Below are 113,569 nucleotides of genomic sequence, written 5' to 3'. Positions count from 1 at the left end.
AGGCGCGGCGCATCGGGCACCCCCTCGGCGTCGTCTGCGCGGTCGCCTCGGGCACGTACGCGGCGACCGTCCTGTACGCGGGCGGCGGGCCCGACCTCGGGCCGCTGTCCGCGCTCGGCGCGGCCCTGGTGGTCGGCTGCACCGTCGCCACGCTGGTCACGGCCGCGATCGAGGCCCGCCAGTCCCGCAGGCACACGACGGCGGCGCTGCTGCGCCTCGGCGCGCCCGCGACGATGCTGCGCGGTGCCGCGGCGCTGCGCGCGGGCGTCCTGCTCGCCGTCTTCGGACCGCTGACCTGGGCCGTCGCGGAACTTTCGGCGATTCCGCTGATGTCGCGATGAGTTTCGGTGGCGGCCGCCGTCTAACTCCACGTACGGCATGACACCCACAGGCCATTGACCGAGAAGGCGACGGACACCTCATGACCCAGTACCAGCAGATGATCTTCACCAACCTGGCCGTGAGCGACCTGGAGGCGTCCAAGAAGTTCTTCTCGGAGCTCGGGTACACGCTCAACGCCCAGTTCTCCGACGAGACCTGCGCCTCCTTCGTGGTCAGCGAACACATCGTGATCATGCTTCTCACGAAGGAGAAGTACGCGAGCTTCACCAAGAAGGCGATCATCGACTCGCACAGCAACAGCGAGGTGCTGCTGTGTCTGAGCGCCGAGAGCCGCGAGAAGGTCGACGAGCTCGTCGGCAAGGCGCTCGCGGCGGGCGGCACCGAGAGCGGCGAGAAGCAGGACTACGGCTTCATGTACGGCCGGGCCTTCGACGACCTCGACGGCCACACCTTCGAGATCATGTGGATGGACCCGTCGGCCATCGAGAGCTGACCAACTCCCCCGCCGGGGACCGTGCTTAGCATGGGCGGGTGCCGACACCAACTGACCCCGCCCTGCCCAGCACCACCTCCGACCACGAGATCGAGACGCTCGCCGAGTTCGACGAGGTGGTCGCGGACCGCGGCAGCCTCAGCAAGCACCGCGTACAGGCCGTCGACCTGACCGCCCGTACGCGGTCCCTGCTCGCCACCGACGTCGAGGGCGCCGTCTTCCTCGGCTGCCCCATGGAGCCGGAGGCGGCCGCCCAGGTCAGGGCGCGCGGCGCCCTGGTCTTCCCGCCGGTCCCGGGCCTGCCCTTCGACCCGTACCGCGGTCACCTCTACACACCCGACGAGCTCTTCGAGGGCCTCGCGTCGCCGGACGGTTACGAGGCGACCCCCGACTCCCGCGCCTACGCGTGGTTCCAGCGGACCAAGGCCGACGGCGACGTCTTCGCGTCGATGCTGCGCGCCGTCCACGACGACTCGATCTCCGACGCGCTCGACGAACTCCTCGTCGGGGCGCGGGTGGTGGGTGTGATGGGCGGTCACGCGATGGCCCGCGGCACGGACGCGTACGCGTCCGCCGCCCACCTCGGCCGCACACTGGCCCGCGCCGGTCTCACCGTGGCGACGGGCGGCGGCCCGGGCGCCATGGAGGCGGCGAACCTGGGCGCGTACGCGGCGCCGCTCGACGACGCGATGCTGGACGAGGCCCTCGAACTCCTCGCCAAATCACCCTCGTTCACCCCGTCGATCACGGACTGGGCGGCGGCGGCCTTCGAGGTCCGCACCCGCTGGCCGGACGGCGGCCCCTCGGTCGGCATCCCCACCTGGTTCTACGGCCACGAGCCGCCGAACGCCTTCGCCGCCCACCTCGCCAAGTACTTCGCGAACGCCACCCGCGAGGACGGCCTCCTGGCCCGCTCCAACGCGGGCGTGATCTTCCTGCCGGGCGCGGCCGGCACCGTGCAGGAGATCTTCGACAACGCGACGCCCAACTACTACGAGTCCCGCGGCGAACCGACCCCCATGGTCCTGGTCGACCGCGCCCACTGGACGGAGCGCCTCCCGACCTGGCCGCTGCTCCAGGCCCTGGCCCGGGAGCGTTCGATGGAGTCGCGGATCGCGCTCGTCGACACGGCGGAGGAGGCGGGCGAGGCACTGAAACGCCTTTCGGGGTCAAGCACGGGTCAAGTCTGACATTGTGATCCTGTTGTGTATTGACGCTGCGTCACCGCCCCCTATAAACGTGAGGGGACCGTGGGGGCGACGTGACGCAAGCGGCGATCCGCTTCCGTGCCGCTCCCTCTTCCTGCACTTGATCTCGTGAAGGACAACCGTGTCCCCAACCCCCCGTATATCCGCACGTGTCGGGCGTATCGCCGGTGTGTCGGCCGCAGCTGCCGCGCTCGCCCTCGGCGTCGCGGGCACCGCGTCCGCGTGCAACATCAGTGAGTTCACGGCCGCCGCCAACTGCACCGACGGCAAGGGCGTCATCACCGTCACCGACAAGGACAGCTCGGGCACCCCGGCCACTGTCACCCTCTACCTCCAGTCGAACGGCTCGGAGAAGGAGGTCGGTTCGCAGGTCGTGACGGGCTCCGCCGAGGGTGCCACCATCACGTTCGAAGAGAACTGGGCGCCCAAGGCGACGTACCGCATCCACGTCAAGACGGACAAGTACAACGTCGACGAGGACATCAAGGGCGGCGTCACCACGCCCGCGACGGCCTGCGCCACCGAGAAGCCGACCCCTCCGGCTTCCACCCCGCCGGCGTCCAGCCCGGCACCGTCGAAGCCGGCCACCAAGCCGACCCCGTCGGCCTCCGAGTCCACGTCGGCGGCGGCCCCGGCCCCGTCCAACTCGGCCTCCCCGGCCGGTGACTCGAACCTCGCCGAGACCGGCGCCAGCTCGAACACCGGCATGTTCGCCGGCATCGCGGCGGCGCTGGTCGTCGCGGGCGGCGGCGTGGTGTTCGCCCTGCGCAAGCGCGGCGCCAAGAGCTGACCCGACGAAAGCGGCCGTACGGGACGTCACCGTCCCGTACGGCCGCTTTCGCGTGCGCCGGTCACGCGCCCAGCATGACCATCTCCGCCGCGTCGAACGCGACCCCGACCTCGTCCCCCACCTCCGGCGCCGCCCGCAGCGCGCACGCCGCCTCCAGGCGGGGCGCGTCCTCGGGCTGCAGCTGGAGGGCGACGTGCGTACCGCGGAAGGTGCGGGCGGCGACCGTGCAGGTCAACTGGGCCTCGGCGGCGGGGACAAGGCGTACACCGGCAGGCCGTACGAGGATTCGGCCCGGGCCCTGGCCCGCACCGTCGGGCACCGGCAGCTTGCCCCACGGCGTATCGGCGGCCTCCCCCGAAACAGTCGCCTCCACGACGTTGTCGAAGCCCAGAAAGCGCGCCACGAACTCGTCCGCCGGGTGCCGCCACACCTCAAGTGGCGTACCGGACTGGGCGATCCGCCCGTCACGCATGACGACGACCCGGTCGGCGAGCGCGAAGGCCTCGCCCTGGTCGTGCGTGACGGCGAGCACCGTCGTCCCCAACTCGCCGAAGAGCTCGCGGAGTTCCACCACCAGGCGTTCCCGCAGCGACCGGTCGAGCTGACCGAGGGGCTCGTCCAGCATCAGCAGCCGGGGCCGCGGCGCCAGCGCTCTGGCCAGGGCGACGCGCTGCTGCTCGCCGCCGGAGAGCGCCGCGACGGCCCGCCGCTCGGCGCCGGGCAGCCCCACGAGCCCGAGCAACTCCCGTACCCTTTCGGCCTGTTCACTCTTCCCGGTCCCGTGCATCCGCAGCCCGAAGGCGACGTTGCCGCCCACGTCCCGCTGCGGGAACAGCTGGTGGTCCTGGAACATCAGGCCCACCCCCCGCTTGTGCGCGGGCACCCTGGACTGGTCGCGCCCGCCGAGCGACACCCGCCCGGAGTCGAGGGGCTGCAGCCCGGCGACCGCCCGCAGCAGCGTCGACTTCCCGCTGCCGCTCGGCCCGAGCACGCACACGATCTCGTGCTCGGCGACGTCCAGGTCCACGGCGTCGAGCACCGCGCGTCCGCCGAACCGTACGGTGGCGGCGTCCAGTTCCAGCATCAGCGACATCAGAGATCAGAACTCCCCGGAGGTGGCCCTGGCGGGCCGGATACGTTCGAGCAGCAGGAGGGAGACGGCGCAGACGAGCATCAGGATCGTCGACAGGGCCATCGCCTGCCCGTAGTTGAGGTCACCGGCCCGCCCGAGCAGCCGCGCCACGGCGACGGGCAGCGTCGGGTTGTCGGGCCGTGCGATGAACACGGTCGCCCCGAACTCGCCGAGCGAGACCGCGAAGGCGAACCCGGCCGCGACGAGCAGCGCCCGCCGCACCATCGGCAGGTCGACCTCCCGCCAGGCCCGCAGCGGTGACGCGCCAAGGACGGCGGCGGCCTCCCGCAGCCGCCCGTCGACGGCCCGCAGCACCGGGAGCATCGTGCGGACGACGAACGGCACGCCCACCAGCGCCTGCGCCAGCGGCACCAGGATCCATGACGCCCGCAGGTCCAGCGGCGGTTCGTCGAGCGTGATGAGGAACCCGAACCCGACGGTCACGGCGGACACGCCGAGGGGCAGCATCAGCAGCGCGTCGAAGCCACGCACCAGGCGGCCCGCACGCCGGGTGAGCGCCGCGGCCGCCAGCCCGCCGATCACCAGGGCGATGGCCGTAGCCGCGACCGCGTACTCCAGCGAGTTCCCGATGGCGTCGATCGGCGGCACGAGGAAGGTCCCGCCGTCGGCGGACGTCAGGGCCCGGTAGTACGCGAGGCCGAAGCCGCCGGGCGTATCGAGCGAGCGCTGCACCAGCACACCCAACGGCAGCAGGATCAGCAGCACGACGGTCGCCAACACTCCGCCCAGCAGGGCCCATTGCCCCGCTCCGCGCGGCCGCCGCGCCGTCTGCGCGGCGTCGACGAGCCGCAGCGCGCTCTCCCGCCGCCGCACGGTCCACGCGTGCACCCCGAGGATCAGCCCGACGGCGACGAACTGAACGATGGTGAGCACAGCGGCCGTCGACAGGTCGAAGATCTGCGCGGTCTGCCGGTAGATCTCGACCTCGAGCGTCGAGAAGCCGGGCCCGCCCAGGATCTGCACGACACCGAACGAGGTGAACGTGAACAGGAACACCATCAGCGCCGCGGCCGCCACGGCGGGTCCGAGTGCCGGCAGCGTCACCGTCCGCCAGGCGGCGAACCGCGAGGCGCCGAGCATCCGCGCGGCCTCCTCCTGCCGCGGGTCGAGCTGCGCCCACAGCCCGCCGACCGTCCGTACGACGACGGCGTAGTTGAAGAAGACGTGCGCGAGCAGGATCGCCCACACGGTGGTGTCGAGCCGGACGCCCCACAGCTCGTCGAGCAGCCCGCCCCGGCCGACCACCGCGAGAAAGGCGGTGCCCACCACGACGGTCGGCAGCACGAACGGCACCGTCACGACCGCCCGCAGCACCTGCTTGCCGGGGAAGTCGAGCCGGGCGAAGACATAGGCCCCCGGCAGCGCGACGAGCAGCGTGAGGGCGGTCGACGCGAGCGCCTGCCACACGGTGAACCACAGCACGTGCCGGACGTCGGACTGCCCGAGCACGTCCGCGATCCGCCCGAACTGCCACCCGCCGTCGACATGCAGGCCGCGCTCGACGATCGCGACGACCGGATAGGCGAAGAAGACGCCGAAGAACGCGACGGGCACGGCCATCAGGCCGAGCCGCGCCGCGTTCGCCGAACGCGCCTTCTTCGCCGCCTTTCCGGCTACTTGAGTACGAGCGACGTCCACGACTTGACCCACTCGTCACGGTTGTCCGCGATCTTCCGCGGCTCCATCGTCTTCGGGTCGTCGACCGGCACCGCGTACCTGGTGTACGCGGCGGGCGCGGTGGCGTTCTTCGTCACCGGGTCGACGAACATGTTGAGCGGCATGTCCTCCTGGAACTCCTTGGAGATCAGGAAGTCGACGAGCGCCTGCCCGCCCTTCTCGTTCCTGGCCCCGTCGAGCAGCCCCGCGAACTCGACCTGCCGGAAGCAGGTGCCCTTCGCGACCCCGACCGGCGAGGTCTTCGGCTGCGGGTCGGAGTAGATCGCCTCGGCCGGCGGGGAGGAGGCGTACGACACGACGAGCGGCCGCTCGCCCCCGGCCTTCTTGCCGCCGGCGCTGCCGCTGAACTCCTCGTTGTACGCCTGGTCCCAGCCGTCGACGACCTTGACGCCGTTGGCCTTGAGCTTCTTCCAGTACGCCTGCCAGCCGTCGTCGCCGTACTGCGCGGCCGAGCCCAGCAGGAATCCGAGCCCGGGCGACGACGTCGACGCGTTCTCGGTGACGAGCAGGTCCTTGTACTCAGCCTTCGTCAGATCGGCGAAGGACGAGGGCGGCGTCAGGTCGTGCTGCTCGAAGTACTTCTTGTCGTAGTTGACGCAGATGTCACCGGTGTCGACCGGCGTGACACGGTGCTTCCCGGCGTCGAGCTGATACTGGCTCTTCACCTCGCTCAGCCCCTGGGCCTCGTACGAGGAGAAGATCCCGTTGTCGAGGGCCCGCGACAGCAGGGTGTTGTCGACGCCGAAGAAGACGTCGCCCTGCGGATTGCCCTTGGACAGGATGGCCTTGTTGACGGCCTCGCCCGCGTCGCCGTCCTTCAGGACCTTCACCGTGTACCCGGACTTCTTCTCGAAGTCCTTCAGTACGTCGTCGGAGACGGCCCATGAACTGTGGCTGACGAGGGTGACGGTCTTGGAGTCGGATCCGCCGGACCCGGACTCGTCGGACGACGACCCGCACGCGGACAGCGTGACAAGACCGAGGCCGACCACGGCGGCCACGTACGTCTTCTTGCTCACTTGGTTTTCCTCCTGGGGGTGGCCAGGAAGAGACGCGGCCCTGCCCGGAGACCTTCGCGGTCCCCGGGCAGGGCGCAACAGCTTGAGTGATGACCGAACTTCCTACCCAGAATGACCTGGGCAAGGTTCAGAGGGTCTGCGGTCGCTACCGCACTCTCAGCGCTGTGGCGCTCCCCTGTCGGAATATGCAGATGTAGGTACGGGCCCCAGGCTACCGCTCGGTGGCGGCGAGCTGACCACACGCCCCGTCGATCTCCTGACCGCGGGTGTCCCGGACGGTCACCGGCACCCCGTGCGCGGCGATGGCCTCGACGAACGCCTTCTCGTCCTCGGGCCGCGACGCGGTCCACTTCGACCCGGGCGTCGGGTTCAGCGGAATGAGATTGACGTGCACGGGCTTGCCCCTGAGCAGCCGCCCGAGCCGGTCACCGCGCCACGCCTGGTCGTTGATGTCGCGGATCAGCGCGTACTCGATGGACAGCCGGCGCCCGGACCGGGCCGCGTACTCCCATCCCGCGTCCAACACCTCCCGCACCTTCCACCGCGTATTGACGGGTACGAGAGTGTCGCGCAGCTCGTCGTCGGGCGCGTGCAGCGAGATGGCGAGCCGGCACTTGAAGCCCTCGTCGGCGAACCGGTGGATGGCGGGCACGAGCCCGACCGTCGACACGGTGATGCCGCGCTGGCTGAGTCCGAGGCCGTCCGGCTCGGGATCGGTGAGCGCGCGAATCGACTGCACGACGCGCTTGTAGTTGGCGAGCGGCTCGCCCATCCCCATGAACACGATGTTGCTCAGCCGGGCCGGCCCACCGGGGATCTCCCCGTCCCGCAAGGCCCGCATTCCATCGACGATCTGGTGCACGATCTCGCCGGTCGACAGGTTCCGGTCGAGACCGGCCTGCCCGGTGGCACAGAACGGGCAGTTCATACCGCACCCGGCCTGCGACGAGATGCACATCGTCACCCGGTCCGGATACCGCATGAGCACGGACTCGACGAGCGTCCCGTCGAACAGCCGCCACAAGGTCTTGCGGGTGGTGTCCTGGTCGGTCGACAGATGCCGCACGACGGTCATCAGCTCGGGAAGCAGTGCCTCCCGCAGCTTCTCGCGCGAACCGGCGGGGATATCGGTCCACTCGGCCGGGTCGTGCGCGTACCGCGCGAAGTAGTGCTGCGAAAGCTGCTTGGCGCGAAACGGCTTCTCACCGATCGCGGCAACGGCTTCCTTGCGCTCGGCGGGCGTGAGGTCGGCGAGGTGCCGCGGCGGCTTCTTGGCTCCGCGGGGGGCGACGAAAGTGAGTTCTCCGGGCTTAGGCATGGCTGTACCAGTGTCGCAGACAAATGGGCGTGACCTGGGGTCGGCAGGTTGGGCCCTTGTCACTGGCGGTCGACGCTGGTCACTGTTGAGCGGCCTCGGACGGCCCGGGGGCGGCCCAGGACTCTCGGCTCGCTCATGCTCTGACCAGCTAGCATCGCGGCCAGTCCAGGGAACGGGGGCCCTCCATGGCTATCGGCCGCAAGGGTTCGCGACGCATCGTCGTCAACGGCACGACTTATCGCTGGCGCCTGCGCCAGCGGCCGACCTATAGCCAGGGCCATTGCTGGTCGCCGTGCACGTACGCGGTGGAGCATGCGGACCATCCCGGCACGACCCTCGTCGTCACGACGAACCAGCCGCATGCCGGCAACTGGTTCGGAGTGCCGAGCACCGCGGTGCTGCCCAGCGATGTCAGCACCGCCATCACGTCGGCCCTCGCCCAGGGCTGGCACCCGACGCGTCCGGGTTCGCCGTTCCACCTGGACCAGTCCGACGGATTCGTTCGCTTGCGGCCCTGACACCCCATTTCGCCGCGACCGCTTCGCCCCGAGGCAACTCGAGGTGAGCGCTGCCCTTGGGCTGCCGCGCCTGTCACCTGCGCTGTTGGCCCGGGACGTCAACGGCTGTTCGCGGCTGTGCGTCGCGGCTGTCACGCAGTGGGACACTCCTTGCCCTGCCCTGGAGAGGCCTGGTCGGTCGGCTGATCCCCGGTCTCGGACTCGTGCAGTGCGACGAGTTCTCCCAGGTCGTTACAGACCATGACGTGAGCGAGTCGCCCGGCGACGGCCACGACCTCCGGCCAACAAGACGACCGCAGATACTCCTCGTCCGCGTCATTGGGTGCCTGGGCCTCCGCCGCGGCCAGGGCGAAGCTGACGCCTGGGCGAGCGTCTGCCCACCCGTCCGCCTTCCTGACAGGAACCAGGACGGTCGTCCCCGACACCGGGTGCTGCACGTTGGACGTGCTGCCTGCGGGGACCTCGTATCGGCAGTGCACTTCCGTGACGGTCAGGACCCGCAACCGAGTCGACGCCTTCACTTCCTCCTGGCCGTGATGCTCCTCGCGAAAGTTGATCTCCGCCGCCCGCTCGCCCCGACGACATCGGCGTGATCCTCTGGATCGATCTCCGGCAACTGCCACGAGACGACATCGCCGGGTGCGAAGGGCGCTCCACAGCACTGGATCTGCCAGTCACCGACCCAAACCGTCAACGTCATGCCGTCATTGTCTGCTGAGTGTTCTGCGCTCACCCGGGCTCATCACCCTCGACGGGTCCGCGACGGAGCCCGCCAGGTCCGCGACGCTTCGCCCATTTCGGCGGCGCGTGCGACATCGTCGGGCACGAAGTCGTAGCTCTCCTGTGATGCCTGTACCAGGTCCAGGTACATGAGCGCGGCTTCCGCACTGCCGAGGTTGGTCCCATGTCCCTCGATCCCCCAGCGGGTGAGGTGTCGTGCCCCTTCGTCCAAACCGTCCTCGGGAGCGGTGGGGAAGAGGTCGCGCAGGGCGGCGCGGGCGATCTCGACGGCACTTCGTGTCTGCATGGGAACGGTCCCTTCGGCAGGGTCAGGGCTGGTTGGCGCGAGCGGTGCACACGAGGCACTTGTCCTGGTAGGCCGTCATCCACATCACCGCGCGGGCGAAGCTCTCGGCGGAGGTGAGCGCCTCCGTGCGGTCCAGGTCTGCCAGTTCGACCGTGCACAGCACGTCCCTGACGAGGACCTCCCAGTGGTCCTGGGCCTTCTTCCAGTCTCCCGCGTGCGCCCTCCTCACATAGCGGTCCAGGAATTCCTGGTCCACCGCGCTCTTCATGTGCAGTGACTCGAGGAAAGCGATCCGGCCCGGGAGCTTGAGGCGCCGGCTCAGGGGCCGCTGCTGGAAGAGGTGGTTGGTGGCGATGTCCTTGACCCGCTGCATCCGGGTGGCGATCACATGACCGGCGACCCCACCGATCAGGGCGGGCACCAGTAGCCAGCCGATCACCGACGCGCCCCAGGACAGCATGTGCGCGGGCCTGTCGATGAGCGTGAACACCCGGTAGATGCCGCTCCAGCCCTTCTCGGAGCGGCCGGCGCCGAACACCCAGACGCACCCGACGAGCAGGGCGATCGGCACGCCCCAGTCGATGAACCACTGCGTGACGCCCGACAGGGCTTTGCGCGAGCGGAACGTCCGCCGGACCCGGACGGCCAGGGACTGCCCCCGCAACGGGTGGAGCGCCGGCGGCAAGGGTGGCTGGGGCAATGGTGGCAACGGAGGCTCTCCACGGAGGCGTAGGACTCGGTTCTGTCGCAAGTGACGCGTCCGCTCAGCCCGCGGTTGCGGTCCCCGGCGCACGAAGACGCCGCGAGCCCCCGCCCGAAGAGGGCAGGGGCTCGTAAAGGATCGGCGTGGAGGTCAGCCCGACCCGACGAACAACACCAACAGCAACCACACCACAGGCGCCGTGGGCAGCAAGGAGTCCAGGCGGTCCATGATTCCGCCGTGGCCCGGCAGCAGCGTCCCCATGTCCTTGATGCCGAGGTCCCGCTTGATCATGGACTCGCCGAGGTCGCCGAGAGTCGCGCTCGCCGCGACGCAGGCGCCGATGATCAGGCCCTGCCACCAGGTCCCGTCGTCGATCAGGAACTGCATGCACAGCACGCCCGCCACCATCGCGAACGACACCGCGCCGACCAGTCCCTCCCGGGTCTTTCCGGGGCTGATGCGGGGCGCGAGCTTGTGCTTGCCGAAGCGCCAGCCGATCGCGTAGGCACCGGTGTCGCTGACCACGGTCAGGATCAGGAAGGTCAGGACCCGCCAGGCCCCGTCGTCCGCGGTGAGCATCATGGCGACGAACGTGGCGAGGAAGGGCACGTAGAAGGCCGCGAAGACCCCCGCCGTGACGTCCTTCAGGTAGCCCTCGGGCGGCTCGGTCATCCGCCACACCAGGACCGCGAGCGCGGTCAGCGCCATCGCCACCCAGGCACCCTCGGGCCCCCGGACGTACCCGGCGACGACCATCGCCGCGCCGCCGACGGCCAGCGGCACGAGCGGCGCCTTGATGCCCTTGCGCTCCTCGAGCCGGGAGGTGAGCTCCCACAGGCCGACCACGACGGCGACCGCTATCACCCCGACGAAGACCGCCTTGACGATGAACAGCGACGCGATGATCACCGCGCCGAGCCCGACACCGACCCCTATGGCCGCCCCGAGATCACGCCCCGCGCTCTTCTTCTGGGGCTGGGGCTGGACGGGGGGCTGAGGCTGCGGCGCTGCGCCGGTCATGGGCTCCTGCGGGCCGGTCTGCGGAGAGGGCGGCGCCTGCGGGGCGGCCGACTCGTCGCGGAACAGGGGGCCACTCAGCCGAGCAGCCCCCCGGTCGTCCTGGTTGTCACCGCCACCGGCGGGCACGTCGGGCATATCGGGCACGATGGGCATGGGCCGAGTCTCCTCAACCGCGTGCCGTTCGTACGCGGGACCCGCCGGAGCGCGTCCCTGGTCGTACGAGGGGCCCTGACCGTACGCGGGACCTGCCGGGGCCCGGTCCTGATCAGCGGGCCCCCAGTACCCGGGCCCGGTCTGCGGCGCCCCCCAGGAAGAGTCGTTCACGGATTCCTCGAACCTCGATGTTCCGCGCTCGCTCAGACTTCGAGCAGCTCGGCTTCCTTGTGCTTGAGCAGCTCGTCGACCTGGGCCACGTACTTGGAGGTGGTGTCGTCCAGCTCCTTCTCGCCGCGACGGCCCTCGTCCTCGCCGATGTCGCCGTCCTTGATCGCCTTGTCGATGGCTTCCTTGGCCTTGCGACGGACGGAGCGGATGGACACCTTGCTGTCCTCCGCCTTGCCCTTGGCGACCTTGATGTAGTCGCGACGGCGCTCCTCGGTGAGCTCGGGGAACGTCACACGAATGATGTTGCCGTCGTTGCTCGGGTTGACGCCCAGGTCGGAGTCCCGGATCGCCTGCTCGATGTTGCGCAGCGCGCTCTTGTCGAACGGGGTCACCACGGCCATCCGCGGCTCGGGAACCGAGAACGAGGCCAGCTGGTTGATCGGCGTCAGCGCGCCGTAGTAGTCGGCCACGATCTTGTTGAACATCGCCGGGTGCGCACGACCGGTGCGGATCGCCGCGAAGTCCTCCTTGGCGACCACGACGGCCTTCTCCATCTTCTCCTCGGCCTCGAGGAGGGTCTCTTCGATCACCACTTGCTCCTGCGTGTCTTGAGTGAGGCCCGGCTTGCACGGGGGCGGCCGGCTGCGTCGTGTGTCTTTGTCCTGCGCGGTTTCCTGCGGTGTCCTTGCACGGTGTCCGACCGGCAGGACATTGTCCATCCCTCTCGGGACGTTACGGACGTGAGGATCAGGCGCGGGTGCCCTGCTCGCCCACGAGCGTCCCGATCTTCTCACCCTTGACGGCGCGCGCGATATTGCCCGACGCGAGGAGCTCGAAGACGAGGATCGGAAGCTTGTTGTCGCGGCACAGGGTGATCGCGGTCATGTCGGCGACCTTCAGGTCGCGCGTGATGACCTCGCCGTAGCTGAGCGCGTCGAACTTCACGGCCTCGGGGTTGGTCTTGGGGTCCGAGTCGTAGACGCCGTCGACACCGTTCTTGCCCATGAGCAGCGCCTCGGCGTCGATCTCCAGGGCGCGCTGCGCGGCGGTGGTGTCGGTGGAGAAGTACGGCATGCCCATACCGGCGCCGAAGATGACGACGCGGCCCTTCTCCAGGTGGCGCACGGCACGCAGCGGGATGTACGGCTCGGCGACCTGGCCCATCGTGATGGCGGTCTGGACGCGGCTGTCGATGCCCTCCTTCTCCAGGAAGTCCTGGAGGGCCAGGCAGTTCATGACCGTACCGAGCATGCCCATGTAGTCCGAGCGGGCCCGGTCCATGCCGCGCTGCTGGAGCTCGGCACCGCGGAAGAAGTTGCCGCCGCCGATGACGACGGCGACCTGCGCGCCGTCGCGGACGACGGCCGCGATCTCACGCGCGATGGCGTGCACCACGTCGGGGTCGACACCCAGACCCCCGCCACCGGCGAACGCCTCGCCGGAAAGCTTCAGCAGAAAGCGCCCCGCGCCTTTGCCGTCGTCGCTCTTGTCGCTCTTGTCGGCTGCCTGGGTGCTGGTCATGGATTCTCGCCTCTTCTTGCTTGGCACACATACGAAGAAGGCCACTGCCGATGGGGTGGTTCGCATCCCATGCGCGGCAATGGCCTCCTCGTCACAACTGCGGTCGTCCGGTGCGTGCTCCCGCGAGTACGCGGACGACTGCTGTCGACCCTAGCCGGGTCTCGCGTCGGTCGCGGTACGGACTCAGATGCCGACCTTGATGCGCGAGAAGCGCTTCAGGGTGACACCGGCCTCCTGGAGGACCTTCTCGACCGACTTCTTGTTGTCGAGCGCGTACGGCTGACCGAGGAGAGTGGCCTCCTTGAAGAAGCCGTTGACGCGACCCTCGACGATCTTCGGGAGCGCGGCCTCGGGCTTGCCCTCGGCGCGGGTGGTCTCCTCGGCGACGCGACGCTCGGTCTCGACGACCTCGGCCGGGACGTCGTCCTTGGTGAGGTACTTCGGCGCGAAGGCGGCGATGTGCTGAGCCACACCCTTGGCGAGGTCGGCGTCGGCCTTGTCCAGCTCGACCAGAACACCGATCTGCGGGGGCAGGTCGGGCATGGTGCGGTGCATGTACGCGGTGACGTAGGCGCCGGAGAACTGCGCGAAGCGGTCCAGGACGATCTTCTCGCCGAGGTTGGCGTTGGCCTCGTCGACGTACGCCTGGACGGTCTTGCCGGCCTCGATCTCGGAGGCGAGCAGGGCCTCGAGGTCGGCGGGCGACGTCTTGGCGACGTGCGCGGCGAGCTCGTTGGCGACCGACTGGAACTTCTCACCCTTGGCGACGAAGTCCGTCTCGCACTTCAGCTCGACGATGACACCGGAGGTGTTGTCGTCGGCGATGAGGGAGACGACGGCACCGTTCTCGGCAGAGCGGCCCTCGCGCTTGGCGACGCCCTTCTGGCCCTTGATACGGAGCGCCTCGACGGCCTTGTCGACGACGCCCTCGGCCTCGTCGAGCGCCTTCTTGCAGTCCATCATGCCGGCGCCCGTGAGCTCACGGAGCTTCTTGACGTCAGCGGCGGTGTAGTTCGCCATGATCCTGGTTTTCTCTCTACGAAGTCTGAAGTGTCTGACGACGAAAGGTCACGCACGGACGGCCACGGGTGAACGGCGGGGGCCGAAGAGGGCCCCCGCCGTGTCACTCACGAAACCGAATCCCGTACGGGTCAGGCCTGCTCGGCAGCCGGGGCCTCAGCGGCCGGAGCCTCGGCGGCGGGCGCCTCGGCAGCGGGCGCCTCGGCAGCGGCGTCGGCGACGGGGGCCTCAGCGGCAGCAGCCTCGGCGGCCGGGGCCTCCTCGGCCTTCTCGTCGGCCTTCTTCTCGCCCTCGAGCAGGTCGCGCTCCCACTCGGCCAGCGGCTCGCCCTGGGCCTTCTCGCCCGGCTTCGAGTCACCGGTGGCGACACCGGAACGGGCGATGAGGCCCTCGGCGACGGCGTCGGCGATCACGCGGGTGAGCAGGGTGACGGAGCGGATCGCGTCGTCGTTGCCCGGGATCTTGTAGTCGACCTCGTCGGGGTCACAGTTCGTGTCGAGGATCGCGACGACCGGAATGTTGAGCTTCCGGGCCTCGCCGACAGCGATGTGCTCCTTCTTGGTGTCCACGATCCAGACGGCGCTGGGAACCTTGGACATCTCGCGGATACCGCCGAGGGTCTTCTCCAGCTTGGCCTTCTCGCGCGAGAGCACGAGAAGCTCCTTCTTGGTGAGACCGGACGCGGCGACGTCCTCGAAGTCGATCTGCTCGAGCTCCTTGAGGCGCTGCAGACGCTTGTAGACGGTCGAGAAGTTGGTGAGCATGCCGCCCAGCCAGCGCTGGTTCACGAAGGGCATGCCGACGCGGGTCGCCTGCTCGGCGATCGCTTCCTGCGCCTGCTTCTTCGTACCGACGAACATGACCGTGCCGCCGTGGGCGACGGTCTCCTTGACGAACTCGTAGGCGCGGTCGATGTACGACAGCGACTGGAGAAGGTCGATGATGTAGATGCCGTTGCGCTCCGTGAAGATGAAGCGCTTCATCTTCGGGTTCCAACGACGGGTCTGGTGACCGAAGTGGACGCCGCTTTCCAGCAGCTCCCGCATCGTGACGACGGCCATGGCCGTACTCCTCTGGGTGTTCTCGGTTGTTTCCTGACGCCCCGATGCGCGCCTGCCACGTGCGTGAGCACGGGACCGAAAGGCACTGACACAAACCCGAATGGGCCCGGTGTCGGGGCGTGCGAAGTCGATCCGGTGGCCCGGATCGCCACAAGAAGTGTACGGGACCCGCGAGGTACCGGGTGACGCCGCTGTCCACAACCGCCCGGTAGTCCACGTTTCCCGGCCAAGATCCCCCGGACTCGGCCCGCTCGCGGATCATTTCCGCCATGCGACGACTACTCTGCGTGACGATTTCGGTGATACTGCTGCTGGCCGCCTGGTCGGCACCGGCGCAGGCGGCCGATCTCTGGCCGGTGGGCGACCACCCCGCGGTGGTACGCGCCTGGTCCCCACCGGCGACCGCCTACGGCCCGGGCCACCGGGGCGTGGACCTGGCGGCCCCGATCGGCGCTCCGGTGCGGACGGTGGCGGCCGGCCGGGTCTCGTTCGCGGGCCGGGTGGCGGGACGAGGAGTGGTCTCGGTCGAACTGACCGGCACGGGCGACCCGCCCCTGCGCACGACGTACGAACCGGTGACGGCGACGGTGGCGGAGGGCGACGAGGTCACGGCGGGCCAGGCGATCGGCGCCCTGGAACTCCCGACGGGCCACTGCCCTCCCACGGCTCCGTCGTGCCTCCACTGGGGCTTGCTGAGAGGCGATACGTACCTGGACCCGCTGTCCCTGCTGGATCCGTCCCTGCTGCACCGGACACCGGCACGCCTGCTCCCCGTCTGGGGAATCGACCCCGGCCCGGCCACACCCGCCTTGGGCAGTCTGCCGCCATGGGCGGCAGGGTGGGCAAGGCGGCACCCCAGCGCGGGGTGAGCGCTGCGCCTGGGCCCGCTGCGGCGCCGAGCCGGCGGGCCTCAGCCCCGAACGCCCCGCAGCACCATGCCCACAGCGGCATCCACGATCGCCCCCGGCTCCTCCGCGGCCCCGAGCTCGATGCGCCGTACCGCCGCGTCCACGACCCCCTGGACCAGCATCGCCGCGAGCCGGGGCTGCTCGTGCCCCATCTCCCCGAGCGCCTCGACGATCATCGCGACGAGCCCGCCGTGCGCGGCCCGGATCTTCTCCCTGGCCCCGGCGTCGAGCTCGCTCGCGGAGATGGCGACGACGGCCCGGTGCCGTCGGTCCCCCACCAGCGCCAGCTGCTCGCGCACATACGCCTCGACCTTGCCCTCGGGTGTCGCGGCCCGCGCCATCCCGGCCTCGACCTCGGCGGCCCACACCGGGAAGTCGACCGCGCACAGCTCCTCGACCACGGCCGCGCGGGACTTGAAGTACTCGTAGACGGACGACCGCGCGAGTCCCGTCCGCTCCGCGAGCGCGGGGAACGTCAGCGCCTCCGTCCCGCCCTCGGACAGCAGGGAACGCGCCGCGTCCAGAAGGGCGCCGCGCTGCATCGACCGGTGCTCGGCCACAGAGGCCGCTCGAATCCTTGGCACACATCCACTGTACGGACGCCCCGCCCGGGACGGGAGCTCACCGGACACCACCCGCACACCGACCTCGGCAGGGACGATTCACCACCACAGGTCGGCTGCGCAGCGTCAACGCCCGAAACTCGCCAGCTTCGCCCGGAGCTGCAGCACCGACTTCGTGTGGATCTGACTGACCCGGCTCTCCGTCACACCCAGCACATTGCCGATCTCGGCGAGGGTCAGACCCTCGTAGTAGTAGAGCGTGACGACGGTCTTCTCGCGCTCCGGCAGCGTGTTGATCGCCCGCGCCAGGAACCGCCGCAGCTCCCGGTCCTCGGCGACCTCCACCGGGTTGTCCGCCGCGTGGTCCTCGAGAGTGTCCATGAGGCTGAGCCGATCGCCGCCCTCGCCCCCGACGTGCAGCAGCTCCTCCAACGCCACCACGTTCGCCAGCGACAACTGGCTGAAAACGGCGTGCAGTTCCTCCAGCGCCACGCCCATCTCCTCGGCCACCTCGCTCTCCGAGGGACTGCGCCGCAGCTTGGCCTCGAGCGTGGCGTACGCCCGTTCCACGTTGCGCGCCTTCTGCCGCACCGACCGCGGAATCCAGTCCAGGGCCCGCAGTTCGTCGATCATCGCGCCGCGGATCCGGGTGATCGCGTACGTCTCGAACTTGATCTCCCGCTCGATGTCGAACTTCTCGATCGCGTCGATCAGCCCGAAGACCCCGGACGAGACGAAGTCGGCCTGCTCCACATTGGGCGGCAGCCCGACGCTCACCCGGCCGGCGACGTACTTGACCAGCGGTGAGTAGTGCAGGATCAGCTGCTCCCGCAGCCGCTCGTCGCCCGTCGCCTTGTACGACCTCCACAGTTCCTCCAGGGAGGAGGGAGCCGGAGGCCGCACGCTGGAGCCGCGGGCGGCGGGTGGTACCGCCGCCCGGTCGGATCCGGAGGTGTGCTGTGGCATACGCCGCCTTGTGCCGTTCTGCTGCGTACCGAGCGAGTCGGAGAGGGGGCCGCGGGACTGGACCCGGGCCTGATTTCTGATCGTCGTCTTGGTCGTGGGAGCCGCTGGAATCTCTTTGCTGGTGAAGATGCCGTGTTGCCCGTCTAGTGATGACTGGTGCCGAGCTGCCTGCCTGATTCCGGATTTGAGGTGACGAACCCGAATCCTGGTGAGCGTAGCGTGACTGGAGTGTCGCAGTGTGCGAAGGGTAGGGCATCGTACGCGCGCAGATACGTTCCGTTGGGCGACTTGCGCGGATGCTTCCGACCCCTTATGTGATCGGGACGGAACGTCAACTGCCGGAATTGCCAAGGTCATCGGGGGGGTCATCCGGACGGCGCAACGTCTCCCGTCAGGGAACTCCGCCCTCCGGAAAGACCGACCGGATCGCCTGGCGTGTCAACTGCCAGCCGTCGCCGTGTCGTTCGACGAACCCCAAAGAGCGCAGTTCGTACAACCGCGCGGTCGTGTCGTCGTCGGTCGCACCGGCCTCCCTGCCGATCTGCGCGGTCGTTCGTGTGCCGTGTGCGGGCAGCGCCGCGAGCACCCGCGCCGTGGCCGCCGGCAGCAGGTCGCGGGGCAGTACGGGCCCCCGCCGCTCCGGCGCGAGCTCTCCCATCTCGCCGACCAGCTCGACGACTTCCTCGGCGTCCGTGACCAGCACGCCCTCCTTGCGCAGCAGTTCGTGGACTCCGGCGGAGACGCTGCTGGTGACCGGTCCCGGCACCCCCATCGCGTGCCGCCCCAGCCGCTGCGCCCAACGGACCGTGCCGAGCGCCCCGCTGCGGTAGGCCGCCTCCACGACGACGGTTCCCCTGGTGAGCGCGGCGATCACCCGGTTCCGCTGAATGAATCTGCTGGGCGTGGGGTGATCACCGGGCGGCAACTCCCCCACCACGAGCCCCTGTTCCACGATCCGGTCGATCAACTGCTCGTGCCCGCGCGGGTAGGCGCGATCGACACCGCAGGCGAGCACCGCCACCGTGGCGCCGGTGGCCCCGAGCGCCCCGCGATGGACCGCGGCGTCGATCCCGTACGCACCGCCCGAGACGACGACCCATCCGCGCTCGGCGAGGCCGGCGCCCAGGCTCGCGCCCATCCGCGCGCCGTAGTCCGTGCAGGCCCGCGCCCCCACCACCGCCACCGAGCGCAGCGCCCACATCCTCAGCGAAGGCCCGCCCCGCACCCACAGCCCGATCGGCCGCGCGTCCCCCAGGTCGTCCAGCTGGCCAGGCCACTCGACGTCTCCCGGGCACACGAACCGGGCCCCGATCCGCTCCGCCCGCGCCAAGTCCCGCTCCGGGTGCGGCGCTTCACGGGCCCGCGCGACCAGCCCGGCCCACCGCTCACTGCGCACCCCGGGCAGCGCGAGCTCCTCCTGGCCGCCCGATGCGGCTTCCTCGATGCGCCGCACCGTCTCCACCGCCCCGAACTCCCGCAGCCACTGCCCGGCCGGCTCCCATCCCGGTTCCACGATCCGGGTCAGCCGTGCGCGGGCGAGCCGTACCTCGTCCGCGATGCGCACCCGCCTCATGAGCGGGCCCCGATCGTCATCGGCGCCCCGCGCGAGATCCCGGTCCGCAGTTGCAGCGCGAGCGCCACGTCCTGGGCGCAGGGACGGTCGCGTCCGGCGAGGTCGGCCACGGTCCACGCGACGCGCAGCACACGGTCGAGCCCACGTGCGGTCAGGAAACCGCGCTCCAGGTCAAGTTCCGCCTCGTCCAGGGCGCCGGGGGCGGCGGGCCACCGGGTGCGCAGAGCGTGTCCCGGCACCTCGCTGTTGGTCCGCCACGGTGTGTCCGCGAACCGCGCCGCCGCCCGCTCCCTGGCCTGCCGCACCCGGTCGGCGACGACCTGGGTGGTCTCGCCCCGCGGCCCGTACCCGGCAAGTTCGTTGCGCGTGACGGGGTCCACCTCGACCCGCAGATCGACCCGGTCGAGCAGTGGCCCGGAGAGCCGGGCCTGATACCGCCGGACCGAGGCGGGCGGACAGTCGCACTCACCGCCGTGCACCCGGAACTGCCCGCAGGGGCACGGGTTCGCGGCCAGCGCCATCAGGAAGCGGGCGGGCAGCCGCACCACGCCCGCGCTCCGGGCGATGACCACATGCCCCGACTCCAGCGGCTGTCGCAGAGCGTCGAGGGCCTGCCCACTGAACTCCGGCGCCTCGTCCAGAAAGAGCACGCCACGGTGGGACAACGAGACCGCCCCCGGCCGCGCCACTCCCGGCCCGCCCCCGACGAGTGACTGCATGGTCGCCGAGTGATGGGGCGCGCAGTACGGCGCGACGTCGATCATCGACTTTCCTGGCGGCAGCATCCCCGCCACCGAGTGGATCGCCGTGACCTCCAGGGACTCCTCCCTGGTCAGCGGCGGCAGAACCGCGGGCAGCCGCTCGGCGAGCATGGTCTTGCCGGCGCCCGGCGGTCCGGACAGCATCACGTGGTGACCGCCCGCCGCGGCGACCTCGATCGCGGTACGGGCCGACACCTGCCCGACGACATCGGAGAGATCGGGCCCCGGCCCGTCGTACAGCGGGCCGCCGAGTCCGGTGCCCGCCCCGCTCCCCGGCATGCTCAGCCCGGCCAGCATCGGATCGGGACGGCCGTGCGTCTCGGGCTCCTCGTCCGGCACGGGTTCGTCCGCGAGCACCGCGATCAACTGGCGCAGGCTGCGCACGCCGAGGACGGAGATCCCCGGCACGAGCGCCGCCTCGCCAGCCGTGGACTCGGGTACCACCACCTGCTCGTAGCCCGCGTCGGCGGCGGCGAGCACGGCGGGGAGCACCCCGCGCACCGGCCGCACCCGTCCGTCGAGCCCCAGTTCACCGATCATCACGATGTCGGCGAGCACCCGCGGGTCGATCCGCTCAGCGGCGCCGAGGACCGCGCACGCAACAGCGAGATCGAAGCCCGAACCGCCCTTGGGCACGGATGCCGGGCTGAGCCCCACGGTGAGCTTCTTCTGTGGCCAGTCCGCCCCCGAGTTGACCACGGCGGCCCTGACCCGGTCCCGGCTCTCCACCAGGCTCTTGTCGGGCAGCCCCACCAGCGTGAAGGCCGCGACTCCGGGCTCCAGGTCGGCCTGCACCTCGACGACGACACCCTCGACGCCCACCAGGGCCACCGAACACGTACGCGCGAATCCCATCAGGACACCCCCCGCACATGCTCGACGCGGGGTGCTCCGCGCTCCGGCAGCAGGACGCCGACGAGATCGATGCGCACGCCTCCGGGCGGCGCCCCGCCGTGCTGCTGCACCCATCGCTCGGCGAGATCGCGCAGCCGCCGCGCCTTGACCGGGGTGATCGCGGCCATCGGATCCTCGAAGGCCGCGCCACGGCCCGAGCCGCGTGCTCCGCTGCGGGTCTTCACCTCGCACACGACGATCGCGTCGCCGTCCCGCGCCACGATGTCGATCTCGCCCGACCGGCCCGCGCGCCAATTCCGCGCGAGCACCGTCATCCCGGCCTCGGCCAGCCGCCTCGCGGCCAGGTCCTCGCCGTACTTCCCCAGTGCGCCTTGTGCGTTCACGTCGGCATCACCTCCGACGCCCACGCTGACGCAGCGCCGAAGGAGAAGTGGATCTTGGTGTACTACCGACGGGTTGTGGAGAACTCCGTCACTCGCAAGGTGAGCGACGTCGGCGGATCAGCTCCCCGGAAGCTCCAGGTCGCTCTTGTTCAGCTCCTCGATGTTCACGTCCTTGAACGTGAGTACCCGCACCTGCTTCACGAATCTGGCAGGCCGGTACATGTCCCACACCCAGGCATCCGCCATCGACACCTCGAAGAACACCTCGCCCTGGACCGAGTGCACCTGCATCTCGTAGTCGTTGGTGAGGTAGAAGCGCCGTTCGGTCTCGATCACGTATTTGAACAGACCGACGACGTCGCGGTACTCCCGGTAGAGCTTCAGCTCCATCTCGGTCTCGTACTTCTCGAGGTCCTCGGCGCTCATGGCATGTTCCCCTTCAGCCGTGCGTCCCCCTATTGTGCGCCAGCCTCTGGTGCCTCTAGACGATTTCCGTGTCGAGGACCACCGGCCGGCTCGGGGGACCTTCGTCGAGCAACCGGTTCAGCAGCTCGGCGAGTCTGGTCGGATACACCGTCTCATGCCCTTCGGCCAGTTCCCGGCACGTCCACCAGCGCGCTCCGGCGACACTGCGTCGTTCCAGGTCGGTGAGGCCGTTCTCATTGATGCCGGCAGCCCCCGACGACGACGTACGGGCCAGGAAGTACCACTCGTCCTGGTCCCAGCGCCGCCCGTCGAACGGGAAGGAACACTCGCGCCGCCACAGCACAGGGCCCAGCTCCACATCCGTGATGCCGGTCTCCTCGGCCAGTTCCCGCAGAGCCGCCTGCTCGCGCGTCTCGTCGCCCTCCAGGCCGCCGCCCGGGGTGAACCACCAGTTGTTCGCCGCGTCGTCCGGCTCATGGCCGTGCAGCAGCAGGATGCGGCTCTCCGCGTCGAGCAGGACGACCCGGGCCACCTTGCGCAGCTCCCTGCCGAGCTCAGGCACGGACCGGCTCCGCCGCCCGGGTCCGTGAGCGCCGCGTGGCCTTCGCGATCGGGCCGTAGGCCGCTCCGCCGAGCACCAGCACCGCGCCGGCCACCACGGCGTACACCATCCACTTGAGGGGGCCCGGCTGCGAGGTCCCGCCCGGCAGCTCCTCGAACCCGGTGGGCTTGGCCAGCATGCCGTTCAGGGGCCAGGCCACGGCGTCGACGCGGGCCTGTACGGCGCCGCGCTCCACCGAGCCGTTCTCCGAGTCGCCGAGGTGAACGCTGGAGTCCAGGGAGCCGCTGCGCTCGTCACCGAGCAGGAAGAGCCGTCCCTTGGGAACCGTCGTGGCCTTGATGCCGGTCAGCGAGACGCTCTTACCGGCCGGCAGATACGGTTCGTCGATCTTCTTGCCGTTGACGGTCAGCTTGCCGTCCGTGCAGCAGGCGATCTTGTCGCCGCCGATACCGACGACCCGCTTGACCATCGGCAGGTCGCCCCAGGTCTTCTCCTGGAAGACGACGACGTCACCGCGCTTGACCACGCTGCCGTCGATGCGCTGCGCGAGGACCCGGTCGCCCGCGCCGATCGTCGGCGTCATCGAGCCGGTGGGCACCGTGTACGGCTGGTACACGAAGGCGCCCCACACGAATCCGCCGAGGAACAGCACACAGCCGAGGGCCACGGCTATGCCCGACAGCACGCTGCCGACCTTGCCGTGGCCCTCGTCCGTACGACGTGTCCTGCTCATCCCAGTTGCTCCCCAGCGTCGGAGAAATCGATCTCGTGGCCCGGCCCAGGAATGGCTCGGACCACGGAAGATCGGCGATCTGGGACGGCACCCTACCCGGCGGTACCGGTCGCAGAAACCCCGGTGTTTCCCTCGGTAAGGGCCTTGTGAATCTTGCGCCTGCGCCAGATCACCAGCGGCACCGCGCCCGCGAGGCCGAGCGCGCCTGGAGCCGCGCTCGCCGCGGCGTTGATGCCCGACTGGTCGAAGGTGTCCGGCACCGGCAGCGTGGACCAGTGCGTGGGCGGCCAGGCGACGACGATGGCGCGGCCCACGACGTTGTCGACCGGGACGAAGCCGTTGTTCTTGTCGTTCTGGTGGTAGCGGGAGTCCATCGAGTCCTGGCGGTGGTCACCCATGACCCAAACTTTGCCCTCGGGAACCTTCACCTTGAAGGTCCCGCCCGCATTGTCCGCGCTGCACGGGGTGTTGCCCGGGTACACGTACGGCTCGTTCAGCGCCTTGCCGTTGACCATCAGCGGGCCCGTGCTCTTGCACTCGACGGTGTCGCCGCCGACGCCGATGACGCGCTTGATGAGGTCCTTCTCGTCGGCGGAGGGCATCAGACCGACCCAGCTCAGCACCTGCTGCACCGCGTTCGGCTCCGCGGTGGGCTCACCCGCGAGCCATTCCGCGGGGTCGTGGAAGACGATCACCTCGCCGCGCTCCGGCTTGGACCCGAACCACGGCGTGAGCTTGTCGACGAGCACGCGGTCGCCGATCTTCAGCGTGTTCTCCATGGACGCCGACGGGATGGAGAACGCCTGGACCAGGAACGTCTTGATCAGCAGAGCAAGGACGAGCGCGATACCGATGAGGAGCGGCAGCTCCTTCCAGAAGGAGCGGGGCTTCTTCTGCTGCTTCGCGCCGGAGTCGTCACCGCCGCCTCCCGCCTCGTCTGCGGGTCCGTGGTCCGTCACGGCCGGACTCGCCGCGTCGTCGGATCGCCCGGGCTGCTCTTCGGGCCCTTGCCCTGACCGTGCGCCGACCGCCAAGTCCCCCACATCCACTCCTCACTCCGTGCCGCTGCCTGATCCCTACGCGATGCAGGCCCACCACTCCCATAACGAGCGGGAGTTCCGCAGGGGTCGGGAGGGGGATCATTCCGTCCGAATCCGATGCGGTCGAACTCGTGACAGCGCTGTTCGTGGTGGCCACCCTATGCGACGCGCCCGACGCCGCGGTCGATCCGTCACCTTGCGCGTCGGCCACGGCCGAGAACGTCTCCGGCTCCCCCAGGGTGGTCCAGTTGCCGATCGGCCAGACGATGGCGCGGGCCCGTCCGACGACCGACTCCTCGGAGACGGTGCCGTGGTAGGCCTCGGTGAGGTGATAGCGGGAGTCCGCCGAGTTGGCGCGGTGGTCACCCATCACGAACAACCGGCCCTCGGGAACCTTCACCGAAAAGTCGAACTTGGAGGGGGTGTTGCCCGGGTGGATGTACGAAGTCTCGTTCAGCGGCGTCCCGTTCACGGTGACGCGGCCCTGCTTGTCGCAGCACTTCACGGTGTCTCCGCCGACACCGACGACCCGCTTGATGAGATCGCGGTCGTTGTCGGAGGGCAGCAGACCGATCCAGGTCAGGCCCTCCTTGATCTGCTTGACGCCGACCGGTGGGTCCTGCTTCTCGCCCGTCTCCGCGGTGAGCCACTTACCGGGGTCCTTGAAGACGACGACGTCGCCGCGGTGCACCTTCGCGCCGAACCAGGGCGTGAGCTTGTCCACCACGACCCGGTCGCCGATCTTGATCGTCTGCTCCATGGAGCCGGACGGGATCACGAAGGCCTGGACGAGGAAGGTCTTCAGGACGAGGGCTATGAGCAGGGCGACGCCTATGAGGAGCGGTATCTCCTTGATCGCGGAACGCCTTCTGCGCCGCTTCACCTTGCGGGCGAGCTTGCGCCGCTCGGCGCGACCGGGATGCGCCGGCCCGCTGGTGGGCCGGCTCCCGGTGGGCAGCAGTTCGTCGGCGGCGCCGTGGCCGCTCCGCGCCTTGCCCCGCCTACCCATGCGCGCCACCGGGTGCGGGCACGCGCGCGTAGACGTCTTCACGCGGCAGAGAGCGCCAGTGCCCGGTCGGCCAGGCGATCCACTCGGCCTTGCCGATCACGTGGTCGAGCGGGAGGAAGCCGCCGCCGGGCGCGCCCATGAGGTCGCGGGAGTCACGGGAGTCGCTGCGGTGGTCACCGAGCAGGAAGAGGGTGCCTTCGGGAACCTCGATGTCGAACGGCACCTCCGAAGGCGCGTCCCCCGCGTACAGGAGGGACCGCTCGTCCACGGACTGCCCGTTCACCTCGATCCTCCCCTTGCTGTCGCAGCAGACCACGTGGTCTCCCCCTACGCCCACGACGCGCTTGATGTAGTCGGCCTCACCGAAGTACCCGCTGCCGTCGAAGACGACCACGTCCCCGCGCTTCGGTTCGGCACCGAAACGGTACGCCAACTTATTTACGAGAACGCGGTCCCCGACCCTCAACGTGGCCTCCATCGACCTGCTGGGGATCTGGAACGGCTGCATCACAAAGACACTGAAAGCCAGCAGGAACACCATGCTCAGCAGCAACGAGAGCGTGACACGGCCACCAGGCACCCAGCCGGCGACTTCCTCGAAGCCCCGGGACAGCACATCCCTGGAACGCAAAGAGGAGCGCGACCGTTCCTCCTCGCCCTGTGAGGTGTGCTCTGCGGGCCGGGAGGAGCGGTCGCGCTCCACATGCTGTGCTTCGGTGTCCATCGAGGCCAGATGCTATCCGGCGCTCCTGAGGACTCCGTACGCGAGATGCGCTGACGCCCGGAGCGGGCGCCGGGCGGCTCAGTTCTCGCGCTTCTCCTTGATCTTCGCAGCCTTGCCGCGCAGCTCGCGGAGGTAGTACAGCTTGGCGCGACGGACGTCACCCTTGGTGACGAGCTCGATCTTCTCGACGATCGGGGTGTGGACCGGGAAGGTGCGCTCCACGCCGACGGAGAAGGAGACCTTGCGGACCGTGAAGGTCTCGCGGACGCCGGCGCCCTGGCGGCGGATGACTACGCCCTTGAACTGCTGCACACGGGAGCGGTTGCCCTCGATGACGCGGACGTGGACGTTGACGGTGTCGCCCGGGCGGAAGGCGGGGACGTCGCTGCGCAGCGACGCGGCGTCGACGGAGTCGAGCAGGTGAGACATGATCGTCTGCTTTCTTCGCCGATGCCACAGGTCATCGGCGGGAGGTATGCGATGAGTTTCGGTAGCTGATCGCGTCGGGCCTAGCGTCTTTCCCCCTGTGGCAGGGGCGCAGGCTGGACGTACAGCAGCGGCTTATTCTTCCACGACCTCGGGCGTCGGCCCAAATCGTCCGTCGGGGCCCGGCCCCCAGCCCAGGATCGAGAGCATTTCGCGGTCCTTCTTGTCGAAGGCCTTGGGGTCGGTGCGCTCGATCAGGTCGGGCCGGTTGCGCGTGGTGCGGCGCAGCGCCTCGTCGCGCCGCCAGCGGGCGATCTTGCCGTGGTGTCCGCTGAGCAGCACCTCCGGGATGTCCCGTCCGCGCCACTGCGGCGGCTTGGTGTAGACGGGCCCTTCGAGGAGGTTGGCCATGGCTCCGGGCGCGAAGGAGTCGTCCTGGTGCGAGGCCGCGTTGCCGAGGACGCCCGGCAGCAGGCGTGCCACGGCCTCCGTGATGACGAGCACGGCGGCTTCCCCGCCCGCGAGGACGTAGTCGCCGATCGAGACCTCGTAGACCGGCATACGGGTCGCGTACTCGTCGATGACGCGGCGGTCGATGCCCTCGTAGCGCGCGGGCGTGAAGACCAGCCAGGGGCGCTCGGAGAGCTCGACCGCGAGTTCCTGGGTGAAGGGGCGCCCGGAGGGCGTGGGGACGACCAGGGCGGGGCCGTGCGCCCCGTTCTCGTACCCGTCGGCGAGGACGTCGTCGAGGCAGTCGCCCCACGGCTCGGTCTTCATGACCATGCCGGGGCCGCCGCCGTAGGGGGTGTCGTCGACCGTGTTGTGCCGGTCGTACGTCCACTGCCTCAAGTCGTGCGCGTGGACGTCGAGTTGGCCACGCGCGCGTGCCTTGCCCACGAGCGAGACGTTCAGCGGTTCCAGGTACTCGGGGAAGATCGTGACGACGTCGAGCCTCATGCGGACTCTTCCTCCGCCGCGTCGCGCGACGACACGATCTCGGCGCGGTCGTCGATCAGACCGGGCGGCGGCGTGATGATCGCCTTCTGTTCCTCGAGGTCGATCTCGCTGACGATCTCCTCGACGAACGGGATCATGACCTCGCTGCCGTCGGGCCGCTCCACGATGAACAGGTCCTGCGAGGGCAGGTGCGAGATCTCCGTGATCCGGCCTACCTCGACACCGTCGGCCGTGACGACGTCGAGGTCCATGAGCTGGTGGTCGTAGAACTCGTCCTCGTCCTCCGGCAGCTCCTCCGGGTCGACCTCGGAGATCAGGAGCGTGTTGCGCAGCGCCTCGGCCGCGGTCCGGTCGCGTACGCCCTCGAAGCGCAGCAGCAGCCGGCCGGAGTGCACCCGGCCGGACTCGATGGTCAGCGGCCCCGTGGCGGCCGGGTCGGTGGCGAGCACCGCACCGGGGCCGAGCCGCAGCTCGGGCTCGTCGGTGCGCACCTCGATGGTGACTTCGCCCTTGATGCCATGGGCGCGGCCGATGCGCCCCACTACCAACTGCACGGTCCGAAACTCTCCTGTCATACGACTAGGGCGTGTCGGGAAGTCCCGTGCGGCGTCCGCGGCGTCCGGTGCGTGACCTCGGCGTGCCGGACGAAGGCCCTGGTAGCGGAGCTACTCGGGTCTTTGACCGGTGCGGCGAGGGTGCGTGCCGGGCATCGTGGGCGCTGTGCGGGACTTCCCGACACGCCCTCGGGCCGGGGACGGCTCGTAAGCCCTCCCCGGCCCGAGCCGGTGTTCAACTTTGTCAGCGAACCTGGTCGACGTCGACGAGGTCGACGCGGACACCGCGGCCGCCGATGGCGCCCACGACAGTGCGCAGAGCGCGCGCGGTGCGGCCGTTGCGGCCGATCACCTTGCCGAGGTCGTCCGGGTGGACCCGGACTTCCAGGACGCGCCCACGGCGCAGGTTGCGCGAGGCGACCTGCACATCGTCGGGGTTGTCGACAATGCCCTTCACGAGGTGCTCAAGAGCCTCCTCGAGCATGCTCAGGCCTCGGTCGACTCGGACGCGGCCTCAGCGGCCTCGTCCTTCTTCTCAGCCTTCTTCTTCTGGGTGATGGCCTCACCCTTGGGCTCGTCGGCCGTGGCAAGCGCCTCGAAGGAGGGGCGGGCCTTCTTCGGCTCGGCGACCTTCAGCGGCTCCGGGGCGGGCAGACCCTTGTGCTTCTGCCAGTCACCGGTGAGCTTCAGGATGGCCATGACCGGCTCGGTCGGCTGCGCGCCGACGCTCAGCCAGTACTGCGCGCGCTCCGAGTCGACCTCGATGCGCGACGGGTTCTGCACCGGGTGGTACAGACCGATCTCCTCGATGGCCCGGCCGTCACGGCGGGTACGGGAGTCGGCGACGACGATGCGGTAGTGAGGCGAACGGATCTTGCCCAGACGCTTCAGCTTGATCTTGACTGCCACGGAAGTGGTGTCTCCTGGTCTTGACGTGGGTGGGCACGGCGAGATTGCCGCGTGGGGTTGCGGTACCCGAGTGCCCGATGGACGCGTCAGCCGGAGGAGAGAGGGGTCCTGTGCGACTGTCGAGTACAGCTAGCCATTGTGCCACACGCCGAGGGGGCGGCCGAAACCAGTACGGCCACCCCACCAGGAGCGAGGACCCGACGATCAGCTCGCGGCGGCGGCGACCGCCTCCGGGATGCGGAACGGCTTGCCGCAGCCGCCGCAGACGATCGGCGCCTGGGCGAGCACCGACGGTACGACGCGGACATTGCGACCGCAGTCACAGACGGCCTTGACGCGGACGCCGCCCCCGGAGGAGCCGTGCCGTGCGGCCGGCCCCCGGAAGCTGCGCTTGGTGTCCGCGGCCGTGGCCACGGTGTGTGCCTTCAGGGCGCGCTGGAGCCGCTCGATCGTCTGGCGGTAGCGCTGCTTGGCCTCCGGATTGAGCGTGACCAGCGAGAAGCCACTGCTGGGGTGCGGTTCCTCGGGGTGGTCGAGGCCCAGCTCCTCGGCGATGGCCAGGAATCTGCGGTTGTGGTACCGGCCGGCGCGCGAGGTGTCGCGGATTCCGCGCGCGGCAGCGATGCCGTGGACTGCTTCGTGAAGCAGTCGCTCGAAGGAGAGCTCGTGTCCGCAGGCGGACGACGACTCCCCGATCAGGGACTCGGGCGCGGCAAGATCCGGCAGTTCGGGGTGGTGCCGCTGAATGTCGGCCCACGCCCCTGCCAGCTCTGCGGCGAGAACAGGTGGTGTCGTGCTCACGTCGTGACAACGAGCCGAGGTGCCTCCGTGTTCCTATTCCGGGGCATCCCAAATAATTTGCACGTACCAGTCAGTTGCCGCTGATGCGTCCTGACGAGGGCGGGTGCGCTGATCTGCGGAGAAGGCTCACAGCTCACACCAAGGTGGTGCGTAGTAACGCGTACGCCCCGGCGCGTAGTCGGGACCGCGCGCGGGGGCGTCAGATGCGCAAGATGCGTTTCGGCCTCAGTGGGCGGCTCAGCAGGCGGCTCAGTAGGCGCGCGCCACGACGGCGACGTTACCGGGTGCGTCGTCCGCGTCCGGCACCGACCCGTCGGCGGCGAGCAGACACCGTACGGACACCGCGTGCTCGGCGAGCTTCGCCTCGCCCGCCTCGCCGAGGGTGGCCCACGGGATGCGCGCCCAGCCGCCCGCGGCGGCCGCCTCGACGGCCTCCTCGATGGTGGTGACGTCGGTCGTGCGGGACTCGCGGCGCTCCCGCGACTGCTTCAGGAGCAGCGCCTGGTCCTCCTCCAGGACGGCGGACAGCAGCCCGGCGAGCGCGTCGAGCGCCACGGGTTCCTTGCCGCCGGGGATGCGGCGGGCCAGCATCGCGGTGCCGTTCTCCAGGTCGCGCGGCCCGATCTCGACCCGGACCGGGACGCCCTTCAGCTCCCAGTCGACGGCTCGGCGCCCGAAGGGGACGTCCGTGCGGTCGTCCACGTGCACGCGGATTCCCGCCGCCTTCAGTACGTCGCCGATCTCGCGCACCTTGCGGAGCACTGTTTCGTCGCCCTTGATGGCGAGGACGACCACCTGGGTGGGTGCGAGGCGCGGCGGGACCCGCAGGCCGTTGTCGTCGCCGTGCATCATCACCAGGGCGCCGATCATGCGGGTCGTGGAGCCCCAGGAGGTCTGCCAGACCAGTTCCTGCTTGCCTTCCTTGGACAGGTACTGGGTGTGGAACGCCTTGGCGAAGTTCTGGCCGAGTTCGTGGCTGGTGCCCATCTGGAGGGCCTTGCCGTCGCCCATCATCCCTTCGAGGGTGAGGGTGTTGATGGCGCCCGCGAAGCGCTCCTTGGGGGTCTTGCGTCCCAGGACGACGTCCATGGCGAGGACGTTCTCCATGAAGTCCGCGTAGACGTGGCGGTGGATGCGCGCAGCGAAGTCACGCGCTTCCTCGTAGGTCGCGTGCGCCGTGTGGCCCTCCTGCCAGAGGAACTCCGTCGTACGCAGGAAGAGACGCGGCCGCAGTTCCCAACGGACCACGTTCGCCCACTGGTTGATGAGGAGCGGGAGGTCGCGGTAGCTCTGGACCCACTTCGAGAAGTAGTCGTTGATGATCATCTCTGAGGTGGGGCGGACGACGGCGGGCTCTTCGAGTTCCTTGCCGCCGCCGTGCGTGACCACGGCCAGTTCGGGCGCGAAGCCCTCGACGTGGTCGGCCTCCTTGGTGAGGTACGACTGCGGGATCAGGAGCGGGAAGTACGCGTTCTGCGTGCCCGTCTCCTTGATGCGCCGGTCCATGTCCTGCTGCATCCGCTCCCACAGGCCGTAGCCGTACGGTCGGATGACCATCGTGCCGCGCACCGGTCCGTTGTCGGCCAGTTCGGCCTTGGAGATCAGGTCCTGGTACCAGCGCGGGAAGTCTTCCGCCTGGGGCGTGAGAACGGGTGCTTTGGCCATGGCGCGCATGCTACGGCGCGGGCTGCGGAGCACCCGAATCCTTTTCGCCCGTATGCCCAGCGTGCACCCGTCATATGACCTCCGGGGGGCGCACGACGGTGCATGCGCGCATTGCGCGTACGCCTGCCCGACACCCCCTAGACGTGGCGGACGATGCGGAGTTTTCTGGCATACGGGGGGAGTGCGAGGAGCGCGCGAACACGGTCCACACGCATCGGCGACAACTCTCGGCATCTCTCGGCGAATTGGGGAACTTTCCATGACACCTACGCTCGTGCAGCGGCACCTTCCCCTCGCGGCACCCGTGCCGCGCGCGGACCTGTGCGCACGCGCGCGTGACTGGGCGGAGATCCAAGAACGAATGCTGGTCCCGCTCTACGAAGCCGTGTACGAGCGGCTCGAGGTCGGTACCGGCACGCGGGTCCTGGGCCTGGGCTGCGGCTCGGGGCTCGCCCTCCTCATGGCGGCGTCCCGCGGCGCGGTCGTGACCGGCGTGGAGTCCGGCGAGCCGGAGCGGCTCGCCCTCGCCCGGGAGCGGCTGCTGCCCGAGGCGCGGGAGGAACGGGAGCCGGCGAAGGCCCGGCTCACGGACGGCAGCGACGACTCCGTCGTGGCGGCGCTCGACGCCCTCCCGTACGACCTCGTCACCGCCTTCCAGCCGATCGGCTGCACGGCCGGGGACTCGCAGGGGCTCTCCGCGCTCCTGCAGAGCGCGTCCCCGCTCGCGCAGCGGGGTGCCGCCGTGGTGCTCGTCGGCTGGGGTCCTCCGGAGCGCTGTGCCACGTCGTCCGTCCTCCGCGTGGCCACGAAGCTGGCCGACCCTCTGCGCAGCGCGGGGAGTTGGCGTCCTGCCCTCCGTGACGACCTGGAGGAGGTCGCACAGCGGGCAGGGCTGCGGCCCGACGGCTCGGGGCGGGTGGCGTGCCCCTTCGGCTACTCGGACACGGAGAGTGCCCTCAAGGGGCTGCTCTCCACCGGACTGTTCGACGCGGCCGTAGGGGCGACGGACCCGACGCAGGTCGACAAGGAGGTGACGGAGGCCCTGCAGCCGTACGTGCGCAAGGACGGCACGGTGTGGATGCCCAATGTCTTCCGGTACTTGATAGCCCGTACCGCCTGAGCACCCATCTGCCCGAACACCTGTCTCCAGGTCACCTGTAGGCGTAGGTAACACATAGGCGTAGGTCACCTATAGGCGTGAGCCGCCTATAGGTCACTCCTTGGTGAGCCGGGTGATTCCGGCGACCCTGTAGGCGTCCGCTTCCTCCAGGGTCTCGTTCTCCATGAGCGCGTTGGCCAGCGCGTCCAGCTTGTCGCGGTTCTCACGCAGCTTGCGGCACGCCTCCTCGTAGCACTCGTCCACGATGCGGCGCATCTCGCCGTCGATCGTGTCCAGGGTGTCGGGGGCGGCGGAGAGCCCGTACGCCTGCTGGGCGTCGTTCGGCAGTGCCGAGAGGCGGCCGACCTTCTCGCTCATGCCCCAGCGGGCGACCATGCCGCGGGCGATGTTGGTGACCTGTTCGAGGTCGTTCTCGGCACCGGTGGTGATGACCCCGTAGACGACCTGCTCGGCCGCCATACCGCCGAGTGCGCCGATGATGCGGCCGCGCAGGTACTCCTCCGTGTACGCGTACTTGTCGGAGTCCGGGGTGGACAGCGTGACGCCGAGGGCGCGGCCGCGCGGCACGATCGTGATCTTGCGGACCGGGTCGGCGCCGGGCTGCAGCATGCCGAGCAGGGCGTGCCCGCTCTCGTGGAAGGCGGTGCGGCGGCGCTCCTCGTCGGGCATCACCAGGGGCCGCTCCGCGCCCAGCTGGACCTTCTCCAGGGCCTCGGAGAGGTCGGTCTGTGTGACCTGCTTCTGCTTGCGCTTGACCGCGAGGAGGGCGGCCTCGTTGGCGAGGTTGGAGAGTTCGGCGCCGGTCATGCCCGGGGTCGTCCTGGCCACCTGCGCGAGGTCCACGTCCGGGGCGAGCGGGATCGCCCGGGTGTGGATCTTGAGGATGGACTCGCGGCCGCCGCGGTCGGGCGGGGAGACGTTGACGATGCGGTCGAAGCGGCCCGGCCGGGTCAGGGCCGGGTCGAGGACGTCGCTGCGGTTGGTGGCGGCGATGACGATGACGCCCTCGGAGCCGGAGAAGCCGTCCATCTCGGTCAGGATCTGGTTCAGGGTCTGTTCGCGCTCGTCGTGGCCGCCCATGCCGGAGCCGCCGCCGCGGGCGCGGCCGATGGTGTCGATCTCGTCGATGAAGATGATCGAGGGAGCGACCTTGCGGGCCTCGGCGAAGAGTTCCCGTACGCGCGAGGCGCCGACGCCGACGATCATCTCGATGAACTCGGAGGCCGAGGCCGAGAAGAACGGGACGCCCGCCTCCCCCGCCACCGCCCGCGCGAGCAGCGTCTTACCGGTTCCCGGCGGGCCCGCGAGGAGCACGCCGCGCGGCATCTTGGCACCCATCTCGCGGTACTCGTCGGGGTTCTTGAGGAAGTCGACGACGTCGTTGAGTTCGCCCTCGACCTCGTCGATGCCGGCCACGTCCGCGAACGTGGTGCGCTTCTTGCCGGGCTCCAACTCGACGGGTTTCGGCGGCTGTTTACGGCCGAGCATGCCGCCCGCGCCACCGCCCATGCCCTGACTCATACGGCGCGCGATGAAGATCCACAGCACGACGAGGAGCAGCATCGGGGCGAGCGAGATGAGCAGGTTCGACAGGAAACTGCGTTCCTGGACGACCGGTTCGGCGGTCACCGTGACGTCGTGCTTCTCCAGGTTCGACCAGAGGTCGTCGTCCGCGAAGGAGGGGCGCTGCGTCGTGAACTTCGTGTAGTTCTTGCTCCGGGTGTCGCTGTCGTCCGGGGTGGGCTGCTCCTTCTTGAGCTGGCCCTGGATCGCGTCGCCCTTGGCGTAGATCTTGGTGACGTTGTCGTTGGCGACCTGCTTGCTGAACTCGGTGTACGAGATCGTCGGCTCATCGCCCTGGTTGAAGAAGGACAGGACCAGATTGGCGATGAGGTAGACGACCAGCGCCGTCAGGATGAGGCCGCCCCAGCCACCGGGCATCTTCCGCTTGGGTGCCTGCGGAGGCGGTGGGGGCGGAGCACCCTCCGAGCGCCAGGGCTGATCGGTCCGATCGCGCGGGGGTACGGGGTTCGCCACGCCTCTGTCCTCCTGCCGACTACCCATGGTCCTTGGGCCCATCAGCGCACAGATCGGTCGGGCCTGCCACCTGGGAGGAGCAGCACGCGGAGCAGCGCGAAGGGCCCGGAACCTCTCCGGTTCCGGGCCCTTCATCCGCGTAGAACGGCAGGTCAGCCCATGAACTTCTTGAACTCGTCGGGGAGCTCGAAGTCCTTGGCCGCCTGGCCCGCGCCGGGCAGGCCGAGCGCGCCGCCCGACTCGGCGGCGGCCGCGCGCCGTGCGGCCTCCTCCTGCTCCTGCTGCTTGCGCTTCATCGGGTTGCCGGAGCGCTGCTTGCCCTTGGCCTTCTTCGGCTGCTTCTTCGTCCGGCCGGCGCCGCCGCCCATGCCCGGCATCCCGGGCATCCCCGGCATTCCGCCGCCCTGGGCCATGCGGGACATCATCTTGCGGGCCTCGAAGAACCGCTCGACCAGGTTCTTGACCGCGCTGACCTCGACACCGGAACCCTTGGCGATACGGGCACGGCGCGAGCCGTTGATGATCGTGGCGTCGGCGCGCTCGGCCGGGGTCATCGACTTGATGATGGCGGCCGTGCGGTCGACGTCACGCTCGTCGAGGTTGTTGATCTGGTCCTTGATCTGGTTCATGCCGGGGAGCATCCCGAGCAGCTTCGAGATCGACCCCATCTTCCTGACCTGCTCCATCTGAGCCAGGAAGTCGTCGAGCGTGAAGTCCTGGCCCTTCTTGGAGGCCAGCTTGGAGGCCATCTTCTCGGCCTCTTGCTGCGAGAAGGTCTGCTCGGCCTTCTCGATCAGCGTGAGCATGTCGCCCATGCCGAGGATGCGGGACGCCATGCGGTCCGGGTGGAACGCGTCGAATTCGTCCAGCTTCTCGCCGTTCGAGGCGAACATGATCTGGCGGCCGGTGACGTGCGCGATGGAGAGCGCCGCACCACCACGGGCGTCGCCGTCGAGCTTCGAGAGCACGACACCGTCGAAGCCGACGCCGTCGCGGAACGCCTCGGCCGTGTTGACCGCGTCCTGACCGATCATGGCGTCGACGACGAAGAGGACCTCGTCGGGCGAGACCGCGTCGCGGATGTCCGCGGCCTGCTGCATCAGTTCCTGGTCGATACCGAGACGGCCGGCGGTGTCGACGATGACCACGTCGTACACCTTGGTCTTGGCGTACTCGATGGAGTCCTTGGCGACCTGGACCGGGTCGCCCACGCCGTTGCCCGGCTCGGGGGCGTAGATGCCGACGCCGGCGCGCTCGGCGACGACGCTCAGCTGGTTCACGGCGTTCGGGCGCTGGAGGTCACAGGCGACGAGCAGCGGCGAGTGGCCCTGGCCCTTGAGCCACTGGCCCAGCTTTCCGGCCAGGGTCGTCTTACCGGCACCCTGCAGACCCGCGAGCATGATCACGGTCGGGCCGGTCTTGGCGAAGCGCAGGCGGCGGGTCTCGCCACCGAGGATGCCGATGAGCTCCTCGTTGACGATCTTGATGACCTGCTGGGCCGGGTTGAGGGCCTGGGAGACCTCGACGCCGGCCGCGCGCTCCTTGATCTGCTTGATGAAGGCGCGGACGACCGGAAGGGCGACGTCGGCCTCGAGCAGCGCGATGCGGATCTCGCGGGCCGTGGCGTCGATGTCCGCTTCGCTCAGCCGGCCTTTGCCGCGGAGGTTCTTGAATGTCGCTGCGAGGCGATCGGAAAGAGTGTCGAACACGGCGGTCGCGAATCCTCGGGTCGGTGGGCGGTACGGACAGGTCGCCCTCCAGGGTATCGGGCCGAGGGGGCGTGGTCAGCGGCCCGGTCCGAAGCGCCGCCAGGGGCGCGGGGAACTGCGCGCGCAACCCACCACGAGCCGCACACGCCGAACTCCGCCAACCCCGTGTCGAGAAGGCGCCCTATGCCCGGAGCGCCCCCTCCAGCCCCTTGGCCACCGACACCGCCTCCTCGGAGGGCAGCGGCGCCCCGTCAAGACCCGTGACATAGAACGCGTCGACGGCGTTGGCACCCAGCGTGGAGACATGCGCGGAGCGCATCCGCACGCCGGAGGCCTCCAGCGCGTGCCCGATCCGGTACAGCAGCCCCGGGGCGTCCTGGGCGCGTACCTCGATCACGGTCGCGAGCCGGGACCCGGCCGACGCGAGGGACACCCGGGCCGGCGGCGCCACGACGCCGCGCCGCCGCGGGTAGGCCGCGTCCCGCTCGGCGAGCCGGGCGGCGATGTCGAGCGACCCGTCGAGTGCGCGTACGAGATCGGCGCGCAGCCGGGCGGCCTGCGGCAGGGAGCCGTACTCTGCGGCGACCCGCCAGTTCAGCAGCAGGACAGACCCCTCGACGCCTTCCGGCAACGACAGCGAACGCAGCTCGGCCGTGCGCACCGTGAGCCGGTGCATGGCGAGCACCCCGGCGACGGCGGGCAGTACGCCCGGCTGGTCGGGTACGGCGATGAGGAGTTCCACGCCGAGCGGCTCGGGTCCGTCGGCCGTGCCCACCGCCTCGGTCTGCGCGCGCAGGGACAGCACGGGCCCGCCGGTGCGGAACGCCTCCACCGACAGCCGCTCCTGCTCGGCGGTGGGCTCGGCGGCGGCAGCGGTCTCTTCGTCGACGGGCTCGTCCCCGGCGAGCACCGCGGAGACCCGCTTGACCAGGTCGGCGACGAGGGACCCGCGCCAGGAAGACCAGGCCGCGGGCCCCGTCGCCAGCGCGTCCGCCTCCGTGAGCGCGTGCAGCAGCTCGAGGGTGCCCACCGAACCGACCGCGTCGGCGACGGCCCGGACGGTCGCCGGGTCCTCCAGGTCGCGTCGCGTCGCCGTCTCGATGAGCAGCAGGTGGTGGCGTACGAGCGAGGCGAGCACCGCGACGTCGGTGCGGTCGAAGCCGATCCGCGCGGCCACGTCCCGGGTGATGATCTCCCCCGCGACCGAGTGGTCGCCCGGCCAGCCCTTGCCGATGTCGTGCAGCAGGGCGGCCACGAGCAGCAGGTCGGGGCGGCCCACCCGGCGCGTCAGCTCACTCGCCTGTACGGCCGTCTCGACGAGGTGGCGGTCCACGGTCCAGGTGTGCACGGCGTTGCGCTGCGGCCGGCAGCGCACCCGCTCCCAGTCCGGAAGGAGTCGCGTGATCAGCCCTTCGGCCTCCAGCGCCTCCCAGACGTCGACGGTCGTGCGCCCGGCGCCGAGCAGCGTCACCAGCTGTTCGCGCGCCTCGGCGGGCCAGGGCGTGGGCAGCGGCCGGGCCGCGGCGGCCATCCGGCGCACCGCGTGCAGCGACAGCGGCAGCCCGGCCTGGGCGGCAGCGGCGGCGGCGCGCAGCGGCAGGACCGGGTCCCGCTCGGGCTTGGCGGCGCGGGCCAGCACGGCCTCGCCGTCCATCTCGACGACGCCCTCGGCGAGCGGGGAGCGCTCCACGGGGGCCTGCTTGCCGCCGCCGAGCATGGCCCGCAGCTTGGGCCGCACCGAACGGGACTTGAGGACCCGGCCGACCTCGCGCCAGGTGACGTCACTGGCGTACGAGATGGTGCGCGCGGCCTCGTAGACCTGGCGCAGCAACGTATCGGCGTCCAGCAGGCCGAGTTCCGCGGCCACCTGGTCCTGCTCCTGCAGGGCGAGGCGGTCCGTGGCGCGACCGGTCGTCAGATGCAGGGCGTCGCGCACGTCGAGGAGCCGGCGGCGGGCGTCGTCGAGGCCCTCGCGCGGCGCGTCCGCCAGCCACGACGCGGCGACGGCCCGCAGCGCGGTCGCGTCGCGCAGACCGCCCCGCGCTTCTTTCAGGTCGGGTTCGAGCAGGTACTGCAGCTCGCCCTGCCGCTCGGCCCGCTCCTCGCACATCTCGCGCAGTTCCGGGAGCCGCTTGGGCGCCTGGTTGCGCCAGTCCGCGAGGATCGCGGTGCGCAGCCCGGCCGTCAGGCCGAGGTCACCGGCGATGTGCCGGGCGTCGAGCAGGCCGAGGTGCACCTTGAGGTCGTCGCCCGCGGTCTTGCGGGCCTCCGCGGGTGTGCGCACCGAGTGGTCGAGGGCGAGCCCCAGGTCCCAGACCGGGTACCAGATGCGGTCGGCGAGGGCCGCGATCTCGCCCGGGTCGGCGCTGCCGTCGTGCAGCAGGAGCAGGTCGAGGTCGCTGCGCGGGGAGAGTTCACCGCGTCCGTAGCCGCCGACGGCCACCAGCGAGACGCCCTGCGCGCCCCGGCCGAACAGCTCCGTGAGCCAGTCGTCGGTGAGGTCCGCCAGGGCGGAACGGCGCGGCGGCCCGGACCGCGCCTCCTCTTGGAGGAGGCGCAGCCGGGCCGCCGCGTAGCCGCTGGGTCCGGGATCCTCTGTCTCGGTCCGTACGTCGTTCACACTCGTCACCCAGCGACTCCCGTCCTTTGCAGGCCAGTTCGGTTACAGCGCGTCCGGTCCGCGCTCGCCGGTCCTGACCCGTACGGCCGTCTCGACGGGAACCGCCCAGACCTTGCCGTCACCGATCTTGCCGGTGCGCGCCGCCTTCACGACGACGTCGATCAGCTGCTCGGCGTCGTCGTCCTCGACCAGGACCTCGACCCGGATCTTGGGTACCAGGTCGACGGTGTACTCCGCTCCACGGTAGACCTCGGTGTGTCCGCGCTGGCGGCCGTAGCCGCTGGCCTCGGTCACGGTCAGGCCCTGGACGCCGAAGGCCTGGAGGGCTTCCTTGATCTCGTCGAGCCGGTGCGGCTTGACGACCGCGGTGATGAGCTTCATGCGTCCACCTTCTTCGTGTCCTGGGGCGACTGGGCCACCGGGCCCGGCACGGCCGTGCGGGCCGCGGCGCCGCCGCCCGCACCGCTGAAGTCGTACGCGGTCTCGGCGTGCTCGACCTGGTCGATGCCCGTGACCTCGTCGTCCTCGCTGACCCGCATGCCCATCGTCTTGTCGATGAGGAAGGCGAGGATCGCGGAGGCGATCAGCGAGTAGGCGAGGACACCGCCGACACCGGCGCACTGCTTCCAGAACTGGGTGAGGCCGCCGCCGTAGAAGAGGCCGGCCGCGTCGGACTGGCCGCCGCCGGTGGCGAAGAAGCCGATCAGGAGCGAGCCGACGACGCCGCCGACGAGGTGGACGCCGACGACGTCGAGCGAGTCGTCGTAGCCGAACTTGTACTTGAGGCCGACGGCCATGGCGCAGAGCACACCTGCGATGGCGCCGATGGCGATCGCGCCGAGCGGCGAGCAGGAGCCGCCGGACGGGGTGATGGCGACCAGGCCGGCCACCGCGCCGGACGCGGCGCCGAGCGAGGTGAACGCGCCGTGGCGCAGCTTCTCGTAGGCGAGCCAGGCCAGCATGGCGGCGGCGGTGGCGACCTGCGTGTTGACGAACATCAGCGCGCCGACGCCGTCGTCGTTGCCGAGCCACGAACCGGCGTTGAACCCGAACCAGCCGAACCACAGCAGACCGGCGCCGAGCATCGTCCACGGCAGCGAGTGCGGCCGCATCGGGTCCTTCTTGAAGCCGACGCGCTTGCCGATGACGAGGATCACGCCGAGCGCCGCGGCACCGGCGTTGATGTGCACGGCCGTACCGCCGGCGAAGTCGATCACGCCGAGGTCGAAGGCCCAGCCACCGGTGCCCCACACCCAGTGCGCGACCGGGAAGTAGACGACCGTGGCCCACAGGGTGATGAACAGGGCCCATGCCGTGAACTTCACCCGGTCCGCGAGGGCACCGCTTATCAGGGCGGGCGTGATGATCGCGAACATCAGCTGGAAGACGGCGAAGACATAGATCGGGATGGTGTAGCCGTCCCAGAGCTGGGTCAGCCCGATCCCGCTGAGGCCGACGTAGTCACCGTCCCAGCCGAAGAGCGACCCCTTGTCCGTGCCGAACGCGACGGAGAAGCCGTACAGAACCCACAGGATCGTGATGATCCCGAGGCTGATGAAACTCATCATCAGCATGTTCAGAGTGCTCTTGACGCGAACCATGCCTCCGTAGAAGAAGGCCAGGCCCGGTGTCATGAGCATCACCAGGGCGGAACAGATCAGCATGAAGCCTGTGTTCGCTGCAGACAGCTTGGGTGCTTCTGCGGCGAGCGTGATGGCGGCTGGTGCCATCGGCGTCTCCTCGTCGTCGGTACGGCCCCGTGCGGGCGAAGCCTGAAGTCGGGCATGAGGGGTGGGCCGGTTATGCGCCATGAGATTGGCGCAGCGCGGTTTCCGTGGGTGCCCCTCGATGTTTCGCCGCAGTGACGAAGAGCCGGTGGGTGTTACGCGTCCATGAACTGCCGGATGACGGGTCCGCCGATCGTTATCGTGACGCAACCGAAGCACGGTGATCACCGGACAAGCAGCCGGCCGCGGTCGTCCGTCCCTGATGACCTGGCGTGGGGGAGCCGAGTCGGGCTGTTTCGGGACGGTCGGCCGCGGCCGGGGTTCTGTGGGTGTTGCTCCGGGTGCTCAGACCGCGGTTTCGGCGGTCTCGGGCAGATGGACGGCGAGTTGGTCGGTCAGATCGATCACCTCGGCGAGGTCGCCGAAGTCGCGGACCGCGGTGTCCACGGTCTTGCGGATACGGGTGTTGACCCGCTCCGAGCGCACCTTCCGGGCGATGCCGAGTGCCTCCGTGGCCATCACGGTGGCCTGCTCGGGCTCCTTCTGGAGGAGGTGCACGGTGGCCATGCCGATCAGGTTCAGTGCGTACGAACGCTGGTGCTCGGCGTCCTTCCCGAACAGGTCGACGGCGCGGCGCATCAGCGGCTCGGCCATCGACGCGTAGGCCGGGCTGCGGCCGGCGACATAGGCGAGATCGCGGAACGAGTGGCTGTTCTCGCCGTGCAGTTCGGCCTCGGAGAAGAAGCGGATCCAGTCGGGGTCCGGCTCGTCCCAGTCATCGGCGTCGGTGAAGGTGTCCTCCGCCATCCGCACGGCGCGCTTGCACTTGCCCGGCTGCCCCATGTTCGCGTACGCGCGGGCCTCCATCGCATACAGCATGGACTGGGTGCGCGGGCTGGCGCAGTCGCGGCTGCCGTACTGGGCGAGGTGGATGAGCTCCAACGCGTCCTCGGGGCGGCCGAGATGGATCATCTGGCGGGTCATGCTGCTGAGAACGTACGAGCCCAGCGGCTTGTCGCCCGCTTCCTTGGCGGCGTGGAGCGCGAGCACGAAGTACTTCTGGGCGGTGGGCTGCAGGCCGACGTCGTAGCTCATCCACCCGGCCAGCTCGGCGAGTTCGGCGGCGACCTTGAACAGGCGCTTCGTGGTGGAGTCGGGCTGCGGCTCCTGGAGGAGGTCGGTCACCTCGTGCAGTTGGCCGACGACCGCCTTGCGGCGCAGGCCGCCACCGCACTGGGCGTCCCACTGGCGGAACATGACGGTGGTGGACTCCAGGAGGTCCAGCTCCGGCTTCGAGAGCCTGTTCCCCCGGCGCTGGGCCGCGCTCTCCGGCTCGGCGGCGGACTGCGCGCCGGATCCCGGCGTCGGCACCAGCCAGCGCTGCATGGGCTCGATGAGGGCGGGGCCCGCGGCGAGCGCCAGCGAACTGCCGAGGAAGCCGCGGCGGGCCAGCATGAGGTCGCTGCGCGAGAACTCGCCGATGAGGGCGACGGTCTGCGGCCCGGTCCACGGCAGGTCCACGCCGGACACGGAGGGGGCCTGGTGCGCGGCGCGCAGGCCGAGGTCCTCGACGGCGACGACACAGCCGAACCGCTCGGAGAAGAGCTCGCTGAGGATTCTGGGGATCGGCTCGCGCGGGTTCTCCCCGTCGAGCCAGCGCCGCACCCGTGAGGTGTCGGTCGAGATGTGGTTCGCACCCAACTGCCGTGCCCGCCGGTTCACTTGGCGCGCGAGCTCGCCCTTCGACCAGCCACTGCGCATGAACCACGAGTTCAGCAGTTCGTTCGGGCGCTTCTCAGCGTTCGTCACGCTGCCGCCGCCGCTGCCGCCCACTGGAACGCCCCCATTCCCTGAAGCCATCTATGCGATCCACGCCGCCGTGCAGGACTCTCAACGACGCCCGACGCCACGGAGCGTCGAAGTCCTGCCGGCCACGCTCTGTCCGCACTCTCCACCGGCAAGCCCTACCAGGATGCCGTCAACTACAGGCCCCCGTCCGCCAGTTGTCACTCCTCGAACGGAAATCCGGCTTGCCTCCGGCATACCCACGGGTGCACTCACCCTCAGGGTTCGTGTACCGAAAGTAATCCTACGATCACCCCTCTCGCGAGGGCGAACCCGGAAACGCCACCATTCGCCACCCCTTCGAATGAACTCAGGGACGGCCGCACACGATTCACTTGACATAGGACAGCCGGAAGTAGGCGGAGCGTAGTGCGCCGGGGCGCGTGACACCGGAGCGCACCACCCCAGGAGCGGCCCGGCGCCGCCACGACCAGGCGGCGTACACATCGGGTCACGATCCGATTCCGCCGCGTAACCACCGGCGCGCGGGACCTGTTGGAGGGGGCATGGGCTTCACGATCGGCGGCATTCGCGAGATGCGTTCCGGCACACGACGTCGCGGCCGCACGTCCGGCCGTGCTTCGGACTGCACCACGGTGGCGGAGTTCACCGGCCTCTGGGGCTGGGACGTGATCCCGGGCGCCCGGGCCGTCAACGGAATCTGCTCCTGCGGCAAGGCGGGCTGCCCGGCTCCCGGGGCCCATCCGCTCGACCCGACCGCTCTGGTGCCGGCCGGCGCCACGCTCGGTGAAGTGACCGAGTCCTGGGGCCGGTTCCCCGGCGCCGCGGTACTGCTCCCCGTCGGGCGCGCCTTCGACATCCTCGACGTCCCGGAGGCCGCCGGCCGCCGCGCCCTGATCCGCCTGGAACGCCTGGGCCTCCCACTCGGCCCGGTCGTCGCCACCCCGGAGGGCCGCGCCCACTTCTTCGTGGCCCCGGGCGCCGCGGCCGAACTGCCCACCCTGCTCTACCGCATGGGCTGGGACGACGCCTCCCTCGACCTGCACGCGCTCGGCGCCGGGGACTACATCACGGCCCCGCCGTCGGACCGCGCGGGCCTCGGCCCGGCGACGTGGCTGCGCGCCCCGTCCCTGGACACGGCGACCCAGCCGCCGCAGGCGCGGTTGTTGCTCGGGGCACTGGCGTACGTGGCGCATCGCTCGCCCTGCGCGTAGCGGGCGCCCCGCGCACAGAGAAGGTGGGCAGGGACCGGATCCGGTCCCTGCCCACCTCTGTACGTCCACAGGTGTCCCTGAACGGCTACTCCCCGATCAGCGCGTCCACGAACGCCTCCGGCTCGAACGGCGCCAGATCGTCCGGCCCCTCGCCGAGGCCCACGAGCTTCACCGGCACGCCCAGCTCACGCTGGACCGCGATGACGATGCCGCCCTTGGCCGTGCCGTCCAGCTTGGTCAGCACGATGCCGCTGATGTCGACGACCTCGGCGAACACCCGCGCCTGGACCAGGCCGTTCTGACCGGTGGTCGCGTCCAGGACGAGCAGCACCTCGTCGAGCGGCGCGTGCTTCTCCACGACGCGCTTGACCTTGCCGAGCTCGTCCATCAGGCCGGTCTTGGTGTGCAGTCGGCCCGCGGTGTCGATGAGGACGACGTCCGCGCCCTCCTCGATGCCTTCCTTGACGGCGTCGAAGGCGATGGACGCCGGGTCGCCGCCCTCGGGGCCGCGCACGGTGCGGGCGCCGACGCGCTCGCCCCACGTCTGCAGCTGGTCGGCGGCGGCCGCGCGGAACGTATCTGCAGCGCCGAGCACGACGTTCTTGCCGTCGGCGACGAGCACGCGCGCGAGCTTGCCGGTGGTGGTGGTCTTGCCGGTGCCGTTGACGCCGACGACCATCACGATGCCCGGGGTGGTTCCCTCGGCGTTCCCCTCCGTCTTCACGGAGCGGTCGAACTCGGGGACGAGCAGCTTGAGCAGCTCCTCGCGGAGCAGGCCGCGCAGTTCCTCGGGGGTACGGGTGCCGAGCACCTTCACGCGCTCGCGCAGGTTCTCGACCAGCTCCTGGGTGGGCTGCACGCCGACGTCGGCGGTGAGCAGCGTGTCCTCGATCTCCTCCCAGGTGTCCTCGTCGAGGTGCTCGCGCGACAGGAGCGTGAGCAGCCCCTTGCCGAGCGCGTTCTGCGAGCGGGAGAGGCGGGCGCGCAGCCGCACCAGGCGGCCCGCGGTCGGCTCCGGGACCTCGATCTCGGGAGCGGCGGGCTCCTCGGCGACCTCGGGCTCGGCAGCGGGTTCGGCTTCCGGTTCCGCGACCGGAAGATCCACCTCCTCGATCGTGCGCCGCGCTTCGTCGCGCGGCGTCTCGGCCTCGTCGCCGACATGCGGCTCGGCGGGCGGGGCGGCGGTGATGTCGGGGGCGGCGGGCGGGGCGGGCGGCAGCTGCTTCTTCTTGCGACCGCTGACCACCAGCCCGCTGACCGCGCCGATCACGACCACGGCGATGACTACAGCAAGGATGACGATTTCCATAACTCGTCCAGTATCAGTCATGGGGCCTGGCCGGGGCCGCTCTCGTGCCTTCCTCCAAAGGACAAAGGGCTCTGGAAGGTATGACTCGGACTAAAGTACGATGGAAGACCTCGCATCGACGCGCGTAGAGTCCCACTCGATCGACACAACCGCATCACCCCGGACCTCGCAGCAGGTTCGGCAGGCCCCCCACCCCCACCGGCTCTCCCGTCCCCCACGTCTGAGCCGAGCGAGAGGCACGGAACCCCACCGCATGAGCAAGACCGCCGAATCCGAGGGCGCACTCGAGACGCGTGGCCTCGAACCCGTTCCCGACGCCGAGCGCACGGCGAAGACCCGCGAACTGTTCCCCACGTGGGTCGCGGCCAACATCAGCGTGCTGCTGCTCACCATGGGCGCCACGCTGTCCGTCTCGTTCGGGCTCAGCTTCTGGCAGACCCTGATCGTGGCCATCGCCGCGCCGGTCGTGTCGTACGGCCTCGTCGGCCTGATCGGGATCGCCGGAAAGCGCGGCGGCGCGCCCGGCATGGCGCTGTCCCGCGCGGTCTTCGGGCAGCGCGGCAACCTGCTGCCCGGCTCGCTGATCTGGGTGGCGCGCTGGGGCTGGGAGACCATCAACGCGGTCACCGGCGCGTACGCCATGCTCACGGTCCTGGACATCGTCTTCGGCATCCGGAAGAACGACGTCCTCGTCGTGATCACGCTCCTGCTGTTCGTCGTGACCACGTTCGCGATCTCCGGCCTGGGCATCAACGTCGTACAGAAGTGCAACAAGTACGCGACGTACCTCTTCGGCCTCTTCTCGGTGCTCGTCCTGGTCTATCTGATCGTCGACACCGACTGGTCCGAGGTCTTCGGCAGGCCCGCGGGGCAGACGTCGATGGTGATCGCGGGCATCGGCATGATCGCCGCGGGCGGCGTCAGCTGGATCCCCTCCTCCCCCGACTTCACGCGCTACCTGCCGCGCACCGCCTCCTCCAGGGCGATCGTCGGCAACTCGATCGGCGGCGCCGGCCTCGTCGTCCTGCCGATGGTCCTGATGGGCGCCGTGATGGCGACCTCCGTGCCCGACCTGGCCAACGCGGCCGACCCGGTCTCCTTCCTCGGCGAGATCCTGCCGATGTGGATCGCGGTGCCGTACCTGCTGATCGCCCTGGTCGGCATGCTGCTGATCAACGCCATGTCGATGTACTCGGCCGGCTTCACCGCGCAGACCCTCGGCTTCAAGGTCCCGCGGCACTGGGCGGTCTCCATCAACGCCGTCATCTCGCTGGTCTTCGGCGCCGTCCTGATGCTCGTCGCGACCAGCTTCATGAACTCGTTCATCGCGTTCCTTTCTCTGCTCGCGGTCGCCTTCTCCGCGTGGGTCGGCGTCTTCGGCGCGGACATGTTCACGCGCAAGCACTACGACGGCGCGGCCCTCCTCGACACCACGCGGACCAGCGCCTACTGGTACCGCGGCGGATTCAGCCCCTCCGCCGTCATCGCCTGGCTCGTCGGACTGGGCGCCGGCCTGCTGTTCACGACGGCCGGCACGGCGGACGCCGCCTGGTTCAGCGGCCCGTTCTCGGACACCTGGATCGGTCGCAACGGCCTCGGCTGGGTCGTCACGATCGTCGTCTCCGGCCTGCTGTACCTGGTCCTTCCGAAGCCGGCCGACACCACCACGGCCCCGGACGACTCCGAGGCGCCGGCCACGGACTCCCCGCGCGAACTGGACCGCTCGGCCGACATCGGCTGACGCGCCACCGCCCAGGATCAGGGTCTGCCCCCGCCGTAGCGCGGGGGCAGACCCTGATCTCGTCGTCGTTCCGACCGACCCGCGCGCGCGACGCGTCGCACCTCTGGCAACCTGACGGCCCGTCAGCTATCGTCCACGCGCGTCAGCCGACCCCCACCTCTCGCGAAGGGCGGTCTCCGCATGCCCATGTCCGTCGTACGGTTCAACCTGGTCGACCCGGCCGGCACCCCCGAGTCGCTCGGCGCCCGCTACCAGGCGGCCGTGGAGATGGCGAAGTACGCCGACGAGCACGGCGTCGACACCGTGCAGACCGAGGAGCACCACGGCGTCGCCAACAACTGGCTGCCTTCGCCCTTCACCTTCGCCGGCGCGGTGCTCGGCGCGACGCGTCGCATCGTCGTCACCGTCTCCGCGATCATCGGTCCCCTGCACGACCCGCTCCGGCTCGCCGAGGACATCGCCGTGCTCGACCTGGTCAGCGGCGGCCGGCTGCTGACCGTCGCCGGGATCGGCTACCGGCCCGAGGAGTACGCGCAGTTCGACGTGGAGTGGAAACGGCGCGGCAAGCTCCAGGACGAGCTCCTGGAGACGCTGCTGCGGGCCTGGACCGGCGAGGAGTTCACCTTCCGCGGGCGCCGGGTCCGCGTCACGCCCCGCCCCTTCACCCAGCCGCACCCGATGCTGCTGGTCGGCGGCTCCTCGCAGGCGGCCGCGCGCCGGGCGGCCCGGCTCGGACTGCCCTTCTTCCCGAGCGCGCATCTGCCGGAGCTGGAGGCGTACTACAAGGAGAAGCTCGTCGAGTACGGGACCGAGGGCTGGACCATGATGCCCGCGAGGACGACCCCGCTCCTGCACCTCTCCACGGACCCGGACCGCACCTGGGCCGAGCACGGCGAGCACTTCCTGCACGAGGCGCGGACGTACGCGTCCTGGCAGTCGGGAGACATCAAGTCGGCGGTGAAATCGGCGGCGTCGTCGGTCGAGGAGCTGCGCGCCGAGGGCGTCTACCGGGTCCTGACGCCCGAGGAGTGCGTGGCGCAGGGCCTCGACAACTACGTACTGCACCCGCTGTCGGGCGGTATGCCGCTGGAGGAGGGATGGCGCAGCCTGCGGCTGTTCGCGGAGCAGGTGCTGCCGGCGATATCCACTCACTGACCCGCGAGGGCGGGTGCTCCACCGGGGGCATGAGCCTGATGGTCGATCTCTTCGTGCGGGACCCCGACGGTGGGCTGCGCATCCTCGACACCCCCGACGACGTGATCTTCTCGGGCGGCTTCGAGTCGTGGCGCAAGAACGTGTGGGGCTCCGGCGTGGTGCGCGCACTGGGCGCCCGGCTCCTGCCGCTGCCGGCCTACGAGGATCTGTACGTCGAGCCTGATCGGGTCGGCGAACTGCTCGCGGAGATCGGCCTGTTGCGCCCGTACCTGTACGAGATCGCCCACGCCACCCGGCATCCACGCTCGGTCGAGGAGCACCAGGACGGAATCTCGCACCGCCTGCGCATCATCGAGGAGCGCTGCCACGCGGCGCGCGAGATCGCGGGCGGCGTCCTGATCTGGTGACCCCGGGCATGACGGCGCCGCCTCCGGAATCCGGGGGCGGCGAGGTCATCGGGGAGACGGCGGCGGGGGATTGATGAGCCGTCTCCCCGGGTCTTGCGGGGAGTGGGCCGGTCAGCCCATCTCCTCCAGGGCCTTGCCCTTGGTCTCCTTCACGAACTTCATCACGAACGGGATGGAGATCGCGGCGAAGGCGCCGTAGATGATGTACGAGCCGGTCAGGCTCCACTCGGACATGCTCGGGAAGGTCTTGGTGATGGCGAAGTTGGCCAGCCACTGGGCCGAGGCCGCCACACCGAGCGCCGCGGCGCGGATCCGGTTCGGGAAGATCTCGCCGAGCAGCACCCAGACCACCACGCCCCAGGACAGGGCGAAGAAGAGCACGAAGGCGTTGGCCGCGATGATCGCGGTCAGACCCTGGGCGTTCGGCAGCGAGACGTTGTCGCCGGAGCCGGTCCGGTACGAGAAGGCCCAGGCACAGGTGAACAGGGCGATCGCCATACCGGCGGAGCCGATGATCGCGAGCGGCTTGCGGCCGATGCGGTCGACGAAGATCATCGCGATGACGGTACCGATGATGTTCACGATCGACGTCTCGAACGAGTACAGGAACGAGCTCGACGGGTCCTTGCCGATCGACTGCCACAGCTGGTTCGAGTAGTAGAAGATCACGTTGATGCCGACGAGCTGCTGGAAGATCGACAGGAAGATGCCGATCCACACGATCGGCAGGAAGCCGAACTTGCCGCCGAGCAGGTCCTTGAACGTCGACTTGTGCTCGCTGCGCATACCGGCCTCGATCTCCGCGGCGCGCGCGTCGACGTCGATACCGGTGCCCTCGACCTCGGCCAGCACCTTCTTGGCCTCGGCCTCACGGCCGGCGGAGATCAGGAAGCGCGGCGACTCGGGGATCGCGAAGGAGAGCAGACCGTAGAGGACGGCCGGGATGACCATGACGCCGAGCATCCACTGCCAGGCCTCGAGGCCACCGAGCTTGCCGCGCTGGTCGCCGTCGGCCATGTTCAGGATGCCCCAGTTGACGAGCTGGGAGATCGCGATGCCGATGACGATGGCGGCCTGCTGGAACGAGGCGAGCCGGCCGCGGTACGCGGGCGGGGCCACCTCGGCGATGTAGGCCGGGCCGATCACGGACGCCATGCCGATGCCGATGCCGCCGATGACGCGCCACATCGTCAGGTCCCAGGCGGCGAACGGCAGAGCCGAACCGACCGCGCTGATCGCGAAGAGGGCGGCGGCGATCTGCATGCAGCGGATGCGTCCGATGCGGTCCGCGAGCCGGCCCGCGACCGCCGCGCCGACCGCGCAGCCGAGCAGCGCGGAGGCGATGATCCAACCCAGCACGTCGGCGTTCACGTCGAACTTGTGCTGGATGGCGACCGTCGCGCCATTGATCACGGAGCTGTCGTAGCCGAACAGGAAGCCACCCATCGCGGCTGCCGCCGTGATGAAGATGACGTGCCCGAGATGATCGGGCTGGGCTTCCCTGGCTCCCGATGAAGGTGCCGAAGTGCTGGTCACGTGGACTCCTGGTGCCGCCCGGCAACGCTGCCGGGGTGGGGGCGAGGCCCTTCCAGTGGCGCACAACTTCACGCCGCCCACCACCTGAAGGTAAAAGCAACGTTGCAGAGACTATGCGTTCAAGTTTCTAAGTCAATACTTCGGGTCCTGTGAATTTTGGACACAGAAGGGGCGCCTTGAGTTCAAGTCTTGAAGACTTGGAGGAGAGGTGCGCGCCCTACCGCAGCCGCTGACTGATCACCTTCGACACCCCGTCGCCCTGCATGGAGACGCCGTACAGCGCGTCGGCGACCTCCATCGTGCGCTTCTGGTGCGTGATCACGATGAGCTGCGAGGCCTCCTGCAGCTCCTGCATGATCCGGATCAGCCGCTGCAGGTTGGTGTCGTCGAGCGCCGCCTCGACCTCGTCCATCACGTAGAAGGGACTGGGCCGCGCCTTGAAGATGGAGACCAGCATCGCCACGGCGGTCAGCGACCGCTCGCCGCCGGACAGGAGGCTGAGCCGCTTGACCTTCTTGCCCGGCGGGCGGGCCTCGACGTCCACACCCGTGGTGAGCATGTTGTCCGGGTCGGTCAGGATCAGCCGTCCCTCGCCGCCCGGGAACAGCCGGCTGAAGACGCCCTCGAACTCACGGGCCGTGTCCCGGTACGCCTCGGTGAACACCTGCTCGACCCGCTCGTCGACCTCCTTCACCACTTGAAGAAGGTCGGTACGGGTCTTCTTCAGGTCCTCCAGCTGCTCACTGAGGAACTTGTGGCGTTCTTCGAGGGCCGCGAACTCCTCCAGCGCAAGGGGATTGACCTTGCCCAGCTGCTGATAGGCACGCTCGGCGGACTTGAGCCGCTTCTCCTGCTCCGCACGGACGAACGGTCGCGGCCTGTTGCGCGGATGCTCCGGGTCCTCGGGCAGCTCCTCCCCCTCGGCGGGGAGCGAGGGCGGCACGAGCTGATCGGGACCGTAGTCCGCGACAAGCCCGGCCGGTTCGACACCGAGTTCCTCCAGCGCCTTGGTCTCCAGCTGCTCGATCCGCAGCCGCTTCTCCGCTCCTAGTACCTCGCCCCGGTGGACTGAATCCGTCAACTTGTCGAGTTCTGCTTTGAGATCCCGGCCGCGGCCCCGCTCGACGACGAGTTCCTGCTCCCGTACGGCCTTGGCCTGCTCGGCGAGCGTGCGCTCCTGATCGGCCCGCGCGATGGACACCTCCACGTGCGCGAGCAGCTGCCGGGCGCCGGACGCGACGGCCTCGGCGACAGAGGCCTCGTACTTCAGACGGGCGCGCTGCCGCTCGGCACGCGCGCGTGCCTCCCGCTCCGCCCGCGCGGCCCGGTCGAGCGAGTCGGCGCGTCCCGCGAGGCCCTTCACCCGCTCTTCATGGGTACGTGCCTGAAGGCGGGCCTCCATCTCGGTCTGCCGGGCGTTGGCCCCGTCCGCGGAGAGACGATCCCGCACCGAGGTGTCGGGTTCTTCGTCCCCTCCTTCCCCGACGGGGGCTTGCTCCTCGGCCACGGCGAGCCGCTCGGCCAGCTCCTCCGCGTCCATGGCGGCCTTCTCCAGCGCGTCCTGCGCCTTGGCCGCGGCCGCGGCGCTGCGCTCGGCCTCCCCCGCGGCGCCGCGCGCCTGCCCGGCCAGCCTTCCCAGCTGCTGGGCCCGCCCGGACCGCTCCCGCTCTATGGCCCGCTGCCGCTGACCCAACTCCTCCACGAGCAGGGCACACTCGCCCCGCCGCTCACCGGCGGCATGCTGCGCCTCGGCCAACTCCTCGCACTGAGTGGCCAGTTGCTCCAGTTCGGCGGCGGCCTCGTCGACGGAGGCCTGCACTTCGAGGAGGCTCGGCGCCCCGGCGGAACCGCCCTGCGCGAAGTGCGCCCCGAGCAGGTCCCCTTCGGTGGTGACCGCGGTCAGCTCGGGCCGCGCGTAGACCAGGTCCTCGGCGTCCTCCAGGGTGCCCACGACAACGATGCCGCGCAGCAGATGGCGCACCGCGGGCAGCAACTCGGCCGGTCCCCGCACGAGTTCGGCGGCGTACGGGGCGTTGCCCGGGTTCGGTGCGTCACCAGGGGCGGCACCGGGGGCGCCGGTACCAAGTCCGTCGGCATCGAGGGGGCCCGCCGCGCTCTCCCCCGCCAGCAGCAGCGCCGCCCGCCCCGCGTCCTGCTTGCGCAGCAGGCGAATCGCTTCGGCAGCGGAGGCGGGAGACGCCACGGCGATGGCGTCGGCGGCCGCCCCGAACGCCGCCGCGACCGGAACCTCGAACCCGGGCTCCACGGAGAGCAGCTCGGCGGCGGGCCCGAGCAGCCCGTTCAGCCGCTCCGTCGCCCCGAGCAGCGCCCCCGTGCCGTCCTTCCTCCGCAGACCGAGGGCGAGCGCCTCGCGCCGGGCGGCGACGGCGGCCCGCTTGCGCTCGGCGGAGGTGGCCGCCTCCCGCGCGGCGCTCATCGCCGACTCGGCCTCGGCGAGCTGCGCCTTGGCGGTCTCCAGCTGCTGCACCAGCTCCTCGTCGCCCGCGTCGAGCCCGTCGACCTCGGCCTTGAGCTGCTCGTACTCCTCCTGCGCGGCGGCGGCCCGCTGCTCGGCCTCGTCCCGCGCGGAGGCGAGCCGGTCGATCTCGGCCTGCGCGGACGCGGCTCGGGAGCGCGCGGCGTTGGCCTGTCCCTGCAGCCGGGCGAGCCCTTCCCGGCGATCGGCGATGGCCCGGGCGACGTCCTTGAGCCGCCGCTCCTCGACGGCCAGTTCCCGCTCCAGATCGGCGCGGTGGGACACGGTCTCGTCGAGCGCGGTCTGCGCGGCTTCGAGGGCGGCCTCCAGCTCGGCCTCCTGCTCCCGCACCCGGGCGGCCTCGCGCTCCAGGTCCTCGGGGTCGCGGCCGCGCCGCTCCTCGGCGGGCGCGGACGTCGCGCTCTTCACCCGCGCGTCGGCGAGCGAGATCGTCCCGCGCACCCGCTCGGCCAGCTGCGACAACTCGACCCAGGTCTGCTGCGCCCGCTGCAGCCGCGGCGTGAGCTGCCGCACCTCGTCCTCAAGGTGCCCCTCGCGCAGGAGGGCCTTCTTCAGCTCGTCCTCCGCGGCTTCCTTGCGCCGCTTCAGCTCGGCCTCGTCGGCGACCTCGGCGCTGAGCGCCTCCCGCTGCCGTACGAGATCGTCGGCGAGCAGCCGCAGCCGGGCGTCGCGCAGATCGGCCTGGATGACGGCGGCCCGCCGGGCGACGGCCGCCTGCCTGCCCAGCGGCTTCAGCTGCCGCCGCAGTTCGTCGGTCAGGTCCTGTACGCGGGACAGGTTGGCCTGCATCGCGTCCAGCTTCCGCAGCGCCTTCTCCTTGCGCTTGCGGTGCTTGAGGACACCGGCGGCCTCCTCGATGAAGGCGCGGCGCCCCATGGGGTCGGCGTGCAGCACGCCGTCGAGCTGTCCCTGCCCGACGATGACGTGCATCTCGCGCCCGATGCCGGAGTCGGACAGCAGCTCCTGGATGTCGAGCAGCCGGCAGGTGTCCCCGTTGATCTGGTACTCGCTGCCGCCGTTGCGGAACATGATCCGCGTGATGGTGACCTCGGCGTACTCGATGGGCAGCGCGCCGTCGGAGTTGTCGATGGTGAGGGAGACCTCGGCGCGGCCGAGCGGCGGCCGGCCGGTCGTCCCGGCGAAGATGACGTCCTCCATCTTGCCGCCGCGCAGGGACTTGGCTCCCTGCTCGCCCATGACCCAGCTGAGGGCGTCCACGACATTGGATTTGCCCGAGCCGTTGGGGCCCACGACACAGGTGATGCCCGGCTCGAACCGCAGCGTGGTGGCCGAGGCGAACGATTTGAACCCGCGCAGGGTCAGAGCCTTGAGGTGCACGCCGTCGGACTCTACCGGCCACCCCTGTCTCACTCCATGAACCCACGGTTTCGCTCATGAAGGTGCAGGGCACATCAGACGTTAAGAACACGCTTCGGTGCGCGGGGGGCCGTGGAGACCGGAGCAGGTGAGGAGAAGAAAGAAGGGACGCCGAAGCGTCCCTTGCATATCTGGTGCGTTGCTCTGTCAAGCGGTGGTTACGAGCAGCCCGGCCGCGGACGACGGTGCGCCCTTGGATGCGGTCAGGTGAGTGCAGGCTCCGCCTGGGGTACGTCGATGCTCTCGAGCAGAGAGTCGTGAGAAGCGGCAGCCGCGAGCGCGTCGTTCTCGGCCTGGATCCTGCCGAGCTCGGATTCCAGATCCTGTACACGCTGCTGGAGCCGTCGCATCTCGGCGAGGAGTCGCGGGTCGCTGCCGCCGACGTAACCGAGAAGCGCCTTTGCCATGATGGATGGTCCTCCACACTGAGTGACCGACCGAAGCGATGGTGGGTCGTGAGGGTCGAGAGGGAAAACGCACCCGCGGTGCTTGGCACTTCTTGTCTTGCTGGCCGTTCCCACATGCCAAACAGCTAAGGTGCGCGGGGATTCCAGAGTCTCACCAAAAAGTTTGACGGTCAACACGATCACGCCCCGTATTGGCGGGCAACCCGGGGGCTCTGCACCGCGGATCTTGCGGTGTGGCCGGACCTTCGGGGCCCTGGGGGCGTAGAGATCATCCGTACTCCGGGAGCCTGCCACGACTCCCCCGCCTTGGCAACCACCAGGGCATTTCTGCCCGGAGCAGTTGCCTGCGGCATCTCGAATCGGGGTGCACCCGCCCCCGTCTGCGGTGACTGCTCAGCGAATGGCAAATCCGTCGTAGCCGCCGCGAGGTGTGTCCCAGATCTCGGTGACACCGTCGACGCGGCCGGGTGTGTCGTCGCCGTGGAGCCAGTCGAGCAGTTGCTGACACGCGGCGCGCGATCCCTCGGCGACCACTTGCACGCGACCGTCGTCCAAATTGAGAGCAAAACCACTCAGGCCGCCGATCTCCAGGGCCCTCGCCCGCGTGAACCAGCGGAAACCCACACGTTGGACGCGTCCTCGCACCCACGCGACCAGCCGCACATCTTCATTCATGGCTGCACGCTAACCGGCCAATTGCTCTCGGAGCACTTCGTCCCCTTGCGTTCTGGGGTACCGTCGCGGACCGATGAGCCTCACCCGTACGGGTGAGTCACATTGACCACCGCGAGGATGAGGAAGGCCAAGATCATGGGACGCCACCGACGCTCCGCCGCCGGCCGCGCCGCCACGGGCCGCGCCGCGGGGACCCCGGAGCACAGCTCCGCGGGTGGGTACACCGAACAATACGGCGACGCGTACGGCGCTGATCACGCGGGGGCGTACCGGGAGCAGACCTCCTCGTACCCCTCACATTCCGCGCACGGCGCATACGCGTCGGCAGGCGCCGCGTCCCCCGCGTCCTCGGTGCCCTCGTACTCCCCGCAGGACGAGACCCTGACGGCCGTGTACGGCTCCATATCCTCGGCCGGCGGGAGCGGTGTCTCCGGCGATCCGCAGCGCGGCCGCGCCCACCGCCGAAAGAAGCGTGACGGCGTCCCGCTGCGCACCGGGCTGCTCGGCGCCTCCGCCGCCGTGGCCATGGGTGCGGTCGCGGTGGCCTCGGGGCTGATCCCGGGCGGCGACAACTTCAAGCTCGGCGGCGACCACAACGGCAACAAGGTGCAGGCCGCCGACTCCCCCACCGTCGAGGCACAGGGCGGCACGGACGGCACGGTCGAGGACCGCGCGTCGGAGTCCGCCGCCAGCCGTGGCCAGGACCGTTCGGCCTCCCCTTCCGCCTCGCCCTCGAAGTCCGCGTCGGCCGAGCCGTCCGCGAAGCCCTCGAAGACGCCGGAGCGGACCGAGCAGTCCCAGAAGGACTCCGGCAGCGAGACGAAGACGAAGACCGCGAGCCCCTCCAAGTCCGCCGCGGCCAAGACCGAGGCACCCGCCGCCGGCTCGGGCTCCGCCACGACGACGTCCGACGAGGCCGCGGCCGCCGCGCAGGTGCTCACCCTCGTCAACCAGGAGCGCGCCAAGGTCGGCTGCTCCCCCGTGACCGCGGACAGCGGCCTGGCCTCGCTCGCGAGCGACTTCAGCGAGGACATGGCCGCGCGGAACTTCTTCGACCACACGGACCCGGACGGCGCGACGCCGTGGGACCGCGCCAAGAAGGCCGGGATCACGAACCTGGGCGGCGAGAACATCGCCCGCGGTCAGGCCAACGCCCAGTCCGTCATGGACGCCTGGATGAACAGCGAAGGCCACAAGGCGAACATCCTCAACTGCGACTTCAAGACGCTCGGCGTCGGGGTGCACTTCGGCTCCGGCGGCCCGTGGTGGACCCAGGACTTCGGTTACTAGGACCGACCGGCCCGGACCCGCCGCCCGCACGCTTACTGCCGGTTAGCGCAATCCTTCGGGATGCGCTGTGCGGGAGTACGCTGAACCCATGCCCCTCACCGACGACGTCACGGACAGCGCGGACGACAGCGCCTACGACGTGTTCGCCAAGGCCTGCCCGTCGCGCGGCACCCTGGAGCACGTGACGGGCCGCTGGGGCGCACTCACGCTCGGGGCGCTGCACGAGGGCTCGTTCCGGTTCAACGAGTTGCGGCGCCGGGTCGACGGCGTCAGCGAGAAGATGCTCTCCCAGACACTGCAAGCGCTGGAGCGCGACGGCCTGGTGCACCGCGAGGCCCAGCCCACGAACCCGCCGCGCGTCGACTACGAGCTCACCCCGCTGGGCCGGGACGTGGCCGACCGCCTGCTGACCCTCATCCACTTCGTGGAGGGCCGCATGGACGACGTACTGGTGGCGCGCGAGCGTTACGACGACGCGCGCGGCGGCCGCTGACAGCGCGGACAGAAGTAGCTGGACCGGTTCATCCACGGGCGGCGCCGCATCGGGGTGGCGCACCGTCGGCAGGGTTCGTCCTCGCGTCCGTACGCGTCGAGGGACCGGTCGAAATACCCCGACTCACCGTTCACATTGACGTAGAGCGAATCGAAGCTGGTCCCGCCGACCGCGAGCGCCGCGTTCATCACATCCCTCACGTGGCCGAGGAGTTCGGCCGTGCGCGGGCGCGTGAACGTGGCGGTGGGACGCTCGTAGTGCAGCCTCGCGCGCCAAAGTGCCTCGTCGGCATAGATGTTGCCGACACCGCTGATGAGCGACTGGTCGAGCAGGGCGCGCTTGATGGTGGTGCGCTTGCGGCGCAGCGCGTCGTGGAAGGCGGCGTCGTCGAAGAGCGGGTCGAGCGGATCGCGGGCGATGTGCGCGATGACGTCCGGCAGACCGTCCGGTGTGGTGTCGTGCAACGACAGCCCACCGAAGGTGCGTTGGTCCACGAAGCGCAGTTCGGTACCGAGGTCGTCGTCGAACCGCACGCGGATGCGCAGATGCTTCTCGTCGGGAGCGTCGTGCGGCTGCACGAGCAGCTGACCGCTCATGCCGAGATGCGCGAGGACCGCCGTGTGCGTGGTGTCGAGAGGGATCCAGAGGTACTTGCCGCGCCGGCTCGGTTCACCGACCCGCTGCCCCTTGAGCCGGTGGGCGAAGTCGTCCCCACCCGCGATGTGCCGCCGCACGGCACGCGGATGCAGCACCTCGGCCTCGGCCACGGTCCGCCGCGCCACCCACCGCGCGAGCCCCCGCCGCACCACTTCGACTTCGGGCAGCTCGGGCACGGGTTCCTCCAGATCTTTTTGGCTGGGGGCGAGAGTATCGCGCCCCGAAGGGGCGCGGGGCTGTACCGATTTGCGGCTCCACCGCGTGGGCGCGAGAAGCCCCACCGGCCCGCGGACGACAACGACAAAAACGCCCGCCCCCACCGGCGGAAACCGGTGAAGACGGGCGCTCCAGGAAACGGAAGAACTACGCCCCGGGGGCGCTGTCGGCGCCCGCCCCCTCGGCCGCGGCGGCCTTGGCCCGCTCATCCGCGGCAGCGCGAATCGCCCGCCAGGCGGACTCCGCGGCCTGCTGCTCCGCTTCCTTCTTGCTGCGGCCGGTGCCGGTGCCGTACGAGACGCCTCCGACGCGGGCGGCAGCAGTGAAGGTCTTCTCGTGATCGGGACCGGTCTCGGAGACCAGGTACTCGGGAACGCCGAGCCCCTCGGTCGCCGTGAGCTCCTGGAGACTGGTCTTCCAGTCCAGGCCGGCACCCAGATTCGAGGACTTCTCGATCAGCGGGTCGAAGAGCCGGTGCACCAGCTCGCCCGCCGCATCCAGACCTTGGTCCAGATAGACAGCGCCGATCACCGCTTCAAGGGTGTCGGCGAGGATGGACGCCTTGTCCCGGCCGCCTGTGCCCTCTTCGCCCCGGCCGAGCCGGATGAAGGAACCCAGGTCGAGCCCGCGACTGACCTCCGCAAGCGCACGCGAATTGACCACCGCGGCCCGCAACTTGGCCAGCTGGCCCTCGGGCAGGTCGGGGTGGGTTCGGTAGAGGGTGTCGGTGACGACCAGACCGAGCACCGAGTCCCCGAGGAACTCGAGCCGTTCATTGGTCGGCAGGCCACCGTTCTCGTACGCGTACGAGCGATGCGTCAGCGCACGCACCAGAAGGGCGGACTCGAGTTTGTACCCGAGCCGCCCTTCCAGAAGCGTGTGGGACGAGGCTGTGGTGTCCGCCTTTTTCTTGGCGTCATCCGCCGATTTTTGGCTAGCCACTGTGCCTCTCACCAGCCGCTCAGACCTCGAGGACCTGGCGCTTGTTGTAGGTGCCACAAGCGGGGCACGCGATGTGCTGCAGCTTGGGCTCCTGGCAACGCTCACACGAAACCAGGGTGGGGACCGCAGCCTTCCACTGCGACCGGCGGTGGCGCGTGTTGCTGCGCGACATCTTCCGCTTCGGAACAGCCACGGCTACTTCTCCTGCTTCTCGTCGACGCCCGCTTCGGCGCCGCTCATCTCGTCCTTCTCGCCGTCCTGGATGGTGCCAGCGAGTCCCTGCAATGCCGCCCAACGGATGTCGACGGCGTCATGGTGGTGGCCAGGCTCGTCCGAAAGCCGCACTCCGCACTCGGAGCACAGACCCTCGCAGTCTTCCTGGCACACCGGCTGCATCGGCAGTGCGAGCACCACCGCATCACGCAGCACAGGCTCGAGGTCGAACAGACCGTCCTCGAGATAGAGCCTGTCCTCGTCTTCCTCGGCGTCGTCGGCCGGCTCCGCTTTCACGCGGCCCCGGTCGTCGGCGTCAGGGTACGAGAACATCTCCTGGAAGTCCGCGTCGACCTCGTGGTCGAGCGGCTCCAGACACCTTACGCACTCCCCCTTGGCCGATGCACGGGCGGTGCCTGTGACAAGCACCCCTTCCATGACCGACTCCAGACGGAGCTCGAGCTCCACCGGGGCGCCTTCCGGCACCGCGATGACTCCCTGGATGCCCAAGTCCTTGGGAGCGTCGATCGTGCGGGACAGCCGCTGCATGGCACCAGGACGCCGACCCAGCTCGTGTGTGTCGAACACGAGGGGGTTGCGGTGGTCGAGGTGGGTGTTCAGGGCTGGTCCTGCTTTCGTTCTACGAAGCTCATGAGGAAGCTCGGGGCTGCTGCTCCGATATTCCGGGCAGCTCGGAAGGCACGTGTACGCGCGACCGAAGAGCCAGGATACTGGACCTTTCGCTCACGGCCCAATCCGGTCCCGGCCACCCTCGAACAGCCGGGACCAGCAGGGCTCAGCGGCCCTGGTCGTACTGCCGCTCGTACTCCCGCACCTGATCCATGCTGATCATGCTGGTGTCGAAGAGGCTGGTCTCGTCCAGCGCACCGGCGTCCTGAGGCTGCTGCTGGTCCTGCTGGTCCTGCTGGTAGCCGTACTGGTACTGGGCCTGCTGCTGGGCCGCGTAGGGGTCCTGCTGCTGGTACCCGTACGGATCCTGCTGCTGGTACGCCGCGTACGGGTCCTGCTGACCGTACGGCTGTTGCTGGTATGCCGCGTAGGGATCCTGCTGCGGCATCTCCTGCGCGTACGCGGGCTGCTGGGCCGGGATCTGCGGGGCCTGCTGGGCCTGCGGCTCCTGGGTGACGGCGGCCTGGCCTGCCCCACCGTCGAGGTTGCCGATCTCGGCGAGGCCCGCGAGGTAGTCGGCGTCACTGGTGTGCGCCTGGGCGCCGCCCTCGCCGTCCGTGTGCAGCGCGCCCAGGTCGTCGGAGGCGATGCGGCCGTGCAGCTTCTGGCGCCCCTTGCCGACGGCCTCCAGGGTCTTGGCGAGCACCGCCTCGAAGGCGCCGAGCTTGACGTCCACGTAGGCGTCGGCGTCGCGGCGCAACGTCTCGGGATCGTGGCTGCGCTCGGGAGCGTCCTCGTCCTCGTAACCCTGCTCGTCGATGCCGGGACCGGTGCCGAGCAGCTTCTCGCGGCCGCGGCCGACCGAGCCGAGGGTCTTGGTGAGGACGACCTCGAAGTTGGCGAGTTTCGAGTCGACGTAGTCGTCGGCCTCGGCGCGCACCTCCTCGGCCTCCTGGCGGGCCTCCGCGAGGATCCGGTCCGCCTCGTTCTGCGAACGACGGGCGATCTCGGTGTCGGAGATCAGGGAGCCGCGCTCGGCGTGCGCGGTCTCGATGATCCGATCGGCCTCGGCGCGGGCCTGCTCCACCATCTGCTCGCGGCCGCCGATGAGCTCCTGGGCCTGGGCCAGGGAGCCGGGGAGCGCCTGGCGCACCTCTTCGAGCATCGAGAGAAGGTCGGCGCGGTTGACCACGCACGAGGCCGACATGGGCATGGATCGGGCGTTGCCGACCGCGGCGACGATCTCGTCGAGCTTCTTCTGCACGTCCACCGTGTGCTCGCCACTCTCTCGTCTTGTCACCGGGATGACAGGGGGTTTGGAGACGGACGGGACGACTGTATGCCCAACTGGTGGGTGGGTGTCACTTCTTGGGCAGGCGCTCGGTCAACGCCTCGTGCACCAGCGGCGGGACCAGGTGCGACACGTCACCGCCCCAGGCCGCGACCTCCTTGACGAGCGAGGAGGACAGGAAGCTGTAGGTGGGGTTGGTGGGGACGAAGAGGGTCTCCACACCCGAGAGGCCGTTGTTCATCTGGGCCATCTGCAGCTCGTAGTCGAAGTCGCTGACGGCGCGCAGGCCCTTCACGATCGCGGGGATGTCGCGCTGCTTGCAGAAGTCGACGAGGAGGCCGTGGAACGACTCCACCTCCACGTTGCCGAATTCGGCGGTGACTTCGCGGATCAGCTCGATCCGCTCGTCGACGGTGAACAGTCCTTGCTTGGACTGGTTGATCATCACCGCGACGTGCACGACGTCGTACAGCTTGGAGGCTCGGGCGATGATGTCGAGGTGTCCGTTGGTGATGGGGTCGAACGACCCCGGACAGACTGCGCGGCGCACGGGAAGTCCCTCGCTCTCCGGTCCGGTCATCGTGCGTCGTCGCACGTGAGGGTGGTGTTCAAGGCGGCGCGACCGTACCAAAACGTGCCCTCGCCGTAGCGCCGGGACCTCAGTCCCTCGAACCCGTCCGGCCAGTGGAACTCGCCGCCTCTGGTGCTGCGTTCAACGGTGACGAGCGCGTCGTCCGCGAGCCAGCCCTCGGTACGGAGTGTGAGCAGAATCTCCTGAAGATCGTCGTCCGAGACCGCGTACGGGGGGTCGAGAAAGACCAGGTCATAGGGGGTGGCCGGAGGCGGGCCCGCGATGATTTGTTCCGCTTTTCCGGTACGTGCCTCTGCTCCCGGCAGGCCGACGGCCTTGATGTTCTCGCGGATCGTGCGGGCGGCCCGGGCGTCGGCCTCGACGAGCAGAGCGTGCGCCGAGCCGCGGGAGAGCGCCTCGAGGCCGACGGCTCCCGAGCCCGCGTAGAGGTCGGCGACTCGGGTGCCGTCCAGGGTGCCGAGCAGGGCCTGCCAGGTGGAGAAGAGGCCCTCGCGCGCCCGGTCGGAGGTGGGGCGGGTGCCATTGCCCGGCGGCACGGCCAGGCGGCGTCCGCCGGCGCGCCCGGCGATCACGCGGGTCATCTCGGTTCCCGGTCCTTGTCCGTCGTCGTGGTGCTGATCGGTCGGGGCCAGTCTCTCAGGGCGGCGGCGCGGGGCGCTTGTCGGGCGGCTCCGCCCCAGCCTTCAGGGCCTCGGGCAATCCGCCGCCGGGGCGGCAGGGTGGCAAGGCGGCACCCCGGCGCGGGGCGAGCGGTCGACGAGGGGTCACCCCTTGTCGAGGTACTGCTCCCGCTCCGCGTCCAGCAGCGCGTCCAGGGCCGTGCGCAACCCCGGCAACCGCTCGAGCTCCGGATCGGCGGCGACCACCCTGGTCGCCTCCTCCCGCGCCTCGGCGATGATCTCCTCGTCCTCGATGACGGTGAGCATCCGCAGCGACGACCGCACTCCGGACTGCGCCTGCCCCAGGACATCGCCCTCCCTACGCTGCTCCAGGTCGATCCGGGACAGCTCGAACCCGTCGAGCGTGGAGGCGACGGCGCCGAGCCGGGCACGCGCGGGGCTCGCCTCGGGCATCTCGCTCACCAGGAGGCACAGCCCCGCCGCCGAGCCACGACCGACGCGGCCGCGCAGCTGGTGGAGCTGGGAGACGCCGAACCGGTCGGCGTCCATGATCACCATCGCTGTGGCGTTCGGCACGTTCACCCCGACCTCGATGACGGTCGTCGCGACCAGGACATCGGTCTCGCCCGCGGCGAAGCGCCGCATCACCGCGTCCTTGTCGTCCGGATGCATCCGCCCGTGCAGGATTTCGACCTTGAGACCCTGGAGCGGCCCGCGCGCCAGCTCCTCCGCGATGTCCAGGACGGCGAGCGGCGGACGCTTCTCGGCCTCGTCCTCCGCGGACTTCTTCTTCTTGGGTTTCTCGTCCTCGTCGTCACCGATGCGCGGGCAGACGACGTACGCCTGATGGCCATTGCCCACCTCTTCTCTTACGCGCTCCCAGGCGCGGGCCAGGAAGTGGGGTTTGTCGGCGGCGGGCACGACATGGCTGGCGATCGGCGAGCGACCGGCCGGAAGCTGGTCGAGCACCGATGTCTCCAGGTCGCCGAAGACCGTCATGGCGACCGTGCGCGGGATCGGCGTCGCGGTCATGACCAGCAGGTGCGGAGGCTGCTTGCCCTTGGAGCGCAGGGCGTCGCGCTGCTCGACACCGAACCGGTGCTGCTCATCGACGACGACCAGGCCCAGGTCGTGGAACTGCACCTTGTCCTCGATCAGCGCGTGCGTGCCGATGACGAGGCCGGCCTCCCCGGTGACGAGGTCGAGCAGTGCCTTCTTGCGCGCGGCGGTGCCCATGGAGCCGGTGAGCAGCACCACCTTGGTGGAGTGCTCGGAGCCGCCGAGCATGCCGCCCTCGGCCAGCTCGCCCATCATCTCGGTGATCGAGCGGTGGTGCTGCTGGGCGAGGACCTCGGTGGGCGCGAGCATGGCGGCCTGACCGCCCGCGTCGACGACGGCGAGCATGGCGCGCAGAGCGACCATCGTCTTGCCGGAACCGACCTCGCCCTGGAGCAGCCGGTGCATCGGATGCTCGGTGGCCAGGTCGTCGAAGATCTCCTTGGAGACCTTCTGCTGGCCGTCGGTGAGGGTGAACGGCAGCTTCGCGTCGAAGGCCGTGAGAATGCCGTCGGGCTTCGGCACGCGCGCGACGGCGGTCAGCTGGGTGTCCGCGAACCGGCGCCTGGCGAGGGCGACTTGGAGGACGAACGCCTCGTCCCACTTCAGGCGGGCCCGGGCGTCCTCGATGTCCGCCTTCGTGTGCGGCCGGTGGATCTTGAGCAGCGCCTCGGGGAGCGGGACCAGGCCGCGCCCCTCGCGCAGCGACTCGGGCAGCGGGTCGACGGCCTCCTGGGCACTGGGCAGCACCACGTCGACGGAGGTGGAGATCTTCCAGGACTCCAGCTTGGCGGTGGCCGGGTAGATCGGCAGGAGCGCTCCGGCCCAGGCGCCGACGGCCGCGGCGGCGTCCTCGGTGGAGTCGGCGTGCAGCAACTGATAGGCGGGGTGAGCCAGTTGCATCTTCCGGTTGAACACCGAGACCTTGCCGGCGAACATCGCACGCGTGCCCGGCAGCAGGTCCTTGTGCGGCTTGTGGATGCCCTTGCCGAAGAAGACGAGCTGGATCTGGCCGCTGCCGTCGGTGATGGTGACTTCGAGGCGCTGCCCCCTGCCGTTGTTGAACTTCAGCACGCGGGCGGTCGCCACCTGGGCGACGACCGTGACGTGCTCGTCCAGCGGCAGCTCCGCGAGGCGCGTGAGCTCGCCCCGCTCCGCGTATCTGCGCGGATAGTGGTGGAGCAGGTCACCGACGGTGTGCAGGTCCAGGTGCTCGGCCATCACCTTCGCGGTGGGGGGACCGAGCACTTTCTTCAGCGGTTCTTCGAGCGCGGGCACGAGATCCATTGCACACCACCCCACTGACAATCCTGAGCAGGTCCCCGGAAACCGCAGGTCGGATGCCCTGAAAACCGCTGGTCAGTCGCGGCGTCACAGCCCTGGCCCGCCCTGCTGAGCCCAGGCCCCTCCGCTCTGCCGCCTACTCGACCCCGATCAGCAACAACGCCGACTGCCGCCCACCCCGGTACACCACGGTGTCCACGGCCAGATGAGCCTCGCGGACGTGCCGCTCGAGCCCGTCCGCGAGCTCGTCGGGCACGTCGTCGCCGAGGACGAGCGTGACGAGTTCCCCGCCCGCCGCGAGCATCCGGTCGAGCACCGTACGGGCGGTCGTCGGAACCGCGCTGCCGATGACGGCCACGTCGCCGTCGATGAGTCCGAGGACGTCACCGGCCTGGCAGATGCCGGCCATGGTCCACGACTGCCGCTCGGCGACGGCCAGTTCGGCGTAGCGGGTGGCGCCAGCGGCCGAGGTCATCGCGACGACGTCCTCGTCGAAGCGCCGGTCGGGCTCGTGCACGGCGAGCGCGGCGAGGCCCTGGACCGCTGACCGGGTGGGGATCAGCGCGACCCGTACGCCCTCGGAACGGGCCTGCTCGGCCGCGGCGGCCGCGGTGTGCCGCAGTTCGGCGTCGTTCGGCAACAGCACCACCTCGCGTGCGTGCGCGCGCCTGATCGCGTCGACGAGCTCGCCGCTGGCGGGCGGCTCACCGGGCCGGTCGGGCACGGTCGTCGCCCCCGCCTCCGCGTACAGGCCCGCGAGCCCGTCACCCGGCACGACCGCCACCACGGCTCGCTGCGCGCGCTCACGGGGCGGCGCGAAGGCGCGGCCGGCATGTACGTCACCGAGCCCGAAGTGCGTGATGCGGATGCGGTACGGCCGCCCGGCCTCGACGCCCGCCTCCACGGCCGCGCCCGCGTCGTCGACGTGCACGTGGACGTTCCACAGCCCGTCGCCGCCGACGACGACCAGGGAGTCGCCCAGGGCATCGAGCCGGGTCCGCAGCCGGGCCACGGCCGCGTCGTCGGCTTCCAGGAGATAGATGACTTCGAAGGCGGGCCCCGCGGCCCCGTGCTCATCGGGGCATCCCAGAGCCGCGTCGGCGGAAACGGCGTCCACGCGTGCGTGCCCGCCTGCCGACTCCCGGCGTACGGGCACGGCGTCCCCGGAGACGGCTTGGCTCAGCGCGCCCAGAACGGCGACGAGACCTCGCCCGCCGGCGTCCACGACCCCGGCGCTGCCGAGGACCGCGAGCTGCCCCGGTGTCGCGTCGAGCGCCGCGCACGCTCCTTCATAGGCGGCCCGCGCCACGGACCCGCAGTCGCCGTCGACTCCGGATGCGGCGTCCGCGGCCGCCGTCGCGACCGTGAGGACAGTGCCCTCGACGGGGTGGGCGACCGCCTCACGTGCGGACTCGGCGGCCCTGCTCAGGGCGAGCCGCAGCGACTGCGCGTCGACGAAACCGTCGTGATCCGCGTCACTGGCGTGCCCGTCGGCGAGCACCTGGGCCATGCCTCGGAGGAGCTGGGCGAGGATCGTCCCCGAGTTCCCGCGGGCGCCGATGAGGGCTCCGTGCGCCATGGCGCGCATCACATCGGGCAGCGCGGGCACGGCGGGCTCGAGCCCGGCGAAGACGGCCTCGACGGCCTGATGGGCGGACTCCACCGTCAGGTACAGGTTGGTGCCGGTGTCCCCGTCCGCCACGGGATACACGTTGATCGCGTCGATCTCCGCGCGCTCCCGGCCGAGCGCCTCCAGGGCGAGTGAGCACCAGGCGCGCACCGCGGCCACGTCTACGTGTCGCACCTGCGGCACCTGCGCCTCCTTTGAGCAGCGGACTGGCACGCAGAGTAGACCCCGCCTCAGCGCCGTCCGGGAAGAGGGCCTGGTCGGAGGCCCGGGACCAAGGGCCCGGGACAGCGGTCCGGCCAACCATGGTAGTTTCGTTGTACCGAAGCAGCCGTTGTATGCTGCTCCGGTTGCCCGATATCCATCGGGCCATCCCCCTGGCACCGCCACTCAGATCCCTTTCGATCTCGATCCCGGCATGCCGGGATTAACCGTAAGTGCATCTGAAGTCTTTGGAGTGACCCGTGGCTGCCAACTGCGACGTCTGCGGCAAGGGGCCGGGCTTCGGCAACAACATTTCGCACTCGCACCGCCGTACGTCTCGTCGCTGGAACCCCAACATCCAGCGTGTGCGTGCCGTGGTCGGTCGGACGCCGAAGCGGCTCAACGTCTGCACCTCGTGCATCAAGGCCGGCAAGGTCTCGCGCTGACGTAACGCGTAGCGCGGCCACCTCGCTGGTTGCTTGAAGAAGCCGGTCCCCTCGGGGACCGGCTTCTTCGTTTTCCCGGTCGGGATGCCTCCTCGCTCGGGATGCGCGGTCCCGTGCAAGATCCACGGACCGACTCACGACTGTCAGTGGCTGCTGCCAGACTCTGCGCATGCGGTTCGGCATCCTCGGCCCTCTCGACGTGCGGGCCCCTGACGACAGCCCCCTGGACCCCGGGGGGCCACGGCCGCGCGCCCTGCTGACCCTGCTGCTCCTGGACGCGGGCCGGACCGTCTCGGCGGAGCGCCTGATCGACGGCCTGTACGGCGAGGATCCACCGGCCGGGGCGACGAACGCGCTGCAGTCTCAGATGTCACGGCTGCGCAAGCGCCTGGCCCTGGAGATCGAGGCGGGTCCCGCCGGATACCGCCTGGTCGTGGACCCGGACTCGGTGGACCTGCACCGCTTCGAGCGCCTCGCGCGTGAGGGCAGGCAGGCGCTGACCACGGGGGACCCCGCACGTGCGGCGGCTCTGCTGCGCGAGGGCCTGGACCTGTGGCGCGGCCCGGCCCCCGCCGACCTGCCGCGCCTGGACGAGGTGCGGCTCGGCGCCGTGCAGGACCGGATCGAGGCGGACCTCACACTGGGCGAAGGCGCCGACCTGGTCGCCGAGGTGCGGGAGCTGCTGGCGCGGCATCCGCTCAGCGAGCGTCTGTACGGCCTGTTGATGCGCACGCTGCACAGGGCGGGCCGCTCCGCGGAGGCACTGCAGGTCTACGAGGAGGCACGGCGCACGCTGGCCGACGAGCTGGGCGCCGACCCGTCCGCGGAACTGTCGGCACTGCACCTGGAGCTGCTGCAGGGGCAGCGGCCCGAGCGGCAGCGCGGGGTGCCCGCGCAGCTGACCCGGTTCGTGGGGCGGGCCGACGAGCTGGGCAGGATCGACGAGCTCCTCGCCGGGGCACGGCTGGTGACGCTGACCGGGCCGGGCGGTGCCGGCAAGACCCGGCTCGCCGTCGAAGCGGCCCGTTCGCGCGAGGACGTCTGTTACGTGGAGTTGGCACCCCTCGCCGAGGGGGCGCGGATCCCCTACACGGTCCTCACCGCGCTCGGTGTGCGTGAAGGGCTGCGCGGCCCACAGGGTGAGGACGCCACGGACCGTCTCGTGGCCGCGCTGGAGGGCCGCGAACTGCTGCTCGTGCTCGACAACTGTGAGCACGTGGTCGAGGACGCGGCCAAGGTGGCGGGCCTTCTGCTCGGTACCTGCCCGGAGCTGCGGATTCTCGCGACGAGCCGGGAGGGGCTCGGCATCACCGGCGAGGTGCTGTGCCCGGTGCCACCGCTCGCGGCGGGACCCGCGGCCCAGTTGTTCCGGGACCGGGCGGCAGCGGTGCGCCCGGAGTTCGCGGCGCAGGAGCACGCGCGCGTGGCCGCGATCGACGACATCTGCGCCGCCTTGGACGGGTTGCCCCTCGCGATCGAGCTGGCCGCGGCCCGACTGCGCACGCTCACGGTGGAGGAACTGGCGGAGCGGCTCGGTGACCGGTTCCGGGTCCTGTCCCGCGGGGACCGCACGAAGGCGCCGCGGCACCGCACTCTGCGGGCCGTCGTGGAATGGAGCTGGGGACTGCTCGACGAGGAGGAGCGGGACCTGGCGTGCCGGCTGACGGTGTTCACGAGCAGCGGCCTGGCCGGGGGCGCGACGCTGGACGCCGTGGAGCGGGTCTGCGGCATCCCCTACCCGGAGGACCTCCTCGCCTCACTCGCCGAGAAGTCGTTCCTGGAGGCGTCCGAGGGCCGCTATCGGATGCTGGAGACGATCCGCGCCTTCTGCGCCGAGCAGCTCACGGACGATGTCCTCGCGCGACTGCGGGACGCGCACGCCGCGTACTTCCTAGGGCTCGCCGAAGAAGCCGAGCCCCTGCTGCGCGGACAGGACCAACTCCCCTGGTTGGCACGCCTGTCCAGCGAGCAGGGCAATCTGGACGCGGCCCTGCGCCACTTCGTCCACGCGGCTCCTCATGACGGGCTGCGTCTCATGGCGGCCCTGTCGTGGTTCTGGCGGTTGCACGGCCTGGCCGGCGAGCGGGTGGCGCTGGCCCGCGAGCTGGTCGACGCGGTGGGTCCCGAGCCGCCGCGCGGCCTGGAGGAGGAGTACGCGCTGTGCGGGCTCAACTCCGTGATGTCCTTGGCGGGGCACGACGACGAGGCACGGCTCGCGCGCGCGGACCGCGTACTGGCCACGATCGACCGACAGTTGAGACTGCCGTTCACGGTCATCCTGTGGACCCTCGCGGTCGGTCCTGAGCGGTCGCAGGACGAGCGGGTGCGCGCCCAGGTCGGGGACGATCCGTGGGGCCGGGCGCTGCTCGGCATCGGACTCGGCTTCCAGGAGCAGTTCGCGGGGCGCCCCGCCGCGTCCGAAGCACTGTTCGCGCAGGCCCTGCGGGGTTTCCGGGAGACCGGTGACCGTTGGGGCATGGCCAACTCCCTGGACCAGCTCGGGATGTTCGCGGACTGGCGCGGTGAGCGCGTGCGCGCGCTGGAGCTGATCGACGAAGCGCTCGTCCACGCTGGGGAGCTGGGGGCGCCGGAGGAGACGGCCGACCTGCTGTGCCGACGCGGCACCGTCCTGCTGCGCGGCGCTCGGTACGAGGAGGCTGCCGCCGACTTCGCGCGGGCCGGCGAGCTCGCGCGGGCCGCGGGCGCGCCCGAGAAGGTGGCGGGTGCCCACTGGGGCATGGGCGACGCGGCCCGTCTGGCAGGTGACCGGGTCCGGGCACGGGAGCACTACGAGACGGCGCTGGAGACGAACGCGCGGTCCTGGTACAGCGTGGGCCAGACGGTGCACGTCTTCCTCGGTCTGGGCCGCATCGCCCTCGCCGAGGGCCGCGTGGAGGAGGCCGACGACTGGTTCCGGCAGGCCCGCACCCTGTCGATCGACGGCACGGCACAGGGAATCGAACTCGCGGTGATCGCCGAGGCGTTGGCGTCCCGGGCGGAAGGTCCCGAGCAGGCCGCCACGCTCCTCGGTGCCGCGGCGGCCCTGCGCGGCCGGCTGATCGTCGACGACCCGGACGTGACACCGCTCGAGGTGCGGATCCGCCGGATGCTGGCACCCGAGGTGTTCAAGAAGGCCTTCGAACTGGGCGGGCGCCTGCGCGAAACCGCTGTCAGGGAGCCGTGATGCCACGGCGGCACACGGCCCGCACCGGCACGGTAGGCCGTCGGCGCATCGCGGTCAGCGCCCGGTAAGCCGTGGTCAGCAGGTGGTCAGCGATCGGTAAGCGCCCGGCCGCAAGCTCACTGCCATGACGAAGCAGACGCACACGACCGACGCCCACGCAGCCGAGACGAACACCACCGGCGGCCGCACAGCCGGGCCGAGCACCACGGCCACCGGCCCGCTGCCGACAGACACCACCGCCCCGCTGTCGGCCGAGGCCACCGACCACCAGCCCACGACCGGCCTCGGCACCTCACCCACAACCGCCACCGCCACCGCCACCAGCCCCGAGCCCACCCCGGCCGACACCCTCGCCCACCTCGATGTCCTGGTCGCCGGAGCCAGCATCGCCGGACCCGCGATCGCCTTCTGGCTCTCCCGCCAGGGCGCCCGCGTCACGGTCGTCGAGAAGGCCCCGGCCCTGCGCGAGGGCGGGTTCGCGGTGGACTTCCGCGGCCATGTCCACCGCACCGTCCTGACCCGCATGGGCATCTGGGACGACCTGCACAGGATCCAGACGGACATGGGCCGCCAGACCATCGTGAACGCGGACGACACCGACCGCGTGGACCTGCCCGCGTATCTGATGAGCGGCGACGTCGAGGTCTTCCGCGGCGACCTCTCCCAGCTTCTGTACGAGCGCACCAAGGACACGGTGCAGTACGTCTTCGGCAACTCGATCACCTCGCTCACCGAGACCGCCACGGGTGTCGACGTCACCTTCGACCACGGCGCACCCCGCACGTTCGACCTCGTCGTCGGCGCGGACGGCCTGCACTCGCACACCCGCGGCCTCGTCTTCGGCGACGAGTCGCAGTACCTGCGCTTCTTCGGCTACTACGTCGCCGGGTTCGACATGCCCAACCATCTGGGCCTGGACCGGACAGCACGCCTGTACACCGAGCCCGGCCGCACCGCGATGATCAGCAACTACGACGGCGACCCCGACCGGGCCGGCGCGGGCATCGTCTTCGAGTCGGAGCAGCTCACGTACGACCGCAAGGACACCGCACAGCAGAAGAAGATCGTCGCCGACAAGCTGCGCGGCATGGACTGGCCGCACGTGGAGCAGATGCTCGCCGCGCTCGACGACGCCGACGACCTGTACTTCGACGCGATCGCCCAGATCCACGTGGACCGGCTCTCCAAGGGCCGCGTGGTCCTGCTCGGCGACGCGGGGTACGGCGCGACCATGGGCGGCATAGGCACGGGCACCGCGCTGGTGTCGGCGTACGTCCTGGCGGGCGAGCTGGCGGCGGCCCGGGGTGACCACCGCACCGCGTTCGCCGCCTTCGAGGCGGAGATCACGAAGTACGCGAAGGGCTGCCAGAAGATATCCGGGAACGCGGGGTCGTTCTTCGCCCCGCCGACCGAGAAGAAGATCCGCAGCCGCGACCGGGCCTACCGGATGCTCAGCTCGCGCTTCCTGGCGGGGTTCTTCAAGCGCCTCACCGAGAAGGCGGCGAGCAATCTGGAGCTGAAGGCCTACGGCCTGGCCGGGGAATCGGCGCCCTCCGCCGGCCTGAACCGCCAGCCGTGATCCACCGGGCCGATGCCGCCGCCCAGGGCGAACCCGGCGGCGATCGCCCCGGTCACGTACTCCTTGGCCGAGCGCACGGCCTCGGGCACCGACTGCCCCTTCGCCAGCTGGGCGGCGATCGCGGAGGCGAGGGTGCAGCCCGTGCCGTGCGTGTGGCGGTTGTCGAAGCGCGGAGCACGCAGCCAGTGCTCCTCGGACCCGTCCGTGAGCAGATCCACGGCCTCCGCAGAACCGGCCCCTGAACCACCGGAGGATCCATGACCACTGTCGACGGCCCCATGGCCGCCACCGGAGAGCGCATCCCCACTGCCGGAGCACCCCGCACCGCTCCCGGACCCCAGGTGTCCGCCCTTGATGACGACCCAGCGCGGCCCGAACGCGAGCATGGCCGCAGCGGCCCGGCGCATCCCCGCCTCCGACTCGACCTGGACGCCGGTGAGTTGAGCGACCTCGTCGAGGTTCGGGGTGGCCACGGTGGCGGTCGGCAGCAGTTTCGTGCGGACGGCGTCCAGGGCCGAGGTGGCGAGCAGCGCGTCGCCGTGCTTGGACACTCCGACCGGGTCGACCACGACCGGGGCGTCGGTCCCGGCGAGCAACTCGGCGACGCATTCGACGAGTTCGGGCGAAGCGAGCATCCCCGTCTTGACCGCCTGTACGCCGATGTCGTCGACGACGCTGCGGTACTGCGCGCGCACCGACTCCACCGGGAGTTCCCAAGCTCCTTGCACCCCAAGGGAGTTCTGGGCGGTTACGGCCGTGATGACGCTCATGCCGTGGGTGCCGAGGGCCAGCATGGTCTTCAGGTCGGCCTGGATCCCCGCACCGCCCCCGGAGTCGGACCCGGCGACGGTCAGCACCCGGACGGGGCGGGAAACAGCGGCGCTCACGACTCGATCTCCCCACCGAAGCCGTCGGAGGATCCGTCCCCGAAGTGGTCCCAGCCGCCCTTGCTCGTCCACGACGCTCCGTCGACGGTGACCTGGGGCAGTGCCGACGGGTTGAGCACCTCGCCGATCACCTTCCAGCGGGCCGGCAGCTTCACGTCCGCCGGGAAGGTGGCCACGATCGCGTGGTCCTCTCCCCCGCTCAGCACCCACTGCAGCGGGTCGACGCCGACGGCCTGGCCGATGTCGTTCATCTGCGAAGGCACGTCCACCTTCCCGGACTTGATGTCGATGCGGACCTTGCTGGCCTCGGCGATGTGGCCGAGGTCGGCGATGAGTCCGTCGCTCACGTCACACATGGCGGTGGCGCCGAGTCCTGCCGCCGCGGGGCCCGCGTCGTACGGGGGCTCGGGCCTGCGGTGGGCCTCCACGAAAGCGCGCGGCGAGCGGAACCCCCGGGAGAGCACGGCGTACCCGGCCGCGGACCAGCCGAGCCAGCCCGTGACGGCGACGACGTCTCCGGGTTGCGCGCCGGCGCGGGTCACCGGGTCGTGGTTGCGCAGATCGCCGAGGGCGGTGATGGCGATGGTGATCGTGTCACCGCGCACCACATCGCCCCCGACCACGGCGGCGCCGGCGACCTGGCACTCGTCGCGCAGCCCGTCCATCAGCTCGGAGGGCCAGGATGCGGGCAGTTCGGCGGGGACCACGAGGCCGAGCAGCAGCGCGGTGGGGACGGCGCCCATGGCGGCGATATCGGCCAGGTTCTGCGCGGCGGCCTTGCGGCCGACGTCGTACGCCGTGGACCAGTCGCGCCTGAAGTGCCGGTTCTCCAGCAGGACGTCCGTGCTGGCGACGACCCTGCGGTCCGGCGCCGCGACCACGGCGGCGTCGTCGCCGGGGCCGATCCGTACGGCCGGGGTGGTGGTGAGCCGGGAGGTCAGCTCTCTGATGAGGCCGAACTCCCCCAGTTCGCCGACGGTGCCCTTCATGCGCGTACTGCCCTTTCTGTACCGACCGGTTCCCGATCGCGGACCATCCCTACGTCCCCCGTGCCCTCAACGCCCTCAAGGATCGCCCCTGCCGCCGTCCGCGCGCCCGGCTCCTGGACGCGGCCCCTCACTGTCCGCGTCCACGCGCGGTCGCGGACCGTCCTCCTCCTGGGTACCGTTTCTGTCACGGGCTTGCCCGCGGGCGTACCCACGGCACCACCGACGACGGCGCCCGCAGTCGCATCCACGGTCACGCCCTCAGACCCTCGCACGAGCACGCCCTCCGCTTCCCTTCGCTTCCCTCGTGGAACCGCCCCGACGATCCGCTGTGACGCCTCGCGCCCCGGGCCCGTGCCCGGCGAGTGCGCCACAGCCACCCCGGGTCTCCCCGCGACGAGCGGCGACGCGATACCGTGGCGTCCCTTCTCCCCCACATGATCCTCGTGGCCGCCCTGGAGGTTCCGTGGTACAGGCGTACATCCTGATCCAGACCGAAGTAGGCAAGGCGTCGACAGTCGCCGAGCTGATCGGGAAGATTCCAGGTGTCATACAGGCCGAGGATGTCACCGGTCCCTATGACGTGATCGTGCGTGCACAGGCAGACACCGTCGACGAACTGGGTCGCATGGTGGTCGCCAAGGTCCAGCAAGTGGATGGCATCACGCGCACCCTGACCTGCCCGGTCGTCCACCTGTAGCCCCCGTCTACCCTGTGCCGGTGAACTCTTTCCGTCACCGGCACCGTCTCGGCCGACTCGTCATCGGGTTGCCCGCACTGTCTTTGCTGATCGCCGCCGCGGGTTGCTCTTCCACGGACGACGCGCCCGAGGCGACGGTTCCCACACCGGAGGCGTCGGTCACGAAGTTGTGCCGGGACCTGGACAAGGTGCTGCCGCGGAAGGTCGACGGACTGGAGCGCAACGATCCCGAGCCGAGTTCCGAGCTCACCGCGGCGTGGGGAAGCCCCGCGATCATACTGCGCTGCGGTGTGCCGTGGCCCGACGCGGCGGCGAAGGCGAGCAGCAATCCCGCGACCGTCGACAACGTGGAGTGGATCGTCGACGAACTCGGCGACGGCACACAGCAGATGACGACGGGAAGCCGCCGCGCCTACGTGGAGGTGACGATCCCCAAGGACCTGGTCTCCCAGGTCGGCGCGGGCCCCCTGGTCGACCTGGCCGGGCCCATCAAGAAGGCGATCCCCAAGGGGATCGCCGACTAGAACCTCTCCGAGGCGGCCCGCACCGGACCCTGGCCCTCGGGCCGGAGGTGCTACCGCAGGCCCGTGGACCGTCGCAGCGCCGCCTGCAGCAGCCGGTCCACCAGCTCCGGGTAGCTGACGCCGCTCTCCTGCCACATCCGCGGGTACATCGAGATCGGCGTGAAGCCGGGCAGCGTGTTGATCTCGTTGATCACGAACTCCCCGTCCTCCGTGAGGAAGAAGTCCGCGCGCACGATCCCCTCGCAGGACACCGCCTCGAACGCCTCGACGGCCAGCCGCCGCACCTCGGCGGTCTCCTCGTCGGTCAGCGGCGCGGGCACGATCCCGGCCGCGGAGTCGATGTACTTGGCCTCGAAGTCGTAGAAGTCGTGCGCCTGCACCGGCGGGATCTCGGCCGGGACCGACGCGCGCGGCCCGTCCTCGAACTCGAGCACGCCGCACTCGATCTCGCGCCCGACGATGCCCGCCTCGATGATGACCTTCGGGTCGTGGGCGCGCGCCGTCTCCATCGCCTCGTCGAGCCCGTCGAAGGACTCGACCTTGGTGATGCCGAACGACGAACCGGCACGCGCGGGCTTCACGAACAGCGGCCAGCCGTGCTCGCCCACGAAGTCGGCGATCCGCCGCCGCGCGCCGTCCTGGTCCCGCTCCCACTCCCGGGGGCGGACCACCACGTAAGGCCCGACCTTCAGTCCGAAGGACGTGAAGATCCGCTTCATGTACTCCTTGTCCTGGCCGACGGCCGAGGAGAGCACACCGCAGCCGACGTACGGGGTCCCGGACAGGTCCAGGAGACCCTGGATCGTGCCGTCCTCGCCGTACGGGCCGTGCAGCACCGGGAAGACGACGTCCACGTCGCCGAGCGCCTTGGGCACGGAGCCCGGCTCGGTGTAGACGACCTCGCGCGACGACGGGTCGACCGGGAGCACCACGCCGCCCTCGGACGACTCGGCGAGATCGTCGACGTCGGGCACCTGCCGGTCCGTGATCGCCATCCGCTCGGGGTCGTCCGACGTCAGCGCCCAACGCCCCTCGCGCGTGATGCCGATGGGCAGCACGTCGTACTTGGAGCGGTCGATGGCGCGCAGCACGGCGCCGGCCGTGACGACGGAGACACCGTGCTCGGAGCTGCGGCCGCCGAAGACGACGGCCACACGCGGCTTCTGCCCGTTCGACGAAGCATCCGACGAGGCCGATGACGCGTCCGACGACGCGGCGGACGCAGGGCTCTGGGGAAGGTTCTCGCTGCTCATATCGCGTTGAGCGTACCTGCTGGTAGTACGAGAGTCAGTGCCCGCAGAGCACCGGTCGTGCCGTCGTCCCCCGGGCGGTCCCGCGGCCGTCGCTCAGCGTCGCTCGGCCTTGGCGGAGCGCGACATGAGCTCCTTCACGGCGACGACCGGCGGCTTGCCCTCGTGGACGATCGCGACGACGGTCTCCGTGATCGGCATGTCGACTCCGTGGCGGCGCGCCAGTTCCAGCACGGACTCGCAGGACTTGACGCCCTCGGCGGTCTGCTTGGTGACCGCGATGGTCTCCTCGAGGGTCATGCCCTTGCCGAGGTTCGTGCCGAAGGTGTGGTTGCGGGACAGCGGCGAGGAGCAGGTGGCCACCAGGTCGCCGAGCCCGGCGAGCCCGGAGAAGGTCAGCGGGTCCGCGCCCATGGCGAGTCCGAGGCGCATCGTCTCCGCGAGCCCGCGCGTGATGAGCGAGCCCTTCGTGTTGTCGCCGAGCCCCATGCCGTCGGCGATGCCGACGGCGAGCCCGATGACGTTCTTGACCGCGCCGCCGAGTTCGCAGCCGACCACGTCGATCTCCGTGTACGGCCTGAAGTACGGGGTGTGGCAGGCGACTTGGAGCCGGCGGGCCACTGTCTCGTCGCGGCAGGCGACGACCGCGGCGGCCGGCTGCCGCGCGGCGATCTCGCGCGCGAGGTTGGGTCCGGTGACGACCGCGATGCGGTTCTCGCCGACCTTCGTGACGTCCTCGATGACCTCGCTCATCCGCATCGCCGAACCGAGCTCGACGCCCTTCATCAGGGAGACGAGAACCGTGTCGGGAGCGAGCAGCGGCGTCCAGTCGGCGAGGTTGGCGCGCAGCGTCTGCGACGGCACGGCGAGCACCGTGAAGTCGGCGTCCGCGGCGGCCTCGGCGGCGTCGGTCGTGGCGCGCAGACCGGCCGGGAGCTCCACGCCGGGCAGGTAATCCGGGTTCGTACGCGTGGAGTTGACGGCTTCGGCGAGCTCGGCACGGCGGCCCCACAGCGTGACGTCGCAGCCCGCGTCCGCGAGCACCATGCCGAACGCCGTGCCCCACGAACCGGTCCCGAACACAGCGGCCTTCACGGGTCGGGTCGTCACTTGGCGCTCTCCTCGGTGGTACTGCCGGACGTCGAACTCCCGTTGCCCGCCTGCGACTTCGCCCTCTTGCCGTCCTGCAGCTTGCGGCGCTGCTCGATGCGCGCCTCACGCGGGTCGTACCGCTTCCGCGGGGCCGTCTCGCCCCGCAGTTCCGCCACCTCGGCCGTGATCGCGGTCATGATGACCTCGGTCACCTCCTTGAGGAGTTCCGGAGTGATTTCTTTGTCGTAGTACGCCGCGAGATCGACCGGTTCACCGGCGAGTACGTGATGCGTCTTGCGCGGGAAGAAATCCGGCTTCTTGGCATACGGCGGCAGTGCGTCGGTGGCGCCCCACTGCCCGACCGGAATCACCGGACACTTTGTCTGCAGGGCCACACGGGCGACACCCGTCTTACCGGTCATCGGCCACAGTTCGGGGTCACGCGTGAGCGTTCCTTCGGGATAGAAGGCGACGCACTCACCGCGCTCCACGGCGTCGATCGCGGCACGGAACGCACTCAGCGCGTTCGTGGACTCGCGGTAGACGGGAATCTGCCCTGTACCGCGCATCGCGGCGCCCACGAACCCCTTCCTGAAGAGGCCGTGTTTGGCGAGGAAACGCGGGACCCGTCCGGTGTTGTACTGAAAGTGCGCGTACAGGAACGGGTCCAGATGCGAATTGTGGTTGACCGCGGTGATAAATCCGCCGTCGGCAGGAATGTTCTCCATTCCGCGCCAGTCCCGCTTGAACAGAACCACCAGTGGCGGTTTGCACAGGACCGCAGCGAAGCGGTACCAGAAGCCGATTCTGCGGCGGGACACTCGGACACCTTCCTCTAGGACCTGACAGGTGGCACCTGCCGGGGCCGAACAAGTGTCGCCCCAGGCCACCGGTCTGTCGAGAACACCGTACGCCCACCCGTCTCCCACCACCGCCCCTGCAAAGAGCTTCGCGCACCTCCCCCTTCCGCCCGACGCCACCTCATGCACAGGTCACAATGGGCGGCGTGCAGTGGACCCTGGTGATACCGCTGAAACCGCTGGTGCGGGCCAAGAGCAGGCTCGCTCCCGCGGCAGGCGACGCCCTGCGGCCCGGTCTCGCCCTGGCGTTCGCCCAGGACACCGTGGCCGTCGCGACGGCCTGCGCGGCGGTCCGCGATGTGGTGGTCGTCACGGACGACGCCCGCGCCGGACGCGAACTGGCGGCGCTGGGCGCCCGGATCGTCCCCGACACCCCCCGGGCGGGCCTCAACGCCGCCCTCGCGCACGGAGCGGCCACCGTGCGCTCCCTGCGCCCGCTGACCCCCGTGGCGGCCCTGAACGCCGATCTGCCGGCCCTGCGTCCCGGGGAATTGGCGCGCGTTCTCGCATCGGCCGCCGCATTTCCCCGGGCATTTCTGCCCGATGCCGCCGGAATCGGCACAACACTCTTGTCCGCGGCCCCCGGCACGGAATTGCTCCCCGCATTCGGCACGGACTCCCGCGCCCGGCATCGCGCCTCCGGCGCCGTGGAACTCCCCCGCGACGGCGTGGACTCGGTGCGCCAGGACGTGGACACCGGCGACGACCTGCGCACCGCGCTCGCCCTGGGCGTCGGCCCGTACACGGCCGACGCCACGACGGGACTCCTCCTGGTCGACTGAGCGAGCCGACCGAGCGAGCCGACCGAGCGAGTCGACCGACTGCGCCCACCGGATACGCCCGCCGAGTACGTCGACCGATTCCGTCGACCGATTCCGTCGACCGAGTACGCCGACTGAGTACGCCGACTGAGTACGCTGCCTGCATGCAGGCCACCGCGTACACGTACGACCCCGAAACCCGTTCCGGCAGCGTCCTTCTGGATGACGGCACCCCGATGCCGTTCGACGCCGCCGCCTTCGACGCGGGCGGCCTGCGCCTGCTGCGCCCCGGCCAGCGGGTGCGCATCGAGGTCCGGGACGCGAAAGACGGGGCGGACGCCGCCGAGGCACGGCAGATCACGCTCGTGACCCTGCAGACCTTCTGAACTCCCCCACCACAGGTACCCCCGCACACACCGCGGGCCGGGCTCCCCGAGGGGAACCCGGCCCGGCGCGTGAGCAGCCTTGTGGCGTACGCCCAAGAAGGCGACCTTGGTGAAAGGTCTTACTTCTTGCGAGCGGTGGCCTTCTTGGCGGTGGTCTTGCGCGCAGTCGACTTCTTGGCGGGCGCCTTCTTGGCCGTGGCCTTCTTCGCGGGCGCGGTCTTCTTCGCCGTGGCCTTCTTGGCGGTGGTCGCCTTCTTGGCCGGAGCCGCCTTCTTGGCCGTGGTCTTCTTCGCCGTGGCCTTCTTGGCGGTCGCCGTCGCCTTCTTGGCGGTCGCCTTCTTGGCGGTCGCCGTGGCCTTCTTGGCGGTGGTCGCCTTCTTCGCCGGCGTGGCCTTCTTGGCGGCGGCCTTCTTGGCCGTCGTCTTCTTGGCCGCGGCCTTCTTGACGGTCGCCGAAGCGGTGCCGGTCAGGCTGCCCTTGGGCGCCTTCTTGACCGCGACATCGTTCTTCGGGAGCTTCTTCGAACCCGCGACGAGGTCCTTGAAGCCCTGGCCCGCACGGAAGCGCGGCACAGAGGTCTTCTTGACCCGCACGCGCTCACCCGTCTGCGGGTTGCGGGCGTAACGGGCCGGGCGGTCGACCTTCTCGAACGAACCGAAGCCGGTGACCGAGACGCGGTCGCCGGCGACCACGGAACGGACGATGGCGTCGAGTACGGCGTCGACGGCCTCAGCGGCCTGCTGACGGCCGCCGACCTTGTCGGCAATCGCTTCTACGAGCTGCGCCTTGTTCACGTCTTCCCCTTCGGAGACATTGCCGGAGCGAATCGTTTTCGACCCGGCTTTTTCGCACGTTAGGCAGATATATACCGCAAATCAAACACGAAACGGGCTAATCACCCTTGTGCCGCAACGAACTGGGCAGTCTCAGAGTTCCTCTTCAGAGCGAGAGCCCTCGTCAAACTCGTCGAGGTCCGCCATGAATCGCTCCAGACGCCTTGCCGCGGCGGCGAGATCGTGTTTGGCCGCGGCCGTAATGGCCAGCAGCTTCCGGGTCAGCGCCATCCGTACGCCCTCCGGGACTTGCAGTGCACGCACTCGGGAGTGCGCTTCTTTGAGTTGGTTCGCGACCGCCGAGTACATCTGGAGTTGGCCGTCGTGTTCCATGCACAGATTGTGCCATCTGGGGCGAGTTGTCGCCTCCGCAGGGGGTAACTCCCGCCCCACGAGGGCTTCCTGAGCCCATCCGCGACGTGCCCGCTCAGAGCGCCGCCGGAGCACGCGTACCCCAGGAACACCCTTGGTATTCAAGGGAGTTGAGAACCTCCGAAGACCACCCGTTCAGGTCAGTCGGGTCGCTCGGGAGGCGGACACAGAAGTACCCCCAACCGGTGCACGATTGGGGGTACGAGGCCTGTTGATGTGGCCTGAATAAGCCTTGCTCGGCGATGGATCTGACTCCGAGCGGACCGCGAGGGGTCGGGATCAGGTCGGGATCGGGTCGCGATCGGACCGTCTTCGTGTCGCTCAGACCTGGAGCGTCCGCGGCTTGAAGGAGGGGCGCTTCGCCTCGTAGGCGGCGATGTCCGGCTCGTTCTGCAGCGTGATGCTGATGTCGTCGAGCCCGTTGAGCAGCCGCCAGCGGGAGTTCTCATCGAGTTCGAAGGAGGCCGTGACGCCCTCGGCCCGAACTTCCCGCGCCTCGAGGTCCACCGTGATCTCGGCCTGCGGGTCACGCTCCACGAGCTCCCACAGCGCGTCCACGATCTTCTGCTCCAGAACGACCGTGAGCAGGCCGTTCTTGAGGGAGTTGCCGCGGAAGATGTCCGCGAAGCGGGAGGAGATGACGGTCTTGAAGCCGTAGTTCTGCAGGGCCCAGACGGCGTGCTCACGGGAGGAACCGGTGCCGAAGTCGGGACCGGCGACCAGCACCGTGGCACCCTCGCGCTCGGGCTTGTTGAGCACGAACTCGGAGTCCTTGCGCCAGGCCTCGAAGAGCCCGTCCTCGAATCCGTCCCGCGTCACCTTCTTGAGCCAGTGAGCAGGGATGATCTGGTCGGTGTCGACGTTGGAGCGGCGCAGCGGGACGGCCCGGCCGGTGTGGGTGGTGAATGCTTCCATGACTGATCAGACTCCAGCGGGCGTACGGTCGGCGGAGGACTCGGAGAGGTCTGCCGGGGAGGCCAGATGGCCCAGGACGGCGGTGGCGGCGGCGACCTGGGGCGAGACCAGGTGGGTGCGGCCGCCCTTGCCCTGCCGGCCCTCGAAGTTGCGGTTGGACGTGGACGCGGAGCGCTCGCCGGGAGCGAGTTGGTCCGGGTTCATGCCCAGGCACATCGAGCAGCCCGCGTACCGCCATTCGGCGCCGGCCTCCTTGAAGACCTTGTCCAGGCCCTCGGCGGCGGCCTGCAGGCCCACGCGCGCCGAGCCCGGGACGATCAGCGCCCGTACGCCGTCGGCGACTTTGCGGCCCTTGAGGATCTCGGCGACGGCGCGCAGGTCCTCCATGCGGCCGTTGGTGCAGGAGCCTACGAAGACGGTGTCGACCTTGATGTCGCGCAGCGCCTGACCGGCTTCCAACCCCATGTACTCCAGGGCCTTTTCGGCGGCGTAGCGCTCCGAAGCGTCTTCGTACGAAGCCGGGTCGGGGACGTTGGCCGAAAGCGGCGCGCCCTGCCCGGGGTTGGTGCCCCAGGTGACGAACGGCGACAGTTCCTCGGCCTTGATGAAGACCTCGGCGTCGAAGACCGCGTCGTCGTCCGACTTCAGCGTCTTCCAGTACGCGACGGCGGCGTCCCAGTCCTCGCCCTTCGGGGCGTGCTCACGGCCCTCGAGGTACGCGAACGTGGTCTCGTCCGGGGCGATCATGCCCGCGCGGGCACCGGCCTCGATGGACATGTTGCAGATGGTCATGCGGGCTTCCATCGAGAGCTGCTCGACGGCGGAGCCGCGGTACTCCAGGACGTAGCCCTGGCCGCCGCCCGTACCGATCTTGGCGATGATCGCCAGGATCAGGTCCTTGGCCGTGACGCCCTCGGGCAGATCGCCGTCGACCGTGATGGCCATGGTCTTCGGGCGGGCCATCGGCAGGGTCTGCGTGGCCAGGACGTGCTCGACCTGCGAGGTGCCGATGCCGAACGCCAGGCCGCCGAAGGCGCCGTGCGTGGAGGTGTGCGAGTCACCGCAGACGACCGTCATGCCGGGCTGGGTCAGGCCCAACTGGGGGCCGACGACGTGCACGACGCCCTGCTCGACGTCGCCCAGCGAGTGCAGGCGCACCCCGAACTCGGCGGCGTTCTTGCGCAGCGTCTCCAGCTGCACCCGCGAGACCGGGTCGGCGATCGGCTTGTCGATGTCGAGGGTCGGGGTGTTGTGATCCTCGGTGGCGATGGTGAGGTCGAGCCGCCGCACCTGGCGACCGGCGTTGCGCAGGCCGTCGAAGGCCTGCGGGCTGGTCACCTCGTGCAGCAGGTGCAGATCGATGAAGAGGAGGTCGGGCTCGCCCTCGGCGCGCCGGACGACGTGGTCGTCCCAGACCTTCTCCGCGAGTGTCCTACCCATCGCTTTCCCTCCGGCCGGCTTGTGGTGCGCCGGCCCAACTAGAGATTTCGGGATCGCCGTCATCCGTACCCCTCGTACCGGACGTCGACGGCCGGGCCCGTTTTGGTCCACGGGCCGGTGTGACATCCAGAGTGGCAAGTTCCACGGGAAATTGAACTTGCGTTTCACAGAGTGAGACGGGAGTATCGACGCATGGACAACAGTAGCGGCGTCGGCGTTCTGGACAAGGCAGCCCTTGTCCTGAGCGCCCTGGAGTCCGGACCCGCGACCCTAGCTGGCCTTGTCGCGGCCACCGGATTGGCAAGACCCACAGCTCACCGCCTCGCGGTGGCGCTCGAGCACCACCGCATGGTGGCCCGTGACATGCAGGGCCGTTTCATTCTCGGCCCGCGCCTCGCGGAACTCTCCGCGGCGGCCGGCGAGGACCGCCTCCTCGCGACCGCGGGGCCGGTGCTGACGCACCTGCGGGACGTGACGGGAGAGAGTGCCCAGCTCTACCGCCGCCAGGGCGACATGCGCATCTGCGTCGCCGCGGCCGAGCGGCTCTCCGGCCTGCGGGACACGGTTCCGGTCGGCTCCACGCTCACGATGAAGGCGGGCTCGTCCGCGCAGATCCTGATGGCGTGGGAGGAGCCGGAGCGCCTGCACCGGGGACTGCAGGGCGCCCGCTTCACCGCGACCGCGCTCTCGGGCGTACGACGCCGCGGCTGGGCCCAGTCGATCGGTGAGCGCGAGCCGGGCGTCGCGTCCGTCTCGGCGCCCGTGCGCGGCCCCTCGAACCGCGTGGTGGCCGCCGTCTCGGTCTCGGGTCCGATCGAGCGTCTGACCCGCCACCCGGGCCGGATGCACGCCCAGGCCGTCATCGACGCCGCGGGCCGCCTCTCCGAGGCGCTGCGCCGCACCGGCTGATCCGCCTGCTTCAACTCGCTTTGCTCTCCTGCCACTTCCCGGCCGGTCGCTCCAACGCCGCAGCGACCGGCCGGACTTGTGTCCGGGGCCGCTCGACCCCCGTACGGACCAAGGGAGTTGATACGTACGCGAAGAGGCCCTTCCCGCACTCGGGAAGGGCCTCTTCGTTCTGTACCCCCGACCGGATTCGAACCGGCGCTACCGCCTTGAGAGGGCGGCGTGCTAGGCCGCTACACAACGGGGGCCTTGCGGATCAGATCCGCGGTTGCAGATGAGCTCTGCGAGCTGGCCTACCAGGACTCGAACCTAGAATGACGGTACCAGAAACCGTAGTGTTGCCAATTACACCATAGGCCATGGTGGTTTAGACCAATATGTGGTTTAGACCAGTACCCCCGACCGGATTCGAACCGGCGCTACCGCCTTGAGAGGGCGGCGTGCTAGGCCGCTACACAACGGGGGCCCTAGCGATCCTGCATCAAGGTCGGCGGGAGCTACCCGTACCGTCCTCGCGGGAAGGATCTGTACCCCCGACCGGATTCGAACCGGCGCTACTGCCTTGAGAGGGCAGCGTGCTAGGCCGCTACACAACGGGGGCTTTGTGGACCTGGGATCCACGGTTGCAGATGAGCTCTGCGAGCTGGCCTACCAGGACTCGAACCTAGACTAACGGAACCAGAAACCGTCGTGCTGCCAATTACACCATAGGCCACCGGGACGCAATCCCCGGGGGGACTTTGTTCGGCTTGCGCTTCCGGGTTTCGGGCTTTCGGCCCGCTCCCCTCGGCGCAGGAAGAACATTACCCGAAGGTGTCCGGCGCTCCAAAACGGGTATCGCCGACCAGCAGCGAGGGCAGCTGGTCAAGGCCTGTGATGCGGGTGAGTTCGGGTCTGCCGCCCAGCTCGGCGCGGTCCAGCCAGATGCCGGTGAGGCCCGCCTCGACCGCGCCCCGCGCGTCGGTGTCCGGCTGGTCGCCGACGTAAGCGACCTCGTGCGGCGCGAGGGCCAGTTGCTCGCAGACGGCGTGGAAGGCGGCGGCTTCCGGCTTGGCGACGCCGAGTTCGGCCGCGCAGACGACGGTCTCGAAGCGGTCGCGCACGCCGAGGACGCGCAGCTTGCGGTCCTGGTTGTGCAGGGAGGAGTTGGAGAGCACCGCGTGCCGGTGGGTGCCGGCGAGGGCGTCCAGGGTGGGCACGGTGTCCGGGAAGAGGGCCCAGGCCGCCTCGTAGTGGGCCAGGTAGCGGGCGAACCAGTCGTCGGCTTCCTCGTCGGCCAGCGCGCTCCCCACGAAGGCGCGCACCCGGTCCCTGCGCTGCGCCTCCCAGTCCGTCTCCCCCGCCTCGAAGCGGGCCCAGTGCTCGCGGGTCAGGGCCCTCCACCGGGTCAGGGCCCGCTCGGCACTCCCGTAGGTGTCGAGCAGGCCCTCGGCGGTGAGGTGGGCGCGCATGCCGGTGGTGTCGGCGGTGGCGTAGTCGAAGATCGTGTCGTCCACGTCCCAGACGACGGCGCGGATCGGCGCGGGCGAAGGCAGCGGCATGGGACGAACGTACGTCGATCAGTCGTCGTAGTGGTCCTCGATCACGAAGAAGTCCGTGACGAAGCAGGCCACCTCGCCGGTCGCGGTGCGGCCGATCCAGGTGGGGTACGCGCCGTCGCCCCAGCCGGAGCCGAAGGCGGCCACCGTGTGGCCGGTGGACGGGGACGTGACCAGATAGGGGCCGGGGGCGTGGTCGTGCTCCTCGAAGGCGTCCCAGAGCGGGCCCTCGTCGGCCTCGCACTCGGGGAAGGAGTCGTCGGACTCGGCGTCGTAGAAGCAGCCGGTGCCGGCGTCGACGCCGTAGCCGAAGTACTCGTCGTCCCCGAGTTCCGTCGCGTCCTGGCCGGGCTGGAGAGCGTGTTCCCAGGTCGTGGCGGGCTCGTCGCGTATGACGAGGCGGGCGGCCGCGACCCGCTCGTGCGGGGTGTCGGACGGGGGCTCTTCGGTGCTCGTCAGGGTCGCGACCGCCGCCTCGACGCGGTAGCGGCCGGGCTCGACGGTGACCGTGAAGGGCTCGCACTCGCCGAAGCCCAGGGTGAGGAACGGGTCGCAGGCGACGACGCGGCCCGAGGGCAGCCACAGGTCCCCTGCGGGGCGGACGTCGATCGTGCCGACCGCGCCCGTCTCCAGCGTGAACGTGTGGCCGGGGGTGAAATAGCGCACGTAGTCGCGTGCGGGCATCGGCATGGCAGTGCCTCTTCGGGTCGGTTTTCCGGGTGAACTGCCATGGGTGGCAGAGGACTTCGGCACCGTAACGCGAGGCGCCGACAACGCCCGAGGGGCGGCACCCGCAGCTGCCGGGTACCGCCCCTCGGGCGCAGGACCGCTTACGCGGTGAGCTTCGCCAGCGCCGCGTCGACGCGGGCCAGCGTCTCCTCCTTGCCCAGGATCTCCAGGGACTCGAAGAGCGGGAGGCCGACGGTGCGGCCGGTGACCGCGACACGGACCGGGGCCTGGGCCTTGCCGAGCTTGAGGCCGTGGGCCTCGCCGGCGGCCAGGACGGCCTCCTTGAGGGACTCGGGGGACGCCCAGTCCGCCGACTCCAGCTTCTCGCGGGCCGTGCGCAGGAGGGCGTCGGAGCCCTCCTTCATGGCCTTCGTCCAGCTGGCCTCGTCCTCGACCGGCTTCGCGAGGAAGAGGAAGTCGACGTTGTCCGTGATCTCGGACAGGACCTTCAGGCGGGTCTGGGCGTGCGGGGCGATCGCCGCCCACTTCGCCTCGTCGAAGTCCTCCGGGGCCCACGGCGCGAAGGGCGCCTTCAGCCACGGCTCGCAGCGGGCCGCGAACTCCTTCGGGTCGAGCAGGCGGATGTGGTCGCCGTTGATCGACTCGCACTTCTTGAGGTCGAAGCGGGCCGGGTTCGGCTGGACGTCCTTGACGTCGAAGGCCGCCACCATCTCGTCGATCGAGAAGATGTCCCGGTCGGCGGAGAGCGACCAGCCGAGGAGCGAGAGGTAGTTGAGCAGGCCCTCGGGGAGGAAGCCGCGCTCGCGGTAGAGGTTGAGGCTGCTCTGCGGGTCGCGCTTCGACAGCTTCTTGTTGCCCTCGCCCATGACGTACGGGAGGTGGCCGAAGAGCGGGGTGAACTTGGCCAGGCCCAGCTCCTGCAGCGCCTCGTACAGGGCGATCTGCCGCGGGGTGGAGGAGAGCAGGTCCTCGCCGCGCAGGACGTGGGTGATCTCCATCAGCGCGTCGTCGACCGGGTTGACGAGCGTGTACAGCGGGGCGCCGTTCGCGCGGACGATGCCGTAGTCCGGGACGTTCTCCGGCTCGTACGAGATGTCGCCGCGGACCAGGTCCGTGAACGTGATCGTCTTGTCGGGCATGCGGAAGCGGACGATCGGCTTGCGGCCCTCGGCCTCGTAGGCCGCCTTCTGCTCGGACGTCAGGTCGCGGCAGTGGCCGTCGTAGCCGGACGGCTTGCCGGCGGCGCGGGCGGCGTCGCGGCGCGCGTCCAGCTCCTCGGTGGAGCAGTAGCAGGGGTAGGCCTTGCCGGCGGCGAGGAGCTTGTCCGCGACGTCCTTGTAGATGTCCATGCGCTGGGACTGGCGGTACGGGGCGTGCGGGCCGCCGACCTCGGGGCCCTCGTCCCAGTCGAAGCCGAGCCAGCGCATCGAGTCGAGGAGCTGCTCGTACGACTCCTCGCTGTCGCGGGCCGCGTCGGTGTCCTCGATGCGGAAGACCAGCGTGCCCTGGTTGTGGCGCGCGAAGGCCCAGTTGAACAGGGCGGTGCGGACCAGGCCCACGTGCGGGTTACCGGTGGGCGAGGGACAGAAACGGACACGGACGGGAGACGCTGCTGCGCTAGCCACGCTTGACAACCTTGTTGGTGAGAGTGCCGATGCCTTCGATGGTGACGGCGACCTCGTCGCCGACGTTCAGCGGGCCGACCCCTTCCGGGGTCCCCGTGAGGATGACGTCGCCGGGGAGCAGCGTCATGGCCTCGGAGATGTTGACGATCAGGTCCTCGATGGACGTGATCATGTCCGACGTACGGCCGAGCTGGCGCTGTGCGCCGTTGACCGTGCACTGGATCGTGAGGTCGGATGCCCGGTCGAGGGAGAGGTCCGTCTCGACCCAGGGGCCCAGGGGGCAGGAGGTGTCGAAGCCCTTGGCGCGGGCCCACTGCTTCTCGCGCTTCTGGACGTCGCGGGCCGTCACGTCGTTCGCGGCGGTGTAGCCGAAGATGACGTCCTTGACGCGCTCGCGCGGGACCTCGCGGCACATGCGGCCGATGACCACGGCGAGCTCGGCCTCGTGGTGCAGCTCCTGCGAGAAGCTCGGGTACTGGATCTCGTCGCCGGAGCCGATGACCGAGGTCGACGGCTTGAAGAAGGCGAAGGGGGCGTCCGGGACCTCGTTGCCCAGTTCCTTCGCGTGCTCCGCGTAATTGCGGCCGAAGGCGATCACCTTGTTGGGGAGCACCGGGGGCAGCAGCCGGACCTTGTTGAGCGGGACCTTCGTGCCGGAGAGTTCGAAGTCCGCGAACGGGATGCCCTTGATGATGTCGAGGACGAGCTCGTCAGGCTTGTCGCCCTCGACCGCGCCGAAGGCGACGTTCCCGTCGATGGAGAATCTGGCGATGCGCACGGCTTGGCTGCGCCCCTTTGTTTCTTGCGGTGGGCCCGGGTGATGGGGTCGGTCCCGACCAGGCTAACGCGGTACGCAGGGGCGTGTTCGTCGCGCGGCGTGGCGCCGACGCCGGGAGCCGGGCGCGGCCTCGCGCTCCTTAAGCGACGACCGCCGTCTCCGGGGCGACCATCAGGATCGTGCGCTTCGGGTTGGCCGTGTTCGTGGGGAGCGTGGCCGAGTGCTCCGGGACGGCCGGGGCGGCCTGGATGTCGTCGGCGTCCTTGAGGTGCGCCAGCGTCGTGCGCCGCGGGTTGGCGAGATTGAGGGAGATCATCGTCGTCTTCATGACTGTGCGGGAAACCTTCTCGGTGGGCGATACGACATCGCGTGCTGCCAGGGCTCTGCTCAGCCACGGCACTGTCGCACGCGTCGGGAGGCTCTTCACGATACGTCGCCGTCGGCAAGCGACCGGCAAGTCGCTTCGCGACGCTAAACATCTGATTCCCGCCGAAAGCTGTGAAGTTGCGATCCCGGGTGTGTGAGTTTGCTCACGAGATGCCGCGCAAAACGGGCACATCGGGCCGTCAACTCCCGTCAAGGAAACGGACATTGCGTACCTGAAGGCACCATTCCGCTCCCGATCATGGCGACTGGGACACCCCCCTGCCGTACGTGAAAGTTCGCGAATGCCCGGTTTTCTGTAGATCATCTTCTACGCCATGTGACTCTCCCTGCGCATGCCGTCACGATGAGTGCGCCCCTTCTCTCGGGCCTTGTTGGAGATCCGGCACTGTGCTGGAATTCCCGGGACCGTCGCGGGATCGAACCGGCGCACTGGGGCGCGCAGCAGCGCCGAGCAGCGGCGGGAAGGGGAGCCAGCGCCGGTCACTCACGACCACAGGGGGGCGTTCAGGTCGCCCCTCGAACTACGCCGACACCGCCTTGTCCGCGCACGCGGGTGGGGCGCCTGGTCCAGAGGTTGCGACGCTAGTGCAGGGACGTAAGAACAGGGATGGCAGCGCTGCGGCGGAGCCGGAGCCGCGCGGCGGGACCGGTCCGATAGCCGGCGGTTCTCAGCCCCCGCACGCCCAGAACCCGGGACGCACCGCGTCCGTCGACGTCGGTGAGCGCGAGGGGCGCTCCACGACGTCCAACGGGACGGCCGCGCCCGCGCAGCCCCAGCAGGCCAAGCCCAAGGTGCCGACCGGGCCCGGTTCTCGCGTCGCGCTGCGCAACTGGCGCATCTCGACCCGACTGGTGTCGCTGCTCGCGCTGCCCGTGGTCGCGGCCACCTCGCTCGGCGCGCTGCGTATCGCCGAGTCCCTGAACGACATCGATCAGCTCGACAACATGAAGTTGTTGACCGAGATGACGAAGCAGGCCACCGACCTGGCCTCGGCGCTGCAGACCGAGCGCGACCAGTCGGCGGGCCCGCTGGCCAACGACCCCAAGGCCGCCGAGACCAACTACGACGTGAAGCAGGCGCGCAAGGAGACCGACCGCGCCAGGACCGCGTTCCTCGACGGGACGTACGCCGTCGACGAGGGCGACCAGTCGAGCCTCACGGGCGTGCACAACCACGCCGTGCAGATCGCCAGGCAGCTCAACGCCATCAAGAGCATCCGCGACAAGGCGTACACCCAGGGCACACCGACGTCGCAGACCGTCGAGGCGTACAGCCGCATCATCGAGAACCTGCTCTCGCTCTCCACCGACATGGCGCAGGCGACCAGCAGCCCGGAGATGATCGACCGCACGCGTTCGCTGGCCGCGTTCTCCAACGCCAAGGAGTACGCCTCCCAGCAGCGCGCCATCATCGCGGCCGCCCTGCCGGAGAACCGGAAGACGTTCGGCACCCTCTCGGACACCGACCGGCTGTACGGCCAGGCCGCGCTCGACGACCAGGACAACGCGCTCGACTCGTTCCAGAACGTGTACGGCGAGGTCGCCTCGGAGGAGCTCCTCAAGCCGCTCAACGACAACAACGCCACCATCAAGGCGGCGGACCGTTACGCGGACCGCGTCTTCGAGCGGTCCGACGGCATCAAGACCCAGGACAAGCGCTCGTACAAGGACTGGTACGACGCGGACACCACGCGCATCCAGCAGATGACCAGCATCGAGCTGACGCTGCTCAACGAGATGGAGCAGCAGGCCCGCGAGCTGCGCAGCGCCTCCGAGCGGCAGGCCATCATCAACGGTGCGCTGATCCTGCTCGTGCTCGGCGTCTCGCTCGTCGGCGCGTTCGTCGTGGCCCGGTCCATGATCCGGTCGCTGCGCCGGCTGCAGGACACGGCGACCAGGGTCGCCCAGGAGCGGCTGCCCGAGCTGGTCAAGGAGCTGTCCGAGTCCGACCCGCAGGACGTCGACACCTCGGTGGAGTCCGTGGGTGTGCACTCCCGGGACGAGATCGGCCAGGTGGCCGCGGCCTTCGACGACGTGCACCGCGAGGCCGTGCGTCTCGCCGCCGAGCAGGCCCTCCTGCGAGGCAACGTCAACGCGATGTTCACCAACCTGTCGCGGCGTTCCCAGGGTCTTATCCAGCGCCAGCTCTCCCTCATCTCCGAGCTGGAGTCGCGCGAGGCCGACCCCGATCAGCTGTCGTCGCTCTTCAAGCTCGACCACCTCGCGACCCGCATGCGTCGTAACGGTGAGAACCTGCTCGTCCTCGCCGGTGAAGAGCCCGGTCGTCGGTGGACCCGGCCCGTTCCGCTCGTCGACGTGCTGCGTGCCGCCGCGTCCGAGGTGGAGCAGTACGAGCGCATCGAGCTCGCCTCCGTGCCGGCCACGGATGTCGCGGGCCGCGTCGTCAACGACCTCGTGCACCTGCTCGCCGAGCTCCTCGAGAACGCGACGTCGTTCTCGTCGCCGCAGACCAAGGTCAAGGTCACCGGTCACGCGCTGCCCGACGGGCGCGTGCTGATCGAGATCCACGACACCGGTATCGGCCTGTCGCCCGAGGACCTCGCGGCGATCAACGAGCGGCTCGCCGCGCCGCCCACCGTGGACGTGTCCGTGTCGCGGCGCATGGGTCTGTTCGTGGTCGGTCGTCTGTCGCAGCGGCACGGCATCCGCATCCAGCTGCGCCCGTCCGACTCCGGCGGTACGACCGCGCTCGTCATGCTCCCGGTGGACGTCGCCCAGGGCGGCAAGAAGCTTCCCGGCAAGTCCGGTCCCGGTGGCTCCGGTGGTCCCGCCGCCGCGCAGGCCGCGGCCGGTGCCGCCGCCGCGCGCCGCGGTGTCGGTCCGGGTGCCGGTGGTCCCGCCGGTTCCGGTGGTGGCACCGCGGGCCGGCTCGGCGCCGGGCCCGGTGCGGCGCGGCCGCAGGTCGGCGCCGGCAACGGTGGTCCGCGTGCGGCGCTGCCCGCGCGGGACTCCGGGCCCCAGCAGGGCGGCCCCCAGGCGGGTGGCCCGCAGAACCCGCCGGTGCAGCAGCGCCCGCAGGCTCCGCAGCCCGCCCGTGCTCAGCAGAACGACCCGCAGTCGACCGGCGCCTTCAACGCGCAGGGCCCGGTCCCGCCGCAGCAGCGCACCCACAGCGCCCCCGGTGACCAGCGGCAGAACCAGGGCGGACGTCCGGTGCTGCCCCCGCGCGGCGGTCCGCGCGCCGAGCTGCCGGGTGGCAACCCGGCGCCCCGCGTGCCGAGCTGGAGCGACGAGAACGCGCAGCCGAACCTGGACGCGCCGCGCGGGCACGAGGAGACCGACTCCGTCGAGTCCACGACGCAGTTCCCGCCGATCCGGGACGAGCGCCAGGGCCAGGGCCAGGGGCAGGGGCAGTTCCAGAACCCGGGTTCCACTGCCGAGTTCCCCCGTCCCGACTTCGACGCGCCGCGCCCGGCGCCCCGGCAGCCGCAGGGCCAGGGGCAGTTCCCCAACCAGGGCACCGGCCAGTTCGTCCGCCAGGACGTCTTCGGCGGCATACCCGACAACGGTGGCGCCCCGAACGCCAACGGCTCCTCGTTCAACGGCGGCGGCCAGGACTTCGGCTCCTTCCGTGACAACGGCATGGCGGGCCGCCCGGACCAGGGCGGGTCGACGGGCCAGTACGAGCGTCCGCAGGACCCCGCGACCTCGACCGGCCAGTTCGAGCGCCCGGCCGCCCCGCGGCAGCGCGGCGACATCGGTGGACAGGACTTCGGCGGGCAGGACTTCGGCGGCCAGGGCCAGAACGGTCAGGGCCAAAACGGTCAGAACCAGAACGGTCAGAACCAGTACGGTCAGAACCAGTACGGCCAGGGTCAGAACGGTCAGGGCATCCCGGCCCAGCCCGCGCCGCAGGGGTACCTGCCGCCGGCCGACCGGCCGGGCGACGGTCGCACTCCGCTGTACGACACGCTGGAGACGAACTGGTTCCACGGCCAGCAGCAGGGCCAGGGCCAGCCGGCTCCGGGCCAGGGCCAGCAGAGCCAGCAGGAACAGCAGGCCCCGGGCCGGCAGCTCCCGCAGCGCGGCGCCCCGCAGCAGCCCGTGCCGCCCGCCGCGCCGCAGCGCCGGGCGCGTGCCCAGGAAGCCGCTCCGGCGATGCCCAACGCGAGCCATGACCCGGCCAATTGGCGGCAGTCCCCGAACGACGAGCTGATGCGTCAGGCCGAGCGGGTGCGCAAGCCCGCCGCGGGCGGCGTCACCGTCTCGGGTCTGCCGCGCCGCGTGCCGCGGGCGAACCTCGTCGCGGGCACCGCCCAGGAACAGCAGCAGCACCAGGCAGGTCCTGCGGTGTCGCGCGCGCCCGACGACGTGCGCGGACGGCTGACCAATCTCCGTAGGGGCATTCAGCAGGGCCGTCAGGCCGGCGGCAGCGGCCAGACCGGCAGCTACCCGAGCCCCACTCACCAGCAGGAGCGTTAGTTGAGCCAGATGAGCCAGGCGGCACAGAACCTGAACTGGTTGATCACCAACTTCGTGGACAACACACCCGGTGTCTCGCACACGGTCGTGGTGTCCGCGGACGGCCTGCTGCTCGCGATGTCGGAAGGGTTCCCGCGCGATCGCGCGGACCAACTGGCGGCCGTGGCCTCGGGATTGACCTCATTGACGGCCGGAGCCTCGAGAATCTTCGAGGGCGGGCCGGTGAATCAGACGGTCGTGGAGATGGAGCGCGGCTTTCTCTTCATCATGTCCGTCTCGGACGGCTCTTCGCTCGCCGTGCTCGCGCACCCCGAGTGCGACATCGGCCTCGTCGGGTACGAGATGGCGCTCCTCGTCGATCGCGCGGGCGCCGTGCTCACCCCGGATCTCCGTGCCGAGCTGCAGGGCAGCCTGCTGCACTGACCGGCCCAGGGCGTGTGACGGCCGGTAACCCCGGCCGCCCACACAGTCTTACGCACCAACAGCCCCGCAGACCACAGCAGTTACGCAATCCCCTTCCGATCAGCTCCCGATCACCGTATGGCCGTCACAACTCCCCCACCGGCCCACCCTCAGACGGCAGGCCCCGACCACGCCGTCCCGCCCGGAGGATCCATGACCCCGCCCACCGCTCCTCACGATCCGTACGGCAGTGCCGCGCACGCCGACTACGGCCATGAGGGCGACCAGCCGCTGGTCCGTCCCTATGCGATGACCGGTGGCCGGACCCGGCCGCGCTACCAGCTCGCCATCGAGGCGCTCGTCTCCACGACCGCCGACCCGGCGTCCCTGGTGACGCTGCTCCCCGAGCACCAGCGCATCTGCCATCTGTGCCGCGAGGTCAAGTCGGTGGCCGAGGTCTCGGCCCTCCTTTCGATGCCGCTGGGTGTGGCCCGGATCCTCGTCGCGGACCTGGCGGAGGCCGGACTGGTTGCCATTCACCAGCCGGGCGGCGACGAGGCCAACGGCGGTGCGCCGGACGTGACTCTGCTCGAAAGGGTGCTCAGTGGACTTCGGAAGCTCTGACGGCGCGCTGGGCGCCACCCCCCGCGCCACCACCTCGGCGAAGATCGTGGTGGCGGGCGGCTTCGGCGTCGGCAAGACGACCTTCGTGGGCTCGGTCTCCGAGATCAACCCGCTCCGTACCGAGGCCGTGATGACCTCGGCGAGCGCCGGGATCGACGACCTGACCCACACCGGGGACAAGACGACCACCACGGTCGCCATGGACTTCGGCCGCATCACGCTCGACCAGGACCTGATCCTCTACCTGTTCGGCACGCCCGGCCAGGACCGGTTCTGGTTCATGTGGGACGACCTGGTGCGCGGCGCGATCGGCGCNGTNGTCCTGGTCGACACCCGCCGCCTCGCCGACTGCTTCCCCGCGGTCGACTACTTCGAGAACTCCGGGCTCCCCTTCGTCATCGCCCTCAACGGCTTCGACGGGCACCAGCCCTACACGCCCGACGAGGTGCGCGAGGCGCTGCAGATCGGTCCCGACGCCCCGATCATCACGACGGACGCCCGGCACCGTGCGGATGCAAAGAGTGCGCTGATCACGCTGGTGGAGCACGCACTGATGGCGCGCCTGAAGTAGACAGAACCAGTCGGAAGTCGGCCATCAAGTGGCCGGATCCGTACGGTAGTTGTCGTAGGCCTGTCAGCGACCCCTGTGGCCTTTGACACGCGGGGCCCCGGTGTTCATAACGTTTCGACAGAGAATTCCGGGGGCTCCGCCACAGGTCGCGCACACCCGGTTCCACTGCGCTCACAAGAGCCCCGCCTTTTGGCGGGGCTCGCTCTTTATGACCGTTTTATCTAGGGCATACATCACGTGGAGCTTCCGGTTCCGACTGTTTGGAAGTGCACCTCCTGACGTGCTGGAATGCGCTGAACTGCCCAGTAAGAACGGGCCTGGAGACATACCGCGGCACAACGTAGGTGCCGACGCCGAGAGGTTGTTGGTCGAGTGAGGCGAAGCACGAACAGTCCCGAGCCCGCGTCGGCGGCACGGGGCAACTTCACCCCGCCGCCGCGCACTGCGGCACAGGCCGCCCCCGTGGCCGAGACGCCGGCGCCGGCCGGTGGGCGGATGTCGCCGCGCAACTGGCGCGTGCCCACCAAGCTGAACGCGATCCTGCTCATACCGGTACTCGTCGCCCTGGTCATGGGCGGTTTCCAGGTCAAGGGCTCGATCGACACCCTGAACGAGGCCAAGGACGCGGAGAAGACGGCCAAGATCGTCAAGGCCGCCGCCGCGTACGGCCAGGCGCTGCTCAACGAGCGCGACCTGTCGGCCGAGCCCATCCTCTCGGGCGACCGCGACTCCGCCACCGTCAAGAAGCTCTACGCCGCCACGGACGACGCCAAGGCGAAGTTCGGGGAGGAGATCAAGGGCGCCCCGGACATCGCCGGTCTGCAGCGTCGCCTCGGCCTCATCGAGAAGGCGGAGCCGCAGCTCGCCGCGCTGCGCAAGGTGGCGTACACCCGTGACATGGACCCGGTGAAGACCGAAGAGGGCTACGTCTCGGTCCAGCACTACCTCATGGAGATCTCCAACGAGCTGAACCTCGGCAACAGCAACGTGACCGCGTACGGCCGTACCGTCTACGCGATCCAGCTGGCCAAGGCCGCCGAGTCGCTCAACCGCTCCATCGGTATGCACCTGCTGGTCCGTCCCAGCACCGACGTGACGACGTACAAGAAGCAGATCGTCTCGTTCAGCTCCTACGCGTACCTCGAAGGCATCGCGATGCAGGAGTTCACCTCCGGCGCCGAGCCCGCGGACGTGGCCGACCTGAAGAAGGTCTTCACGAAGAAGGCCCAGGAAGGCGTGCAGGAGTACTCGGCCCTGGTCCAGAAGGAAGCCGCGAAGGGCAACAAGCTCCCGACGAAGCTCCCGACCAAGGACGGCAACGTCTACGACGGCATGGTGGGCGCCATCGCCTCCGGCCAGAACCCGCGGGCGCTCGCCGCGGCCGGCGTGACGCCGACGACGTGGGAGTACGCCACCACGAACAAGTTCGACGGCTACACCGAGGTCGAGAGCGGGCTCATCGACCGCGCCGTGACCGAGGCGTCCGGCATCGCCGACGACGCGCAGCGCGACGCGTACATCACCGCCGCCGCCACCGTCCTCGCCGTCCTCGCCGCGTTCCTCATCGCCGGCCTCATGGCCCGCCAGATGTCCCGCTCGATGCGCCGCCTGCGCTCCGCCGCCTTCGACGTGGCCGAGCAGCGCCTGCCGATGCTGGTCGACCAGCTCTCGCGCACCGAGCCGGGCCGCGTCGACACCCGGGTCCAGCCGATCCCGATCACCACCACGGACGAGATCGGCGAGGTCGCCCGCGCCTTCGACCAGGTCCACCGGGAAGCGGTACGGCTCGCCGCCGAGCAGGCTCTCCTGCGAGGCAACATCAACGCGATCTTCACCAACCTGTCGCGCCGCAACCAGTCCCTGATCGAGGGCCAGCTGACCCTCATCACCGACCTGGAGAACAACGAGGCCGACCCGGACCAGCTGGAGAACCTCTTCCGCCTGGACCACCTCGCGACCCGTATGCGCCGCAACGGTGAGAACCTGCTCGTCCTCGCGGGCGAGGAGCCCGGCCGCCGCTGGGACCAGCCGGTCCCGCTGGTCGACGTGCTGCGCGCCGCCACCTCCGAGGTGGAGCAGTACGAGCGCATCGAGCTGCAGGGCGTGCCGGAGGCCGACATCCACGGCCGCGCGGTCACCGACCTCGTGCACCTGCTCGCCGAGCTCCTGGAGAACGCGACCTCGTTCTCCTCGCCGCAGACCAAGGTCCGCGTCACCGCGACCCGGCTGCCCGACGGCCGCATCATGGTCGAGATCCACGACAAGGGCATCGGCCTCACCGCCGAGGACTTCGCGGACATCAACCACAAGCTGGCCAACCCGCCGACCGTGGACGCCGCGATCTCCCAGCGCATGGGCCTGTTCGTGGTCGGCCGCCTTTCCGACCGGCACGGCATCCGCGTCCAGCTGCGCCCCTCGGGCGAGCAGGCGGGCACGACCTCGCTGGTCATGCTCCCGGACGCGATCACGCACGGCGGTGGCGGCGACCACCAGCAGCAGCACGGCGAGAACGAGTTCACCGTCTCGACGATGATCCCGCAGCAGCCCGCCTTCGAGAAGGCTCCGCTGCGCACGGCGGCCGAGCTCGGCTTCGACGACAGCCGTTACGAAGTCCCGGACGACGCCCGCGAGTTGGACCCGGTCGGCCGCTCCCTCATGCGTGAGGAGCGCCGCGCGGCCCTGGAGGCGCAGGCGCAGGCCCCCGACGGCACCGGCGGCATGGACGACGCCGGCGACCGCCCGCTCTTCCGCGACGAGGTGCCGCCGCAGCAGAACCAGCAGTCGGTGTACGCGGAGCAGTCCGCGTACGACGGGCAGCAGTTCGGCTACGACAATCGCCAGCAGGCCGCGTACGACGACCAGCAGCAGTCGGCCTACGACGACCCGCAGCAGGGTGGCTACGACGACCAGCAGCAGTCCGGATACGGCGGTTTCGCCCCCGCGCAGCCGTCCTACGACAACGGCCCGCACGGCGGCTACGAGGCGGACTACGCCCCGCAGAACGGCTATGCGGAAGCTCCCGCGGAGCCTTTCAGCGCCTTCCAGGAGCCCGCGCGGCAGGCCGATTGGCAGGCCCAGGACGCCTACCAGGGCGATTTCCAGAGCTCTTACGCTCCCGAAGCGGAATCCGTCCAGGGCACTGACGCGGCGGAGCTGGACAGCGTAGGCTTCGACCCGCACACTCCCGCTCCCTCGGCCGGCCCCTCCCCCTCGGTCACGCACGATCTGACCGACGCCGGGTTGCCGCGCCGCGGCTCCAGCGCCCCCCAGCGCGAAGAAACCCCGGCACCGGCCGCGGACGGCGACGACAGTGACACCTGGCGCTCGGCGAACGACGCGAGGTGGGAGCGCGCGGAGGCGCTGAAGCAGCCGAAGGCGGGCGGAGTCACCTCCTCCGGTCTTCCGCGCCGGGTGCCCAAGGCCAACCTGGTCGAGGGCACGGCGGAGTCGACGCCGCAGGGCGGTCCCTCGATCTCCCGCGCTCCCGAGGACGTACGGGGCAGGCTGAGCAATCTGCGCCGTGGGGTCCAGCGGGGACGCAATGAAGGCAGCAGTGATACGAACGGCCAGGGCTTCAGCCCTGACAGCACCTACAACCAGGAGCGTTAGTGTGAGCCCGATGAGCCAGGCGGCACAGAACCTGAACTGGTTGATCACCAACTTCGTGGACAACACCCCCGGGGTGTCCCACACGGTGGTGGTCTCCGCCGACGGACTCCTTCTGGCGATGTCCGAAGGGTTCCCCCGCGACCGCGCCGATCAGTTGGCGGCCGTCGCGTCGGGACTGACCTCGTTGACCGCGGGCGCGTCCCGCATCTTCGAGGGTGGCGCGGTGAACCAGACAGTTGTGGAGATGGAGCGGGGATTCCTCTTCATCATGTCCATTTCCGATGGTTCTTCGCTCGCCGTCCTTGCACACCCGGAGGCGGACATCGGCCTCGTCGGGTACGAAATGGCACTTCTTGTCGACCGCGCGGGCACGGTTCTCACGCCCGACCTGCGCGCGGAGCTTCAGGGAAGCCTTCTCAACTAGCAGACAGGCGGTGCGTTTTCGCGCCCCGTGGCCGTAAGGTTTCGGGACGCGGCTCCACAGTGATGGTGCCCAGCGCAGTCGGAGGAGGAAGTACGTGTCTGGTTCAGCAACACCCCCGAGCGGTTCGTCGGCCAACTGGCCGCCCTACGGCCCTGCCCAGGGTCAGGCCGGCGCGGGCGGCCGTGAGGACGGGTCGCAGAACCGGTACAACTTCCCCTCTGCCCCTTCGTCGGCGGGTCATGCCCGTCCGACCCGGCAGCCCGGTCCCTACGACCAGCCGCGCGCGCCCCGCATTCAGCCTGTGCAGCCGCAGCCGCGTCCCGACGCGAATCCCGCGCCTGCTGCGAAGAACAATCCCCTGGTGCGCCCGTACGCCATGACGGGCGGCCGCACCAGGCCGCGCTACCAGCTCGCCATCGAGGCGCTGGTGCACACCACCGCGCAGCCGCACCAGTTGCAGGGCCAACTGCCCGAGCACCAGCGGATCTGCAGCCTGTGCCGAGAGATCAAGTCGGTGGCCGAAATCTCGGCCCTCCTCACGATCCCGCTCGGCGTGGCCAGGATTCTCGTCGCCGACCTCGCGGAGGCGGGCCTGGTCGCCATCCATCAGCCCGGCGGCGACGAGAGCGCCGGCGGCCAGCCAGACGTGACTTTGCTCGAAAGGGTGCTCAGTGGACTTCGCAACCTCTAGCGGAGGGCCGGCAACTCCAAGTCGTTCCACCACGTCCGCGAAGATCGTGGTGGCGGGCGGCTTCGGCGTCGGCAAGACGACGTTCGTCGGCGCCGTCTCCGAGATCAACCCGCTGCGCACCGAGGCCGTGATGACGTCCGCTTCGGCGGGCATCGACGACCTGACCCACACCGGGGACAAGACGACCACCACGGTCGCCATGGACTTCGGCCGCATCACGCTCGACCAGGACCTGATCCTCTACCTGTTCGGCACGCCCGGCCAGGACCGGTTCTGGTTCATGTGGGACGACCTGGTGCGCGGCGCGATCGGCGCGGTCGTCCTCGTCGACACCCGCCGCCTCGCCGACTGCTTCCCCGCGGTCGACTACTTCGAGAACTCCGGGCTCCCCTTCGTCATCGCCCTCAACGGCTTCGACGGCAGCCAGCCCTACAACCCGGACGAGGTGCGCGAGGCCCTGCAGATCGGCCCCGACACCCCGATCATCACGACGGACGCCCGGCACCGCGCCGACGCCAAGTCGACGCTGATCACTTTGGTCGAGCACGCGTTGATGGCGCGCCTGCGCTAGCCGGATCGTCGAACTACCGGTATTTTCGCCCCGCTGGTCCACACCAGCGGGGCGTTGTCGTTTCACGGACCGAGATCACTCTCTTCGGCCGGGCACCGTCTCTCGGCCAAGATGCGCGCCCATTCTCCGCAGTAATTACAACTCCTTCACGAGGGCGTCTCGCCTGGACATCGGCGAGTACGCGCAGTAACACCCTTGGCTATAGGTCGAGTTCGGCCGAGATGTCCCCGGCAGCTTCTGACCGAATTCACATACCTGCCGCTGTGATGTTTTCGCTGCCCCTGTCGCTCACCTGTTGGGGGCGGGACCATCAATGGTGCCCGCCCATTCTCCAGGCGAAATGAGCAGGAAGCGGAGCAGATCCGATGAGCTTGTCCCATTCGGGCACCAAGGCCGCCAGATCCGGTCCCGCCGTAGCGAGACCGGAACGGCCCCCGAGTCCCGAGCAGGAGGAGGCGCATACCGCGCACGAAGCGGAGCGCCGTCTCCTGCATGAGGCGGTCAGCAAGGCACAGAAGGGCGACGAGCGCGCCTTCCGGACGGTCTACGAGACATTGCAGCCGCGGCTCTTCCGCTACGCACGCGCCCTGGTCGGCGCGACGGAGGCGGAGGACGTCCTGTCGGACAGCTGGCTGCAGATCGCCCGGGATCTGCACAAGTTCCGGGGCGACGTCGGCCACTTCCACGGCTGGTGCAGCCGGATCGTGCGCAACAGGGCGGTGGACCACATCCGTTGGCACAAGCGCCGCCCGACGGCCACCGACGACATCAGCACGGTCATGGAGCGGCCGGCGCCCGACGACACGTCGGAGCTGGCCCTGGACATGCTGGGCACCGAGCGGGCCCTGACCCTCGTGGCGCAGCTGCCGCGGCAGCAGGCCCAGGCGGTGACACTGCTGGCCGTCGTCGGACTCGACGCCAAACGCGCGGCCGGCATCCTCGGCAAGCGCGTAGGCGCGGTACGCACGGCCGCCCACCGAGGCATCCGCACGCTGTCCTGCCTGATGACCGACACCGCGTACCACTAGCGGTCGCACGCCCGACCCGACCGGGCGGCGCCCTCATCCGGCGACGTCACGGTCCTCCTCAGGGACCCCGGCAGCCCATCAGGCCCGCGGAGTCCCTCCCTCTGCTTCCGCGTCGCGCGGAAGCCGCGCCCAGGCCCCCGGCGCGGATGCAATCCCGCACGTCTGTTCCCCGCACCACGGGACGCCCACAGATGTCGCGGCGCTTGCATCCACCACCGCGTTGTCGGACGAACCACTGACGCGTCCGGCACGCCCGTAGGGGATGTACGAGCCCCTCTGCGGGCCGGTTCTCGAGGGTTTCCCCTTCTGGCACGACGGCCACCCGTCCGCCCCGGAGGGGGGTCCCGCATGCCGAGGTACGAACACGCAGAGGATGCGGATGAGCACGCACAGGAGCAAAAGCCAAGCGCCGTTGTTGTCACCGCCCCGACGGACGATGGCAACAACGGCGCCCGGCCCTCGCGGGCCTCGCGGAACATCGGCTCGGTCAGCCGATGGGCTCCGCGTCGATGGTGTCCAGGTCCAGTTCGGCCCACACCACCTTGCCGGTGTCCGTCGGCGTCATGCCGATCGCGCTGGCCTGGGCGGCGACCAGGAACAGGCCCCGCCCTCCGGTCTGGAACAGGTCCGGGGGCTCGGTGGGGATGACCACGAGCTCGCGGGACGTGTCCGCCACTTCGAGGCGGACTCCGCTGATGGTGCGACGTACGGCGAACTCGAAGATGTTGCCGTCGCAGTGCCGCACGTTGCTGCACAGCTCCGTCGCCACGAACGAGGCGTCGTACACCAGCTTGTGCAGTCCCCAGCAGCGCAGGCGGGCGCCCACGATCCTGCGGATCTGCTCCAGGCGATGCGGGCTGTACTCCATACGGATCACGCACGGCTGATCGAGAACGTCGATCACGTCGACCTCATCCGTTGGCTGGTCCGGCATTACCCCTCCGGGGGTCCTTGTGCGGTCAACTCGCTTATGGACAAAGGACGTTGCCTCACCATCATGGCGGCGAAAGTATTCCCTAGGCAAGTATTACGCTTCAGGATCGGGCCACATCGAAGGGTTGTCCGATGACAGTTGTGTGGCCTGAAGGGGCGGGACATCATGTGGCCATGTCCCAGAGCGAGATGCCCACGATGCGCAGCCGCCGCCTCGGCGCCGAGCTGCGGCGGCTGCGAACCGACGCCGGCCTCAAGGTGAACGACGCGGCGGTGGCACTCGAATGCGGACAGCCCAAGATCAGTCAGATCGAGACCGGAAAACGCGGTATCCGCCAGCTCGACCTGACGACACTGCTGAACCTGTACGGCGTCACGGACGACCGGCAGCGGGCCAACCTCAAACGACTGGCCAGGGACGTCCACCAGGTCGACTGGTGGTCCGGGCAAGGGCCGCTCCTGGGCGACGACTTGCGCGACTATCTCACCCTGGAAGCGGATTCCTCGCTGGTCAGATCGTACGAACCCGCAGTACTTCCGGGGCTGCTGCAGACAGAGGCGTACATGCGAGAGATATTCACTGCGGGGGCGGAAGCGGATCGCGTAGAACCCCTTGTGAAGACTCGGTTGAGGCGCAAGGATCTGCTCAGCGGAACGGTCGAATTCCGCTTGAGAGTGGTCATCGACACGCCCGCGCTGCACCGGATACCCGGACCGCGCTCATTGATCTGTCAGCAGTTTGAACACCTGATGGAAACAGGCGAGTTGCCCAATGTCACCATTCAAGTTCTGCCGATGGACATAACCTTGCCTCTCGCGCAGTACGCTCCCTACACCCTGTTCACCATGCGCGGCGAACTGCCCGTGCAGGTGGCCTGGCTGGAGCACATGACCGGGGGCACGCTCCTCGAGCAACGCCCCGACGTGGAGATGTACACCAAGGCCTGGGACGACCTGACGGCGGCAGCGCTCTCGCCCGCCCAGTCCCGCCGGTACATCAGTGACCGAATCAAGCAAGAAAGCGGGTCGTGATGCCCCCCACTTCCGCCCCCACCGCCACACTCATCGAAATCGGGTCGGCGGCCTGGCACAAGAGTTCCTTCAGTGGCGCGTCCAACGGATGCATCGAGCACGCCAAACTTCCGTCACACCGGCGAGCGATCCGCGACACGAAGAATAGGCAGAACGGAGCGATTGTCTTCGCCTCTCCGGCGTGGCAGGCATTTATTTCAAGCATCAACTCCGGAGTTCTGCCGCTATGAGTACGAGCACAACAGACACCGTTCCGCGCGACCTCGATCAGGAAAAGCGGAAAATTTACGCGATCGATCTCTCCGACGCTCAGTGGCTGAGCGCGCCGGGCGGCCCCGCATGGGGTCGTGTGGAGGTCGCCGCGCTCGCGGACGGGGCCGTGGCCATCCGCAATCCGCAGGACCCGCGAGGGCTCGTCCTGCGCTTCACCGCCCATGAGTGGGAGTCGTTCAAACGCGGGGCGCTGCACGGCGAGTTCGACTGAGCCGGAAGCCTCCTGCCGCACATGCGTGAGCCCCCTCCAGATGGAGGGGGCTCACGCATGTGCGGCAGGGGGGCTCAGCGCCAGCTGTGCGGCGCCCGGAAGCCGTGCTCGCGCTCCAGCCGGCGCCAGCCCGCGCGGGACTGGAGGGCGGGGGCCGGGGCGGACGGCTGGGTGGCCGCGCGGGCGACGAGGATCGCGGTGATGGCCGCGACCTCCTCGGGGTCGGCGTGGCCCTTCTCGACACGGATGTCAGGCATGGACATGTGGCAGTCTCCTACGACTAGTGACCGCTACTGCGGCGGGTTGCCGTGCTTGCGGGAGGGCAGGTCGGCGTGCTTGGTGCGCAGCATCGCGAGCGAGCGGATGAGTACCTCACGGGTGGTGGCGGGGTCGATCACGTCGTCGACCAGACCGCGCTCGGCCGCGTAGTACGGGTGCATCAGCTCGGCCTTGTACTCCTTGACCATCTTCTGACGCATGGCCTCGGGGTCCTCGGCCTCGGCGATCTGGCGGCGGAAGATCACGTTGGCCGCGCCCTCGGCACCCATGACCGCGATCTCGTTGGTCGGCCAGGCGTAGGTGAGGTCCGCGCCGATGGACTGGGAGTCCATGACGATGTAGGCACCTCCGTACGCCTTGCGAAGGATCAGCGAGATCCGCGGGACGGTGGCGTTGCAGTACGCGTACAGCAGCTTCGCGCCGTGGCGGATGATCCCGCCGTGCTCCTGGTCGACGCCGGGGAGGAAGCCCGGGACGTCGAGGAGGGTCACGATGGGGATATTGAAAGCGTCGCACATCTGGACAAAGCGGGCAGCTTTTTCCGAGGCCTCGATGTCCAGGACACCCGCGAGCGACTGCGGCTGGTTGGCGACGATGCCGACGACCTGGCCGTCCAGGCGGGCCAGGGCGCAGATGATGTTGCGCGCCCAGCGCTCGTGGACCTCGAGGTAGTCGCCGTCGTCGACGAGCTCCTCGATGACCTTCGTCATGTCGTACGGGCGGTTGCCGTCGGCCGGGACCAGGTCCAGGAGGACGTCCGAGCGGCGGTCCGCCGGGTCGTCCGACTCCACCGTCGGCGGGTTCTCCCGGTTGTTCTGCGGGAGCAGCGAGATCAGGTAGCGGACCTCGGCGATGCAGGTCTCTTCGTCGTCGTAGGCGAAGTGCGCCACGCCCGACGTCTCGGCGTGCACGTCCGCGCCGCCGAGCCCGTTCTGCGTGATGTTCTCGCCGGTGACCGCCTTGACGACGTCCGGGCCCGTGATGAACATCTGCGACGTCTCGCGGACCATGAAGACGAAGTCGGTGAGCGCCGGGCTGTAGGCGGCGCCGCCGGCGCACGGGCCGAGCATCACGCTGATCTGCGGGATGACACCGGACGCCTTGGTGTTGCGCTGGAAGATGCCGCCGTAGCCCGCGAGGGCGGAGACGCCTTCCTGGATACGGGCGCCCGCGCCGTCGTTCAGGGAGACCAGCGGGGCACCGGCCGCGATGGCCATGTCCATGATCTTGTGGATCTTCGTGGCGTGGGCCTCGCCCAGGGCGCCGCCGAAGATGCGGAAGTCGTGCGCGTAGACGAAGACCGTACGGCCCTCGACCGTGCCCCAGCCGGTGATGACACCGTCGGTGTACGGCTTCTTGGCCTCCAGGCCGAAACCGACGGCGCGGTGCCGGCGCAGCTGCTCGACCTCGTTGAACGACCCCTCGTCGAGGAGCAGCTCGATGCGCTCGCGCGCGGTGAGCTTGCCCTTCTTGTGCTGGGCCTCGGTCGCCCGGTCGCTGGGACCGGCCAGGGCCTGTGCGCGGATCGCGTGCAGCTCGGCCGTGCGCCCGCGGGCGTCGGTGGGCTCGTCCCCGGGGTTCGAGGCGGTGTCGTCCAAAACGGTCATGTAGCGACCATACGAAGCCGACCAAGGAAAACGGGCCGTCGACTCTGTACAGTCTCCGGCCCGTTTTCCTGGTAGCCCCGAACAGAACGCATCCGGCATGCAGCCAAAGTTACTGCTCAGGACCCCCTCGGGTTGTGGGGGTCATACAAAGGCGTCCGGTGAGAGGCCCGTCACGTCGCCGTGTCGGCGGGCTGTGGCGACCCAACTGTTCACGCAGCTTTTCACCCGCCGCAATGGAAGCGGGCGGCTCCCCAGTCCGCGTGATCGTTCCCGTTGCCGTCGCCGCCGTCGCCCGCGATCAGGTCGACGTACTTGGCGCCGGTGACGTCCGCCGTCAGGGACCAGGCGGGGTCGGTGGCCTTGAGGACCGGTGACGCCACCTTCTCGGTGCCGTCGGCCGCCACCGAGAATCGCACACTTCCGCGGCTGGTCTGCACGTCGTCGATGCCGACCTCGGCCGTGAAGGAGGTGCACTGTCCGCCGAGGTAGTAGCGGACCCTGGCCGGGGCATGGCTGCCCAGGCCCTTGTCGTACGTGACTCCGCCGATCTTGAGGGGGGTGCCGTCGCCCTGGCCCTGTTCGCCGTTGGACAGGTCCTTCTCGACCGGGCCCCAGCCGTTGTCCGCCGACGCCCAGTCCAGGTCGCTGGCGTACGTGTCCTTCGTGGGCGGCGGCGGGAGCGTGCGGACGGCGGCGCCCGCGGTGAGAGTGCGCGCCGTGCCCGCGACGGTGTACGTCGCCTTCGAACTCAGCTGGTAGGGCTGGTACTCGGCGTCGGCGGGCGGGGTGACCCGGTAGGTGACCGTGGCCTTGTCGCCGGGGGCCACCGGGTCGAGCGTGGTGGATCCCGCCGGTTCGGCCGTCCAGCCCTCGGGGAGGCCGAGGGTGACGGTGGCGTCCGTCACCGGGTCCTGCTCGTAGTTGGTGAAGGTGGCCTCGACCTTGTTGGGCTGTCCGGGCTCCAGGGTCTCCCCCGCCTTCAGCGCGAGTGTGCCGCAGGCGGCCTGTTCCTTCGCCGGGCCGAGGTCGGTCACGGTGAAGTCGTCGAGGACGAAGTCGGCCCCCTCCGGGGCGCCGGGCAGCTTGCGCAGGCCGGTCCACGTGGTGCCGCAGCCCGCCGTGACGGTGGTGCTGAAGCGGCCGGTGGTGCGCTGCTCACCGAGGGGGACGGCGGCGGTCTCGACGGCGTCGTCGCCGCGGTCGTAGCCGCTGATCCACTGGTAGGCGCCCGCGTGGCTGGACTGGTAGGAGAAGTCGACCCGGTAGGCGTGGCCGTTCGTGAGCGGGACGGCCGCGGGCGAGGTGCGGTAGACGACGCCGTCGTTCTCCTCGTGCGACTTGAGGGACTCGGAGCCGTCGCCGATGACGTCGTCGATCAGCTTTCCGTTCCAGCCGGCCTGCGTGTACGGGGCGTTCTTCTGCGCGATGTGCGTGCGCGGGTCGGTGACGCCGCCCGCGTCGCCCTTGTCGAACGGCCCCCAGCCCTCGTCCACGTCCTCGAAGTCCTCGTGGACGACCGTGCCGGCGCGCGTCGTGGGGGCGTTCGCCACCAGGCGGACGTCATCGACGCGGACGGCCGCCGCGTCGGTGTCGCCCTTCTCCGTCGCCACGCGCAGCGTCGTGGTGCCGCTCGCGGGCGCGGTGAAGTTCACCTTGACGCGCTGCATGCTGGTGTCGTGCCAGTCACTGGCGGCCATCGTGTTCGGCAGCGTGGACCGGTCGACGGCCACCGTGGCACCGGCGGCGCCGAGTGTCGTACGGCGGGACTTGCCCGGCTCGATCTCGACCCAGGCGGAGGCGGTGTAGCGCTTGCCCGGCTCGAGCCCCGTGATCCGCTGGGAGATCGCGGCCGGATCCCGGCCGGTGAGGCGGGCGCTGTTGCGGCCGTGGTCGTCGGTGTCGCGAGCGACCGTGCCGGTCGTGTCCCAGGCGGCGAGGCGGGCGTCGTTGAAGCCGGGGTCGGTGACCGGGGTGCCCTCGCCCCAGTGCGGATCGGTGGCGCGCGGGGTGTCGTCGGCCGGGTAGAGGACGTACGGCTGTCCGGCCTCGGCCTTGAGGGTAAGCCTGCCGGAGGCGTCGGTGCGCACGGTGCCGGTCTTCACGCGGCCGTTGTCGGTGAGCCGGTAGACCGTGTACGCGCCGCGGGGCACGGCCCAACTGCTGGTGCCGCCCTGCTTGTTGTAGTGGTACAGCTTCTTGCCGTCGCCGTCCTTGGCGTCCCACGGGAGCAGGTAGCTGTCCCCGTCGAGGACCTTGCGGTCGTGGTCGTAGAAGGTGCGCTTCCCGTTCTCGACCGTGCCGCGCAGGCCGCCGGTGAAGGTGATGTCGTCGCCGTCCCAGCGGGTGATCTGCTGGTGCTGGAGGTACTTGGCGGGCAGGTCGCGCTGCCAGACGTTGGCGTAGAAGGCGTTCCAGTCGGTCTCGCCGGTCCAGCCCTCGAAGTCGACGAGGGCGGTCTGACCGAGGACGGGATCGTTGTTCCAGACGTCCTTCTCGCTGTTCCGGATGAACCGGATGATCTTCGAGTTGAGGCCCTTGTTGGTGGCGCCGCCGTAGTCCAGGTCGTTGGCCCAGTGCGACCACAGGGACTGCCGCTCGAACTTGTCGGCCCACTCGGTGGCGAGGTTCCAGCCCTGGCCGTTGATGGCCTTCGCGGTCTGCTCGGCGATCCAGCCGTGCGTGTAGTACACGTCGACGTAGACCGTGGTGAGGTTCTTGTCCGTCTCGTCGCGCAGCTGCTGGAAGCGGGCGGCGAGGTCGCCGCCGTTGATGTCGCGGCGCTGGTCGATGTAGTAGCTCTGGTCGAGCCAGTTCCAGCCCGGGGCCTTGGGGTCGATGAGCTTGTCGCTGAAGTGCTTGGCGACGGGGTACGCCTCGGTGGCGTTGACGTGGACGCCGAACTCGGCGCCGTACTCCTTGCCCGTCCTGAGCAGCTTGTTGAGGTCCTTGAGGCCGCCGGCCCGCTTGTTGGTGTTGCCGCCGTAGTCGGGGTGGGCCGAGTCGTGGCCCTCGGACGCGTACCCCTTGAGCAGCGCGAACTGGCCCAGGTCGTCGGTGGCGAGGGAGACCCGCTTGACGTCGTCGAGGGTGCGCAGGAAGGGGTGCTGGGCCTGGCTGGCGAAGTTGAACGGGATGTGGGTGACGACCCGGTCGGGGGTCTTCTCGCTCCCCTTCGCCTTGATGCCGATGGAGCGGAAGGCGACGGCGCCGTCCTGCCAGTCGACCGTGCCGTCCGCGTTGGCGTCCGGGGTCACGACGACCTTGGCCCAGGGCAGGTCGTCGCCGGTGGCGTGCGTGGCGGAGCCCTCGCCCCGGTACGTCCACTGCCCGGACCAGACGCCGACGCGCGTGCCGCCGTCCGCGTCCTTGCGGGCCTGGTGCCAGAACCGGGCGTCGTCGCCGCCGGTCGCGCCGCTCGGCTTGTCGTAGGTGGAGTTGGACTCGACGGCGGCCGCGAGCCCGTCGGTGTTGACGATCGCGTACGAGGCGCCGGTCGCGGACGTCTCGGCCGGGGTGTCGGCGGTGACCTTGCCGAAGACGTCGGCGGTGCGGGTGGAGTCCGGGTCCAGCTTGGTGAACGCGGTCCGCGCCCCGCCGTCGGCGCTGTCGACCGAGACGAGGTCGTGGCCCGGGATGTCGAGGGTGCCGACCCGGAAGGCGGCCGTGTCGCGGACCGCGGTGACCTTGAAGGTCGTGGTCCGGCCGCGGACGCCGAGCGTCGCGTCGATCTCCACGCCGGGCAGGTCGGGAAAGGCGAGGGTGTACGCGGCCGTGGACCCGGTGACCTTGGGGGCGGCCTTGACGTGGGTGGCGTACGGCTTGCCGTTGAGGGTGATCTCGGTGACCGGGCGGGTGCTGCCGGACAGGCGGGCGCCGTCGGCCCGGTTCTCGTACGAGAGGACGCGGGGGAAGTCGTCGGCGACGGTCACCTTCAGCGGGCCGGAGGCGAGGACCGTGCCGACCGGCTCCGCCGGGGCACTGGCGCTCGCGACCGGGGTGAGGCCGGCGCCGAGCAGCGCGGCGCCGGCCAGGACGTAGAGGGCTCGGGATCTTGGGGGCATGGGGCTCTGGGTATCCGTGCGCGGCCCTCCGGGTCAACGGGTGGATGAGGGAACGGAGTTGAGAGTCCAACAGTCCGTTCCCTTTAGTCCAAGCCCCGTGAGGGGCGCGGGGAACCGCGCGCTCAGCCCACCTGATACCTCGCCGAGCCGCCCAGCTGCTCCTCGATGCGGATCAGGCGGTTGTACTTCGCCGTGCGGTCCGAGCGGGACAGGGAGCCCGTCTTGATCTGGCCGCAGCCCGTCGCCACCGCCAGGTCGGCGATCGTCGTGTCCTCCGTCTCGCCGGAGCGGTGCGACATCACGGCCTTCCAGCCCGCCCGCTGGGCGGTGGTCACCGTCTCCAGCGCCTCCGTCAACGTACCGATCTGGTTGACCTTGACCAGGACCGCGTTGCCGACCCCCGTGCGGATGCCCTCGCGCAGCAGCTCCGGGTCGGTGCAGAAGACGTCGTCGCCGGTGAGCTGGCAGCGGTCGCCGACGCGGGCGGTCAGTTCGCGCCAGCCGTCGAGGTCGTCCTCGGCCATGGGGTCCTCGATGGACAGGACCGGGTACGCGTCGATCAACTTCTCCAGGTGGTCGACCTGTTGGGACGTGGTCCGCTCGACGCCCTCGCCCCGGTACGCGTACACGCCGTCCCGGTGGAACTCCGACGACGCCGGGTCCATGATCAGGCCGATGTCGGCGCCGGGCCGGTACCCGGTGCGTTCGATCGCCGCCATGACGAAGTCGAGCGCCTCCTCGGCGGTGCGCAGCGCGGGGGCGAAGCCGCCCTCGTCGCCGACGCCCGTGGAGTGGCCGGCGGCGAGCAGGTCACGGCGCAGGGTGTGGAAGACCTCGGAGCCCATGCGGACGGCCTCGGCGAAGGTCGGGGCGCCGACCGGCGCGATCATGAACTCCTGGAAGTCCAGCGGATTGTCGGCGTGGGCACCGCCGTTGACGATGTTCATCATCGGCAGCGGCAGGAGGTGGGCGTCGGCTCCGCCGAGGTGGCGGTAGAGCGGCAGCCGGTGCGCGGCGGCGGCCGCCTTGGCGCCGGCGAGGGAGACGCCGAGCAGGGCGTTGGCGCCGAGCCGGGACTTGGCGGGGGTGCCGTCGAGGGCGATCAGGGCGGCGTCCAGGCCCGCCTGGTCGTCGGCGTCGAGGCCGGTGACGGCGCGGGCGATCTCGCCCTTGACGTGGGAGACGGCCCGGTCGACGCCCTTGCCGTGCCAGCGCCGCGGGTCGCCGTCGCGCAGTTCGACGGCTTCGCGGGCGCCGGTCGAGGCACCGGAGGGGACGGCCGCACTGCCCTCGGAGCCGTCGGCCAGGGCGACGTCGACCTCGACGGTGGGGTTGCCGCGGCTGTCGAGGACGGCGCGGGCGGTGACCGAGGTGATCGCGGTGGAGGTGTGTGCCGGTGCGGGCATGGGAGTTCCTTCGCGTCGCTGCATGCCGCGGCCCTGCTGCGACAACGCTGGCGCGTGCCGCGACGGAACAAAACTATACAGCTCCGCTGTTCAGTTCTGCTGTTCAGTTGTTCTGTTCAGTTCAGCTGTTCAGCTTGGCTGCACAGGCTCGCTGTGCAGGTCAGGTGCTCAGTCCCGCTGGCTACTGCCGGGTTAAAGTGCCGTATGCCTGCCCGGGAATCCGCCGCCGTCGCCACCGACCTGCGCACCGCCATGGGGCGCCTCACGCGGCGCGTGAAGCACGAGGACCTGATTCCGCACGGGCAGGTCGCGGTGCTCGGCGTGCTGGACCGCGCGGGCGCCATGACCACCAGCGATCTCGCCGTCGACCAGCGGGTGCGGCCCCAGTCGATGGCCCGCGCGGTCGGGCTGCTCACCGAGCAGGGGCTCGTCACCCGGCGGGCGCACCCGACGGACGGCCGCAAGTCCCTCGTGGAGCTGACCGATGCCGGGCGGAGCGCCCTGGAGGCGGAGCGCGGCCGTCGGGCCGGCTGGCTGGCCCAGGCGATCGAGGCCGAACTCAGCGACGAGGAGCGGGAGTTGCTGGCGCGCGGCGCAGCCCTGATGGAGCGGCTGGCCGCGCGCTGACCTGCTAGCAGCCGCCGCAGTTGTAGTACAGGACGTCCCAGTGGTTGCCCTCGTCGGCGTAGATGTTGCCCGAGCCGGACTTGTACTGCGGGGCGCCGTCACCCCGTAGCCCGATGTAGCTGAAGTTGCCCTTGATGTAGTTCGTGACGCAGGTGCTCTTGCCGAAGTCGAGCTTGTAGCCGTTCCAGTGGGAGTACGTGCCGCTCGCATGGCCGGTCTCGGTGCCGCCGGTGATGTTGAGCGCGCAGCCACTGGCCCTCTTCAGGGTCTGGGCGCCCTGGGCTGTGGCGAGATTCAGCTGGTCGAAGGACGTACACGTGGAGACGTTGCGGTCGGAGCAGCCGCCGGACGACGACCAGGTGATGCCGACCGAGCTGAACATCGAGGTGGCGGTCGCGTGACTGATCTTGGTGACGGCGAAGGCGTCGGTGGCCGTAGTCAGGACGCCGAAGCCGGGGGCGACGAGCGCGCCGGTGGTGAGCGCGAGTGCGGTGAGCGCGGAGCGGATGCGCATGGAAGGTCCTTTCCTGCTGTTGACCGTGCTTGCTGTGGGACGGCTGTGGTGCAGGTGGAACAGAGAGATGGTGCCCGGTTCTACGCGCGTCCGGTAGTGCGCCCGCGAGATCCACCGGGTGTAATCGAGGGGACACGCCGCGTTTGATGTTGAAAGTTGAACATCATCGCGCTACAGTCGCTCTCAGTTGATGGTTCAACGTTCAACATCACCGCGACACTCCCGTGCCGCCGTCCCCAAGGAGCACGCCATGGCCACCACCCCGGAGCTCGCCGCCCTCACCGGTGACTACACCGTCGACCCCGCGCACACGACGCTCGGCTTCGTCGCCCGGCACGCGATGGTGACGAACGTGAAGGGCAGCTTCACCGACTTCACCGGTGAGCTGCACCTGGACGGTTCGGAGCCGGGCAAGTCGACCGCCTCGTTCGACGTGCAGATGGCGAGCATCGACACCGGTAACGCGGACCGCGACGGTCACCTCAAGAGCGCCGACTTCTTCAAGATCGACGAGTTCCCGACGATGACGTTCCGTTCGACGTCGGCCGAGTCGCTGGGCGGCGAGGACTACCGCATCACCGGTGACCTCACCATCCTCGGCACCACGAAGCCGCTCACCATCGACCTGGAGTTCAACGGCTCGGCGAAGGACCCGTTCGGCAACGAGCGCGTGGGCTTCGAGGGCAAGGCCCAGATCAAGCGCTCCGAGTGGGGCCTGACCTGGAACGCCGCGCTGGAGACCGGCGGCGTCCTCGTCTCCGACAAGATCAAGCTGAGCTTCGACATCTCGGCCATCAAGAACGCCTGACGTTCTTCTCGCAGTCAGTGGGTCGAGGCGGTCACCAGTTGGGTGGCCGCCAGCTCCCCGTACAGGGCGTCCGCTTCGAGCAGCTCGGAGTGGGTGCCCTGTGCGCGTACGCGGCCGTGTTCCATGACGACGATGCGGTCGGCGTCGACCACCGTCGACAGGCGGTGCGCGATGACCAGGACCGTGGTGTGCGGGGTCAGGTCGCGGATCACCTCGCGCAGGTGCTGTTCGTTGACCGCGTCCAGGTTCGCCGTCACCTCGTCGAGCAGGAGCAGCCGGGGGCGGCGCAGCAACGCCCGTGCGATGGCGACCCGTTGGCGCTCGCCGCCGGAGAGCAGGACGCCGCGGTGGCCGACCGGGGTGTCCAGGCCCTCGGGGAGGCGGGCCAGGAGGTCGTCGAGGCGGGTGCGGGTGACGGCCTCCGTCACTTCTTCGTCCGTGGCGTTGGGGGCCGCGTAGCGCAGGTTGTCGCGCAGGGTGCCCGCGAGGACGGGCGCGTCCTGTTCCACGTAGCCGAGGGCGGCGCGCAGCTCCGCGAGGGGCCAGTCGCGGATGTCGCGGCCGTCGACCGTGAGCGCGCCCGCGGTGTGGTCGTAGAAGCGTTCCAGGAGCGCGAAGACCGTGGACTTGCCCGCGCCGGAGGGGCCGACGAGCGCGGTGAGGCCGCCGGGCGGGGCGGTGAAGGTCAGTGCGTCGTGGGCGGGGGCGCGGTCGTCGTCGTAGGCGAAGGTGACGTCGGTGAAGGTGACCTCGGCGGGCCCGGACTCCCTTGCGGTACGGGCCTGTCGGGGCGGGTCGGGGTCCTCGCCCGGCAGGTCCTCGATCTCCGCGATACGGCCGACCGCCGCCATGCCGGTGTTCAGGCCGACCCAGCCCTCCGCCAGTTGTCCGAGCGGCGCCACCAGGTAGAAGAGGTACAGCAGGAAGGCGATGAGGGAGGCCAGGTCGAGGGCTCCCGACGCGACGCGGGCGCCGCCCGCTCCCAGCACGCACAGGAACGCGACCTGCACCGACACCAGCATCGACACGTCGGACGCCGAGGTCCAGCGGGCGACCGACAGGCCCTTGTCGTAGGCGCGGCGGGCGGCGCTCGTCACGGCGTGCCGCTCGCGGTCCTCGGCGCCGTTCGCCTTGACCGTGCGGAAGGACTGGAGGGCGCGGTCCAGGTTCGAGCCCATCGCGCCGACGGCTTCCTGGGCCTGGAACTGGGCGCGTCGGATGCGCGGCATGAGCAGGGCGAGTGCGGCCGTGATCAGGGCGAGGACCAGCAGGGTCACCAGGAGCAGGAACCAGTCCACGATGCCCATGAGGACGACCGTGCCGAGGAGGGTGAGCGCGCCGTTCGCCGACTCGACGAGGCTGCGGGACAGGACCGTGCGCAGGAGGGTCGTGTCGCCGGTGGCGCGGGTGAGGAGGTCGCCGGGGGTGAGGCGGTCGACGGCGGCGACCTTGAGGCGCAGCATGCGGGTGGTGAGGCGCTCCCGGGCGGCGAGGACGACCGCTTCCCCGGTCCGGGACATGAGGTAGGTGCCGGTCGCCGTGAGGGCGGCGCCGGCCAGGACGATCAGGGTGAGCAGGGCGAGGGCCGGGGCGGGTGAGCGGTGCTCGGCGAAGGCCTGGACCGCGTACTTCGCCGCCCAGGGCATGGTCAGGCCGGCGGCGGATCCGGCCAGCGCGAGGGTGCCTCCGGCGGTCAGGGGGCGGAGGTGGGGCCGCGCTTGGGCGAGGAGGCGGGACAGGTCGGTGGGCATGGGGGGGCTTTCCGGGGTGGCTGGCTGTGGGTGGCTGGGGCGTGCGCCTCAGAGCTCGGGTCCGGTTGTTCGTTCGCGGGTGCGGGTGCGGGTGGGGGTGGGGG

General features: G+C 70.0%; 105 protein-coding genes, 5 tRNA genes, 1 pseudogene and 1 riboswitch (1 of these 112 cut by a window edge). Of the genes and pseudogenes, 35 read left to right on the top strand and 76 right to left on the bottom strand.

The genetic code is table 11. The features are described 5' to 3' along the window. From B072_RS0116825 to B072_RS0116810, 4 genes are all read left to right on the top strand, one after another. Positions 1 to 341, top strand: the 3' portion of a protein-coding gene (locus tag B072_RS0116825; protein ID WP_018531123.1) for a hypothetical protein. 823 nt of this gene lie to the left of the window's left edge; only the last 341 of its 1,164 coding nucleotides appear in the window; its start codon lies beyond the left edge, outside the window; the stop codon is at positions 339 to 341. 80 nt (positions 342 to 421) lie between these two features. Next, positions 422 to 835 (top strand): VOC family protein, encoded by a 414-nt coding sequence (locus B072_RS0116820; RefSeq protein ID WP_018531122.1) that lies wholly within the window; start codon positions 422 to 424, stop codon positions 833 to 835. Between the two features lie 38 nt (positions 836 to 873). After that, positions 874 to 2,025 (top strand): LOG family protein, encoded by a 1,152-nt coding sequence (locus B072_RS0116815; protein ID WP_018531121.1) that lies wholly within the window; start codon positions 874 to 876, stop codon positions 2,023 to 2,025. Positions 2,026 to 2,212: 187 nt separating this feature from the next. Beyond that, the gene (locus B072_RS0116810) at positions 2,213 to 2,833 is read left to right on the top strand and encodes an LAETG motif-containing sortase-dependent surface protein (RefSeq protein ID WP_018531120.1); all 621 of its coding nucleotides are present in this window, start codon (positions 2,213 to 2,215) and stop codon (positions 2,831 to 2,833) included. A gap of 61 nt (positions 2,834 to 2,894) precedes the next feature. Here B072_RS0116810 and B072_RS0116805 read toward each other — a convergent pair whose 3' ends face one another. The 4 genes from B072_RS0116805 to rlmN all read right to left on the bottom strand — a co-directional run bounded on the left by B072_RS0116805 (position 2,895) and on the right by rlmN (position 8,000). Further along, complete coding sequence (locus B072_RS0116805) at positions 2,895 to 3,926, bottom strand: ATP-binding cassette domain-containing protein (RefSeq protein WP_018531119.1); 1,032 nt, start codon at positions 3,924 to 3,926, stop codon at positions 2,895 to 2,897. A 6-nt stretch (positions 3,927 to 3,932) separates the two neighbouring features. Continuing rightward, positions 3,933 to 5,624, bottom strand: coding sequence for an ABC transporter permease (locus tag B072_RS0116800; RefSeq protein WP_199791048.1), 1,692 nt, complete (start codon positions 5,622 to 5,624; stop codon positions 3,933 to 3,935). After that, a complete protein-coding gene (locus B072_RS0116795) occupies positions 5,600 to 6,682 on the bottom strand; it encodes a thiamine ABC transporter substrate-binding protein (RefSeq protein ID WP_018531117.1) in 1,083 nt (360 codons plus the stop codon). Before B072_RS0116795 ends, B072_RS0116800 begins: the two co-directional genes overlap by 25 nt. Positions 6,683 to 6,763: 81 nt before the next feature. Beyond that, positions 6,764 to 6,869: riboswitch (TPP riboswitch) on the bottom strand. A gap of 24 nt (positions 6,870 to 6,893) precedes the next feature. Further along, positions 6,894 to 8,000 carry a 23S rRNA (adenine(2503)-C(2))-methyltransferase RlmN gene (gene rlmN / locus B072_RS0116790; protein ID WP_018531116.1) on the bottom strand — a complete coding sequence of 369 codons (1,107 nt, stop codon included), beginning with the start codon at positions 7,998 to 8,000 and terminating at the stop codon, positions 6,894 to 6,896. A gap of 185 nt (positions 8,001 to 8,185) precedes the next feature. On the opposite strand from rlmN, the gene B072_RS0116785 reads away from it, so the two are divergent. Further along, positions 8,186 to 8,518, top strand: a complete 333-nt coding sequence (locus B072_RS0116785) for a hypothetical protein (RefSeq protein WP_026245927.1) — start codon at positions 8,186 to 8,188, stop codon at positions 8,516 to 8,518. Between the two features lie 131 nt (positions 8,519 to 8,649). Here the strand turns inward: B072_RS0116785 and B072_RS49785 are convergent. The 8 genes and pseudogenes from B072_RS49785 to rpsB all read right to left on the bottom strand — a co-directional run bounded on the left by B072_RS49785 (position 8,650) and on the right by rpsB (position 15,194). Then, positions 8,650 to 9,218: pseudogene (locus B072_RS49785) on the bottom strand (DUF6578 domain-containing protein). A gap of 42 nt (positions 9,219 to 9,260) precedes the next feature. After that, a complete protein-coding gene (locus B072_RS0116770; RefSeq protein ID WP_018531112.1) occupies positions 9,261 to 9,545 on the bottom strand; it encodes a hypothetical protein in 285 nt (94 codons plus the stop codon). Between the two features lie 22 nt (positions 9,546 to 9,567). Continuing rightward, positions 9,568 to 10,230 carry a DUF6313 family protein gene (locus B072_RS0116765; RefSeq protein WP_018531111.1) on the bottom strand — a complete coding sequence of 221 codons (663 nt, stop codon included), beginning with the start codon at positions 10,228 to 10,230 and terminating at the stop codon, positions 9,568 to 9,570. Between the two features lie 168 nt (positions 10,231 to 10,398). Then, positions 10,399 to 11,592 (bottom strand): phosphatidate cytidylyltransferase, encoded by a 1,194-nt coding sequence (locus tag B072_RS0116760; RefSeq protein WP_043244117.1) that lies wholly within the window; start codon positions 11,590 to 11,592, stop codon positions 10,399 to 10,401. A gap of 32 nt (positions 11,593 to 11,624) precedes the next feature. After that, positions 11,625 to 12,182, bottom strand: coding sequence for a ribosome recycling factor (gene frr / locus B072_RS0116755; RefSeq protein ID WP_018531109.1), 558 nt, complete (start codon positions 12,180 to 12,182; stop codon positions 11,625 to 11,627). A 157-nt stretch (positions 12,183 to 12,339) separates the two neighbouring features. After that, on the bottom strand, positions 12,340 to 13,113 hold the full coding sequence (gene pyrH, locus B072_RS0116750; protein WP_018531108.1) for a UMP kinase: 774 nt from the start codon (positions 13,111 to 13,113) through the stop codon (positions 12,340 to 12,342). 183 nt (positions 13,114 to 13,296) lie between these two features. After that, positions 13,297 to 14,133 (bottom strand): translation elongation factor Ts, encoded by an 837-nt coding sequence (gene tsf / locus B072_RS0116745; protein WP_018531107.1) that lies wholly within the window; start codon positions 14,131 to 14,133, stop codon positions 13,297 to 13,299. Positions 14,134 to 14,264: 131 nt separating this feature from the next. After that, on the bottom strand, positions 14,265 to 15,194 hold the full coding sequence (gene rpsB / locus B072_RS0116740) for a 30S ribosomal protein S2 (RefSeq protein WP_018531106.1): 930 nt from the start codon (positions 15,192 to 15,194) through the stop codon (positions 14,265 to 14,267). A 269-nt stretch (positions 15,195 to 15,463) separates the two neighbouring features. Between rpsB and B072_RS0116735 the strand changes: the two genes are divergently transcribed. Then, complete coding sequence (locus tag B072_RS0116735) at positions 15,464 to 16,063, top strand: M23 family metallopeptidase (protein WP_078506455.1); 600 nt, start codon at positions 15,464 to 15,466, stop codon at positions 16,061 to 16,063. A 41-nt stretch (positions 16,064 to 16,104) separates the two neighbouring features. Here B072_RS0116735 and B072_RS0116730 read toward each other — a convergent pair whose 3' ends face one another. The 18 genes from B072_RS0116730 to proS form a co-directional block, all read right to left on the bottom strand. Next, positions 16,105 to 16,662, bottom strand: coding sequence for a TetR/AcrR family transcriptional regulator (locus tag B072_RS0116730; RefSeq protein WP_018531104.1), 558 nt, complete (start codon positions 16,660 to 16,662; stop codon positions 16,105 to 16,107). 129 nt (positions 16,663 to 16,791) lie between these two features. After that, complete coding sequence (gene whiG / locus B072_RS0116725; protein ID WP_018531103.1) at positions 16,792 to 17,631, bottom strand: RNA polymerase sigma factor WhiG; 840 nt, start codon at positions 17,629 to 17,631, stop codon at positions 16,792 to 16,794. A gap of 391 nt (positions 17,632 to 18,022) precedes the next feature. After that, the gene (dprA, locus tag B072_RS0116720) at positions 18,023 to 19,204 is read right to left on the bottom strand and encodes a DNA-processing protein DprA (RefSeq protein WP_043244115.1); all 1,182 of its coding nucleotides are present in this window, start codon (positions 19,202 to 19,204) and stop codon (positions 18,023 to 18,025) included. Continuing rightward, the gene (locus B072_RS0116715; RefSeq protein WP_018531101.1) at positions 19,201 to 20,820 is read right to left on the bottom strand and encodes a YifB family Mg chelatase-like AAA ATPase; all 1,620 of its coding nucleotides are present in this window, start codon (positions 20,818 to 20,820) and stop codon (positions 19,201 to 19,203) included. The genes dprA and B072_RS0116715 overlap by 4 nt, the downstream gene beginning before the upstream one ends. After that, positions 20,820 to 21,203, bottom strand: a complete 384-nt coding sequence (locus tag B072_RS0116710; protein ID WP_018531100.1) for a YraN family protein — start codon at positions 21,201 to 21,203, stop codon at positions 20,820 to 20,822. Before B072_RS0116710 ends, B072_RS0116715 begins: the two co-directional genes overlap by 1 nt. A gap of 117 nt (positions 21,204 to 21,320) precedes the next feature. Further along, positions 21,321 to 21,629 (bottom strand): DUF2469 domain-containing protein, encoded by a 309-nt coding sequence (locus B072_RS0116705; RefSeq protein ID WP_005311352.1) that lies wholly within the window; start codon positions 21,627 to 21,629, stop codon positions 21,321 to 21,323. Between the two features lie 55 nt (positions 21,630 to 21,684). Next, positions 21,685 to 22,191 (bottom strand): NUDIX hydrolase, encoded by a 507-nt coding sequence (locus B072_RS0116700; RefSeq protein WP_018531099.1) that lies wholly within the window; start codon positions 22,189 to 22,191, stop codon positions 21,685 to 21,687. Continuing rightward, positions 22,184 to 22,924, bottom strand: a complete 741-nt coding sequence (gene lepB / locus B072_RS0116695) for a signal peptidase I (RefSeq protein WP_018531098.1) — start codon at positions 22,922 to 22,924, stop codon at positions 22,184 to 22,186. Before lepB (B072_RS0116695) ends, B072_RS0116700 begins: the two co-directional genes overlap by 8 nt. Positions 22,925 to 23,016: 92 nt before the next feature. After that, entirely contained in the window at positions 23,017 to 23,958 is a 942-nt protein-coding gene (gene lepB, locus B072_RS0116690; protein WP_202538922.1) for a signal peptidase I, read from the bottom strand. Next, on the bottom strand, positions 23,840 to 24,973 hold the full coding sequence (gene lepB, locus B072_RS0116685) for a signal peptidase I (protein WP_043244131.1): 1,134 nt from the start codon (positions 24,971 to 24,973) through the stop codon (positions 23,840 to 23,842). Before lepB (B072_RS0116685) ends, lepB (B072_RS0116690) begins: the two co-directional genes overlap by 119 nt. Then, entirely contained in the window at positions 24,966 to 25,697 is a 732-nt protein-coding gene (lepB, locus tag B072_RS0116680; RefSeq protein ID WP_018531095.1) for a signal peptidase I, read from the bottom strand. The genes lepB (B072_RS0116685) and lepB (B072_RS0116680) overlap by 8 nt, the downstream gene beginning before the upstream one ends. 78 nt (positions 25,698 to 25,775) lie before the next feature. After that, positions 25,776 to 26,126, bottom strand: coding sequence for a 50S ribosomal protein L19 (rplS, locus tag B072_RS0116675; protein WP_018531094.1), 351 nt, complete (start codon positions 26,124 to 26,126; stop codon positions 25,776 to 25,778). 132 nt (positions 26,127 to 26,258) lie between these two features. After that, positions 26,259 to 27,080, bottom strand: a complete 822-nt coding sequence (gene trmD, locus B072_RS0116670) for a tRNA (guanosine(37)-N1)-methyltransferase TrmD (RefSeq protein ID WP_018531093.1) — start codon at positions 27,078 to 27,080, stop codon at positions 26,259 to 26,261. Then, a complete protein-coding gene (gene rimM, locus B072_RS0116665; protein WP_026245924.1) occupies positions 27,077 to 27,634 on the bottom strand; it encodes a ribosome maturation factor RimM in 558 nt (185 codons plus the stop codon). Before rimM ends, trmD begins: the two co-directional genes overlap by 4 nt. Positions 27,635 to 27,878: 244 nt before the next feature. Further along, entirely contained in the window at positions 27,879 to 28,118 is a 240-nt protein-coding gene (locus B072_RS0116660; RefSeq protein ID WP_014176063.1) for an RNA-binding protein, read from the bottom strand. Positions 28,119 to 28,120: 2 nt separating this feature from the next. Then, entirely contained in the window at positions 28,121 to 28,543 is a 423-nt protein-coding gene (gene rpsP, locus B072_RS0116655; RefSeq protein WP_018531091.1) for a 30S ribosomal protein S16, read from the bottom strand. A 204-nt stretch (positions 28,544 to 28,747) separates the two neighbouring features. Next, on the bottom strand, positions 28,748 to 29,344 hold the full coding sequence (locus tag B072_RS0116650) for a hypothetical protein (protein WP_018531090.1): 597 nt from the start codon (positions 29,342 to 29,344) through the stop codon (positions 28,748 to 28,750). A gap of 249 nt (positions 29,345 to 29,593) precedes the next feature. Further along, the gene (proS, locus tag B072_RS0116645; protein ID WP_026245923.1) at positions 29,594 to 31,009 is read right to left on the bottom strand and encodes a proline--tRNA ligase; all 1,416 of its coding nucleotides are present in this window, start codon (positions 31,007 to 31,009) and stop codon (positions 29,594 to 29,596) included. Positions 31,010 to 31,268: 259 nt separating this feature from the next. On the opposite strand from proS, the gene B072_RS0116640 reads away from it, so the two are divergent. Further along, entirely contained in the window at positions 31,269 to 32,129 is an 861-nt protein-coding gene (locus tag B072_RS0116640) for a class I SAM-dependent methyltransferase (RefSeq protein WP_078506453.1), read from the top strand. 93 nt (positions 32,130 to 32,222) lie between these two features. On the opposite strand, the gene ftsH is transcribed toward B072_RS0116640, so the two are convergent. The 6 genes from ftsH to B072_RS0116610 form a co-directional block, all read right to left on the bottom strand. After that, positions 32,223 to 34,166, bottom strand: coding sequence for an ATP-dependent zinc metalloprotease FtsH (gene ftsH / locus B072_RS0116635; protein WP_026245922.1), 1,944 nt, complete (start codon positions 34,164 to 34,166; stop codon positions 32,223 to 32,225). A gap of 152 nt (positions 34,167 to 34,318) precedes the next feature. Next, a complete protein-coding gene (gene ffh, locus B072_RS0116630; RefSeq protein ID WP_018531086.1) occupies positions 34,319 to 35,875 on the bottom strand; it encodes a signal recognition particle protein in 1,557 nt (518 codons plus the stop codon). A gap of 181 nt (positions 35,876 to 36,056) precedes the next feature. Continuing rightward, positions 36,057 to 38,504 carry a [protein-PII] uridylyltransferase gene (locus B072_RS0116625; RefSeq protein ID WP_026245921.1) on the bottom strand — a complete coding sequence of 816 codons (2,448 nt, stop codon included), beginning with the start codon at positions 38,502 to 38,504 and terminating at the stop codon, positions 36,057 to 36,059. Between the two features lie 33 nt (positions 38,505 to 38,537). Then, positions 38,538 to 38,876, bottom strand: coding sequence for a P-II family nitrogen regulator (locus B072_RS0116620; RefSeq protein ID WP_020573022.1), 339 nt, complete (start codon positions 38,874 to 38,876; stop codon positions 38,538 to 38,540). After that, positions 38,873 to 40,225, bottom strand: a complete 1,353-nt coding sequence (locus B072_RS0116615; protein WP_026245920.1) for an ammonium transporter — start codon at positions 40,223 to 40,225, stop codon at positions 38,873 to 38,875. The genes B072_RS0116620 and B072_RS0116615 overlap by 4 nt, the downstream gene beginning before the upstream one ends. Before the next feature lie 342 nt (positions 40,226 to 40,567). After that, entirely contained in the window at positions 40,568 to 42,082 is a 1,515-nt protein-coding gene (locus B072_RS0116610; RefSeq protein WP_051127204.1) for a hypothetical protein, read from the bottom strand. A gap of 491 nt (positions 42,083 to 42,573) precedes the next feature. Between B072_RS0116610 and B072_RS0116605 the strand changes: the two genes are divergently transcribed. Next, on the top strand, positions 42,574 to 43,242 hold the full coding sequence (locus B072_RS0116605; protein WP_018531082.1) for a bifunctional DNA primase/polymerase: 669 nt from the start codon (positions 42,574 to 42,576) through the stop codon (positions 43,240 to 43,242). Positions 43,243 to 43,327: 85 nt separating this feature from the next. Here B072_RS0116605 and ftsY read toward each other — a convergent pair whose 3' ends face one another. After that, on the bottom strand, positions 43,328 to 44,551 hold the full coding sequence (gene ftsY, locus B072_RS0116600) for a signal recognition particle-docking protein FtsY (protein ID WP_026245919.1): 1,224 nt from the start codon (positions 44,549 to 44,551) through the stop codon (positions 43,328 to 43,330). A 253-nt stretch (positions 44,552 to 44,804) separates the two neighbouring features. Between ftsY and B072_RS0116595 the strand changes: the two genes are divergently transcribed. The 3 genes from B072_RS0116595 (at position 44,805) to B072_RS0116585 (ending at position 47,854) form a co-directional block, all read left to right on the top strand. Continuing rightward, a complete protein-coding gene (locus B072_RS0116595) occupies positions 44,805 to 46,292 on the top strand; it encodes a cytosine permease (RefSeq protein WP_018531080.1) in 1,488 nt (495 codons plus the stop codon). 180 nt (positions 46,293 to 46,472) lie between these two features. Beyond that, a complete protein-coding gene (locus tag B072_RS0116590) occupies positions 46,473 to 47,447 on the top strand; it encodes an LLM class flavin-dependent oxidoreductase (RefSeq protein WP_018531079.1) in 975 nt (324 codons plus the stop codon). A 29-nt stretch (positions 47,448 to 47,476) separates the two neighbouring features. Then, positions 47,477 to 47,854 carry a hypothetical protein gene (locus B072_RS0116585; protein WP_026245918.1) on the top strand — a complete coding sequence of 126 codons (378 nt, stop codon included), beginning with the start codon at positions 47,477 to 47,479 and terminating at the stop codon, positions 47,852 to 47,854. A 111-nt stretch (positions 47,855 to 47,965) separates the two neighbouring features. Here the strand turns inward: B072_RS0116585 and B072_RS0116580 are convergent, their stop codons facing one another. The 4 genes from B072_RS0116580 to B072_RS0116565 all read right to left on the bottom strand — a co-directional run bounded on the left by B072_RS0116580 (position 47,966) and on the right by B072_RS0116565 (position 54,346). After that, the gene (locus tag B072_RS0116580; protein ID WP_026245917.1) at positions 47,966 to 49,390 is read right to left on the bottom strand and encodes a sugar porter family MFS transporter; all 1,425 of its coding nucleotides are present in this window, start codon (positions 49,388 to 49,390) and stop codon (positions 47,966 to 47,968) included. A 217-nt stretch (positions 49,391 to 49,607) separates the two neighbouring features. Then, positions 49,608 to 53,225, bottom strand: coding sequence for a chromosome segregation protein SMC (smc, locus tag B072_RS0116575; protein WP_018531076.1), 3,618 nt, complete (start codon positions 53,223 to 53,225; stop codon positions 49,608 to 49,610). Positions 53,226 to 53,467: 242 nt separating this feature from the next. Further along, positions 53,468 to 53,671, bottom strand: coding sequence for a hypothetical protein (locus B072_RS0116570; protein ID WP_018531075.1), 204 nt, complete (start codon positions 53,669 to 53,671; stop codon positions 53,468 to 53,470). Positions 53,672 to 54,064: 393 nt separating this feature from the next. Next, the gene (locus tag B072_RS0116565; RefSeq protein WP_026245916.1) at positions 54,065 to 54,346 is read right to left on the bottom strand and encodes an acylphosphatase; all 282 of its coding nucleotides are present in this window, start codon (positions 54,344 to 54,346) and stop codon (positions 54,065 to 54,067) included. A gap of 390 nt (positions 54,347 to 54,736) precedes the next feature. On the opposite strand from B072_RS0116565, the gene B072_RS0116560 reads away from it, so the two are divergent. Beyond that, complete coding sequence (locus B072_RS0116560) at positions 54,737 to 55,636, top strand: CAP domain-containing protein (protein WP_324603828.1); 900 nt, start codon at positions 54,737 to 54,739, stop codon at positions 55,634 to 55,636. A gap of 88 nt (positions 55,637 to 55,724) precedes the next feature. Next, the gene (locus B072_RS0116555) at positions 55,725 to 56,129 is read left to right on the top strand and encodes a winged helix-turn-helix transcriptional regulator (protein WP_018531072.1); all 405 of its coding nucleotides are present in this window, start codon (positions 55,725 to 55,727) and stop codon (positions 56,127 to 56,129) included. On the opposite strand, the gene mutM is transcribed toward B072_RS0116555, so the two are convergent. The 9 genes from mutM to B072_RS0116515 all read right to left on the bottom strand — a co-directional run bounded on the left by mutM (position 56,102) and on the right by B072_RS0116515 (position 65,443). Then, positions 56,102 to 56,962, bottom strand: a complete 861-nt coding sequence (gene mutM / locus B072_RS0116550; protein ID WP_018531071.1) for a bifunctional DNA-formamidopyrimidine glycosylase/DNA-(apurinic or apyrimidinic site) lyase — start codon at positions 56,960 to 56,962, stop codon at positions 56,102 to 56,104. The genes B072_RS0116555 and mutM overlap by 28 nt on opposite strands. 187 nt (positions 56,963 to 57,149) lie before the next feature. Further along, positions 57,150 to 57,956, bottom strand: a complete 807-nt coding sequence (gene rnc, locus B072_RS0116545) for a ribonuclease III (protein ID WP_199791047.1) — start codon at positions 57,954 to 57,956, stop codon at positions 57,150 to 57,152. Positions 57,957 to 57,963: 7 nt separating this feature from the next. Continuing rightward, complete coding sequence (rpmF, locus tag B072_RS43330) at positions 57,964 to 58,137, bottom strand: 50S ribosomal protein L32 (protein ID WP_030361955.1); 174 nt, start codon at positions 58,135 to 58,137, stop codon at positions 57,964 to 57,966. Positions 58,138 to 58,139: 2 nt separating this feature from the next. Continuing rightward, a complete protein-coding gene (locus tag B072_RS0116540) occupies positions 58,140 to 58,706 on the bottom strand; it encodes a YceD family protein (RefSeq protein ID WP_018531069.1) in 567 nt (188 codons plus the stop codon). Between the two features lie 247 nt (positions 58,707 to 58,953). Then, positions 58,954 to 60,057, bottom strand: a complete 1,104-nt coding sequence (locus B072_RS0116535) for an ATP synthase F0 subunit B (RefSeq protein WP_018531068.1) — start codon at positions 60,055 to 60,057, stop codon at positions 58,954 to 58,956. Positions 60,058 to 60,148: 91 nt separating this feature from the next. Continuing rightward, positions 60,149 to 60,628 (bottom strand): pantetheine-phosphate adenylyltransferase, encoded by a 480-nt coding sequence (coaD, locus tag B072_RS0116530; protein WP_199791046.1) that lies wholly within the window; start codon positions 60,626 to 60,628, stop codon positions 60,149 to 60,151. 26 nt (positions 60,629 to 60,654) lie between these two features. Further along, complete coding sequence (rsmD, locus tag B072_RS0116525) at positions 60,655 to 61,251, bottom strand: 16S rRNA (guanine(966)-N(2))-methyltransferase RsmD (RefSeq protein WP_018531066.1); 597 nt, start codon at positions 61,249 to 61,251, stop codon at positions 60,655 to 60,657. Between the two features lie 183 nt (positions 61,252 to 61,434). Then, on the bottom strand, positions 61,435 to 63,633 hold the full coding sequence (gene recG, locus B072_RS0116520; protein ID WP_018531065.1) for an ATP-dependent DNA helicase RecG: 2,199 nt from the start codon (positions 63,631 to 63,633) through the stop codon (positions 61,435 to 61,437). A 133-nt stretch (positions 63,634 to 63,766) separates the two neighbouring features. Next, on the bottom strand, positions 63,767 to 65,443 hold the full coding sequence (locus B072_RS0116515) for a DAK2 domain-containing protein (RefSeq protein ID WP_063746448.1): 1,677 nt from the start codon (positions 65,441 to 65,443) through the stop codon (positions 63,767 to 63,769). 278 nt (positions 65,444 to 65,721) lie between these two features. Between B072_RS0116515 and rpmB the strand changes: the two genes are divergently transcribed. From rpmB to B072_RS0116500, 3 genes are all read left to right on the top strand, one after another. Beyond that, entirely contained in the window at positions 65,722 to 65,907 is a 186-nt protein-coding gene (rpmB, locus tag B072_RS0116510; RefSeq protein ID WP_003957616.1) for a 50S ribosomal protein L28, read from the top strand. 169 nt (positions 65,908 to 66,076) lie between these two features. Further along, positions 66,077 to 69,091 carry a BTAD domain-containing putative transcriptional regulator gene (locus B072_RS0116505; protein ID WP_018531063.1) on the top strand — a complete coding sequence of 1,005 codons (3,015 nt, stop codon included), beginning with the start codon at positions 66,077 to 66,079 and terminating at the stop codon, positions 69,089 to 69,091. 124 nt (positions 69,092 to 69,215) lie between these two features. Beyond that, positions 69,216 to 70,670, top strand: a complete 1,455-nt coding sequence (locus B072_RS0116500) for an FAD-dependent monooxygenase (protein ID WP_018531062.1) — start codon at positions 69,216 to 69,218, stop codon at positions 70,668 to 70,670. Here B072_RS0116500 and thiD read toward each other — a convergent pair. Further along, positions 70,616 to 71,557 carry a bifunctional hydroxymethylpyrimidine kinase/phosphomethylpyrimidine kinase gene (gene thiD, locus B072_RS43325; RefSeq protein WP_043244108.1) on the bottom strand — a complete coding sequence of 314 codons (942 nt, stop codon included), beginning with the start codon at positions 71,555 to 71,557 and terminating at the stop codon, positions 70,616 to 70,618. The two genes, B072_RS0116500 and thiD, sit on opposite strands and share 55 nt — an antisense overlap. Next, on the bottom strand, positions 71,554 to 72,546 hold the full coding sequence (locus tag B072_RS43320) for a thiamine-phosphate kinase (protein ID WP_018531060.1): 993 nt from the start codon (positions 72,544 to 72,546) through the stop codon (positions 71,554 to 71,556). The genes thiD and B072_RS43320 overlap by 4 nt, the downstream gene beginning before the upstream one ends. Before the next feature lie 463 nt (positions 72,547 to 73,009). Between B072_RS43320 and B072_RS0116485 the strand changes: the two genes are divergently transcribed. Then, positions 73,010 to 73,243, top strand: a complete 234-nt coding sequence (locus tag B072_RS0116485) for an Lrp/AsnC family transcriptional regulator (RefSeq protein WP_016642988.1) — start codon at positions 73,010 to 73,012, stop codon at positions 73,241 to 73,243. A gap of 20 nt (positions 73,244 to 73,263) precedes the next feature. Beyond that, positions 73,264 to 73,767: a DUF3515 domain-containing protein gene (locus B072_RS0116480; protein WP_026245912.1), complete on the top strand. Its 504-nt coding sequence runs from the start codon at positions 73,264 to 73,266 to the stop codon at positions 73,765 to 73,767. Positions 73,768 to 73,817: 50 nt separating this feature from the next. Here B072_RS0116480 and B072_RS0116475 read toward each other — a convergent pair whose 3' ends face one another. The 3 genes from B072_RS0116475 to B072_RS0116465 all read right to left on the bottom strand — a co-directional run bounded on the left by B072_RS0116475 (position 73,818) and on the right by B072_RS0116465 (position 76,930). Further along, positions 73,818 to 75,020 (bottom strand): D-alanine--D-alanine ligase family protein, encoded by a 1,203-nt coding sequence (locus tag B072_RS0116475; RefSeq protein ID WP_026245911.1) that lies wholly within the window; start codon positions 75,018 to 75,020, stop codon positions 73,818 to 73,820. 93 nt (positions 75,021 to 75,113) lie between these two features. Then, positions 75,114 to 76,064 (bottom strand): NAD(P)H-dependent glycerol-3-phosphate dehydrogenase, encoded by a 951-nt coding sequence (locus B072_RS0116470; RefSeq protein WP_051127206.1) that lies wholly within the window; start codon positions 76,062 to 76,064, stop codon positions 75,114 to 75,116. Positions 76,065 to 76,123: 59 nt separating this feature from the next. Then, a complete protein-coding gene (locus tag B072_RS0116465; RefSeq protein WP_018531056.1) occupies positions 76,124 to 76,930 on the bottom strand; it encodes a lysophospholipid acyltransferase family protein in 807 nt (268 codons plus the stop codon). 185 nt (positions 76,931 to 77,115) lie between these two features. Between B072_RS0116465 and cofC the strand changes: the two genes are divergently transcribed. Beyond that, a complete protein-coding gene (gene cofC / locus B072_RS0116460) occupies positions 77,116 to 77,751 on the top strand; it encodes a 2-phospho-L-lactate guanylyltransferase (RefSeq protein ID WP_026245910.1) in 636 nt (211 codons plus the stop codon). 143 nt (positions 77,752 to 77,894) lie between these two features. Beyond that, entirely contained in the window at positions 77,895 to 78,116 is a 222-nt protein-coding gene (locus tag B072_RS0116455) for a hypothetical protein (RefSeq protein WP_018531054.1), read from the top strand. Between the two features lie 119 nt (positions 78,117 to 78,235). Here B072_RS0116455 and B072_RS0116450 read toward each other — a convergent pair whose 3' ends face one another. The 4 genes from B072_RS0116450 to leuC form a co-directional block, all read right to left on the bottom strand. Further along, positions 78,236 to 78,910, bottom strand: coding sequence for an HU family DNA-binding protein (locus B072_RS0116450; RefSeq protein WP_018531053.1), 675 nt, complete (start codon positions 78,908 to 78,910; stop codon positions 78,236 to 78,238). A gap of 132 nt (positions 78,911 to 79,042) precedes the next feature. Beyond that, positions 79,043 to 79,282: a hypothetical protein gene (locus B072_RS0116445; protein ID WP_018531052.1), complete on the bottom strand. Its 240-nt coding sequence runs from the start codon at positions 79,280 to 79,282 to the stop codon at positions 79,043 to 79,045. Positions 79,283 to 79,642: 360 nt separating this feature from the next. After that, a complete protein-coding gene (gene leuD, locus B072_RS0116440; protein WP_018531051.1) occupies positions 79,643 to 80,236 on the bottom strand; it encodes a 3-isopropylmalate dehydratase small subunit in 594 nt (197 codons plus the stop codon). 6 nt (positions 80,237 to 80,242) lie between these two features. Next, positions 80,243 to 81,676, bottom strand: a complete 1,434-nt coding sequence (gene leuC / locus B072_RS0116435; protein ID WP_018531050.1) for a 3-isopropylmalate dehydratase large subunit — start codon at positions 81,674 to 81,676, stop codon at positions 80,243 to 80,245. A 192-nt stretch (positions 81,677 to 81,868) separates the two neighbouring features. On the opposite strand from leuC, the gene ndgR reads away from it, so the two are divergent. Then, positions 81,869 to 82,585 (top strand): IclR family transcriptional regulator NdgR, encoded by a 717-nt coding sequence (ndgR, locus tag B072_RS0116430; RefSeq protein ID WP_026245909.1) that lies wholly within the window; start codon positions 81,869 to 81,871, stop codon positions 82,583 to 82,585. A gap of 172 nt (positions 82,586 to 82,757) precedes the next feature. On the opposite strand, the gene B072_RS0116425 is transcribed toward ndgR, so the two are convergent. The 10 genes from B072_RS0116425 to B072_RS0116380 all read right to left on the bottom strand — a co-directional run bounded on the left by B072_RS0116425 (position 82,758) and on the right by B072_RS0116380 (position 87,541). After that, a tRNA-Glu gene (locus B072_RS0116425) sits at positions 82,758 to 82,830 on the bottom strand. Positions 82,831 to 82,870: 40 nt separating this feature from the next. After that, positions 82,871 to 82,942, bottom strand: a tRNA-Gln gene (locus B072_RS0116420). Between the two features lie 33 nt (positions 82,943 to 82,975). Beyond that, positions 82,976 to 83,048: transfer RNA gene (locus tag B072_RS0116415), tRNA-Glu, on the bottom strand. A 62-nt stretch (positions 83,049 to 83,110) separates the two neighbouring features. Then, positions 83,111 to 83,183, bottom strand: a tRNA-Glu gene (locus tag B072_RS0116410). Between the two features lie 42 nt (positions 83,184 to 83,225). Continuing rightward, positions 83,226 to 83,297, bottom strand: a tRNA-Gln gene (locus B072_RS0116405). A gap of 88 nt (positions 83,298 to 83,385) precedes the next feature. Continuing rightward, a complete protein-coding gene (locus B072_RS0116400) occupies positions 83,386 to 84,123 on the bottom strand; it encodes an HAD family hydrolase (RefSeq protein WP_018531048.1) in 738 nt (245 codons plus the stop codon). A gap of 18 nt (positions 84,124 to 84,141) precedes the next feature. Then, entirely contained in the window at positions 84,142 to 84,810 is a 669-nt protein-coding gene (locus B072_RS0116395; RefSeq protein ID WP_018531047.1) for a DUF4241 domain-containing protein, read from the bottom strand. 140 nt (positions 84,811 to 84,950) lie between these two features. Beyond that, entirely contained in the window at positions 84,951 to 86,435 is a 1,485-nt protein-coding gene (gene gltX, locus B072_RS0116390) for a glutamate--tRNA ligase (RefSeq protein WP_078506452.1), read from the bottom strand. Further along, the gene (locus tag B072_RS0116385; protein ID WP_018531045.1) at positions 86,428 to 87,213 is read right to left on the bottom strand and encodes a fumarylacetoacetate hydrolase family protein; all 786 of its coding nucleotides are present in this window, start codon (positions 87,211 to 87,213) and stop codon (positions 86,428 to 86,430) included. Before B072_RS0116385 ends, gltX begins: the two co-directional genes overlap by 8 nt. 139 nt (positions 87,214 to 87,352) lie before the next feature. Then, positions 87,353 to 87,541 carry a hypothetical protein gene (locus B072_RS0116380; RefSeq protein WP_018531044.1) on the bottom strand — a complete coding sequence of 63 codons (189 nt, stop codon included), beginning with the start codon at positions 87,539 to 87,541 and terminating at the stop codon, positions 87,353 to 87,355. Positions 87,542 to 88,185: 644 nt separating this feature from the next. Here B072_RS0116380 and B072_RS0116375 point away from each other — a divergent pair. The 9 genes from B072_RS0116375 to B072_RS43315 all read left to right on the top strand — a co-directional run bounded on the left by B072_RS0116375 (position 88,186) and on the right by B072_RS43315 (position 99,963). Then, positions 88,186 to 92,043, top strand: a complete 3,858-nt coding sequence (locus B072_RS0116375; RefSeq protein WP_018531043.1) for a nitrate- and nitrite sensing domain-containing protein — start codon at positions 88,186 to 88,188, stop codon at positions 92,041 to 92,043. 9 nt (positions 92,044 to 92,052) lie between these two features. After that, the gene (locus tag B072_RS0116370) at positions 92,053 to 92,466 is read left to right on the top strand and encodes a roadblock/LC7 domain-containing protein (RefSeq protein WP_003951074.1); all 414 of its coding nucleotides are present in this window, start codon (positions 92,053 to 92,055) and stop codon (positions 92,464 to 92,466) included. A gap of 192 nt (positions 92,467 to 92,658) precedes the next feature. Then, positions 92,659 to 93,069 (top strand): DUF742 domain-containing protein, encoded by a 411-nt coding sequence (locus B072_RS0116365; protein ID WP_018531042.1) that lies wholly within the window; start codon positions 92,659 to 92,661, stop codon positions 93,067 to 93,069. Continuing rightward, positions 93,050 to 93,640, top strand: a complete 591-nt coding sequence (locus B072_RS0116360; RefSeq protein WP_018531041.1) for a GTP-binding protein — start codon at positions 93,050 to 93,052, stop codon at positions 93,638 to 93,640. The genes B072_RS0116365 and B072_RS0116360 overlap by 20 nt, the downstream gene beginning before the upstream one ends. Positions 93,641 to 94,135: 495 nt before the next feature. Beyond that, positions 94,136 to 97,249 carry a nitrate- and nitrite sensing domain-containing protein gene (locus tag B072_RS0116355; protein WP_018531040.1) on the top strand — a complete coding sequence of 1,038 codons (3,114 nt, stop codon included), beginning with the start codon at positions 94,136 to 94,138 and terminating at the stop codon, positions 97,247 to 97,249. Between the two features lie 10 nt (positions 97,250 to 97,259). Then, the gene (locus B072_RS0116350) at positions 97,260 to 97,673 is read left to right on the top strand and encodes a roadblock/LC7 domain-containing protein (protein WP_026057603.1); all 414 of its coding nucleotides are present in this window, start codon (positions 97,260 to 97,262) and stop codon (positions 97,671 to 97,673) included. A 94-nt stretch (positions 97,674 to 97,767) separates the two neighbouring features. Next, positions 97,768 to 98,364: a DUF742 domain-containing protein gene (locus B072_RS46515; RefSeq protein WP_078506451.1), complete on the top strand. Its 597-nt coding sequence runs from the start codon at positions 97,768 to 97,770 to the stop codon at positions 98,362 to 98,364. Next, on the top strand, positions 98,345 to 98,935 hold the full coding sequence (locus tag B072_RS0116340) for a GTP-binding protein (protein WP_026245907.1): 591 nt from the start codon (positions 98,345 to 98,347) through the stop codon (positions 98,933 to 98,935). Before B072_RS46515 ends, B072_RS0116340 begins: the two co-directional genes overlap by 20 nt. A 365-nt stretch (positions 98,936 to 99,300) precedes the next feature. Then, positions 99,301 to 99,963 carry an RNA polymerase sigma factor gene (locus B072_RS43315; RefSeq protein ID WP_018531036.1) on the top strand — a complete coding sequence of 221 codons (663 nt, stop codon included), beginning with the start codon at positions 99,301 to 99,303 and terminating at the stop codon, positions 99,961 to 99,963. A 487-nt stretch (positions 99,964 to 100,450) separates the two neighbouring features. On the opposite strand, the gene B072_RS43310 is transcribed toward B072_RS43315, so the two are convergent. After that, the gene (locus B072_RS43310) at positions 100,451 to 100,897 is read right to left on the bottom strand and encodes an ATP-binding protein (protein ID WP_018531035.1); all 447 of its coding nucleotides are present in this window, start codon (positions 100,895 to 100,897) and stop codon (positions 100,451 to 100,453) included. A 173-nt stretch (positions 100,898 to 101,070) separates the two neighbouring features. Between B072_RS43310 and B072_RS0116325 the strand changes: the two genes are divergently transcribed. Genes B072_RS0116325 through B072_RS0116320 form a run of 3 tightly spaced genes read left to right on the top strand, consistent with a single transcriptional unit; the run spans position 101,071 to position 102,412 of the window. Further along, positions 101,071 to 101,928 (top strand): helix-turn-helix domain-containing protein, encoded by an 858-nt coding sequence (locus B072_RS0116325; protein WP_026245906.1) that lies wholly within the window; start codon positions 101,071 to 101,073, stop codon positions 101,926 to 101,928. After that, entirely contained in the window at positions 101,928 to 102,158 is a 231-nt protein-coding gene (locus B072_RS46510; protein WP_078506462.1) for a DUF397 domain-containing protein, read from the top strand. Before B072_RS0116325 ends, B072_RS46510 begins: the two co-directional genes overlap by 1 nt. Continuing rightward, complete coding sequence (locus B072_RS0116320) at positions 102,155 to 102,412, top strand: DUF397 domain-containing protein (protein ID WP_051127201.1); 258 nt, start codon at positions 102,155 to 102,157, stop codon at positions 102,410 to 102,412. Before B072_RS46510 ends, B072_RS0116320 begins: the two co-directional genes overlap by 4 nt. 74 nt (positions 102,413 to 102,486) lie before the next feature. On the opposite strand, the gene B072_RS0116315 is transcribed toward B072_RS0116320, so the two are convergent. The 4 genes from B072_RS0116315 to eno all read right to left on the bottom strand — a co-directional run bounded on the left by B072_RS0116315 (position 102,487) and on the right by eno (position 109,765). Next, the gene (locus B072_RS0116315; RefSeq protein WP_018531032.1) at positions 102,487 to 102,675 is read right to left on the bottom strand and encodes an acyl-CoA carboxylase subunit epsilon; all 189 of its coding nucleotides are present in this window, start codon (positions 102,673 to 102,675) and stop codon (positions 102,487 to 102,489) included. A gap of 27 nt (positions 102,676 to 102,702) precedes the next feature. Further along, the gene (locus B072_RS0116310; RefSeq protein WP_026245904.1) at positions 102,703 to 104,298 is read right to left on the bottom strand and encodes an acyl-CoA carboxylase subunit beta; all 1,596 of its coding nucleotides are present in this window, start codon (positions 104,296 to 104,298) and stop codon (positions 102,703 to 102,705) included. Positions 104,299 to 104,519: 221 nt separating this feature from the next. Continuing rightward, positions 104,520 to 108,359 carry an endo-alpha-N-acetylgalactosaminidase family protein gene (locus B072_RS0116305; RefSeq protein WP_018531030.1) on the bottom strand — a complete coding sequence of 1,280 codons (3,840 nt, stop codon included), beginning with the start codon at positions 108,357 to 108,359 and terminating at the stop codon, positions 104,520 to 104,522. A gap of 122 nt (positions 108,360 to 108,481) precedes the next feature. Next, positions 108,482 to 109,765, bottom strand: a complete 1,284-nt coding sequence (eno, locus tag B072_RS0116300) for a phosphopyruvate hydratase (protein ID WP_018531029.1) — start codon at positions 109,763 to 109,765, stop codon at positions 108,482 to 108,484. Positions 109,766 to 109,969: 204 nt separating this feature from the next. Between eno and B072_RS0116295 the strand changes: the two genes are divergently transcribed. Next, positions 109,970 to 110,392, top strand: a complete 423-nt coding sequence (locus B072_RS0116295) for a MarR family winged helix-turn-helix transcriptional regulator (protein WP_018531028.1) — start codon at positions 109,970 to 109,972, stop codon at positions 110,390 to 110,392. Positions 110,393 to 110,396: 4 nt separating this feature from the next. Here B072_RS0116295 and B072_RS0116290 read toward each other — a convergent pair whose 3' ends face one another. Next, entirely contained in the window at positions 110,397 to 110,906 is a 510-nt protein-coding gene (locus B072_RS0116290) for a hypothetical protein (protein ID WP_018531027.1), read from the bottom strand. A 250-nt stretch (positions 110,907 to 111,156) separates the two neighbouring features. Between B072_RS0116290 and B072_RS0116285 the strand changes: the two genes are divergently transcribed. Further along, on the top strand, positions 111,157 to 111,714 hold the full coding sequence (locus B072_RS0116285) for a YceI family protein (protein ID WP_018531026.1): 558 nt from the start codon (positions 111,157 to 111,159) through the stop codon (positions 111,712 to 111,714). Positions 111,715 to 111,728: 14 nt separating this feature from the next. Here B072_RS0116285 and B072_RS43305 read toward each other — a convergent pair whose 3' ends face one another. Next, positions 111,729 to 113,465 (bottom strand): ABC transporter ATP-binding protein, encoded by a 1,737-nt coding sequence (locus tag B072_RS43305; protein WP_018531025.1) that lies wholly within the window; start codon positions 113,463 to 113,465, stop codon positions 111,729 to 111,731. Positions 113,466 to 113,569: the final 104 nt, after the last annotated feature.

Source organism: Streptomyces sp. HmicA12, assembly GCF_000373565.1.
In the GTDB taxonomy this organism is placed as follows: Bacteria; Actinomycetota; Actinomycetes; order Streptomycetales; family Streptomycetaceae; genus Streptomyces.
Note: the sequence above shows the minus strand (reverse complement) of the source record. Positions and strands in the feature narration are given on the sequence as shown.

Excerpts from the sequence above, each read along its gene's own strand:
- B072_RS0116820 (WP_018531122.1), top strand. The coding sequence starts at position 422 with ATGACCCAGTACCAGCAGATGATCTTCACCAACCTGGCCGTGAGCGAC.
- B072_RS0116805 (WP_018531119.1), bottom strand. The coding sequence starts at position 3,926 with ATGTCGCTGATGCTGGAACTGGACGCCGCCACCGTACGGTTCGGCGGA.
- rlmN (WP_018531116.1), bottom strand. The coding sequence starts at position 8,000 with ATGCCTAAGCCCGGAGAACTCACTTTCGTCGCCCCCCGCGGAGCCAAG.
- B072_RS0116785 (WP_026245927.1), top strand. The coding sequence starts at position 8,186 with ATGGCTATCGGCCGCAAGGGTTCGCGACGCATCGTCGTCAACGGCACG.
- B072_RS0116770 (WP_018531112.1), bottom strand. The coding sequence starts at position 9,545 with ATGCAGACACGAAGTGCCGTCGAGATCGCCCGCGCCGCCCTGCGCGAC.
- pyrH (WP_018531108.1), bottom strand. The coding sequence starts at position 13,113 with ATGACCAGCACCCAGGCAGCCGACAAGAGCGACAAGAGCGACGACGGC.
- tsf (WP_018531107.1), bottom strand. The coding sequence starts at position 14,133 with ATGGCGAACTACACCGCCGCTGACGTCAAGAAGCTCCGTGAGCTCACG.
- rpsB (WP_018531106.1), bottom strand. The coding sequence starts at position 15,194 with ATGGCCGTCGTCACGATGCGGGAGCTGCTGGAAAGCGGCGTCCACTTC.
- B072_RS0116735 (WP_078506455.1), top strand. The coding sequence starts at position 15,464 with ATGCGACGACTACTCTGCGTGACGATTTCGGTGATACTGCTGCTGGCC.
- whiG (WP_018531103.1), bottom strand. The coding sequence starts at position 17,631 with ATGCCACAGCACACCTCCGGATCCGACCGGGCGGCGGTACCACCCGCC.
- dprA (WP_043244115.1), bottom strand. The coding sequence starts at position 19,204 with ATGAGGCGGGTGCGCATCGCGGACGAGGTACGGCTCGCCCGCGCACGG.
- B072_RS0116715 (WP_018531101.1), bottom strand. The coding sequence starts at position 20,820 with ATGGGATTCGCGCGTACGTGTTCGGTGGCCCTGGTGGGCGTCGAGGGT.
- B072_RS0116705 (WP_005311352.1), bottom strand. The coding sequence starts at position 21,629 with ATGAGCGCCGAGGACCTCGAGAAGTACGAGACCGAGATGGAGCTGAAG.
- lepB (WP_018531098.1), bottom strand. The coding sequence starts at position 22,924 with ATGAGCAGGACACGTCGTACGGACGAGGGCCACGGCAAGGTCGGCAGC.
- lepB (WP_043244131.1), bottom strand. The coding sequence starts at position 24,973 with ATGGGTAGGCGGGGCAAGGCGCGGAGCGGCCACGGCGCCGCCGACGAA.
- lepB (WP_018531095.1), bottom strand. The coding sequence starts at position 25,697 with ATGGACACCGAAGCACAGCATGTGGAGCGCGACCGCTCCTCCCGGCCC.
- rplS (WP_018531094.1), bottom strand. The coding sequence starts at position 26,126 with ATGTCTCACCTGCTCGACTCCGTCGACGCCGCGTCGCTGCGCAGCGAC.
- trmD (WP_018531093.1), bottom strand. The coding sequence starts at position 27,080 with ATGAGGCTCGACGTCGTCACGATCTTCCCCGAGTACCTGGAACCGCTG.
- B072_RS0116660 (WP_014176063.1), bottom strand. The coding sequence starts at position 28,118 with ATGCTCGAGGAGGCTCTTGAGCACCTCGTGAAGGGCATTGTCGACAAC.
- proS (WP_026245923.1), bottom strand. The coding sequence starts at position 31,009 with ATGGCCAAAGCACCCGTTCTCACGCCCCAGGCGGAAGACTTCCCGCGC.
- B072_RS0116640 (WP_078506453.1), top strand. The coding sequence starts at position 31,269 with ATGACACCTACGCTCGTGCAGCGGCACCTTCCCCTCGCGGCACCCGTG.
- B072_RS0116620 (WP_020573022.1), bottom strand. The coding sequence starts at position 38,876 with ATGAAGCTCATCACCGCGGTCGTCAAGCCGCACCGGCTCGACGAGATC.
- B072_RS0116615 (WP_026245920.1), bottom strand. The coding sequence starts at position 40,225 with ATGGCACCAGCCGCCATCACGCTCGCCGCAGAAGCACCCAAGCTGTCT.
- B072_RS0116610 (WP_051127204.1), bottom strand. The coding sequence starts at position 42,082 with ATGGCTTCAGGGAATGGGGGCGTTCCAGTGGGCGGCAGCGGCGGCGGC.
- B072_RS0116605 (WP_018531082.1), top strand. The coding sequence starts at position 42,574 with ATGGGCTTCACGATCGGCGGCATTCGCGAGATGCGTTCCGGCACACGA.
- ftsY (WP_026245919.1), bottom strand. The coding sequence starts at position 44,551 with ATGGAAATCGTCATCCTTGCTGTAGTCATCGCCGTGGTCGTGATCGGC.
- B072_RS0116595 (WP_018531080.1), top strand. The coding sequence starts at position 44,805 with ATGAGCAAGACCGCCGAATCCGAGGGCGCACTCGAGACGCGTGGCCTC.
- B072_RS0116590 (WP_018531079.1), top strand. The coding sequence starts at position 46,473 with ATGCCCATGTCCGTCGTACGGTTCAACCTGGTCGACCCGGCCGGCACC.
- B072_RS0116585 (WP_026245918.1), top strand. The coding sequence starts at position 47,477 with ATGAGCCTGATGGTCGATCTCTTCGTGCGGGACCCCGACGGTGGGCTG.
- B072_RS0116570 (WP_018531075.1), bottom strand. The coding sequence starts at position 53,671 with ATGGCAAAGGCGCTTCTCGGTTACGTCGGCGGCAGCGACCCGCGACTC.
- B072_RS0116565 (WP_026245916.1), bottom strand. The coding sequence starts at position 54,346 with ATGAATGAAGATGTGCGGCTGGTCGCGTGGGTGCGAGGACGCGTCCAA.
- B072_RS0116555 (WP_018531072.1), top strand. The coding sequence starts at position 55,725 with ATGCCCCTCACCGACGACGTCACGGACAGCGCGGACGACAGCGCCTAC.
- B072_RS0116540 (WP_018531069.1), bottom strand. The coding sequence starts at position 58,706 with ATGCAGCGGCTGTCCCGCACGATCGACGCTCCCAAGGACTTGGGCATC.
- rsmD (WP_018531066.1), bottom strand. The coding sequence starts at position 61,251 with ATGACCCGCGTGATCGCCGGGCGCGCCGGCGGACGCCGCCTGGCCGTG.
- recG (WP_018531065.1), bottom strand. The coding sequence starts at position 63,633 with ATGGATCTCGTGCCCGCGCTCGAAGAACCGCTGAAGAAAGTGCTCGGT.
- B072_RS0116505 (WP_018531063.1), top strand. The coding sequence starts at position 66,077 with ATGCGGTTCGGCATCCTCGGCCCTCTCGACGTGCGGGCCCCTGACGAC.
- B072_RS0116500 (WP_018531062.1), top strand. The coding sequence starts at position 69,216 with ATGACGAAGCAGACGCACACGACCGACGCCCACGCAGCCGAGACGAAC.
- B072_RS43320 (WP_018531060.1), bottom strand. The coding sequence starts at position 72,546 with ATGAAGGGCACCGTCGGCGAACTGGGGGAGTTCGGCCTCATCAGAGAG.
- B072_RS0116475 (WP_026245911.1), bottom strand. The coding sequence starts at position 75,020 with ATGAGCAGCGAGAACCTTCCCCAGAGCCCTGCGTCCGCCGCGTCGTCG.
- B072_RS0116470 (WP_051127206.1), bottom strand. The coding sequence starts at position 76,064 with ATGGTGCTCGCGGACGCGGGCTGCGACGTCACGCTGTGGGGCCGCCGT.
- B072_RS0116455 (WP_018531054.1), top strand. The coding sequence starts at position 77,895 with ATGCAGGCCACCGCGTACACGTACGACCCCGAAACCCGTTCCGGCAGC.
- B072_RS0116445 (WP_018531052.1), bottom strand. The coding sequence starts at position 79,282 with ATGGAACACGACGGCCAACTCCAGATGTACTCGGCGGTCGCGAACCAA.
- leuD (WP_018531051.1), bottom strand. The coding sequence starts at position 80,236 with ATGGAAGCATTCACCACCCACACCGGCCGGGCCGTCCCGCTGCGCCGC.
- leuC (WP_018531050.1), bottom strand. The coding sequence starts at position 81,676 with ATGGGTAGGACACTCGCGGAGAAGGTCTGGGACGACCACGTCGTCCGG.
- ndgR (WP_026245909.1), top strand. The coding sequence starts at position 81,869 with ATGGACAACAGTAGCGGCGTCGGCGTTCTGGACAAGGCAGCCCTTGTC.
- B072_RS0116400 (WP_018531048.1), bottom strand. The coding sequence starts at position 84,123 with ATGCCGCTGCCTTCGCCCGCGCCGATCCGCGCCGTCGTCTGGGACGTG.
- B072_RS0116395 (WP_018531047.1), bottom strand. The coding sequence starts at position 84,810 with ATGCCGATGCCCGCACGCGACTACGTGCGCTATTTCACCCCCGGCCAC.
- B072_RS0116380 (WP_018531044.1), bottom strand. The coding sequence starts at position 87,541 with ATGAAGACGACGATGATCTCCCTCAATCTCGCCAACCCGCGGCGCACG.
- B072_RS0116370 (WP_003951074.1), top strand. The coding sequence starts at position 92,053 with ATGAGCCAGGCGGCACAGAACCTGAACTGGTTGATCACCAACTTCGTG.
- B072_RS0116365 (WP_018531042.1), top strand. The coding sequence starts at position 92,659 with ATGACCCCGCCCACCGCTCCTCACGATCCGTACGGCAGTGCCGCGCAC.
- B072_RS0116355 (WP_018531040.1), top strand. The coding sequence starts at position 94,136 with ATGTCGCCGCGCAACTGGCGCGTGCCCACCAAGCTGAACGCGATCCTG.
- B072_RS0116350 (WP_026057603.1), top strand. The coding sequence starts at position 97,260 with ATGAGCCAGGCGGCACAGAACCTGAACTGGTTGATCACCAACTTCGTG.
- B072_RS43315 (WP_018531036.1), top strand. The coding sequence starts at position 99,301 with ATGAGCTTGTCCCATTCGGGCACCAAGGCCGCCAGATCCGGTCCCGCC.
- B072_RS43310 (WP_018531035.1), bottom strand. The coding sequence starts at position 100,897 with ATGCCGGACCAGCCAACGGATGAGGTCGACGTGATCGACGTTCTCGAT.
- B072_RS0116325 (WP_026245906.1), top strand. The coding sequence starts at position 101,071 with ATGTCCCAGAGCGAGATGCCCACGATGCGCAGCCGCCGCCTCGGCGCC.
- B072_RS46510 (WP_078506462.1), top strand. The coding sequence starts at position 101,928 with ATGCCCCCCACTTCCGCCCCCACCGCCACACTCATCGAAATCGGGTCG.
- B072_RS0116320 (WP_051127201.1), top strand. The coding sequence starts at position 102,155 with ATGAGTACGAGCACAACAGACACCGTTCCGCGCGACCTCGATCAGGAA.
- B072_RS0116315 (WP_018531032.1), bottom strand. The coding sequence starts at position 102,675 with ATGTCCATGCCTGACATCCGTGTCGAGAAGGGCCACGCCGACCCCGAG.
- B072_RS0116310 (WP_026245904.1), bottom strand. The coding sequence starts at position 104,298 with ATGACCGTTTTGGACGACACCGCCTCGAACCCCGGGGACGAGCCCACC.
- B072_RS0116305 (WP_018531030.1), bottom strand. The coding sequence starts at position 108,359 with ATGCCCCCAAGATCCCGAGCCCTCTACGTCCTGGCCGGCGCCGCGCTG.
- eno (WP_018531029.1), bottom strand. The coding sequence starts at position 109,765 with ATGCCCGCACCGGCACACACCTCCACCGCGATCACCTCGGTCACCGCC.
- B072_RS0116295 (WP_018531028.1), top strand. The coding sequence starts at position 109,970 with ATGCCTGCCCGGGAATCCGCCGCCGTCGCCACCGACCTGCGCACCGCC.
- B072_RS0116290 (WP_018531027.1), bottom strand. The coding sequence starts at position 110,906 with ATGCGCATCCGCTCCGCGCTCACCGCACTCGCGCTCACCACCGGCGCG.
- B072_RS0116285 (WP_018531026.1), top strand. The coding sequence starts at position 111,157 with ATGGCCACCACCCCGGAGCTCGCCGCCCTCACCGGTGACTACACCGTC.
- B072_RS43305 (WP_018531025.1), bottom strand. The coding sequence starts at position 113,465 with ATGCCCACCGACCTGTCCCGCCTCCTCGCCCAAGCGCGGCCCCACCTC.